Source organism: Streptomyces sp. NPDC059355, assembly GCF_042752335.1.
In the GTDB taxonomy this organism is placed as follows: Bacteria; Actinomycetota; Actinomycetes; order Streptomycetales; family Streptomycetaceae; genus Streptomyces.
This window is the reverse complement of sequence record NZ_JBHYXN010000029.1, coordinates 1-94,299: the sequence shown is the minus strand read 5'-3', so window position 1 is coordinate 94,299 and position 94,299 is coordinate 1. Positions and strand designations below refer to the sequence as shown.

Annotated in this window: 81 protein-coding genes, 1 tRNA gene and 2 pseudogenes; 28 read left to right on the top strand and 56 right to left on the bottom strand. The window is 72.6% G+C overall.

What is annotated here, in order from left to right; all coding sequences use genetic code 11:
* Both ACFXGI_RS25680 and ACFXGI_RS25675 read right to left on the bottom strand, forming a co-directional pair.
* A pseudogene (locus ACFXGI_RS25680) lies at window positions 1-577 on the bottom strand (hypothetical protein); the annotation flags it as partial.
* Window positions 578-734: 157 nt separating this feature from the next.
* On the bottom strand, window positions 735-1,232 hold the full coding sequence (locus ACFXGI_RS25675) for a hypothetical protein (RefSeq protein WP_384710990.1): 498 nt from the start codon (window positions 1,230-1,232) through the stop codon (window positions 735-737).
* A 355-nt stretch (window positions 1,233-1,587) separates the two neighbouring features.
* Between ACFXGI_RS25675 and ACFXGI_RS25670 the strand changes: the two genes are divergently transcribed.
* Window positions 1,588-4,518: an AAA family ATPase gene (locus ACFXGI_RS25670; protein WP_384710988.1), complete on the top strand. Its 2,931-nt coding sequence runs from the start codon at window positions 1,588-1,590 to the stop codon at window positions 4,516-4,518.
* Window positions 4,519-4,636: 118 nt separating this feature from the next.
* On the top strand, window positions 4,637-5,065 hold the full coding sequence (locus ACFXGI_RS25665; protein ID WP_384710985.1) for a hypothetical protein: 429 nt from the start codon (window positions 4,637-4,639) through the stop codon (window positions 5,063-5,065).
* Between the two features lie 29 nt (window positions 5,066-5,094).
* Here the strand turns inward: ACFXGI_RS25665 and ACFXGI_RS25660 are convergent, their stop codons facing one another.
* From ACFXGI_RS25660 to ACFXGI_RS25640, 5 genes are all read right to left on the bottom strand, one after another.
* Entirely contained in the window at window positions 5,095-5,295 is a 201-nt protein-coding gene (locus ACFXGI_RS25660; RefSeq protein WP_384710982.1) for a DUF397 domain-containing protein, read from the bottom strand.
* Entirely contained in the window at window positions 5,280-6,116 is an 837-nt protein-coding gene (locus ACFXGI_RS25655) for a Scr1 family TA system antitoxin-like transcriptional regulator (RefSeq protein WP_384710979.1), read from the bottom strand. The genes ACFXGI_RS25660 and ACFXGI_RS25655 overlap by 16 nt, the downstream gene beginning before the upstream one ends.
* Before the next feature lie 212 nt (window positions 6,117-6,328).
* A complete protein-coding gene (locus ACFXGI_RS25650) occupies window positions 6,329-7,789 on the bottom strand; it encodes a glutamate synthase subunit beta (RefSeq protein WP_384710976.1) in 1,461 nt (486 codons plus the stop codon).
* Window positions 7,782-12,338, bottom strand: coding sequence for a glutamate synthase large subunit (gltB, locus tag ACFXGI_RS25645; RefSeq protein WP_384711011.1), 4,557 nt, complete (start codon window positions 12,336-12,338; stop codon window positions 7,782-7,784). Before gltB ends, ACFXGI_RS25650 begins: the two co-directional genes overlap by 8 nt.
* A gap of 344 nt (window positions 12,339-12,682) precedes the next feature.
* Window positions 12,683-13,414: a VIT1/CCC1 transporter family protein gene (locus tag ACFXGI_RS25640; protein ID WP_384710973.1), complete on the bottom strand. Its 732-nt coding sequence runs from the start codon at window positions 13,412-13,414 to the stop codon at window positions 12,683-12,685.
* A 280-nt stretch (window positions 13,415-13,694) separates the two neighbouring features.
* Between ACFXGI_RS25640 and ACFXGI_RS25635 the strand changes: the two genes are divergently transcribed.
* The 7 genes from ACFXGI_RS25635 to ACFXGI_RS25605 are packed head-to-tail and all read left to right on the top strand — an operon-like array spanning window position 13,695 to window position 21,442.
* Window positions 13,695-14,681: an ADP-ribosylglycohydrolase family protein gene (locus tag ACFXGI_RS25635; protein ID WP_308284643.1), complete on the top strand. Its 987-nt coding sequence runs from the start codon at window positions 13,695-13,697 to the stop codon at window positions 14,679-14,681.
* Window positions 14,678-15,940 carry an ADP-ribosylglycohydrolase family protein gene (locus ACFXGI_RS25630; protein ID WP_384710970.1) on the top strand — a complete coding sequence of 421 codons (1,263 nt, stop codon included), beginning with the start codon at window positions 14,678-14,680 and terminating at the stop codon, window positions 15,938-15,940. The genes ACFXGI_RS25635 and ACFXGI_RS25630 overlap by 4 nt, the downstream gene beginning before the upstream one ends.
* Before the next feature lie 7 nt (window positions 15,941-15,947).
* Complete coding sequence (locus ACFXGI_RS25625; RefSeq protein WP_384710967.1) at window positions 15,948-17,093, top strand: ADP-ribosylglycohydrolase family protein; 1,146 nt, start codon at window positions 15,948-15,950, stop codon at window positions 17,091-17,093.
* Window positions 17,090-18,517, top strand: coding sequence for an ADP-ribosylglycohydrolase family protein (locus ACFXGI_RS25620; RefSeq protein WP_384710964.1), 1,428 nt, complete (start codon window positions 17,090-17,092; stop codon window positions 18,515-18,517). Before ACFXGI_RS25625 ends, ACFXGI_RS25620 begins: the two co-directional genes overlap by 4 nt.
* On the top strand, window positions 18,514-19,431 hold the full coding sequence (gene rbsK, locus ACFXGI_RS25615; protein WP_384710961.1) for a ribokinase: 918 nt from the start codon (window positions 18,514-18,516) through the stop codon (window positions 19,429-19,431). The genes ACFXGI_RS25620 and rbsK overlap by 4 nt, the downstream gene beginning before the upstream one ends.
* Complete coding sequence (locus tag ACFXGI_RS25610) at window positions 19,428-20,624, top strand: CaiB/BaiF CoA transferase family protein (RefSeq protein WP_384710958.1); 1,197 nt, start codon at window positions 19,428-19,430, stop codon at window positions 20,622-20,624. Before rbsK ends, ACFXGI_RS25610 begins: the two co-directional genes overlap by 4 nt.
* Window positions 20,621-21,442 (top strand): HpcH/HpaI aldolase/citrate lyase family protein, encoded by an 822-nt coding sequence (locus ACFXGI_RS25605; protein WP_384710955.1) that lies wholly within the window; start codon window positions 20,621-20,623, stop codon window positions 21,440-21,442. Before ACFXGI_RS25610 ends, ACFXGI_RS25605 begins: the two co-directional genes overlap by 4 nt.
* 72 nt (window positions 21,443-21,514) lie before the next feature.
* Here the strand turns inward: ACFXGI_RS25605 and lgt are convergent, their stop codons facing one another.
* From lgt to hisI, 11 genes and pseudogenes are all read right to left on the bottom strand, one after another.
* Complete coding sequence (gene lgt, locus ACFXGI_RS25600) at window positions 21,515-22,579, bottom strand: prolipoprotein diacylglyceryl transferase (protein ID WP_384710952.1); 1,065 nt, start codon at window positions 22,577-22,579, stop codon at window positions 21,515-21,517.
* 292 nt (window positions 22,580-22,871) lie between these two features.
* Window positions 22,872-23,663 (bottom strand): annotated as a pseudogene (locus ACFXGI_RS25595) (thioredoxin domain-containing protein); the annotation flags it as partial.
* 126 nt (window positions 23,664-23,789) lie between these two features.
* Complete coding sequence (trpA, locus tag ACFXGI_RS25590) at window positions 23,790-24,605, bottom strand: tryptophan synthase subunit alpha (protein ID WP_384710949.1); 816 nt, start codon at window positions 24,603-24,605, stop codon at window positions 23,790-23,792.
* Window positions 24,602-25,846 carry a tryptophan synthase subunit beta gene (gene trpB / locus ACFXGI_RS25585; protein ID WP_384710946.1) on the bottom strand — a complete coding sequence of 415 codons (1,245 nt, stop codon included), beginning with the start codon at window positions 25,844-25,846 and terminating at the stop codon, window positions 24,602-24,604. Before trpB ends, trpA begins: the two co-directional genes overlap by 4 nt.
* A gap of 225 nt (window positions 25,847-26,071) precedes the next feature.
* Entirely contained in the window at window positions 26,072-26,296 is a 225-nt protein-coding gene (gene trpM, locus ACFXGI_RS25580; protein WP_384710943.1) for a tryptophan biosynthesis modulator TrpM, read from the bottom strand.
* Window positions 26,297-26,303: 7 nt separating this feature from the next.
* A complete protein-coding gene (trpC, locus tag ACFXGI_RS25575; protein ID WP_030871559.1) occupies window positions 26,304-27,113 on the bottom strand; it encodes an indole-3-glycerol phosphate synthase TrpC in 810 nt (269 codons plus the stop codon).
* 172 nt (window positions 27,114-27,285) lie between these two features.
* Window positions 27,286-27,777: a DUF2752 domain-containing protein gene (locus ACFXGI_RS25570; protein ID WP_384710940.1), complete on the bottom strand. Its 492-nt coding sequence runs from the start codon at window positions 27,775-27,777 to the stop codon at window positions 27,286-27,288.
* Window positions 27,778-27,838: 61 nt separating this feature from the next.
* On the bottom strand, window positions 27,839-28,090 hold the full coding sequence (locus ACFXGI_RS25565; RefSeq protein ID WP_384710937.1) for an HGxxPAAW family protein: 252 nt from the start codon (window positions 28,088-28,090) through the stop codon (window positions 27,839-27,841).
* Window positions 28,091-28,205: 115 nt separating this feature from the next.
* On the bottom strand, window positions 28,206-28,853 hold the full coding sequence (locus tag ACFXGI_RS25560; protein ID WP_384710934.1) for a TIGR02234 family membrane protein: 648 nt from the start codon (window positions 28,851-28,853) through the stop codon (window positions 28,206-28,208).
* Window positions 28,854-28,875: 22 nt separating this feature from the next.
* Window positions 28,876-30,366, bottom strand: a complete 1,491-nt coding sequence (locus ACFXGI_RS25555; protein WP_384710931.1) for an anthranilate synthase component I — start codon at window positions 30,364-30,366, stop codon at window positions 28,876-28,878.
* An 18-nt stretch (window positions 30,367-30,384) separates the two neighbouring features.
* Window positions 30,385-30,747 (bottom strand): phosphoribosyl-AMP cyclohydrolase, encoded by a 363-nt coding sequence (hisI, locus tag ACFXGI_RS25550; protein ID WP_384710928.1) that lies wholly within the window; start codon window positions 30,745-30,747, stop codon window positions 30,385-30,387.
* Window positions 30,748-30,831: 84 nt separating this feature from the next.
* Between hisI and ACFXGI_RS25545 the strand changes: the two genes are divergently transcribed.
* Entirely contained in the window at window positions 30,832-31,464 is a 633-nt protein-coding gene (locus ACFXGI_RS25545; RefSeq protein ID WP_384710924.1) for a TIGR03085 family metal-binding protein, read from the top strand.
* A gap of 165 nt (window positions 31,465-31,629) precedes the next feature.
* On the top strand, window positions 31,630-32,094 hold the full coding sequence (locus ACFXGI_RS25540) for a hypothetical protein (protein WP_384710921.1): 465 nt from the start codon (window positions 31,630-31,632) through the stop codon (window positions 32,092-32,094).
* A 189-nt stretch (window positions 32,095-32,283) separates the two neighbouring features.
* On the opposite strand, the gene hisF is transcribed toward ACFXGI_RS25540, so the two are convergent.
* Genes hisF through hisD form a run of 8 tightly spaced genes read right to left on the bottom strand, consistent with a single transcriptional unit; the run spans window position 32,284 to window position 37,994 of the window.
* On the bottom strand, window positions 32,284-33,039 hold the full coding sequence (gene hisF / locus ACFXGI_RS25535) for an imidazole glycerol phosphate synthase subunit HisF (protein ID WP_384710918.1): 756 nt from the start codon (window positions 33,037-33,039) through the stop codon (window positions 32,284-32,286).
* Entirely contained in the window at window positions 33,036-33,431 is a 396-nt protein-coding gene (locus tag ACFXGI_RS25530) for a RidA family protein (protein ID WP_384710915.1), read from the bottom strand. Before ACFXGI_RS25530 ends, hisF begins: the two co-directional genes overlap by 4 nt.
* Window positions 33,428-34,159: a bifunctional 1-(5-phosphoribosyl)-5-((5-phosphoribosylamino)methylideneamino)imidazole-4-carboxamide isomerase/phosphoribosylanthranilate isomerase PriA gene (gene priA, locus ACFXGI_RS25525; RefSeq protein ID WP_384710913.1), complete on the bottom strand. Its 732-nt coding sequence runs from the start codon at window positions 34,157-34,159 to the stop codon at window positions 33,428-33,430. Before priA ends, ACFXGI_RS25530 begins: the two co-directional genes overlap by 4 nt.
* Complete coding sequence (gene hisH, locus ACFXGI_RS25520; RefSeq protein WP_384710910.1) at window positions 34,159-34,809, bottom strand: imidazole glycerol phosphate synthase subunit HisH; 651 nt, start codon at window positions 34,807-34,809, stop codon at window positions 34,159-34,161. The genes priA and hisH overlap by 1 nt, the downstream gene beginning before the upstream one ends.
* Window positions 34,806-34,973 carry a hypothetical protein gene (locus ACFXGI_RS25515; RefSeq protein WP_384710907.1) on the bottom strand — a complete coding sequence of 56 codons (168 nt, stop codon included), beginning with the start codon at window positions 34,971-34,973 and terminating at the stop codon, window positions 34,806-34,808. Before ACFXGI_RS25515 ends, hisH begins: the two co-directional genes overlap by 4 nt.
* A gap of 2 nt (window positions 34,974-34,975) precedes the next feature.
* Entirely contained in the window at window positions 34,976-35,569 is a 594-nt protein-coding gene (hisB, locus tag ACFXGI_RS25510) for an imidazoleglycerol-phosphate dehydratase HisB (protein ID WP_030155936.1), read from the bottom strand.
* The gene (locus ACFXGI_RS25505; protein ID WP_384710904.1) at window positions 35,566-36,675 is read right to left on the bottom strand and encodes a histidinol-phosphate transaminase; all 1,110 of its coding nucleotides are present in this window, start codon (window positions 36,673-36,675) and stop codon (window positions 35,566-35,568) included. The genes hisB and ACFXGI_RS25505 overlap by 4 nt, the downstream gene beginning before the upstream one ends.
* Window positions 36,672-37,994 (bottom strand): histidinol dehydrogenase, encoded by a 1,323-nt coding sequence (gene hisD, locus ACFXGI_RS25500; protein ID WP_384710901.1) that lies wholly within the window; start codon window positions 37,992-37,994, stop codon window positions 36,672-36,674. Before hisD ends, ACFXGI_RS25505 begins: the two co-directional genes overlap by 4 nt.
* 124 nt (window positions 37,995-38,118) lie before the next feature.
* On the opposite strand from hisD, the gene ACFXGI_RS25495 reads away from it, so the two are divergent.
* The 3 genes from ACFXGI_RS25495 (at window position 38,119) to ybaK (ending at window position 41,034) form a co-directional block, all read left to right on the top strand.
* Window positions 38,119-39,720 carry an oxidoreductase gene (locus tag ACFXGI_RS25495; protein WP_384710898.1) on the top strand — a complete coding sequence of 534 codons (1,602 nt, stop codon included), beginning with the start codon at window positions 38,119-38,121 and terminating at the stop codon, window positions 39,718-39,720.
* A gap of 62 nt (window positions 39,721-39,782) precedes the next feature.
* Entirely contained in the window at window positions 39,783-40,523 is a 741-nt protein-coding gene (locus ACFXGI_RS25490) for an LON peptidase substrate-binding domain-containing protein (protein ID WP_384710895.1), read from the top strand.
* Window positions 40,524-40,536: 13 nt separating this feature from the next.
* On the top strand, window positions 40,537-41,034 hold the full coding sequence (ybaK, locus tag ACFXGI_RS25485) for a Cys-tRNA(Pro) deacylase (protein WP_384710892.1): 498 nt from the start codon (window positions 40,537-40,539) through the stop codon (window positions 41,032-41,034).
* 29 nt (window positions 41,035-41,063) lie between these two features.
* Here the strand turns inward: ybaK and ACFXGI_RS25480 are convergent, their stop codons facing one another.
* From ACFXGI_RS25480 to ACFXGI_RS25465, 4 genes are all read right to left on the bottom strand, one after another.
* Window positions 41,064-41,723 carry a DUF2567 domain-containing protein gene (locus ACFXGI_RS25480; protein WP_384710889.1) on the bottom strand — a complete coding sequence of 220 codons (660 nt, stop codon included), beginning with the start codon at window positions 41,721-41,723 and terminating at the stop codon, window positions 41,064-41,066.
* Window positions 41,724-41,790: 67 nt separating this feature from the next.
* On the bottom strand, window positions 41,791-42,561 hold the full coding sequence (locus ACFXGI_RS25475; protein ID WP_384710887.1) for an ABC transporter permease: 771 nt from the start codon (window positions 42,559-42,561) through the stop codon (window positions 41,791-41,793).
* A complete protein-coding gene (locus ACFXGI_RS25470; protein ID WP_384711008.1) occupies window positions 42,558-43,559 on the bottom strand; it encodes an ABC transporter ATP-binding protein in 1,002 nt (333 codons plus the stop codon). Before ACFXGI_RS25470 ends, ACFXGI_RS25475 begins: the two co-directional genes overlap by 4 nt.
* Before the next feature lie 108 nt (window positions 43,560-43,667).
* Window positions 43,668-44,960, bottom strand: coding sequence for an NYN domain-containing protein (locus tag ACFXGI_RS25465; protein ID WP_384710884.1), 1,293 nt, complete (start codon window positions 44,958-44,960; stop codon window positions 43,668-43,670).
* Window positions 44,961-45,192: 232 nt separating this feature from the next.
* Here ACFXGI_RS25465 and ACFXGI_RS25460 point away from each other — a divergent pair, with 232 nt between their 5' ends.
* Window positions 45,193-45,360 (top strand): hypothetical protein, encoded by a 168-nt coding sequence (locus ACFXGI_RS25460; protein WP_229340482.1) that lies wholly within the window; start codon window positions 45,193-45,195, stop codon window positions 45,358-45,360.
* Window positions 45,361-45,466: 106 nt separating this feature from the next.
* Here ACFXGI_RS25460 and dnaE read toward each other — a convergent pair whose 3' ends face one another.
* Window positions 45,467-49,009, bottom strand: a complete 3,543-nt coding sequence (gene dnaE / locus ACFXGI_RS25455; RefSeq protein ID WP_384710881.1) for a DNA polymerase III subunit alpha — start codon at window positions 49,007-49,009, stop codon at window positions 45,467-45,469.
* Between the two features lie 156 nt (window positions 49,010-49,165).
* Here dnaE and ACFXGI_RS25450 point away from each other — a divergent pair, with 156 nt between their 5' ends.
* The 5 genes from ACFXGI_RS25450 to ACFXGI_RS25430 all read left to right on the top strand — a co-directional run bounded on the left by ACFXGI_RS25450 (window position 49,166) and on the right by ACFXGI_RS25430 (window position 55,086).
* Window positions 49,166-50,491: a DUF2252 domain-containing protein gene (locus ACFXGI_RS25450; protein WP_384710878.1), complete on the top strand. Its 1,326-nt coding sequence runs from the start codon at window positions 49,166-49,168 to the stop codon at window positions 50,489-50,491.
* Between the two features lie 83 nt (window positions 50,492-50,574).
* Complete coding sequence (locus ACFXGI_RS25445) at window positions 50,575-51,264, top strand: hypothetical protein (RefSeq protein WP_384710875.1); 690 nt, start codon at window positions 50,575-50,577, stop codon at window positions 51,262-51,264.
* Window positions 51,265-51,320: 56 nt separating this feature from the next.
* A complete protein-coding gene (locus ACFXGI_RS25440; protein ID WP_384710873.1) occupies window positions 51,321-52,115 on the top strand; it encodes a thioredoxin domain-containing protein in 795 nt (264 codons plus the stop codon).
* 125 nt (window positions 52,116-52,240) lie between these two features.
* On the top strand, window positions 52,241-53,905 hold the full coding sequence (locus ACFXGI_RS25435) for an alkaline phosphatase D family protein (protein WP_384710870.1): 1,665 nt from the start codon (window positions 52,241-52,243) through the stop codon (window positions 53,903-53,905).
* 233 nt (window positions 53,906-54,138) lie between these two features.
* Window positions 54,139-55,086, top strand: coding sequence for a zinc metalloprotease (locus ACFXGI_RS25430; RefSeq protein WP_384711005.1), 948 nt, complete (start codon window positions 54,139-54,141; stop codon window positions 55,084-55,086).
* Window positions 55,087-55,190: 104 nt separating this feature from the next.
* Here ACFXGI_RS25430 and ACFXGI_RS25425 read toward each other — a convergent pair whose 3' ends face one another.
* The gene (locus ACFXGI_RS25425; RefSeq protein ID WP_384710867.1) at window positions 55,191-55,769 is read right to left on the bottom strand and encodes a dienelactone hydrolase family protein; all 579 of its coding nucleotides are present in this window, start codon (window positions 55,767-55,769) and stop codon (window positions 55,191-55,193) included.
* 57 nt (window positions 55,770-55,826) lie between these two features.
* Between ACFXGI_RS25425 and ACFXGI_RS25420 the strand changes: the two genes are divergently transcribed.
* Window positions 55,827-56,879, top strand: coding sequence for a mechanosensitive ion channel family protein (locus tag ACFXGI_RS25420; RefSeq protein WP_384710864.1), 1,053 nt, complete (start codon window positions 55,827-55,829; stop codon window positions 56,877-56,879).
* 15 nt (window positions 56,880-56,894) lie between these two features.
* Here the strand turns inward: ACFXGI_RS25420 and ACFXGI_RS25415 are convergent, their stop codons facing one another.
* On the bottom strand, window positions 56,895-58,301 hold the full coding sequence (locus ACFXGI_RS25415) for a sensor histidine kinase (RefSeq protein WP_384710861.1): 1,407 nt from the start codon (window positions 58,299-58,301) through the stop codon (window positions 56,895-56,897).
* Complete coding sequence (locus tag ACFXGI_RS25410; RefSeq protein ID WP_384710858.1) at window positions 58,298-59,011, bottom strand: response regulator transcription factor; 714 nt, start codon at window positions 59,009-59,011, stop codon at window positions 58,298-58,300. The genes ACFXGI_RS25415 and ACFXGI_RS25410 overlap by 4 nt, the downstream gene beginning before the upstream one ends.
* Before the next feature lie 73 nt (window positions 59,012-59,084).
* Here ACFXGI_RS25410 and ACFXGI_RS25405 point away from each other — a divergent pair, with 73 nt between their 5' ends.
* Together ACFXGI_RS25405 and ACFXGI_RS25400 are read left to right on the top strand one after the other, a co-directional pair.
* The gene (locus ACFXGI_RS25405) at window positions 59,085-60,269 is read left to right on the top strand and encodes a glycosyltransferase (protein ID WP_384710854.1); all 1,185 of its coding nucleotides are present in this window, start codon (window positions 59,085-59,087) and stop codon (window positions 60,267-60,269) included.
* The gene (locus ACFXGI_RS25400; RefSeq protein WP_384710851.1) at window positions 60,266-61,282 is read left to right on the top strand and encodes an SDR family NAD(P)-dependent oxidoreductase; all 1,017 of its coding nucleotides are present in this window, start codon (window positions 60,266-60,268) and stop codon (window positions 61,280-61,282) included. Before ACFXGI_RS25405 ends, ACFXGI_RS25400 begins: the two co-directional genes overlap by 4 nt.
* A 54-nt stretch (window positions 61,283-61,336) precedes the next feature.
* Here the strand turns inward: ACFXGI_RS25400 and ACFXGI_RS25395 are convergent, their stop codons facing one another.
* The 5 genes from ACFXGI_RS25395 to ACFXGI_RS25375 all read right to left on the bottom strand — a co-directional run bounded on the left by ACFXGI_RS25395 (window position 61,337) and on the right by ACFXGI_RS25375 (window position 66,171).
* A complete protein-coding gene (locus tag ACFXGI_RS25395; protein WP_384710848.1) occupies window positions 61,337-62,929 on the bottom strand; it encodes a Na+/H+ antiporter in 1,593 nt (530 codons plus the stop codon).
* A gap of 228 nt (window positions 62,930-63,157) precedes the next feature.
* Complete coding sequence (locus tag ACFXGI_RS25390) at window positions 63,158-63,625, bottom strand: GNAT family N-acetyltransferase (protein WP_384710845.1); 468 nt, start codon at window positions 63,623-63,625, stop codon at window positions 63,158-63,160.
* Window positions 63,622-64,563, bottom strand: a complete 942-nt coding sequence (locus ACFXGI_RS25385) for an RluA family pseudouridine synthase (RefSeq protein ID WP_384710843.1) — start codon at window positions 64,561-64,563, stop codon at window positions 63,622-63,624. The genes ACFXGI_RS25390 and ACFXGI_RS25385 overlap by 4 nt, the downstream gene beginning before the upstream one ends.
* Window positions 64,564-64,604: 41 nt before the next feature.
* Complete coding sequence (gene lspA / locus ACFXGI_RS25380; RefSeq protein WP_384710840.1) at window positions 64,605-65,165, bottom strand: signal peptidase II; 561 nt, start codon at window positions 65,163-65,165, stop codon at window positions 64,605-64,607.
* Between the two features lie 130 nt (window positions 65,166-65,295).
* Window positions 65,296-66,171 (bottom strand): TraR/DksA family transcriptional regulator, encoded by an 876-nt coding sequence (locus ACFXGI_RS25375; RefSeq protein WP_384710837.1) that lies wholly within the window; start codon window positions 66,169-66,171, stop codon window positions 65,296-65,298.
* A gap of 606 nt (window positions 66,172-66,777) precedes the next feature.
* On the opposite strand from ACFXGI_RS25375, the gene ileS reads away from it, so the two are divergent.
* Window positions 66,778-69,936: an isoleucine--tRNA ligase gene (gene ileS / locus ACFXGI_RS25370; RefSeq protein WP_384710834.1), complete on the top strand. Its 3,159-nt coding sequence runs from the start codon at window positions 66,778-66,780 to the stop codon at window positions 69,934-69,936.
* A 63-nt stretch (window positions 69,937-69,999) separates the two neighbouring features.
* Here ileS and ACFXGI_RS25365 read toward each other — a convergent pair.
* The 17 genes from ACFXGI_RS25365 to rsmH all read right to left on the bottom strand — a co-directional run bounded on the left by ACFXGI_RS25365 (window position 70,000) and on the right by rsmH (window position 88,350).
* Window positions 70,000-70,073, bottom strand: a tRNA-OTHER gene (locus ACFXGI_RS25365).
* 115 nt (window positions 70,074-70,188) lie between these two features.
* Window positions 70,189-71,481: a DivIVA domain-containing protein gene (locus ACFXGI_RS25360; protein WP_384710831.1), complete on the bottom strand. Its 1,293-nt coding sequence runs from the start codon at window positions 71,479-71,481 to the stop codon at window positions 70,189-70,191.
* A gap of 82 nt (window positions 71,482-71,563) precedes the next feature.
* Entirely contained in the window at window positions 71,564-71,860 is a 297-nt protein-coding gene (locus tag ACFXGI_RS25355; RefSeq protein WP_030155988.1) for a YggT family protein, read from the bottom strand.
* A gap of 60 nt (window positions 71,861-71,920) precedes the next feature.
* The gene (locus ACFXGI_RS25350; RefSeq protein ID WP_384710828.1) at window positions 71,921-72,529 is read right to left on the bottom strand and encodes a cell division protein SepF; all 609 of its coding nucleotides are present in this window, start codon (window positions 72,527-72,529) and stop codon (window positions 71,921-71,923) included.
* A 151-nt stretch (window positions 72,530-72,680) separates the two neighbouring features.
* Entirely contained in the window at window positions 72,681-73,400 is a 720-nt protein-coding gene (locus tag ACFXGI_RS25345) for a YggS family pyridoxal phosphate-dependent enzyme (RefSeq protein WP_384710825.1), read from the bottom strand.
* Between the two features lie 3 nt (window positions 73,401-73,403).
* A complete protein-coding gene (gene pgeF, locus ACFXGI_RS25340) occupies window positions 73,404-74,135 on the bottom strand; it encodes a peptidoglycan editing factor PgeF (protein ID WP_384710823.1) in 732 nt (243 codons plus the stop codon).
* A complete protein-coding gene (ftsZ, locus tag ACFXGI_RS25335) occupies window positions 74,132-75,337 on the bottom strand; it encodes a cell division protein FtsZ (protein ID WP_384710821.1) in 1,206 nt (401 codons plus the stop codon). Before ftsZ ends, pgeF begins: the two co-directional genes overlap by 4 nt.
* A 280-nt stretch (window positions 75,338-75,617) precedes the next feature.
* On the bottom strand, window positions 75,618-76,478 hold the full coding sequence (locus tag ACFXGI_RS25330; RefSeq protein ID WP_384710818.1) for a cell division protein FtsQ/DivIB: 861 nt from the start codon (window positions 76,476-76,478) through the stop codon (window positions 75,618-75,620).
* 16 nt (window positions 76,479-76,494) lie between these two features.
* Entirely contained in the window at window positions 76,495-77,589 is a 1,095-nt protein-coding gene (murG, locus tag ACFXGI_RS25325) for an undecaprenyldiphospho-muramoylpentapeptide beta-N-acetylglucosaminyltransferase (RefSeq protein ID WP_030863673.1), read from the bottom strand.
* 6 nt (window positions 77,590-77,595) lie between these two features.
* Entirely contained in the window at window positions 77,596-79,002 is a 1,407-nt protein-coding gene (gene ftsW / locus ACFXGI_RS25320; RefSeq protein WP_384710814.1) for a putative lipid II flippase FtsW, read from the bottom strand.
* Between the two features lie 79 nt (window positions 79,003-79,081).
* Window positions 79,082-80,509: a UDP-N-acetylmuramoyl-L-alanine--D-glutamate ligase gene (gene murD, locus ACFXGI_RS25315; RefSeq protein WP_384710811.1), complete on the bottom strand. Its 1,428-nt coding sequence runs from the start codon at window positions 80,507-80,509 to the stop codon at window positions 79,082-79,084.
* Window positions 80,491-81,561 carry a phospho-N-acetylmuramoyl-pentapeptide-transferase gene (mraY, locus tag ACFXGI_RS25310; protein WP_384710808.1) on the bottom strand — a complete coding sequence of 357 codons (1,071 nt, stop codon included), beginning with the start codon at window positions 81,559-81,561 and terminating at the stop codon, window positions 80,491-80,493. The genes murD and mraY overlap by 19 nt, the downstream gene beginning before the upstream one ends.
* Window positions 81,558-82,982: a UDP-N-acetylmuramoyl-tripeptide--D-alanyl-D-alanine ligase gene (murF, locus tag ACFXGI_RS25305; RefSeq protein WP_384710806.1), complete on the bottom strand. Its 1,425-nt coding sequence runs from the start codon at window positions 82,980-82,982 to the stop codon at window positions 81,558-81,560. The genes mraY and murF overlap by 4 nt, the downstream gene beginning before the upstream one ends.
* The gene (locus ACFXGI_RS25300; RefSeq protein ID WP_384710803.1) at window positions 82,979-84,694 is read right to left on the bottom strand and encodes a UDP-N-acetylmuramoyl-L-alanyl-D-glutamate--2,6-diaminopimelate ligase; all 1,716 of its coding nucleotides are present in this window, start codon (window positions 84,692-84,694) and stop codon (window positions 82,979-82,981) included. The genes murF and ACFXGI_RS25300 overlap by 4 nt, the downstream gene beginning before the upstream one ends.
* Before the next feature lie 45 nt (window positions 84,695-84,739).
* Entirely contained in the window at window positions 84,740-86,752 is a 2,013-nt protein-coding gene (locus tag ACFXGI_RS25295; RefSeq protein WP_384710801.1) for a peptidoglycan D,D-transpeptidase FtsI family protein, read from the bottom strand.
* A 144-nt stretch (window positions 86,753-86,896) separates the two neighbouring features.
* The gene (locus ACFXGI_RS25290; RefSeq protein WP_384710798.1) at window positions 86,897-87,424 is read right to left on the bottom strand and encodes a hypothetical protein; all 528 of its coding nucleotides are present in this window, start codon (window positions 87,422-87,424) and stop codon (window positions 86,897-86,899) included.
* Window positions 87,421-88,350, bottom strand: coding sequence for a 16S rRNA (cytosine(1402)-N(4))-methyltransferase RsmH (gene rsmH, locus ACFXGI_RS25285; protein WP_384710796.1), 930 nt, complete (start codon window positions 88,348-88,350; stop codon window positions 87,421-87,423). The genes ACFXGI_RS25290 and rsmH overlap by 4 nt, the downstream gene beginning before the upstream one ends.
* Window positions 88,351-88,655: 305 nt before the next feature.
* Here rsmH and ACFXGI_RS25280 point away from each other — a divergent pair, with 305 nt between their 5' ends.
* From ACFXGI_RS25280 to ACFXGI_RS25265, 4 genes are all read left to right on the top strand, one after another.
* Window positions 88,656-89,243: a beta-class carbonic anhydrase gene (locus ACFXGI_RS25280; RefSeq protein ID WP_384710793.1), complete on the top strand. Its 588-nt coding sequence runs from the start codon at window positions 88,656-88,658 to the stop codon at window positions 89,241-89,243.
* A gap of 135 nt (window positions 89,244-89,378) precedes the next feature.
* Window positions 89,379-90,389: an AAA family ATPase gene (locus ACFXGI_RS25275; RefSeq protein WP_384710791.1), complete on the top strand. Its 1,011-nt coding sequence runs from the start codon at window positions 89,379-89,381 to the stop codon at window positions 90,387-90,389.
* Window positions 90,389-91,750 (top strand): DUF58 domain-containing protein, encoded by a 1,362-nt coding sequence (locus ACFXGI_RS25270; RefSeq protein WP_384710788.1) that lies wholly within the window; start codon window positions 90,389-90,391, stop codon window positions 91,748-91,750. Before ACFXGI_RS25275 ends, ACFXGI_RS25270 begins: the two co-directional genes overlap by 1 nt.
* Window positions 91,747-94,197 carry a DUF3488 and DUF4129 domain-containing transglutaminase family protein gene (locus ACFXGI_RS25265; RefSeq protein WP_384710785.1) on the top strand — a complete coding sequence of 817 codons (2,451 nt, stop codon included), beginning with the start codon at window positions 91,747-91,749 and terminating at the stop codon, window positions 94,195-94,197. The genes ACFXGI_RS25270 and ACFXGI_RS25265 overlap by 4 nt, the downstream gene beginning before the upstream one ends.
* Window positions 94,198-94,299: the final 102 nt, after the last annotated feature.

Here is a 94,299-nt window from a genome sequence, read left to right as displayed (position 1 = left end):
GCGGCCGCCGGGGCCCCGCCCCGCCCCGCCCCCGGCGGGGGGGCGCCGGGCGCGGCCCCCCCCCCCCCGCCGGCGGTCCGGCCGGCTCCGGGGTCCCTTCGACGGCGCGCGCCAGCAGGGTGCGTACGGTCTCCGGCCCGGCCCCGTAGGAGAGCGTGGCCATCACCCCCGGCCCGTGGAGGGCGTACCGCACCTCGCCGCTGTCCCCCTCGGCGGCCGGCAGCGCGTCCCCGCCCCCGACGGGCAGGGTCGGGACGTCGGCGCGCGGCAGGGCGCCCGCAAGGGGTTCCAGGTGCAAGGTGTCGGCGCGGTCGGCCACGGCCCGCCGCCCGGAGCACCGGGCCTGGGTGCCGGCGTGCCCGAGGTAGAGGGTGGGCAGGTCCAGGCGCAGGCAGGCCCCGGGATCGCGGTCGAGGTCGACGACCCGCCAGTCCGCGGGAAGGGTCAGGTGCAGCCCCCGGTAGTCGACGGAGCGCCCGCCGTCCGCGGCGAGGGCGGCCGGGAGAGGCGTGAGGGAGGCGAGGGGCAGGAGCAGGAGGGCGCCGAGGAGGCCGCGCAGCGGTGTTCGGGAGGGCATGGGGCCCACTGCTACACCGCGCTCCCCTCGACCGCGCCGCGACGCCCCGCGGATGACCCCGTCCGGCCGACAGGGCCCGTGCCGCGTGGCCGGGCGGAGCGGTGCGCACCCCCACGGTGCACCGTCCCGCCCGGCCGGGCGGGTTCCGTCCGGCAGGTCAGCAGTCCCGTGTGCCGGGCGGGGGCTTGAAGACGGCGTCCAGGACGCCGTCGCGGTCCACGTCGATCAGCACCCAGTCCAGCGTCGAGTCCTTGGCCGGCAGCCGCAGGCTGTGCGGCAGGTCGCTCTCGACGAGATCCCGCCCCACGTAGGCGACGGACAGGACGCCGCCGCAGCCCGAGGGCGCCGGGGGCAGGCTGCCGTCGACCTTGCCGTCCGAGGGGCCCACGGCGAGGGTGAGCGTACGGAGCGGGGTGTAGGTGAACTTGTAGCCGGCCGAGTCGGCGGAGTGGGTCATGTCCACCCGGAAGAAGCCGAGCTTCACCGGGACCGGCTCGCAGGGCGGCTGGGTCTTCACCAGCCGGAAGTACATCCCGTCGTCCACCATGAAGAGGGCCTGGGAGTCGGCGCGGTCGCTGCTCTTGAGTCCCTTGAGGTAATCGGTCAGGGCGCGGGCGTCCAGGCCCGTGGTCGAGGTGCACGGCAGGGTCGGCACGGGGGCGGGTGCGGCCGAGGGGATGACGCCCGAGGAGGCCGGGGCGGAAGCGGAAGCGGAAGGGGAATCGGAAGGGGAAGCGGAGGGGGACGCGGAGGCTTTGGACCGTGCTGCTCCGCCCCTGGTGTCCGCCCCCGGCCCCGCGCCTGAGCAGCCCGCGAGGACGAGAGCGGAAAGGGACAGGAACGCGCTGGCGCGCAGGCGTAATCGACGCATCGGGACTCCCAACGGGCAGGACCGGAACCTCTTCGATGCTGACAGCCGGGCCGCGCGGGCGGCATCCGTAGAACCACCTAGGTAGCCCGCACGTATCCCCGGCGCCGAAGGCGGGTACCGGTTCCTGCGGGGAGGCACCATGGTGGACAGGACTCCGCTGGTCGGCCGGGGGGCCGAACTCGACCGGCTGGACGCGGTGATCGGTGCGGTGGTCGGCGGGGCGGAGGGTGACGCTCCGGGCGTGGTCGACCTCACGGGACCGGCGGGCATGGGCAAGAGCCGGCTGCTCACGGAGGTGTGCCGACGGGCCCGGGCCCGCGGCCTGACGGTGCTGCGCGGCCGGGCCACGGAGTACGAACGGCACATCCCCTTCCGGCTGTTCACGGACGCCTTCGCCGACCTGGACCCGGAGGCGACGCGCGGGCAGGAGGCCGACCCCGCGGTGGCCCCCGTGTTGTACGGGACGACGGGCGCGACGGGTCGGACGGGCGCGGACCCGGACCGGGCCCCTTACGGCGGTTCGGACGCCCTCGGCGGGCCGGATGCGCCGGTGGACCGGTTCGTCGTGCACCGGGCGGCGGCGCGGATGCTCACGGTCCTGGCCCGGAGCACCGGCGGCGGACGGCTGGGGCTGCTCATCGCCCTCGACGACCTGCACTGGGCCGACCCCGCCTCGCTCGAACTCCTCGATCACCTCGTGCGCCACCCCCCGCGCGGGCCCGTGATCCTCGTCGTGGCCCGCCGGGACCGGCAGACCTCGGCCTCCCTCGCCGCCGCGCTCACCCGGGGCGTCGACACCGGCGCCGTCCTGCGGCTGGACCTCGGCCCGCTCCCCGAGCGGACGTGCGTGGAGCAGCTGGCGCCGGGACTGCCGCCCGACCGCGCGGGCCGGCTGTACGCCGCCAGCGGGGGCAACCCGCTCTACTTCCTCACCCTGCTCCAGGGCCAGTTCGCCGTCCCGGCCGTCCCGGCGGGCGGGCTCGGCGCGCTGCTGCTGGACGAGCTGACCCCGCTGACCGCCGGGCAGCGCCGTACCGCCGAGGCGGTGGCGGTGCTCGGCGACCAGGCCACCGCACCCTTGCTCGCGCCGACCGCCGGGGTCGCCGGCCCCGGACTGCTCGACGGGCACCTCGCCGTCCTGTCCGGCCGGGACCTGCTGCGCCCCGGCCCCGGCGGGAGCTGGTCGCTGCGGCATCCGGTGCTGCGGACGGTGGTCTACGAGAACACCGAGCCCCGGGAACGCACGGGCCTGCACCGGCGGGCGGCCGCCGCGCTGGCCGGGGCGGGCGCGGCGGCCGCCGTACGGGCCCACCACGTGGAGCGGGCCCTGACCGGCTGGGACCCGCAGGCGGCGGCCGCCCTGCTGGAGGCGGCCGGGCAGGCGGAGACCACGGCCCCGGCGAGCTGCGCGCACTGGCTCGGGGTGGTGCTGGGGATCCTGCCGGACACACCGGAACACCGCGCCCGGCGCCGCGGACTGCTGCTGCGACGTGCCCGGGCGCTGAGCGCGTGCGGCGAGCTGCGCGCGAGCCGGGACCTCCTCACGTCCCTCGTCGCACAGGTGGACGGCGCCGACCCGGACGACGGGCTGCGCGCGGCCGCCGTCACCCTGAGCGCCTCGGTGGAGCGCCACCTGGGCCGGTACGGGGAGGCGGTCGCGCTGCTGCGCCGGGAGCTGTCGCGCGCCCCCCGCCCGGCCGACGCGCTGGCGCTGGGGCTGGAGCTGGGCTCGTGCGCGCCGCACGTCCTGTCGTACGACGAGGTACGGGAGGACGTGCTGCGGGCCTTCGGGCTGGCCCTGCGGCTGCGGAACGAGCCGGCCGCGGCGGGGGCGCTGACCACGGCCGCGCTCGGGGAGACGTACGGGGGTGACCCGGCGAGGGCCCGGAGGCTGGCCGACCGGGCCGCGGCGCGGGTCGACGCGCTGGCCGACCGGGAACTGGTCGATCTGTGCGAGCCGTTGGCCCGGCTGGCCTGGACGGAGTTCTACCTGGACCGGTACCCGGAGGCGGAGCGGCACGCGGACCGGGGGCTGGCGCTGGCCCGGCGGGTGGGCCCGCCGCACCTGCTGCCGCACCTGCTGGTGTGCAAGGCGGTCGTCCACATGAACACCTGCCGGCTGGAGTCGGCGCTGGAGCTGTCCGAGGAGGCGGAGAACATCGCGCGCGGCACCGGCAGCGACGAGCTCCTCGGCCTGGTGCTGGGCAACAAGGCCCAGGTGCTGATCCCTTACCTGCCGCCGGGCGACCCCGTCCCGCTCTCCGTGGCCCAGGAGGCGGTCGAGCTGGCCGGGGTGCGCAGCAGCTGGTGGGCCTCGCTGGGCTGGTGCGTCCTGAGTTACGCGGCCCTGTACTCCGGGGACCACCAGCGGGCCCGGTCCGCGATGCTGCGGGCGGGCCGCGGGCCGGAGCTCACGGGCCTCCAGCCGTCGATGCGCCCGCTGTTCCTGGAGGCCCTGGTCACCGCAGCCGTGGCGGCCGGGGACCTCCAGGAGGCGGAGTCCTGGGCGGCCCGGGCCGCCGAGGACGCGGCACGCCTGGGCCTCCCCAGCCAGCACGCTTCGGCCCTGCGCAGTGCGGCCGTGCTGCGGGAGGCGCGGGGCGAGCCGTCTGCGGCGGCGGACCTCTACGTCCGGGCGGCAACGGAGGCGGCCCGCTCCGGAGCCACCCTCTGGGAAGCCCAGGCCCTGCTGATGGCCGCTCCTCTCGCGGCCCGGTCGGGCGGCTCCCGCAGGGCGTCGACCCTGTGGCACCGGGGCCGGCGCCTGGCGGAGACGGGCGGCTCCCGCCTCCTCACAGGCCTGGCGGACCTCTTCCCCCCGACCGCGCCGGCCCCCGATCCGGCCCCCGATCCGGCCCCCGCCCAGACTCCCCTCCCCCAGCTCACCCCCCGCGAACGCGAGATCGCGGCCCTGGTGACGGAGGGCCTGACCACCCCGGCCATCGCGGCCCGCCTCTACCTCAGCCCCCGCACGGTGGACACCCACCTGTCCCACATCTTCCGCAAGACGGGCGTCACCACCCGGGCCGCCTTGGCCACCCTCACCGCGCGGTCCGCAGCATCTCCTTGAGTACGACGCCGTGCGCCCGTCCCCGGCCACCGCGCTCCCGATGAACCGGCGTTGTCAGTGCCGGCCCTTAGCGTGGGGGAAGTCGAACACGGCCCGAGACGCACCTCCGGGGGGACCCATGAAGCACACGTTCGAGGGACGACGCACCGCGCTCACGCTCGCGGCGACAGCGGCGGCCCTCGCCCTGGCCACCGGCACCGCCCAGGCGGCGGCACAGGACGAACTCCTGCCCCACCCGGGCCCCGACGGCCTGATCTGGGTACCCGAAGTGACCGGTTCCAGCGGCTTCGTCTCGGGCGGCCTTTCCCCGCGCCTGGACACCTACACCACGTTCGCCTGCGAGGGCGGCGGCAGCATGGTCGTGTCCTTCACCCTCGACGAACACCCGGACCGCAACCCGGCCCCCTTCACGCTGGACTGTCCCGCGGACACCCCGGCCCGCATCACCATCCCCCTGGGCACGGGCCTGCACGGCGGCTTCGGAGCCGTGGTCACCGCCTCGACCCCGACCCTCCGCTGGGCCGCCACGGTCGTCCAGCCCGAGTGACCGACCCCGCCGGCGGCTGCGGTACGGGATCAGCCCCGGCTCTTCACGCCCCGGATGAAGGAAGACCAGGCGGCAACCGGAAACACGAGCACCGGGCCGGCGCCGGCCAGCTTGGTGTCGCGGACGGGGACGATACCGGGGAGGTCGCCGGAGACCTCGACGCAGTCGCCGCCCTCTCCATTGCTGTAGGAGGACTTCCGCCAGGACAGGCCGTTCACGTCTGCGCGCATGTCGCGTACTCCTCCGCCACCGCCTCGATCAAGGTCAGGGACACCTCCGGCGACAGTGCAGCGGCCCTGGCAAGATCGTATGACCTCCAGTACCGCTGAACCAGCGCCGGATAGTCGAGCAACTGCCCCGCGTGGGGCCCCTCCGTGTAGGCCACGTCGGGCGCGTCGACGAACTGCAAGATACGCACGAGCGAGTTCAGCGCCCCATGGGCACCGGCCGAGAACGGCACCACCTGCACGGTGATCCGATGGGCCCGGACGTACGACGAGATGTGCCGCAACTGAGCGGCCATCACAGCAGGACCTCCGACCACCGTCCGCAGCACCGATTCGTGCAGGACTACCCACATCTCGGGGGACTCAGGGTCGACAAGGAGCTGTGCGCGTTCGATGCGAGCTGCCACCAGCGCTTCGACGCGCTCGGCGAGCGCGGTTGGGCTCGCCCCCCGGATCACGGCCCGGGCGTAGTCCTCCGTCTGGAGCAGCCCCGGAACAAGCGTGCAGGCGTAGTCGTACGTGGCGGTCGCTGCACACTCCAACTCGGCCACGGCCGCGAAATACTCGATGTGCTTGGACTTGAAGGCCTTGGCCAGGCGGAAGAAGTAGTCCCCGGTGTTGAGCTCCCTGTCGATCAGCTTGGCGATCTCAGGGCGCAGTCGGCGCTGCCCGCTCTCCATCATCCCGACGTACGACCCTGTGGCGAAGATTCGCTCGCCCAGTCCTTCCTGGGTCAGCCCCGCCGCCTCGCGCTTCCCCCGCAGTTCCTCACGCGCGAACTCGTCCGGCGTCTGCGCGCCACCCTCGCCGTTCGACTTGGCCATGAGCCAACTCCCCGCTTCCACAGTGCCCTCGCTCCGCGAAAGAGCGTAGTCCTCACGGCGAGGCCGGTTCAACGGAACGCAGTGAAACGACTACGCAACGCCACAGCGCCCGCCATCCCTGGTCGGGGACATGGCGGGCGCTGTGTCAGAGTTCCGCACTTCGTTGTACGGACCGTATGAGGGGTCCTCCCCAGAGGGAGGGGGGACGGCCGTTACACCATCAGCGAGCGGTCCGTCGGCTTGACGGGGTACGGGAGGGCGCTCGTGCCCGTCAGGTAGCGGTCGACGCCTCGGGCCGCCGAGCGGCCCTCCGCGATCGCCCAGACGATCAGCGACTGGCCGCGGCCGGCGTCGCCGGCCACGAACACGCCGTCCACGTTGGTCGCGTAGGAGGCGTCGCGGTCGACGTTGCCGCGGGCGTCCAGCTCCAGACCGAACTGCTGGACCAGGCCGTTGGCCTGGTCGGTGCCGGTGAAGCCCATCGCCAGGGTGACCAGCTGGGCCGGGAGGACCCGCTCGGTGCCCGGCCTCTGCTCCAGCTTGCCGTCCTTGAACTCCACCTCGACCAGGTGCAGCGCCTGGACGTTGCCGTCCTCGTCGCCCTCGAAGTGGGTGGTGGAGACGGAGTAGATCCGCTCGCCGCCCTCCTCGTGCGCCGAGGTGACCTTGTAGAGCATCGGGAAGGTCGGCCACGGCTGGCCCGTGGGCCGGTCCTCCGACGGCTGCGGCATGATCTCCAGCTGCGTCACCGAGGCCGCGCCCTGGCGGTGGGCCGTGCCCACGCAGTCCGCGCCCGTGTCGCCGCCGCCGATGACGACCACGTGCTTGCCCTCGGCCGTGATGGGGGGCGCCACGAAGTCGCCCTCCTGGACCTTGTTCGCGAGGGGGAGGTACTCCATCGCGAAGTGGATCCCGCGCAGCTCGCGTCCCGGCACCGGCAGGTCGCGCGAGACCGTGGCGCCCGCCGCGATGACGACCGCGTCGAACCGCTTGCGCAGCTGTACGGCGTCCAGGTCGCGGCCGATCTCCACACCCGTACGGAACTTGGTGCCCTCCGCGCGCATCTGCTCGATGCGCCGGTTGATGTGCACCTTCTCCATCTTGAACTCGGGGATGCCGTACCGCAGCAGGCCGCCGATGCGGTCCGCGCGCTCGTACACCACCACGGTGTGCCCGGCCCGGGTCAGCTGCTGGGCCGCGGCCAGACCGGCCGGACCCGAACCGATGACGGCCGCCGTCTTGCCTGACAGCCGCTCCGGCGGCTGCGGGGTGACGTTGCCGTTGTCCCACGCCTTGTCGATGATCGAGACTTCGACGTTCTTGATGGTGACGGCCGGCTGGTTGATGCCGAGCACGCACGCCGACTCGCACGGGGCCGGGCACAGCCGCCCGGTGAATTCCGGGAAGTTGTTCGTGGCGTGCAGCCGCTCCGACGCCGCCGACCAGTCCTCGCGGTACGCGAAGTCGTTCCACTCCGGGATCAGGTTCCCGAGCGGGCACCCGTTGTGGCAGAACGGGATGCCGCAGTCCATGCAGCGGCCGGCCTGCTTGCTGATGATCGGGAGCAGCGAGCCCGGGACGTAGACCTCGTTCCAGTCCTTCAGCCGGTCGGCGACCGGACGGGAACAGGCGGTCTCGCGCGGGGTGGTGAGGAAGCCCTTCGGGTCAGCCATTGGTCGCCGCCTCCATCATCTTCTCCGTGGTCTCGGACTCCGAGAGTCCGGCCAGTTCAGCGGCGTCCTTGGCGGCGAGCACTGCCTTGTACGCGGTCGGGATGATCTTGCTGAAGCGGGCCGCCGCGGCGTCCCAGTCAGCCAGGAGCTTCGCGGCCACGGTCGAGCCGGTCTCCTCCTCGTGGCGGCGCACCACATCGTGCAGCCACTGCTTGTCGGTGTCGGACAGGGCGGTCTCGACCGCCCCGGTGTTGCCGACGTTGACGTTGTGCGGGTCGAGGTCGATGACGTACGCGACGCCGCCCGACATGCCCGCCGCGAAGTTGCGGCCCGTCTCGCCGAGGACGACGGCCGTACCGCCGGTCATGTACTCGCAGCCGTGGTCGCCCACGCCCTCCGAGACGACCAGGGCGCCGGAGTTGCGGACGCAGAAGCGCTCGCCGGTGCGGCCGCGCAGGAACATCTCGCCGCCGGTGGCGCCGTAGCCGATGGTGTTGCCGGCGATGGTCGAGTACTCGGCGAGGTGGTCGGCGCCGCGGTCCGGGCGGACCACGACCCGGCCGCCCGACAGGCCCTTGCCGACGTAGTCGTTGGCGTCGCCCTCCAGGCGCAGCGTCACACCGCTCGGCAGGAAGGCGCCGAAGGACTGGCCTGCGGAACCGGTGAAGGTCAGGTCGATGGTGTTCTCGGGCAGGCCCGCACCGCCGAACTTCTTGGTGACCTCGTGGCCGAGCATGGTGCCGACGGTCCGGTTGATGTTCCGTATGGCGACCTGCGCGCGGACCGGCTGGGCGGCCTCGGCGGTCTCGGCGTTCAGCGCGTCGGCCGCGAGCTTGATCAGCTCGTTGTCGAGGGCCTTCTCCAGGCCGTGGTCCTGCTCGATGAGGGCGTGGCGGACCGCGCCCTCGGGCAGCGCCGGCACGTGGAAGAGGGGCTCCAGGTCGAGGCCCTGCGCCTTCCAGTGCGTGACGGCCTTGCTGGTGTCGAGGAGCTCGGCGTGGCCGACGGCCTCCTCGATCGTACGGAAGCCCAGCTCGGCCAGGATCTCGCGGACCTCCTCGGCGATGAACTCGAAGAAGTTCACGACGAACTCGGGCTTGCCGGAGAAGCGGTCGCGCAGGACCGGGTTCTGGGTGGCGATGCCGACCGGGCAGGTGTCCAGGTGGCAGACGCGCATCATGACGCAGCCGGAGACGACGAGCGGCGCGGTCGCGAAACCGAACTCCTCGGCGCCGAGCAGCGCGGCGATGACCACGTCGCGGCCGGTCTTGAGCTGGCCGTCGGTCTGGACGACGATGCGGTCGCGCAGCCCGTTGAGCAGCAGGGTCTGCTGGGTCTCGGCGAGGCCGAGCTCCCAGGGGCCGCCCGCGTGCTTCAGCGAGGTGAGCGGCGAGGCGCCCGTACCGCCGTCGTGGCCGGAGATGAGGACGACGTCCGCGTGGGCCTTGGAGACACCCGCGGCGACGGTGCCGACACCGACCTCGGACACGAGCTTCACGTGGATGCGCGCGGCCGGGTTGGCGTTCTTGAGGTCGTGGATCAGCTGAGCCAGGTCCTCGATGGAGTAGATGTCGTGGTGCGGCGGCGGGGAGATCAGGCCGACGCCCGGGGTGGAGTGCCGGGTCTTGGCGACCCACGGGTAGACCTTGTGGCCGGGCAGCTGGCCGCCCTCGCCGGGCTTGGCGCCCTGCGCCATCTTGATCTGGATGTCGTCCGCGTTGACCAGGTACTCGCTCGTGACGCCGAAGCGGCCGGAGGCGACCTGCTTGATCGACGAGCGCCGCGCCGGGTCGTACAGGCGGTCCGGGTCCTCGCCGCCCTCACCGGTGTTGGACTTGCCGCCCAGCTGGTTCATGGCGATGGCGAGGGTCTCGTGCGCCTCGCGGGAGATGGATCCGTACGACATGGCGCCGGTGGAGAAGCGCTTGACGATGTCGGCGGCCGACTCGACCTCGTCGATGGAGATCGAGGGGCGGCCCCCCTCCTCGGCGCCCTTGAAGCCGAAGAGCCCGCGGAGCGTCATCAGGCGCTCGGACTGCTCGTTCACCCGGTCCGTGTACTTCTTGAAGATGTCGTACCGGCGGTTGCGGGTGGCGTGCTGGAGGCGGAAGACCGTCTCCGGGTCGAACAGGTGGGGCTCGCCCTCGCGGCGCCACTGGTACTCGCCGCCGATCTCCAGCGCGCGGTGCGTGGCCGCGATGCCGGAGGCCGGGTACGCCTTGGCGTGGCGCGCGGCCACCTCCTTGGCGATGACGTCCAGGCCGGCGCCGCCGATCTTGGTCGCGGTGCCCTGGAAGTACGCCCCGACGAACTCCTCGTTCAGGCCGACGGCCTCGAAGACCTGGGCGCCGCGGTAGGAGGCGACGGTGGAGATGCCCATCTTGGACATGACCTTCAGAACGCCCTTGCCGAGCGCGTAGATCAGGTTCCTGATGGCCTGCTCCGGCTCCAGGCCGGACAGGAACGTACCGGCGCGCAGCAGGTCCTCGACGGACTCCATGGCGAGGTACGGGTTCACGGCGGCGGCGCCGTAGCCGATGAGCAGCGCGACGTGGTGGACCTCGCGGACGTCGCCGGCCTCGACCAGCAGGCCCACCTGGGTGCGCTGCTTGGTGGCGATGAGGTGGTGGTGCACGGCGGAGGTGAGCAGCAGCGACGGGATCGGCGCGTGCTCGGCGTCCGAGTGGCGGTCCGAGAGGACGATCAGGTGGGAGCCGCCCGCGATGGCCGCGTCGACCTCGCCGCGGATCTCCTCCAGGCGGGCGGCCAGCGCCTCGCCGCCGCCGGAGACCCGGTAGAGGCCCGAGAGGGTGGCGGCCTTCATGCCCGGCATGTCGCCGTCGGCGTTGACGTGGATGAGCTTGGCCAGCTCGTCGTTGTCGATCACCGGGAAGGGCAGGGTGACGCTGCGACAGGACGCCGCGGTCGGGTCCAGCAGGTTGCCCTGCGGGCCCAGCGAGGACAGCAGCGAGGTGACGAGCTCCTCGCGGATGGCGTCCAGCGGCGGGTTGGTGACCTGCGCGAAGAGCTGCGTGAAGTAGTCGAAGAGCAGCCGGGGGCGCTCGGACAGGGCCGCGATCGGGGAATCCGTGCCCATGGAGCCGAGCGGCTCGCCCGCGGTACGGGCCATCGGCGCGAGGATGACGCGCAGCTCTTCCTCGGTGTAGCCGAAGGTCTGCTGGCGGCGGGTGACCGAGGCGTGGGTGTGGACGATGTGCTCGCGCTCGGGCAGGTCCGTCAGCTCGATCTCGCCGGACTCCAGCCAGTCCGCGTAGGGCGCGGCGGCGGCCAGACCGGCCTTGATCTCGTCGTCCTCGATGATCCGCTTCTGGGCGGTGTCGACGAGGAACATCTTGCCGGGCTGGAGGCGGCCCTTGCGGACGACCTTGGCCGGGTCGATGTCGAGGACGCCGACCTCGGAGGAGAGGACGACGAGGCCGTCATCAGTGACCCAGTAGCGGCCGGGGCGCAGACCGTTGCGGTCGAGGACCGCGCCGACCTGGGTGCCGTCGGTGAAGGTGACGCAGGCCGGGCCGTCCCAGGGCTCCATCAGCGTGGAGTGGTACTGGTAGAACGCGCGGCGGGCCGGGTCCATGGAGGTGTGGTTCTCCCACGCCTCCGGGATCATCATCAGCACGGCGTGGGGCAGCGAGCGGCCGCCGAGGTGCAGGAGCTCCAGGACCTCGTCGAAGGAGGCCGAGTCGGAGGCGTCCGGGGTGCAGATCGGGAAGATCCGCTCCAGTGCGCCGTCACCGAAGACGTCGGAGGCCAGCTGGGACTCGCGGGCCTTCATCCAGTTGCGGTTGCCCTTGACCGTGTTGATCTCGCCGTTGTGCGCGACGAAGCGGTACGGGTGGGCCAGCGGCCAGGACGGGAAGGTGTTGGTCGAGAACCGCGAGTGGACCAGGGCCAGCGTCGAGGCGAAGCGGCGGTCGGAGAGGTCCGGGAAGAAGGGCTCCAGCTGGCCGGTGGTCAGCATGCCCTTGTAGACGATGGTGCGCGCGGAGAGCGACGGGAAGTAGACCCCGGCCTCGCGCTCGGCGCGCTTGCGCAGCACGAACGCCTTGCGGTCGAGCACGATGTCCGTGCTCCGGCCGTCGGCGACGAAGATCTGGGAGAAGGCCGGCATGGTGGCGCGGGCGCCGTTGCCGAGCAGGTCCGGGGTGACCGGGACCTCGCGCCAGCCGAGGACCGTCAGGTTCTCCTCGGCGGCGATGGCCTCGATCCGCTCCACGGCGGCGGCCTGTGCGGTGCCGTCGGCGGGGAGGAAGGCGATGCCGACGGCGTAGGCGCCGGCCTCGGGGAGCTCGAATCCGGCCACCTCGCGCAGGAACGCGTCGGGGACCTGGGAGAGGATTCCGGCGCCGTCGCCCGAGTCGGGCTCGGATCCGGTGGCGCCTCGGTGCTCGAGGTTCCGCAATACGGTCAGCGCCTGCTCGACCAGCGTGTGGCTGGCCTCGCCGCTGAGGTTGGCCACAAAGCCGACGCCACAGGCGTCGCGCTCGTTGCGCGGGTCGTACATGCCCTGGGGGGCGGGGCGACCGTCCATGGGCGACCAGGCGGTGGTGCTGAGGCCGGTCGCGGAGTGCGTGGATGCGGAACGCATCGGCTCTCCCGTCGTCGTAGCGGCATATGTGTCATAGCCGAGGGACGACGTTGGCCCTCTGCGAAATTTCGTGCAGGTTACATGATGACTGCAATTCCGAGAAGCGGATATGTCGTTTCACCATGCGGACACTGCGCGAAGCAGAATGTGGAGACTTCCGCAGCGGGGCGGGCATCGTTGCCCGGCGCGCGGCGCCCTCGTCTGATGCCCGGCGGACACGGGATCGAAACCGCCGAGTAACGGACTACTTATGCTACGGGCTGCATAGTGTCTCACTGCTTGCGCGGTCAGCCTACGGCTCCGCCGATCCAGGTTCCCAGGACGTACGTCACACCCGCCGCCGCGCCGCCCAGCAGCAGCTGCCGCAGACCGCTGTACCACCAGCTCCGCGCGGTGACCCGGGAGACGACCGCGCCGCAGGCGAAGAGCCCCGCCAGGGCGAGCAGCACCGCCGGCCACAGGGACGTGGCGCCGAGCAGGTACGGCAGCACGGGCAGCAGCGCGCCCAGCGCGAAGGAGCCGAAGGACGAGACCGCGGCGACCATCGGCGACGGCAGGTCGTCCGGGTCGATCCCGAGCTCCTCGCGGGCGTGGATCTCCAGCGCCTGCTCGGGGTCGCGGGACAGCTGCATGGCGACCTCGCGGGCGAGCGACGGCTCGACCCCGCGCGAGACGTACAGCTCGGCCAGCTCCTCCATCTCGTCGACGGGGTGCTTTCGCAACTGCGCACGTTCTATGTCGAGTTCGGCGAGGACCAGCTCGCGCTGCGAGGCGACGGAGGTGTACTCGCCGGCCGCCATCGAGAAGGCTCCGGCCGCGAGGCCCGCCAGCCCGGTGATCACGATGGTCTGCGTCGCGACGGCGCCGCCGGCCACACCGGTCATCAGCGCGAGGTTGGAGACGAGCCCGTCCATCGCCCCGAACACGGCCGGCCGCAGCCATCCGCCGTTGACGTCACGGTGGGTGTGGTTGTCGCGGTGCGCGGTGTGCAGCGGTGCTTCGATGTCGATGAGGGACATGATGGATTCCTCCCCTTTTGTACGAGCGGGTACGCGGAACCACGCCCTGCGCGACACGCAGGGACCCACTCCCCCGGAACACCTCGAAACTACGCACGATTTCTGCCGCCCGCCAGCAAGGAAGGCCGTACTTACCTGGGGTTTCGCGGGTCGGCGACCGGGTGACGGGGGCGCGGGCGGGGTGTTTCGCGACAAGCGACAAACCACATGCCATGGCACAAATCCCCCAAGGGCTCATGATGAGCCCCATCCACAGTGGGAGAGGCGCGCCATGGAGCCGATGAAGCTGATTGCATGCAATCCGCAGGTCCTCCTCGAACGGGCCAGGGGCGCTCTTCTGGGCCTCGCGACGGGTGACGCGCTCGGCGCCCCCGCCGAGAACATGAAGCCCTCGGAGATCCGGGCGAAATGGGGCCGCATCGAGGGCTTCGTCTCGGACGACCCGGCGGGCACCGACGACACCGAGTACGCGATCTTCTCGGGGCTGCTGCTGGCCCGCCACGGGTCCGCGCTGACCGTCTCCCACGTCGAGCGGGCCTGGCACCACTGGATCGCCGACCTCGACGAGGGACCGTTCCGCGGGGCGGGCTTCAGCGAACGCGGCACGCTGGAGAACCTCCGCCGGGGCCTCGCCGCCCCCATCTCCGCCCAGCACCGGCACGCCTGGTCGGACGGACTGGCGATGCGGGCGGCCCCCTTCGGGGTCTTCGCGGCCGGCCGCCCGGCGGAAGCGGCGCGGCTCGTCGCCATCGACGGCTCGGTCAGCCACGACGGCGAGGGCATCTACGGCGGCCAGGCCGTCGCGGCCGGCGTCGCGGCGGCCATGGCGGGCGGCTCGCCCGCCTCCGTCATCTCGGCGGCCCTGTCCGTCATCCCGTCCGACTCCTGGACGGCCCGCTCCCTGCGCCGGGCGGTGACGGCGGCCCCCCGCGGCGAACGGGCCGTGCGCTCCGCCGTGGTGATCGGCGGCTACCCCTGGACCGACCTGGCCCCGGAGGCCGTCGGCCTGGCCTTCGGCGCCTTCGCCGCCTGCGGCGGGGACTTCACCTCCTCGGTCCTGACGGCGGTGAACATGGGCCGGGACGCGGACACCACGGCGGCGGTGGCCGGCGCCCTCTCCGGCGCGCTGTCGGGCGTCGCCGCGATCCCGGAACAGTGGGCCAAGGCCATCGGCCCGGTCCGCGGCAGCTGCCTCCCCTCCATGCGCGGCTACCACGTCCTGGACATCGCGGACCTCCTCACCCCGGAATCCGAGACCCCCCGATGACGCCCCCCGCCGTCCCCCCGAACCCGCCGGCGGTCGACGCCGCGCCGGGCGCGCAGGTGCGTACCGCCCCCGTGGAGGCCGCACAGGCTCTCGTCCCCCGGATCCTCGTGGCCGCCGCGGAGCCTCCCCGGCCCCCCGCAGGGATCCGGCGGATCGAAGGAGTGCTGCTCGGGCTCGCCGCGGGCGACGCCGCCGGATGGCCCGCGGCCCGGCACCGCGCCAGCCGCATGCCCGAGTGGACCCGCCGCCTCACCCGCGAGCTCGACACCTTCGCCGAGCACAACCAGACCACCACCCTCCCCGTCCCGATCGCCCTCAACCAGCCCCCGGAGCCCCTGCGTCTCGGCCCCTCCGACGACGCCGAATGGGCCGCCTTCGCCGCCGAATCCGTGCTCACCGCGGCCGGCGTGCTGCTCAGCGACCTCAGCCGGTCCCGCCGCATGCGGGCCGCCATCGACCTCGCCTGGAACGCGCTGGCCAGCGAGATCGCCGCGGCGGCGGAGCGCGCCCCCGAGGTGGAGTCCGCGGTCCTGCCCCTGCGCGCCCGGATCTCCGTCCGGGCCGGCCTCGGCAACCTCGCCGCCGGCCTGCGCCCGCCCGCCACCGGCCACGACAACCCGCACTACTTCGACGACGCCGCCTGCGTGCGCGCCTGCGTGCTCGCCGTCGTCCACCCCGGCGACCCGGCCGCAGCCGCGGACCTCGCCGAGTTCGACGCCCGCTACACCCAGGACGGCGACGGGGTCCACGGCGCCCGCGCCATGGCCGCCGCCATCGCGGCCGCCCTCGCCGGCGCCGACACCGACACCGCCGTCGACGCCGCCCTCGGCCAGCTCCCCGAGGCCACCGAGATCGGCCGCAACGCCCGCCACGCCGTCGAACTCGCCCGCGTCCACACCGAGGGCGGGGCCTTCGCCATCGTCCCCACCCTCGAACACGAGATCGTGGACCACGTCTACAGCTACGGCATCGCCGCCGCCGAAACCGTCCCCGTCGCCCTCGCCCTCACCACCGCCGCCCGCGGCCGGGCCGCCGAGGCCGTGCCGGCCGCCGCCTGCCTGTCCCGCGTCGCGGACTCCGCCCCCGCCCTCGCCGGCGCGCTCACCGGCGCCCTCGGCGGCGGCGACTCGATCCCGGCCGCCTGGCGCGAGGCCTGCCGCACCCTCTCCGGCTGCGCCCTCCCCCGCCTCGCCGGCACCGACCTCGTCGAACTCGCCGCGCTGCTCGCCCGTACGGAACTCACCTCACCCAAGGGATGATTCGGACATGACGCTCACTCTCGAAGACCGGGCGGCTGGCTGCCTCGTCGGGGCCGCCGTCGGCGACGCGCTCGGCGGCCCGGTGGAGGGCTGGTCCCCGGACCAGATCGCGGAACGGCACGGCGGCCGCGTGCACGGCATCGTCGGCCCGTGGCACGAGGACTGGCGTACGGCCCGCCCCATCGCGCCGTACCACAAGGGCGACGGCCACGTCACCGACGACACCCTCATGACGCACGCGCTCGTACGGGTCTACGAGGCCGTACGCGACCACCTGGACGCGTACGCGGTCGCCGAGCACCTGGTCCCGGACCTGATGACGAACCCGCGCTGGATCCCCGAACTGGAGGCGCAGGCCCTGCCCTTGCAGCGGATCTTCCTCGCGGAGAAGTGGATCGTGAGCCGCCTGCACTACGGCCACGTCGACCCGCGCGAGGCCGGCAGCGGCAACATCGTCAACTGCGGGGCGGCGATGTACATGGCGCCGGTCGGCATCGTCAACGCGGGGAATCCGGCGGGGGCGTACGCGGAGGCCCTGGACATCGCAGGGGCGCACCAGTCCTCGTACGGGCGGGAGGCGGCGGGCGTCTTCGCGGCGGCGGTGGCGGCGGCCTGCGTGCCGGGGGCGACGGCTTCGTCGGTGGTGGACACGGCCCTCGCGCTGGCCAAGGACGGCACGCGGGACACGATCGCGGCGGTGTGCGAAGCGGCCGCGCACCACCGGGACTTCGAGTCGGCCCTGGCCCCGCTCCGCGCGGCGGTGGCCCCGTACGACTCGGTCGGCCCGGACTACCGCGCCCCTTCCCTCGGCGCCCGCCGCCCCTCCCGCCTCCACGCGATCGAGGAACTGCCGATCGCGCTCGGCATGCTGGTCGTCGCCGGCGGGGTGTACGAGGGCTCGGTGCTCGGGGCCGTCAACTACGGCCGGGACTGCGACTCCATCGCCACGATGGCGGGGGCGATCGCCGGAGCCCTGGCGGGCGTCGGTGCGGTCCCGCCGGCCTGGGCCAAGGAGGTCGCCGAGGCCAGCCGCCTCGACCTGCACGCCCCGGCGACGGCACTGGCGGCGGTGGCCCGCGAGGTCTTCACGCGGGACCGGGCCCGCCGCCGGGCCCACGAATCGGCCTTCGCCGCGATCGCCGCCTCCCGATGAGCCCGGCCCCGCCGACGAGCCGCGCCCCGGTGAGCCCCGCTCCGGTGAGCCCCGCCCCGGCCGTCCGGCTCACCTGGGTCCAGCCGGAGGACCTGGTCGGACACGAGCTGCGGCAGGCCGCCGAGGACGGGCGGGACGCCGAGCCGCTGCTCCGCGCCTGGCTCGCGGCGGGCGGGCCCCCGGCCCCCGGCCGGGCCGGCGCCTCCGCCGTCCCGGCCCCGCCTGAGCTGCGGGCCCTGGCCACCCGCCTCCTGTCCGAACTCGCCGAGCTGCCCTCCCCGCTGGCCGCCGACGAGCCGACCGCCTGGCCGGCCGTCACCGCCACCTGGCCCGTGCCGGGGGCGGCCCGCTCCGGCTCCGCCCCCGGTGCGCCGGAGCTGACGGTCCGGCTGGAGCGGGCCTGGGTGGGGCGGGCCGTGGGGTGCCTGCTCGGCAAGCCCGTCGAGAAGCTGCCGCTGCACGCGATCCGGGCGCTGGGCCGGGCCGCCGGGAACTGGCCCCTGTCGGACTGGTTCACCGAACGCGGCGTACCCGCGGAGCTCCTGGCCGCCCACCCCTGGAACCGGCGTTCCGCCGCCACCTCCCTCGCTGAGAACATCGACGGCATGCCCGAGGACGACGATCTGAACCACCCCCTCCTGGGGCTCCGGCTGCTCCGGCGCCACGGCAAGCGCTTCACCACCGCCGACCTCGGCCGGCTCTGGCTCGACGAGCTGCCCGCAGGCCGCACCTTCACCGCCGAGCGCCTCGCCTACCGCAACCTCCTCCAAGGGCTGGAGCCCCCGGCCACCGCCACCCACCACAACCCCTTCCGCGAGTGGATCGGCGCCCTCATCCGGGCCGACGTCCACGGCTGGACCAACCCCGGCGACCCGGCCGCCGCCGCGGCCCAGGCGTACCGGGACGCCGCCCTGACCCACACCGGAAACGGCCTCTACGCGGCCCTCTTCGCCGCCGCCGCCCTCGCCGAGGCCGCCGGGGGCCGGGCCGACGTCCACACCGCGCTGCGGGCCGGGCTGGCCGTCGTACCGCCCCGCTCGCGCCTCGCCGAGGCCGTCCGCCACGCCGTCGACACGGCCGGGCGGCACACCGACTTCGACCGCGTCGTCGACGACCTCCACGAGCGGTACGGCCACTACCACTGGGTCCACGCCGTCCCCAACACCGCCCTCGTCGCCGCCGCCCTCACCCACGCCGACGGGGACTTCACCCGCTCCGTCTGCCGTGCCGTGTCCGGCGGCTGGGACACCGACTCCAACGGCGCCACCGCCGGCTCCCTCGCCGCGCTCGTCGACCCTGACGGCGTCCCGCAGCGCTGGTCCGCCCCCCTCAAGAACCGCCTCGCCACCACCGTCCCCGGCTTCGACGGCATCGGCTTCGACACCCTCGCCCAGCTCACCGCACAGGAGGCAGCCCGCCCATGACGGCCATCGCCGTGCTCGGCAGTACCAACATGGACCTCGTCGCCTACGTCCCCAAGGCCCCCCGCCTCGGGGAGACCGTCACCGGCCGCGAGTTCCGCACCGTCCCCGGCGGCAAGGGCGCCAACCAGGCCGTCGCCGCCGCCCGCAGCGGCGGGGAGGTGGTGATGATCGGCGCGGTCGGCGCCGACGGGTTCGGCGTACGGCTGCGCTCCGCGCTCACCGCGGCCGGGGTCGAGACGGCGGCCCTGCGCACCGTCGAGGGCGCCAGCGGCACCGCCCACATCACCGTGGACGACGAGGGCGGCAACAGCATCATCGTCATCCCCGGCGCCAACGCCCGCGTCACCGGTCTGGAGACGGGCGACGACTCCCGCATCGGCGCCGCCGACTCGCTGCTGCTCCAGCTCGAACTCCCGCTGTCCGCCGTCCTCGCCGGGGCGCTCGCCGCCCGCGCCCACGGCGTCCGTACGGTCCTCACCCCGGCCCCCGCCCAGCCGCTGCCCGGGGAACTCCTCGCCGTCACCGACCTGCTGGTCCCCAACGAGCACGAGGCCGCCGCCCTGACCGGGCTCACCGACCCGTACCAGGCCGCCGAGGCCCTGCTCCACCAGGTCCCGGAGGTCGTCATCACCCTCGGCCCGGCCGGGTCCCTGTACGCGGCCCGCGGACGGGAGCCGCTGACCGTGCCCGCGCCCCGGGTCCGGGCCGTGGACACCACCGCCGCCGGGGACACCTTCGTCGGGACACTCGCGGTGGCCCTCGGGGAGGGCCGCGCCATGCCGGAGGCGCTGCGCTGGGCCTCGGCCGCAGCCGCGCTCTCCGTCCAGCGCGCGGGGGCCCAGGACTCGATGCCGGCCCGCGCCGAGACGGACGCCTTCGCCGCGGCCGGCGCCCTCCCCGGAGCCCGCGCGTGAACCCCGGCCAGGGGCCGCTGCAGGGCGTGCGCGTGCTGGACCTCGCCACCCTCTTCGCCGGGCCCCTCGCCGCCACCCTGCTCGGCGACTTCGGCGCCGACGTGGTCAAGGTCGAGCACCCGGTGCGCCCGGACCCCTCGCGCGGCCACGGACCCGCCAAGGACGGCATCGGCCTGTGGTGGAAGCTCCTCGGCCGGAACAAGCGGACGATGACCCTCGACCTCTCCACCCCCGGCGGGCGCGACACCCTGCTGAGGCTGGCCGCCACCGCCGACGTGGTCATCGAGAACTTCCGCCCGGGCACCCTGGAGAAGTGGGGCCTGGGCTGGCCCGAGCTGTCCGCCGCCAACCCGCGGCTGGTCCTGGCCCGCGTCACGGCCTTCGGCCAGCAGGGCCCGTACGCCCACCGCCCCGGCTTCGGCACCCTGGCGGAGGCGATGAGCGGCTTCGCCTCGATCACCGGGGAGCCCGACGGGCCGCCCACCCTGCCGCCCTTCGGCCTCGCCGACTCCATCGCCGCGCTGACCACCGCGTACGCCGTGATGACCGCGCTCGCCGGGCTGACGCGCACCGGCCACGGGCAGGTGGTGGACCTGGCCATCATCGAGCCGATCCTCACCGTGCTGGGCCCGCACCCGCTCTGGTACGACCAGCTCGGCTACGTCCAGCCGCGCACCGGCAACCGCTCCGCCAACAACGCCCCGCGCAACACCTACCGCAGCGCCGACGGCCGCTGGCTGGCCGTCTCCACCTCCGCCCAGTCCATCGCGGAACGCGTCATGCGGCTCGTCGGCCGGCCCGAGCTGATCACCGAGCCCTGGTTCGCGACCGGCTCCGGCCGGGCCGCCCACGCACCCCTGCTCGACGAGGCGGTCGGCGGCTGGATCGGCCGGCACAAGGCCGACGACGTGGTCGCCGCGTTCGAGGAGGCCGAGGCCGCCGTGGCCCTCGTCTACGACGTACGGGACGTCATGGCCGATCCGCAGTTCGCGGCCCTGGACACCGTCACCGAGGTGGAGGACCCCGAACTCGGCCCGCTCCGGATGCAGAACGTCCTGTTCCGGCTGTCCGAGACCCCCGGTGGGATCCGCTGGGCGGGCCGCCCGCACGGCGCGGACACCGACGCCGTGCTCACCGAACTCGGCCTGTCCGACGCCGAGATCAGCGCACTGCGGATGGAGGGGGCCCTGTGATCCTGACCTGGCTCTACGTACCCGGCGACCGCCCCGAGGTGGTCGCCAAGGCGCTGCGCTCCGGGGCCGACGCCGTCATCCTCGACCTGGAGGACGCGGTGTCGGCCTCCCGCAAGGAGTACGCCCGCGCCGCCACCGCGGAACGGCTGGCCGAGCGGCCTCCAGTCCCGGTGTTCGTACGGGTCAACGCCCTGGACTCCCCCTGGGCCGGCGCCGACCTCACCGCCCTGACCGGGCTGCGCGGCCTGTCGGGGCTGCGGCTGCCGAAGATCACGGCCCCGGAGCAGATCGCCGCCGTCGCCGACCGCACCGGCGGGGTGGCCCTCCACGCCATGCTGGAGTCGGCGCTGGCCGTGGAGCGCGCGTACGAGATCGCCCGCGCGCACCCCGCCCTGCGCGGGCTCTCGCTCGGCGAGGCCGACCTCGGGGCCGATCTGGGCATCAGCGCGGAGGCGGGGCTGGACTGGCCCCGCTCGCGGGTGGTGGTCGCGGCCCGGGCGGCGGGGCTGGCCCCGCCCGCGCAGTCGGTGTTCCCCGACATCCGGGACCTGGAGGCGCTGGCCGTCTCCTGCGAGCGCGGCCGGGCCCTGGGGTTCCTGGGCCGGGCGGCGATCCACCCGCGCCAGCTGCCGGTGATCGAGCGGGCCTACCTGCCCGGGCCCGCCGAGGTCACCGCCGCCGAGGAGATCGTCGCGGCCGCCCGCCGCACCCCGGGGGCGGTGGCCCTGCCTGACGGCCGCTTCGTCGACCCGGCGGTGCTGGCGGGCGCGGAACGGGTCGTCGCCCTCGCCCGGCGGGAGTCCCCCGTCCTGTCCTGACCCCGGACGCGGAACGGGAGGGGCGCCGCGCGGTGTGCGCGGCGCCCCTCCCGTGTGGCCCGGAGGATCAGGTCAGAGCTTCTTCGCGGTCTTCGGAGCCTCGGCGTCCGCCGTCACGGTGTCCTCGGTCCCGCCGTCGGAAGCGGCATCGCCCGTGGCCGCGACATCGGCATCGGCCGTGGCCTCGGCATCGGCCGTGGCCTCGGCCGTGGCGTCCGTCTTCGGCCCGGATTCCCCGTCCTCGGAGTCCTTCGCCCCGGCGGCGGCGTCCTTCGCCCCGTCGTCCGCCGCGTCCTTGGTCGCGGGGTCCGATGCCGCGGGCCCGCGGTCCGGCTCGACGACCTCCTCGCGGCCCGGGCGCAGCTTCGCCGACAGCACGAGGTAGACCACGGCCAGGATGAAGACCACGATCGAGGTCCACACGTTCAGCCGGACGCCGAGGATGTGGTGCGCCTCGTCGACGCGCATGTACTCGATCCAGCCGCGGCCCACGCAGTACGCGGCGACGTACAGGGCGAACGCCCGGCCGTGGCCGAGCTTGAAGCGGCGGTCGGCCCAGATCACGAGCGCGGCGACGCCGAGGCACCACAGCGACTCGTACAGGAAGGTCGGGTGGTAGGTGCCGGCGATCCGGTTCGGGCCGTCGCTGATCTCGACGGCCCAGGGCAGGTCGGTGGCCCGCCCGTACAGCTCCTGGTTGAACCAGTTGCCCCAGCGGCCGCAGGCCTGGGCCAGCGCGATGCCGGGGGCCAGGGCGTCGGCCCAGGCCGGCAGCGGGATGCCGCGCAGGCGGCAGCCGATCCAGGCGCCCACCGCGCCCAGCGCGATCGCGCCCCAGATGCCGAGGCCGCCCTCCCAGATCTTGAAGGCGTCGACCCAGTTGCGGCCCTCGCCGAAGTACAGCTGGTAGTCGGTGATCACGTGGTAGAGGCGACCGCCGACCAGGCCGAACGGCACCGCCCACACGGCGATGTCCGCGACGGTTCCCGGCTTTCCGCCGCGCGCGATCCACCGCTTGTTGCCGAGCCAGACGGCGACGAAGACGCCGATGATGATGCAGAACGCGTAGCCGCGCAGCGGGATCGGTCCGAGATGGATCACGCCGGTCGACGGGCTGGGGATATAGGCAAGGTTCATGGCAGAGCCGACGCTACCCTGCCGGGCGGTACGCACCGCAACCCGCCCGGCAACCTGGCGCCAAATCGAGACGGGCAGATCAGTCCTCGCCGGCCCCCTTCGCGGCGCCGGCCGAGCCGGCCCGCGAGCCCGTCCCGCCGGAGGAGGACTTCGCCACGGCGGAGGACGAGGCGGACGGCGACGCGGAGCCCCCGCTCTTCGCCCCCCTCGCGGAGGCGCTCGGCGAGGCGGAGTGCGAAGCCGAGGGCGATGCGGACGAGGACGGCGAAGCCGAGGCGTTCCCGCCCCCGCTGCCCTTCGCGGCGGCCTCCACCTGCTCCTTGAGCTTCTGCGGGGTCACCGGGTTGGCCTGGTCGGCGAAGATGTCCTTGCCGTTCAGCAGCACGCTCGGGGTGCCCCGGAACTTCCCGGCGCGGAAGGCCTCGTAGGACTTGTTGACCCAGCTGTTGTGCGTCCCGTCCTCGACGCACTTGCGGAATTCGGGGGTGACCAGCCCGTCCACCTTGCCCGCCAGCTCCAGCAGCTTCGCGTTGTTCCCGTACGCGTCGTCCGTCTCCTGAGGCTGGTTCTCGAACAGGACGTCGTGGTACGCGGGGAACTTCCCGGCGTCCTGCGCGCAGGCGGCCGCGTTGGCGCCCTTCAGCGAGCCGCTGCCGCCCATGTTCCCGTCGATCAGGGTGACCAGGTGGTAGTCGACCTTGAGCAGGCCCTTGGCCTCCAGCTCGTGGATCGTGTCCCGGTAGTTGGTCTCGAAGGACTTGCACGCCGGGCAGCGGAAGTCCTCCCACACCGTCAGCGTGGACTTGGCCTCGGGCTTGCCGGCCTGGATGGCGAGCGCGTCCTTGCCGGTGGCCCCGGAGGGGGCGGTCACCGGGCCCGCGGCCTCCGACTTGTCGCCCTTGTTGGTGTTGGCCGCGATCAGGCCGACGACGGCCGCCAGGCCGAGGACGCCGACCACGGCCGACGCCACGACGAGGGTCCGCCGCCGCTTCTCCCTCTTCTTCTCGCGCTCGCGCTCCACCTGGAGCCGCTCGCGGGCCGATCGTTTCGCTTCGCGGTTCGCACCGTCGTTCTTCTCGCTCACGTTCGGCCAAACGAAGCGGGGAGACACTCGCGTGCCTCCCCGCTCCCACTTCCACCCGATCGGGCTACAGAACCCGCTCACGGGTTCGCGGCGCCGATCGAACGCCCGCTTCCGCCGGCGAGCTCGTCAGCCCCTGCGGACGCCTTCCGCGAGCTCGCCCGCCAGGGCCCGTACGGCCGTGAGCCCGGCCGGCAGGTCCGGCGCGTCCAGCAGCAGCTTCACGAAGGCCGAGCCGACGATCACCCCGTCGGCGAACCCCGCGACCTCCTTGGCCTGCACCGCGTTCGAGACGCCGAGGCCCACGCAGACCGGAAGCTCGGTGGTGTTACGCGTACGGCGGACCAGCTCCTGGGCCTCGTTGCCGACCGACTCGCGGGTGCCGGTGACACCCATCAGCGAGGCGGCGTAGACGAATCCGGAACCGGCGGCGGTGATGGTCGCCAGGCGCTCGTCCTTGCTGCTCGGAGCGACGACGAAGACGGTCGCCAGACCGTGCTTGTCGGCGTGCTCACGCCACAGCGCGGACTCCTGGACCGGCAGGTCGGGCAGGATGCAGCCCGCGCCGCCCGCCGCGGCCAGCTCGGCGGCGAACCGCTCGACGCCATAGCGGTCGATCGGGTTCCAGTACGTCATCACCAGCACCGGCGCCCCGGTCGCCGCGTGCGCCTCGCGCACGGTGCGCAGCACGTCGGCGATCTTGACTCCGCCGCGCAGGGCGATGTCGTCGGCGGTCTGGATGATCGCGCCGTCCAGGACCGGGTCGCTGTGCGGGAGGCCGACCTCGACCACGTCCGCTCCGCCCGCGATGACGGCCTTGACGGCCTCGATCCCGCCGTCGACGGTCGGGAACCCGGCCGGGAGGTAGGCGACGAGGGCCGCACGGTCCTCGGACCTGGCCTTCGCGAGGGTGTCGCTCAGCAGCTGGATGTTCCCGGTGCTCACTTGGTCTCCCCCTCGCCGTCGTACAGCCCGAAGTAGCGGGCCGCCGTGTCCATGTCCTTGTCGCCGCGGCCGGACAGGTTGACCACGATCAGCCCGTCCTTGCCGAGCTCCTTGCCCAGGTCGAGGGCGCCCGCGAGCGCGTGCGCCGACTCGATCGCCGGGATGATGCCCTCCGTGCGGGAGAGCAGGCGCAGGGCCTGCATGGCGGCGTCGTCGGTGACCGCGCGGTACTCGCCGCGGCCGCTGTCCTTGAGGTAGGAGTGCTCGGGGCCGATGCCCGGGTAGTCCAGGCCGGCCGAGATCGAGTACGGCTCGGTGATCTGGCCCTCTTCGTCCTGGAGGACGTAACTGCGGGAGCCGTGCAGGATCCCCGGTTCGCCCGCGGTCAGCGTGGCCGCGTGCTCGCCCGTCTCGACGCCGTGCCCGGCGGGCTCGAAGCCGACCAGGCGGACCCCGGTGTCCGGGATGAAGGCGTGGAAGAGGCCGATGGCGTTGGAACCGCCGCCGACGCAGGCGGCGACGGCGTCGGGCAGCCGGCCGGCGCGCTCCAGGATCTGGCGGCGGGCCTCGACGCCGATGACCCGGTGGAAGTCGCGGACCATGGCCGGGAAGGGGTGCGGGCCGGCGACCGTACCGAAGAGGTAGTGGGTGCGGTCCACATTGGCGACCCAGTCGCGGAACGCCTCGTTGATGGCGTCCTTGAGGGTCCGGGAGCCGGACTTCACGGCGATGACCTCGGCGCCCAGCATCCGCATGCGGGCCACGTTCAGGGCCTGGCGCTGGGTGTCGATCTCGCCCATGTAGACGGTGCACTCGAGGCCGAAGAGGGCGCAGGCGGTGGCGGTGGCCACGCCGTGCTGGCCGGCTCCGGTCTCGGCGATGACGCGGGTCTTGCCCATGCGCTTGGTGAGCAGCGCCTGGCCCAGCACGTTGTTGATCTTGTGCGAGCCGGTGTGGTTGAGGTCCTCGCGCTTGAGGAAGATCCGGGCGCCGCCGGCGTGCTCGGCGAACCGGGACACCTCGGTGAGGGCGCTGGGCCGACCGGTGTAGTTGACCATGAGGTCGTTGAGCTCGGCCGCGAAGGCCGGGTCGCCCTTGGCCTTCTCGTACTCGACGGCGACCTCGTCCACGGCGGCGACGAGCGCCTCCGGGATGAACTTGCCGCCGAAGTCGCCGAAGTAGCCCTCGGCGTTGGGGACGTGACCCTCCGGGTCCGGAATGAAGAACGAGCTGCTGGACATGGCCAGTACTCCTACGGGTGCGATGGGATGGGTGCACCGTATTGCGCCGCGGGCCCGCCGCACGCGCACCCCGCTGCGGGGGTGGGATGCGTACGGGCGCAGCGGCCCGTGCCCGGGGCCGGCGGCCCGGGGCGACGGACCGTAAGCGAGCACCGCGCAGGGCGGTACGCCGGCACCGTGAGATGGAACGGTGGCGTCAGGCGTACCGGACCAGGGCGGTCCTCGTTACAGCGCGCCTGCGGTGCGCCATCGCATGCCGTTGACCTGACCGGGCTCGGAGCCGATCACGTACCGGACCCGCCGCCCGTGCACGCGCCGGGCCGGGGCGCGGCAGCCGCGGGGGCGGCAGCCGCGCGCCAGGGGCGCGTACGCCGTCGGCACGCCGGCCGGGCCGCGGCGAGCTGCCTGCGGCACGTGCGGCGTGCGGACGGAGGGGCGGTCGGGAGCCATGGGACGGTCAGCTCCGTCCGTGGCGCAGGGCGGGGTGGGCGCCGGCGGCGACGAGGTCGGCCACGGCCGCCTTCGGGTCGCGTCCGGTGACCAGGGACTCCCCGACGAGGACGGCGTCGGCGCCCTCGTTGGCGTAGGCGATCAGGTCGTGCGGCCCGCGGATGCCGGACTCGGCAACCTTGACGATGTGGGCCGGGATCTCGCCGACGACGCGCTCGAAGGTGGAGCGGTCGACCTTGAGGTCCTTGAGGTTGCGGGCGTTGACGCCGATGATCTTGGCGCCGGCCGCAACCGCGCGCTCGACCTCGTCCTCGTCGTGGACCTCGACGAGCGGGGTGAGTCCGATGGACTCGGCCCGCTCGATCAGGGAGACGAGGGCCTCCTGCTCCAGGGCCGCGACGATCAGCAGCACGAGGTCGGCGCCGTAGGCGCGGGCCTCCCACAGCTGGTACGCCGTGACGATGAAGTCCTTGCGCAGGATCGGGATGTCCACGCGTGCGCGGACGGCCTCCAGGTCGGCCAGCGAGCCACCGAAACGGCGCTGCTCGGTGAGGACGGAGATGACCGCCGCACCGCCCGCCTCGTAGTCGGCGGCCAGCCCGGCCGGATCGGCGATGGCGGCCAGCGCGCCCTTGGAGGGACTGGAGCGCTTGACCTCGCAGATCACCTTGACGCTGTCGCCGCGCAGGGCAGCGACGCCGTCCTTGGCCTGGGGCGCCTTGGCGGCACGCTCCTTGAGCTCGTCGAGGCTCACGCGGGCCTGCCGTTCGGCAAGGTCTTCGCGGACCCCTTCGATGATCTCGTCGAGCACACTCACGCGAGCGGCCCCCTTCCGGGTCGATGACGGTCGGCCGCCTTGCAGACACGTACAACTGCAAGGTCAGCAATCAAATGATATCCGCAGGAGGCCTTGCCCTCCGCACGCGGTTGACGGCGTCCCATGGAATGGACATTCGGAATCGGGGATTCATAAGGAAATCTCCCGGTCCTCACGGGGCCAGTGCGGCCCCGAAGGGCAGGTTTCGGACCACCACGAAGACCAGTGCCAGCACCCCGATGGCCCACCAGTGCGGCCGCCGCAGGGCAAAACGCGGGGTCGGACCGCCGCGACCGGCGCGAACCAGCCACAGGATCATGAACCCTGCGAAGACGAAGTAGCCGACGACGGCCAGGGCATTTGCCCCCAAAGCGGCGATCAGGTCGCCGTGGGCGAACGCGTGCGCACTGCGCAGACCGCCGCATCCGGGGCAGAGGATTCCGGTCAGCCGGAATAGCGGGCAGACCGGATAGTGGCCGGGTTCATTGGGATCCACGGTGCCCACGTACGCAAACGCCAGACCCGCCGCGGCCAGCGTCAGCCCCGGCGAGGCCAGTCGCCGCAGGCGGCTCTGCGGCGGCGCGGGCGGCGCAGGCGGCACGGGGGCGGGCGGCGCGGCGTAGGGGCTGTGAGGGGCGTCCACGCGCTGATTCTCTCCGCTCATGACAAAAGGCGCAGCCCAACGGGGCCGCGCCTTTCGAAACCGTTCACCGGCACTCGGCCGGTCAGACCTTGACGGTGGCCTTGTTCGCGGCGATGACCACGGCCAGGTCCTCGTGGGCGGGCTTCGGCATGCCCATGCCCGCGGCCTTCATCGCCAGACCGACCACACCGCCGAGCGCGACCACGACGAGACCGGCCCAGAACCCGAGCGGGTTGGCGAGCACCATGAAGGCGCCGGAGATGCAGAAACCGATGAAGGCGATGATGACACCGGTCCAGGCGGCCGGGGTGTGTCCGTGGCTAGTGCCCGCCATGAGTTGCTCCTCGTTTGCTCTGTCGCAGGGTGTTCAGAAGACGCAGGGTGTTCGGAAAACACGGCTTGTGTCGAATGCTCGGTGCTCATTGTCCCGCACCGGACGGGATGCGTGGTCAGCGGGTGGGGTCCTCGCCGCGGTCCAGGGCCTTCCACAGGTCCTCGGGCCGGTCGGGGTCCACCACCGCCGCCTTGCGGGGCCGGGGGCTGCCGTCCCGCTCGTAGCGGCCGCCCATCGCCGGCCAGCCGCTGCCGAACCGCAGGGCCAGCAGTCCGGCGACCAGGATCAGGGCCGCGCCGGCGGCCGTGATGTACGGCCAGGCCGTGTGGGTCAGCGCCCCCACCTGCGCCGCCGTGTCCGCCGTCGTACGGGCGGCCTGCGCGTCCAGGGCCTGTCGGTCGTCGGCGGCCAGTACGGCGGCCAGGGCCGCGCCCAGGCCGCTCAGCGCGAGCAGCCCGGAGACCAGCAGCCGGCTCCTGCCGCGTACGGCGAACACGGCCACCAGGGCCGCGAGGCCCACGATGGCCAGGGCCGCCGGCAGCCCGGTGACGGCCCGCCCGTCCGCGGTGAGCGGCAGCGAGCCGCCCCCGACGGCGGCGGTGCCCCGGGCCCAGACGCGGCCGGAGGCGAGCAGGACGACGGAGGCGCCGAGCGCGCCGAGCAGCAGGGCGACGGCCACGCTGCGGCGGCCGCCGCGGCCCTCCGGGGCCTGCGGGGCGTCGGGGGCGTCGGCGTCGGTTCGGGGTGGGGGTACGGCACTCACGTACCCACTATCCCCTACCGGGTCACGAGCCGTTCAGCCGGTTCGCCGCTCCCACCGCGCGCAGCACGGCGGCGGCCTTGTTGCGGCACTCCAGGTCCTCCAGCTCGGGCACCGAATCCGCGACGACTCCCGCGCCCGCCTGGACGTACGCCGTGCCGTCGCGCAGCAGCGCGGTGCGGATGGCGATGGCCGTGTCGGAGTCACCGGCGAAGTCGAGGTAGCCGACGCAGCCGCCGTAGAGTCCGCGCCGGGTGGGCTCCAGCTCCTCGATGATCTGCATGGCGCGCGGCTTGGGCGCACCCGAGAGGGTGCCCGCCGGGAAGCAGGCGGTCAGCACGTCGAAGGCGGTCCGGCCCTCGGCGACCCGGCCGGTGACGGTCGAGACGATGTGCATGACGTGCGAGTACCGCTCGATCGACATGAAGTCGACCACCTCGACCGATCCCGGCTCGCAGACCCGGCCCAGGTCGTTGCGGCCCAGGTCGACGAGCATCAGGTGCTCGGCGCGCTCCTTGGGGTCGGCCAGCAGCTCCTCGGCGAGCTCGTGGTCCTCCTGCGGGGTGGCCCCGCGGTGGCGGGTTCCGGCGATCGGGTGGACCATGGCCCGCCCGTCCTCGACCTTGACCAGGGCCTCGGGGCTGGACCCGACGACGTCGAAGCCGTTCTCGAAGCGGAACAGGTACATGTACGGGGACGGGTTGGTGGCCCGCAGCACCCGGTAGACGTCCAGCGCGGAGGCCGCGCAGGGGGTCTCGAACCGCTGCGAAGGCACCACCTGGAAGGCCTCGCCGGCCCGGATCCGCTCCTTGATGTCCTCGACGGCCTCCTGGTACTTCTCGCCGCCCCACAGCGCCGAGAACTCCGGCAGCTCGGAGGCGGGCAGCGGGGTGGGCGTGTACGGGGCGGGCCGGGCGAGATCGGCCTCCATCGCGTCGAGCCGGGCCACCGCGTCCGCGTACGCCTCGTCCACGCCGCTGTCGAGGTCGTTGTGGTTGATGGCGTTGGCGATGAGCTGGACCGTGCCGTCCCAGTGGTCCATGACGGCCAGGTCGGAGGTGAGCAGCATGGTCAGCTCGGGCAGCTCCAGGTCGTCGGCGGTCTGCTCGCCGATGCGCTCCAGGCGGCGCACGATGTCGTAGCCGAGGTAGCCGACCATTCCGCCGGTGAAGGGCGGCATCCCGGCGGCGAGGTCGCGGGGCGTGTGCAGGGTCTGGACGGTGGCGCGCAGCGCGTCGAGCGGGTCCCCGTCGGTGGGGACGCCGACGGGCGGGGTCCCGATCCAGTGCGCGCGGCCACCCCGGACGGTCAGCGTGGAGGCGCTGCGGACGCCGACGAAGGAGTAGCGGGACCAGGAGCGGCCGTTCTCGGCGGACTCCAGGAGGAAGGTGCCCGGGCGTTCGGCGGCCAGCTTGCGGTAGAGCCCGACGGGGGTGTCACCGTCGGCCAGCAGCTTGCGGCTCACGGGGATGACGCGGCGGTCCGCCGCGAGCTTGCGGAACGTCTCAAGATCCATGGGGTGGGACCTACCTACCTATTCGGCCAGCGGAAGGACATCGGCGTCGAAGCACGTACGGGCGCCCGTGTGGCAGGCGGCGCCGACCTGGTCGACCTTGACGAGGAGGGTGTCGGCGTCGCAGTCGAGGGCGACGGACTTCACGTGCTGGAAGTGGCCGGACGTATCCCCCTTCACCCAGTACTCCTGGCGGCTGCGGGACCAGTAGGTGCAGCGGCCGGTGATCAGGGTGCGGTGCAGGGCCTCGTCGTCCATCCAGCCGAGCATGAGCACCTCACCGGTGTCGTACTGCTGGGCGATGGCCGGGACCAGGCCGTCCGCGGAGCGCTTGAGGCGGGCGGCGATGGCGGGATCGAGGGAGGACGTACTCATGGGGGCCATTGTGCCGCGCCCGGACGGCCGTGAAGGATCACCGTCCGCCTGATGGGCGGGCAAAGCACGGCCCGCGGTCGTAGGGTGGCCCCCATGTCTACCCATGCGAAGCGCGAACGCCTGCTGCTGGCGGACCTGTTGGAGGCGGTGGGGCCGGAGGCGCCGACGCTGTGCGACGGCTGGCGGGCCCGGGAACTGGCCGCGCACGTGGTGGTCCGGGAGCGCCGCCCGGACGCGGCGGGCGGCCTGCTGCTGAACGTCCTGAAGGCCCGGCTGGACAAGGCGATGGCCGAGTACACGGCCAAGCCGTACGAGGAACTGATCCAGCTGATCCGGACCGGCCCGCCGAAGATGTCCCTCTACTCGGTGAAGCAGATCGACGAGGCGGCCAACGCGGTGGAGTTCTACGTCCACGCCGAGGACGTACGGCGGGCCCAGCCGGACTGGTCGCCTCGCGCGCTGGACCCGGTGTTCTCGGACGCCCTGTGGTCCCGTCTGGAGAAGCTGGCGCGGCTGACGGGCCGCCGCTCGCCGGTGGGCCTGGTGCTGCGCCGCCCGAACGGCCAGACGGCGGTGGCGCACAAGGGCACCCCGGTGGTGACGGTGACCGGCGAGGCGGGCGAACTGACCCTCTTCTGCTTCGGCCGCCAGGACGCGGCCGCGGTGGAGCTGGACGGCCCGAAGGAGGCCGTCGCCAAGCTGACGGCGGCCAAGCTCGGCATCTGAGGCACGGGGCTCCGGGGCGGGCGCCGCAGGGCTCCGGTTCCGCCGGGCCGGTGAAAACGGCACGGCGCCTCGGGGGGAAAGGTTTCCGCACCCCCTCCCCTCCCTACGCTCCGTCACGGATGCCGACCGATTCGGTGTCGTCACCGTGGAAGGAATGGAACCCCCATGCGTCTTCGCACCACTGCCGCCGCGCTCGCCGGAGCCCTCGCGCTGGTCCTCCCCGCCGGAGCCCAGGCGTTCGCCGACGACGGCAAGGTCCTCGACTACGTGTACGTGGACCAGCAGAACGCCGAGAAGAACGCCCAGATCAAGGATGCCGGCGCGGACCAGTGCCACGCGCTGCCGTCCGCCTCGTCGAAGGTCCTCGAAGTCGTGAACAGGACCGACTCGGAGGCCCTGCTGTTCGAGGACGCGGAGTGTGGGGGCGAGCCGGTCGCCACCCTCCAGCCGGGCGACAAGGCCGGCGACTTCCACGCCGCCGCGGTGGTCTTCCGCAAGGTGCGCGAGCAGGAGCAGACGGACAAGCAGGAGGCGAACAAGCAGAACCCGGACAAGCAGCAGGCCGACAAGCAGGAGAAGCCGCAGATGCCGGAGCAGGACGACTCCGACTCGTTCGACGACTTCCGCTAGGCCGTCTCCCGGGGAGTGTCTTGTCGATCGGGCCGGATCAGGGAGCGGGGTCTGGTGCCGTGGCTCGCAAGGCGGACACCGGACCCCGCGAGCCCGGCCTGATCGGCAAGACACGACCTGACGGCCGCCGCCCGGCCGGGGACCGGGGCGATCCCCCGCGTCATCCCGGCCGGTGCGGCCCGGCTCCGGTCAGCGGACCGGGTGGCCCGCCTCGCGCAGCGTTTCCTTGACCTGGCCGATCCGCAGGTCGCCGAAGTGGAACACCGAGGCCGCGAGCACCGCGTCGGCTCCGGCCGCGATCGCCGGGGCGAAGTGCTCCAGCCGCCCGGCGCCGCCCGAGGCGATCACCGGGACGCTGACGTGCTTCCGCACGGCCGCGATCATCTCGGTGTCGTACCCGTCCTTCGTGCCGTCCGCGTCCATCGAGTTCAGCAGGATCTCCCCGGCGCCGAGCTCGGCCGCCCGGTGCGCCCACTCGATGGCGTCCATGCCGGTGCCCTGGCGGCCGCCGTGCGTGGTGACCTCGAAGGAACCGGTCGCGGTGCGCCGGGCGTCCACGGACAGCACCAGCACCTGCCGGCCGAACCGCTCCGCGATCTCCCGGATCAGCTCGGGCCGCGCGATGGCGGCGGTGTTCACGCCGACCTTGTCGGCGCCGGCCCGCAGCAGCTTGTCCACGTCCTCCGCGGTGCGGACGCCGCCGCCCACGGTCAGCGGGATGAACACCTGCTCGGCGGTCCGCCGCACCACGTCGTAGGTGGTCTCGCGGTTCCCCGACGACGCGGTGATGTCGAGGAAGGTCAGCTCGTCGGCGCCCTCGGCGTCGTACAGCTTGGCCATCTCCACCGGATCGCCGGCGTCGCGCAGGTTCTGGAAGTTGACGCCCTTGACGACGCGGCCGTTGTCCACGTCCAGGCAGGGGATCACTCGTACGGCGAGGGTCATGCGGACGCCTCCCCCACCGGGCCGTACGCCTCGACCTCGACCTCGACGACCATCGACGGGTCGACGAAGCCGGAGACGATCAGCATCGTCGCGGCGGGCCGGACGCCGTCGAAGAGGGTCTTGTGGGCGCGGCCCACCTCGTCCACGTCGCGGGCGTGGGTGAGGTACATGCGGGTGCGCACCACGTCCTCGGGGCCGAGTCCCGCCTGGGCGAGGGCCTTGAACGCGACGCCGAACGCGGCGACGGTCTGGTCGTACGGACCGCCCGCGTCGCCGGCGGTGCAGCCGGAGACGAGCACGAGCCCGTTCGGGAGCTGCACGGCGCGGGAGTACGCGATGACGTCCTCGTAGGGGCCGCCGGAGGAGATGCGGCGTACTTCGTCGGAGCTCATGCGGAGACCACCTTCAGGGCTTCTTCCAGGGTGAAGGCCTTCGCGTACAGGGCCTTGCCGACGATCGCGCCCTCGACGCCCGCCGGCACCAGCCCGGCCAGCGCCCGCAGGTCGTCCAGCGAGGAGATGCCGCCGGAGGCCACGACCGGCCGGTCGGTGGCGGCGCAGACGTTCTTCAGCAGCTCCAGGTTGGGGCCGGTCAGCGTGCCGTCCTTGCCGATGTCGGTGACGACGTACCGGGCGCAGCCCTCGGAGTCCAGGCGCGCGAGGGTCTCGTAGAGGTCCCCGCCCTCGCTGGTCCAGCCGCGGCCCTTGAGGGTCGTACCGCGTACGTCGAGACCGACCGCGATCTTGTCGCCGTGCTCGGCGATGGCCTTCGCGGCCCACTCGGGGGTCTCCAGGGCGGCGGTTCCGAGGTTGACGCGGGTGCAGCCGGTGGCGAGGGCCGCGGCGAGCGAGGCGTCGTCGCGGATGCCGCCGGACAGCTCGACCTTGATGTCCATGGCGCCGGTGATCTCGGCGACGAGCGCCCGGTTGTCACCGGTGCCGAAGGCGGCGTCGAGGTCGACGAGGTGGAGCCACTCGGCGCCGGAGGCCTGCCAGGCGAGGGCCGCCTGGAGCGGGGACCCGTAGGAGGTCTCGCTGCCGGACACGCCGTGCACGAGGCGGACGGCCTGGCCGTCGCGGACGTCGACGGCAGGCAGCAGTTCGAGCTTGCTGACGGTCATCAGAGGGTCTCGATCCAGTTGGTGAGGAGCTGGGCGCCGGCGTCGCCGGACTTCTCGGGGTGGAACTGGGTGGCCCACAGGGCCCGGTTCTCCACCGCCGCGACGAAGGGCTCGCCATGCGTGGCCCAGGTGACCCGGGGGGCGCGGATCGCGGGGTTGGTGACCTCCAGGCTCCAGTCGCGGACCGCGTACGAGTGCACGAAGTAGAACCGGGAGCCGGCGTCCAGGCCCTTGAAGGCCTGGCTGTCGGCCGGCGCGTCCACGGTGTTCCAGCCCATGTGGGGCACGATCGGGGCGCGCAGCGGCTCGACGGTGCCGGGCCACTCGTCGAGGCCCTCCGTCTCCACGCCGTGCTCGATGCCGCGCTCGAAGAGGATCTGCATGCCGACGCAGATGCCCATGACGGGCCGCCCGCCGGAGAGCCGGCGGCCGATGATCCAGTCGCCGCGGGCGTCCTTGAGTCCCCGCATGCAGGCCGAGAAGGCACCGACACCGGGCACGAGCAGCCCGTCGGCGTCCATGGCCTTGTCGTAGTCGCGGGTGATCTCGACGTCCGCCCCGACCCGCGCCAGCGCGCGCTCGGCGGAACGTACGTTTCCGAAGCCGTAGTCGAAGACCACGACCGTCTTGGTCGGTCGGGCTGCGCTCATTCCCAAATCCCCTGGATCCGCAGGACTCCGGCGGCGAGGCACATCGCGGAGCCGATGGCGAGCAGGATGATGACCGACTTGGGCATCTTCTGCTTCTGGAAGGAGTAGACGCCGCCGGCCAGGAAGAGGCCGAGGACGATCAGGACGGTGTTCAGGCCGTTCACGGCTAGAGGGCGCCCTTCGTGGAGGGCAGGATTCCGGCGGCGCGCGGGTCGAACTCCGCCGCGTAGCGCAGGGCGCGGGCCAGGGCCTTGAACTGGCACTCCACGATGTGGTGGGCGTTGCGGCCGTACGGGACGTGGATGTGCAGGGCGATCTGGGCCTGCGCGACGAAGGACTCGAAGATGTGCCGGGTCATCGTCGTGTCGTACTCGCCGATCATCGGCGCCATGTTCTCGGGCTCGGTGTGCACGAGGTACGGGCGGCCGGACAGGTCGACGGTCACCTGGGCGAGGGACTCGTCGAGCGGCACGGTGCAGTTGCCGAAGCGGTAGATGCCGACCTTGTCGCCGAGGGCCTGCTTGAAGGCGGCGCCGAGCGCGAGCGCGGTGTCCTCGATGGTGTGGTGGCTGTCGATGTGCAGGTCGCCGTCCGTCTTGACCGTGAGGTCGAAGAGGCCGTGGCGGCCGAGCTGGTCGAGCATGTGGTCGTAGAAGCCCACGCCCGTGGAGACGTCGACCTTGCCGGTGCCGTCGAGGTTTATCTCGACGAGGACCGAGGTCTCCTTCGTGGTCCGTTCGACCCGTCCGATGCGGCTCATGCGTGCTGCTCCTTCTTCAGTGCGCGAACCGCTTCCAGGAACGCGTCGTTCTCGGCCGGGGTGCCGGCGGTGACCCTCAGCCAGCCCGGTACGCCGTTGTCCCTGACCAGGACACCCTGGTCGAGGATCTTCTGCCAGGCGGTGTGCGAGTCCTCGAACTTCCCGAACTGGATGAAGTTCGCGTCGGACTCGGTGACCTCGTAGCCCGTGGCCCGCAGCTCGGCGACGAGGCGGTCCCGCTCGGCCTTGAGCTGTTCGACGTAGCCGAGCAGGGTGTCGGTGTGCTCCAGGGCGGCCAGCGCGGTCGCCTGGGTGACGGCCGACAGGTGGTACGGCAGGCGTACGAGCTGGACGGCGTCGACCACGGCCGGGTGGGCGGCCAGGTAGCCCAGGCGCAGCCCGGCGGCGCCGAAGGCCTTGGACATGGTCCGGGAGACCACCAGGTTCGGGCGGCCCTCGATCAGCGGCAGGAGCGAGTCCCGGTGGCTGAACTCCACGTACGCCTCGTCCACGATCACCAGGGAGGGCTTGGCCGCCTGTGCGGCCTCGTAGAGGGCGAGGACGGTCTCCGCCTCGACCGCGGTGCCCGTGGGGTTGTTGGGCGAGGTGATGAAGACGACGTCGGGCGCGTTCTCGGCGATGGCCTGCTCGGCCGCCTCCACGTCGACGCGGAAGTCCTCGCGGCGCGGCCCGGAGATCCAGCCCGTGCCGGTGCCGCGCGCGATCAGCGCGTGCATGGAGTACGAGGGCTCGAAGCCGATCGCGGTCCGCCCGGGCCCGCCGAAGGTCTGCAGCAGCTGCTGGATGACCTCGTTGGAGCCGTTGGCGGCCCATACGTTCTCGCGGGTGACCGGGTGCTTGCCCGTACGGGTGAGGTACGCGGCCAGCTCGGTCCGCAGCTCGACCGCGTCCCGGTCGGGGTAGCGGTTGAGGGTGCGGGCGGCGTCGGCGACGCGCTCGGCGATCCGCGCGACGAGCTCGGCGGGGAGCTCGTACGGGTTCTCGTTGGTGTTCAGCTGGACGGGCACGTCGAGCTGCGGGGCGCCGTACGGGGTCTTGCCGCGCAGCTCGTCCCGGATGGGGAGGTCGTCGATCCCGAAGCTCACTGGGTGGGCACCTTCCAGCCGAAGCGCGCCTTGAGGGCCGCGCCGTGCGCCGGCAGGTCCTCGGCCTCGGCCAGCGTCACCACGTGGTGGGTGACCTCGGCGAGGGCGTCGCGCGTGTAGTCGACGATGTGGATGCCGCGCAGGAAGGACTGCACGGACAGGCCGGAGGAGTGGCAGGCGCAGCCGCCGGTGGGCAGCACGTGGTTCGACCCGGCGCAGTAGTCGCCGAGCGAGACGGGGGCCCACGGGCCGACGAAGATCGCGCCGGCGTTGCGTACGCGGGCGGCCCAGGCCGCGGCGTCGGCGGTCTGGATCTCCAGGTGCTCGGCGCCGTACGCGTCGACGACCTTGAGGCCGTCCTCCAGGCTGTCGACCAGCACGATCGCGGACTGCCTGCCCGCGAGCGCCGGCTTGATCCGGTCCTCGACGTGCTTGGTGGCCGCGACCTGCGGCTCCAGCTCGCGCTCGACGGCGGCCGCGAGCTCCTCGGAGTCCGTGACGAGCACGGCGGCGGCCAGCGGGTCGTGCTCGGCCTGGCTGATCAGGTCGGCGGCGACGTGCACCGGGTCGGCCGTGGAGTCCGCGAGGACCGCGATCTCGGTGGGGCCGGCCTCGGTGTCGATGCCGATGCGGCCGGTGAAGTAGCGCTTGGCGGCCGCGACCCAGATGTTGCCGGGGCCGGTCACCATGTTGACGGGGAGGCAGTCCTCGGTGCCGTACGCGAACATCGCGACGGCCACGGCGCCGCCGGCCGCGTACACCTCGTCCACGCCGAGCAGGGCGCAGGCGGCGAGGATCGTGGGGTGCGGCAGTCCGCCGAACTCCTTCTGCGGCGGGGACGCGAGCGCGATCGACTCGACGCCCGCCTCCTGGGCCGGGACGACGTTCATCACGACGGAGGACGGGTACACGGAGCGGCCGCCCGGGGCGTACAGGCCCACGCGCTCGACCGGAACCCACTTCTCGGTCACGGTTCCGCCGGGGACCACCTGGGTGGTGTGTTCGCTGCGGCGCTGCTCGCGGTGGACGATCCGGGCGCGCCGGATCGACTCCTCAAGCGCGGCGCGGACGGCCGGGTCGAGCTCGGCGAGGGCGGTCTTGAGGGCCTCGGCGGGGACCCTGACCTGCTCCAGCGTGACGCCGTCGAACTTCTGCGCGTACTCGATCAACGCCGCCGTGCCGCGATGATGGACGTCCTCGCAGATGGGCCGCACCTTCTCCAGGGCGGCTTCCACGTCGAACTCGGCACGGGGCAGCAGATCGCGCAGGGTGCCGCCCTCGGGGAGGGCGTCACCGCGCAGGTCGATACGAGAGATCACCTCCCAATTCTCTCAGACCGCCTCCCGCCACCGTTCGCCCGTATCACTGGCTGATACACGCCCCGGGTGTCACCGGTGCCCATTAGCGTTCCCCTACACGTATGCACAGCGGAGGGGGGCCGCCATGGCGGAGTCACGGCCGGGCGAGCAGCCCGCGGATCTCACCGATCCCGAACGCCTCATGTGGCAGGCGTACCGGACGGGCAGCGTCTGCGATCTCAGCGCCCGCGCCGCCAACGAGGACAATCCGCACGACAGCGGGCGGACCTGGGGCGCCGGGCGCAGCGTCCGCGCCCAGGTGGTGGCGCTGCTGCTGCTCCACGGACCGCCGCCGGTGCCGGGCCGGGTGTCCGCGCTGAAGCTGCGCGGCGTACGGATCACGGGGCGGCTCGACCTGTCCGGGGGGACGGTGGACCCGTACGTCGAACTCCAGTCCTGTCGCTTCGACAGTGAGATCCAGCTGTCCGAGACCCGCTTCATCACCCTGCGCCTGATCAACTGCGCGATACCGAGGCTGGACGCCTCCCGGCTGCACACCGAGGGCGACCTGCACCTGCCGCGCTGCCGCGTGGCCCGCGGGATCCGGCTGACCGACGCCCAGATCGGCACCGACCTCCTGATCAGCCAGGCCGTGGTACGGCGGGACAACAAGGGCCGGGCCATAGCCGCCGACGGGATGTCGGTCGCGCAGGACTTCCAGGGCGAGCTGCTGGAGACGGACGGCGAGGTGAGCCTGCGCGGAGCGAAGGTCGGCGTGTCGATGAACCTGCGCGGGGCCCGGCTGCGCAATCCGCACGGGCGGCGCGCGCTGAACGCCCCGCAGCTGACCGTCGAGCGGACCTTGTACCTGACCTCGATCGCCCTCGACTACGTCCCCGGCGACTCCGGCTCCTCCACTCCCCCGTACGGGCTGGGCCAGACGCCCACGCGCGGACAGCGGGCCCAGCGCTTCGAGTGCCGGGGCGGGCTGCGCCTGGACGACGGCCGCTTCGGCGACGCCGTCGACTTCTACGGGGCCCGGTTCGTCCTGGCGGACGGGCAGGAGGTCTCGCTGCGCCGGATCCAGACCCCGGAGCTGCGGTTCGTCGGGGAGCGGCCGGAGCGGGGGCGGGTGGTGCTGTCGGGGGCGAAGGTGGTCAAGCTGGTCGACACCTCCACCAGCTGGCCCGGCCCGGGCGGGGTCTCGATGGAGGGGTTCGCCTACGAGAACCTCGCACCCCGCGGCCACTTCCCGCTCGCGCGCCGGCTGGACTGGGTGGCGGCGGCCACCCCCGAGTACTCGCCGGAGCCGTACGAGCGGCTGGCCGCCGTACTGCGCGCGAGCGGCGAGGACGCGGACGCCCGCGAGGTGCTGCTGGCCAAGCAGCGCCGGCGCCGGGCCACCCTGCCGCCGGCGCTCAAGGCCTGGGGGTACCTCCAGGACTGGACCGTGGCGTACGGGTACCGGCCGGGCCGGGCCGCGCTGTGGATGGCGGTGCTGTGGGCGGCGGGCGCCCTGCTCTTCTCCCGGCACGAGCCGCCGCCGATCAAGGCGGACGAGCACCCGCACTGGGACCCGGCGCTCTACGCCCTGGACCTGCTGCTCCCGGTGATCGATCTCGGCCAGGACGGCCAGTGGAACGTGGAGGGCGGCTGGCAGTGGGGCTCCGCGGCGCTGGTCCTGCTGGGCTGGACCCTGGCGACGACGGTGGCGGCGGGAGCCTCGCGGCTGCTGCGGCGGGGGTGAGCGCGGGGAGCGCGGACAATGGAAGTGACAGGCCCTGGCCCCCGGCCACTACCCTGTGCGTCGTGACCTCCGTTCGCCTGCCCCTCTTCCCGCTGAACTCGGTGCTGTTCCCGGGACTCGTCCTCCCGCTGAACATCTTCGAGGAGCGTTATCGCGCCATGATGCGCGATCTGCTGAAGACGGGCGAGGACGAACCGCGCCGCTTCGCGGTCGTCGCGATCCGCGACGGCCGGGAGGTCGCGCCGACCGCGCCGGGCCTGCCCGACCAGACGGCGCTGCCCGAACGGGGCCCGACGGCGGGTTTCGGAGCCGACCCCGTCCAGGCCTTCCACCGGGTGGGCTGCATCGCGGACGCGGCGACGATCCGGGAGCGGGAGGACGGCAGCTTCGAGGTCCTGGCCACCGGTACGGCGCGGGTGCGGCTGCTGTCGGTGGACACCTCGGGCCCGTACCTGGTCGCGGAGCTGGAGGAGCTCCCGGAGGAGGCGGGCGAGGGTGCGGGCGCGCTGGCGGAGGGGGTCCTGCGGGCCTTCCGGAACTACCAGAAGCGGCTGGCCGGAGCCCGGGAGCGGTCCCTGACCTCGGGCGCCGACCTGCCGGACGAGCCGTCGGTGGTCTCGTACCTGGTGGCGGCGGCGGCCGTACTGGACATCCCGGCGAAGCAGCGGCTGCTCCAGGCGCCGGACATCGCGACGCGGCTCGCGGAGGAACTGAAACTGCTGCGCGCGGAGACGGCGGTCATCCGCCACCTCCCGTCGCTGCCGGCGGTGGACCTGACGCGCGCGCCGACGAGCCCGAACTGATGGCGAAGGACTGATGGCGAAGAAGAAGGCCCCCGCTTCGGCGGGCACTCCGGCGATCGTGGCCCTGACCTCCGCCCAGGCGGATTTCACGGTGCACGCCTACGAGCACGATCCGGCGCACCCCTCGTACGGCGAGGAGGCGGCGCAGGCCATGGGGGTCTCCCCGGACCGGGTCTTCAAGACGCTGGTCGCGGAGGTGGACGGCGTACTGGTGGTGGCGGTGGTCCCGGTGTCGGGGAGCCTGGACCTGAAGGCGCTGGCGGCCGCGGTCTCCGGGAAGCGGGCGGCGATGGCCGACCCGGCACTGGCGGAGCGCACGACGGGGTACGTGCGGGGCGGCATCTCCCCGCTGGGCCAGCGCAAGCGGCTGCGCACGGTGGTGGACCGGTCGGCGACGGGGCACGCCACGATCTGCGTCTCGGCGGGCCGCCGGGGCCTGGAGGTCGAACTCCCGCCCGCCACCCTGACCACGCTGACGGAGGCCACCCTGGCCCCCATCGCCCGCGCGTAGCGGGACCCGCACTCCGCCGCGGCCTGCGGTCAGGCCCGCGGGCGCTCCGGTGCGGAGGGGTCCGACGGGGCCGAGTGCACGTGGGGCGGGGGGTAGACCCCCCAGTCCGCGTCCTCGGACGGGTCCGGGTCGTGCGGGGTCCACAGGGCCGTCAGGCCGAGGTGGAGGGCCACGGCGACCATCGGCCAGACCAGCAGCACCCCCCGCGCCAGCAACTGCAGCGGCGCGTCGAAGGCCACCCCCTTGCCCGCCTTCACCGCCGCGGCGGCCACGTCCGCGGACGGTCCCAGCCACAGCCCCATCCGCCACCCGACCAGCGAGGCGAAGCAGGATCCGACCACCAGCCCGACGACCAGCGGCACACCGCCGCGGCGCCGCCACAGGAACACGAGCACCGCGCTCAGCACGCCGAACGCCAGTGACAGCAGGAAGAACGTCCCGTCGGCCCCGATCCGGGCCTCGCTCTCGGAGTTCTTCAGGAAGACGGCCTCGCCGTTCGAGACGTACTGGGCCTTCGGCGCCAGCCACGCCCACAGCACGCCGAGCAGCACACCGGCCACCCCGATCAGCAGGGCCGCGGCGGCCCCGTCGCGGATGTCCGCCGGGGTGATGCCGCCGGCGGAGCCGCCCGGCTTCTCGGGCGGCAGCGGTGGTTCGTGCGGGGAGGGTGTGGTCACGGCTTCGGTCACCCCCACATCGTGCCAGGTGCCGACGGCGTCGACATCAGCAGGACCGCCGCCGGAGCGGACGGCCGCTTCAGCGGACGGCCGCCCGCCGGTACGCCCACGTCGCGACGGCCAGCGAGAGCACCCCCACCATCGCGCACACCCCGAGGTCCAGCCCGACCGCCGCCCAGTCCGGATGCGGGGCGAAGGTCCGCGCGAACGCCTCCACCCCGTACGTCGACGGCAGCAGATCCCGCGCCCACACGATCACGTCCGGCATCCGCTCCGGCGGCAGCACCCCCAGCAGCAGCGCCGCCGACATGCCGAGCTGCCCGGCCAGCGTGGCCAGCTCCTGCCTCGGTGCCAGCAGCCCGAGCGCCGCGCCCAGCCCGGCCAGCGCGGCTCCGGCCAGCGGCACCACCGCGGCCAGGATCCACAGCCCGCCCATCGGCAGCCCGAACAGCAGGCATCCGAACACCGCCGTCACCAGCGTGCCCGGCAGCGTGAAGGAGGCGTACGCGGCCGCCGCGCCCAGCACGACCGAGGCCGGCGGCACCGGCAGCGTGGCGTAGTGGTCGAGCCCGCCGCTGGCCCGCAGCTGCCCGAAGTACTGCGCGAGCAGGTTCAGCGCGACGAAGGCGACGACCAGTACGGAGGAGCCGGCGACGACGGCCCGTGCCTCCGAGCCCCCGTCCACCACGCCCCGCATCAGGATCATGATCCCGACGGACTGGAAGGTGGCCACGAACAGCAGCGGGATCCGCGACACCCGGGCCCGGGACAGCTGCGCCCGGTACACGGCGGCCAGCGCGGGCAGCAGCCGCGCCTGCGGTGCCAGCACCCCTTCGGCGGTCGTACTCACGACTTCACCAGACCCTTCGCGGTACGCCCGCCCAGCGCGAGGTAGACGTCCTCCAGGCTCGGGGTCGCCAGCGTGAAGTCGTCGAGGGCGGCGAAGGCGGGACCCCCGGTGACGGCGGCCACCGCGGCCCGCGCCTCGTCCGGTGCCAGCCGCAGCACCCACCGGCGTCCCGACTCGACGGCGTCCGCGCGCAGCCGCGCGACCTCGGGCACGTCCAGCGGAGCGTGTTCGCGCCACACCAGCTCCAGCCGGACCTCGCCGGAGACCCGGGCCTTCAGGCCGGCCGGGGAGTCGCAGGCGATGACCCGGCCCTGGTCGATGACGGCGACCCGGTCCAGGACGGTCTCGGCCTCGATGACGTTGTGCGTGACGAGCAGGACGGTGGCCCCGTGCTGCGCGCGCCGCCGGTCCACGGCCGCCCACACGGCCCGCCGGGCGACCGGGTCCATGCCGGTGGTGGGCTCGTCGAGGACGAGCACGGGCCGCTCCCCGACCAGTGCGGCGGCGAAGCAGGCCAGGCGCCGCTGTCCGCCGGAGAGCTTCTTCAGGGGCCGCCCGGCGATCGCGGTCAGCCCGAGTTCCTCCAGTACGGCGTCCCGCTCGGCGCGCGCCGGGCGTACGCCGAGCCCGCGCAGCCGTCCCGTGGTCTCGGCGGCCAGCGCCACCGTGAGCTCGTCGAGGGCGGTGGACTCCTGCCCCAGGTAGGCGAGCAGCCGGGCCGCCCGCTCCGGGTGGCGTACGAGGTCGTGGCCGAGCAGGGTCACCGAGCCGGAGTCGGGCCGCATCAGGCCGGTGAGCTGGCGCACCAGGGTGGACTTGCCGGCGCCGTTGGGGCCGAGCAGGCCGAAGATCTCGCCGCGCCGTACGTCCAGGCAGATCCCGTCGGTGGCCCGGGTCTCGGGCAGGGCGGGAGCCCCGCGCCCGCCGCGTACCGCGGGATACGTCTTGACCAGGTCACGCACCGCGCAGACCACGTCCGAAGCCGCGTCCGCGGCCACTGCCGTGTTCGGTTGTGCTGCTGCTGTGCCCGTACTCACGAGGGAGCAGCCTACGCGGCTTTCGTCGGGCCACCGCCGGGAGGTGCCCCGACGCGCTGCCCGGCGCCGCTACTCGGCCCCCGGCGGCGTCGGTCCCGCGGGTACGGCGGCGGAGGTGCCGGCGACGTGCTCGGCGGCCGCGCGGACGTCGATCTCCCGCCAGAACCCGGCCCGGATGGCGTAGCGGTCGTGCTCGTCGATCTGGTCGTCCTTGTGCGCGAGCAGCCCGAACCGGGCCGCGTAGCGCAGCAGCTCGCCGTCGATGCGGTGCGGGATCCGCGGGTACATCGTGGCGAGCTTCTGCAGGTGGACGGTTTCCGGGAGGCGTTCCATCCAGCGCCGGGCGAACACCTGGCCGACCTCGAAGGGGTCGCCGCCGACGGTGGTGATGTCCTCCTCGCGGTCCGCCCAGCGCTGCTCGGCGCTGGTGAGCTGGGCGAGGGTGGGCAGGGAGGCGGTCTCGGCGGGCTCTCCCAGCGGGCCGGCCCGGTCGATCCAGCCCTTGTCGGAGGACCAGCGCAGGGCGCTGCCGGCCGGGGTCTGGAGGCTGCCGTGGCCTGCGGGGCCGGGCTGCTGGCCGGGGGCGCGCAGCGAGCCGGCGAGGTCCTTGGGAGTGGGTACGGTCTTGCCCCCGGCGGCGGGGGCGGGCACGGGGGCGCCGCTCGCCTCGGGCTCGGCGGGGGCGGGGGCCGCGTTTCCGTTGGCGCCGGCGCTGCGTGCGGCCTCGGCGAGGGCCGCCTCGGGCAGCGGGGCGGAGAGGATGGCGGCGATCTCGGGGCGCGGCGCGGGCGGCGGGGCGCACAGTCCGGCGAGGTCCTTGGCGCGGACGGCCCGGGTGATCCAGGCCCGGTCCAGGACGCGGCGCTCGTCGGCCTCGGCGACGAGGTCCTCGGACTGGTTGTAGTCGCCGTCGGCGGCCTGGACGGCCCACAGGTGGACCGCGACCCCGTGTTCCTTGGCGGACATCAGGCCGGGCAGCAGGTCCCCGTCGCCCGTGACGAGTACGACGTCGGAGCAGGCCCGGTTGCGGGCGAGCTCGGTGAGCTCGGCGTGCATGGCGGCGTCCACGCCCTTCTGCGCCCAGCGGCCGTCGCTGCGGGTCAGGGCGCCGAGGCGGACGGTGACGCGGGGCATGACGCGCAGCCGCCGGTGCTCGGGCTGGGGCACCCGGTCGGGTGCGCCGTCGAACCAGTAGATGCGCAGCAGGGGCTGTTCGGTGTCGGCCTGGGCGCGCTCGCGCAGGCCCTGGATGAGGGCGGCATGGTCGACGGTGATGCGGGAGCGGGAAGGCTCCCCCGCGAGAAGACTGGCGGCGGCGCCCAGCAGATAGCCGGCGTCCACCAGGACGACGCAGCGGTCCACGCGTACCACCCTCTTCCCTGGGGATCCCCTGTGTTTGTCGCGGGTTCCCCGAGTCTGCCCGACCACAAGGGTGTTGACGGCCGGAACTCGATCATCGGCGTGGCGGATGTTTCCGGGGCACCGGGAGGAGGGGCGGCCGACTACACGCAGTAAAGATCCAAAATGCGCGGTTTGTGGAGCCGTGTGAGGGTGAAGGCGGTCCTGGCCCCTAGACCCTCACGGAGGCTCCACCATGGCCAAGAACAAGAACCGCCAGCACGAACAGAAGCAGCAGCCCCGCTCGTCGTCGCAGGATCCGGCGAAGACCTCGACGGAATCGGTGTCCGAGCCCTCCGGCGGCTCCCCGAGTCCGATGGACATGGCTCGCAAGGGCAAGCAGAAGAAGTTCGGCCACAACTGACGCCTCCGCGAGCAGCACGCACGAGGGCGCGCCCAGAGCTCTGGGCGCGCCCCTCTTCACGTTGGGCTACGGGTGCGGGCCCGTACGCGGGCCCCCGCGACCGGCGTTATCCGGCCAGACAGGACGGTCCGAGGAGCACCTTGAGGTCGCCGAAGAGCGCCGGGTCGGGCTGCACCCGGTGCTTGTCGAGGCGCAGCACGGTGGTGGACCGCGGCCCCTGGAGCTTGATGCGGACCTCGGTGTTGCCCCTGTGGTGCCGCAGGATCTCGCCCAACCGGGTGACCATCGGAGGCGTGACCTTGACCGTGGGGATGGTGAGGACGACGGGTGCGTTCGTCCCGGCGGAGGAGAGGTCGGGGACCATCATCTCCATGGCGACGAGCCGGGGGACGTCCTCGCGCTTGTCGAGGCGGCCCTTGACGAAGACGACGGTGTCCTCGACCAGCTGCGTGGAGACGAGCTGGTACGTCGCGGGGAAGAACATGCACTCGATGGATCCGGCGAGGTCCTCGACGGTGGCGATGGCCCAGGCGTTGCCCTGCTTGGTCATCTTGCGCTGGAGGCCCGAGATGATGCCGCCGATGGTGACGACGGCGCCGTCGGAGTGCTCGCCGCCGGTCAGCTGGGAGATGCCGGCGTCCGTCTTGTCGGACAGGACGTGCTCCAGGCCGAAGAGCGGGTGGTCGGAGACGTACAGGCCGAGCATCTCGCGCTCCTGGGCGAGCAGGTAGGACTTCTCCCACTCCACGTCGGAGAACTCGACGTCGAGCCCGAAGCCGGGCTCGTCGCTCGCGCCCTCGTCACCCATTCCGCCGAAGAGGTCGAACTGCCCCTCGGCCTCCTTGCGCTTGACCGCGACCACGTTGTCGATCATCGGTTCGTGGTGGGCGACCAGGCCCTTGCGGGTGTGGCCCATCTCGTCGAAGGCGCCGGCCTTGATCAGTGATTCGACGGTGCGCTTGTTGCAGACGACGGCCTCGACCTTGTCCAGGAAGTCGGGGAACGTGGAGTACTTCCCCTTGGCCTTCCTGGTCTTGATGATCGACTCGACGACGTTCTGGCCGACGTTGCGCACCGCGGTGAGGCCGAAGAGGATCACGTCGTCGCCCTGGGCCGCGAAGTTCGGCTCGGACTCGTTGACGTTCGGCGGGAGCACCTTGATGCCCATGCGCCGGCACTCGTTCAGGTAGATCGCGGACTTGTCCTTGTCGTCCTTGACCGAGGTGAGGAGGCCGGCCATGTACTCGGCCGGGAAGTTCGCCTTGAGGTAGGCGGTCCAGTAGGAGACCAGGCCGTAGGCGGCCGAGTGGGCCTTGTTGAAGGCGTAGCCGGCGAAGGGGACCAGGACGTCCCAGAGGGCCTTGATCGCCGCGTCGCTGAAGCCCTTGCCCCTGGCGCCCGCCTCGAAGATGACGAAGTTCTTCGCCAGTTCCTCGGGCTTCTTCTTGCCCATCACGCGGCGCAGGATGTCGGCCTCGCCGAGTGAGTACCCGGCGATGATCTGGGCGGCCTTCTGGACCTGCTCCTGGTAGACGATCAGGCCGTAGGTGACCGCGAGCACCTCTTCGAGCGGCCCCTCCAGCTCCGGGTGGATCGGGGTGATCTCCTGCTGCTTGTTCTTGCGCAGGGCGTAGTTCGTGTGCGAGTTCATGCCCATCGGGCCCGGCCGGTACAGGGCCGAGACGGCGGAGATGTCCTCGAAGTTGTCGGGCTTCATCAGGCGCAGCAGGGAGCGCATGGGCCCGCCGTCGAACTGGAAGACACCGAGGGTGTCACCGCGGCCGAGCAGTTCGAAGGTCTTGGGGTCGTCGAGCGGGAGGCCCAGGAGATCGATGTCGATCCCCTTGTTGGCCTTCACCATCTTGACGGCGTCGTCCATGATCGTGAGGTTGCGCAGGCCGAGGAAGTCCATCTTCAGCAGGCCGAGCGACTCGCAGCTCGGGTAGTCCCACTGGGTGATGGTGACGCCGTCGGTGTGCCGCACCCAGACGGGCACGTGGTCGGTGATCGTCTCGCTGGACATGATGACGCCGGCGGCGTGCACGCCCATCTGGCGGACCAGGCCCTCCACACCGCGGGCGGTGTCGATGACCTTCTTCACGTCGGGTTCGTTCTCGTACATCCCGCGGATCTCGCCGGCCTCGCCGTAGCGGGGGTGCTGCGGGTCGAGGATGCCTGAGAGCGGGATGCCCTTGCCGAGGACGTCGGCGGGCATGGCCTTGGTGAGCCGGTCGCCCATGGCGTACGGGTAGCCCAGGACGCGCGCGGAGTCCTTGATTGCGTTCTTGGCCTTGATCGTGCCGTACGTGCCGATCATGGCGACCTTGTCGGCGCCGTACTTCTCGGTCACGTACCTGATCACCTCGACGCGCCGGCGCTCGTCGAAGTCGATGTCGACATCGGGCATGGAGACGCGCTCGGGGTTCAGGAACCGCTCGAAGATCAGGCCGTGGGTGAGGGGGTCGAGGTCGGTGATGCCCATGGCGTACGCGACGATCGAGCCGGCCGCGGAGCCTCGGCCCGGACCCACCGCGATGCCCTGGTTCTTGGCCCACATGATGAAGTCGGCGACCACGAGGAAGTAGCCCGGGAAGCCCATCGAGATGATGGTGTCCATCTCGTACTCGGCCTGCTGCATCCGGTCGTCCGGGATGCCCCCGGGGTAGCGGCGGTGCATGCCGCGCATGGTCTCCTCGCGGAACCAGCTGACCTCGGTGTGGCCCTCCGGGATGTCGAACTTCGGCATCAGGTTCCGGAACTTGAACATGCCCTCGGTGTCGACCTGGTCCGCGACCAGCCGCGTGTTGGCGCAGCCCTCCTGCCAGGCGTCCGAGGAGTCGATCGCGTACATCTCGTCGGTCGACTTGAGGTAGTAGCCGGTGCCGTCGAAGCGGAAGCGGTCCGGGTCCGAGAGGTTCTTGCCGGTCTGGATGCAGAGCAGGGCGTCGTGCGCGGTGGCCTCGCTCGCATGCGTGTAGTGCGAGTCGTTCGTGACCAGCGGCGGGATGCCGAGCTTCTTGCCGATCTCCAGCAGCCCGTCGCGGACCCGGCGCTCGATCTCGATGCCGTGGTCCATCAGCTCCAGGAAGTAGCGGCCCTCGCCGAAGATGTCCTTGTAGTCGGAGGCGGCCTGCACGGCTTCGTCGAACTGGCCGAGGCGCAGCCTGGTCTGCACCTCGCCGGACGGGCAGCCGGTGGAGGCGATCAGGCCCTCGGACCACTTGGAGATGGTCTCCTTGTCCATCCGCGGCCACTTCGTGAGCCAGCCCTCGGCGTACGCGTCGGAGGACAGCCGGAAGATGTTGTGCAGGCCGGTGGCGTTCGAGGCCCAGATGGTCTTGTGGGTGTAACCACCGGAACCGGAGACGTCGTCGCGCTTCTGGTGCGGCTGGCCCCACTGGATGCGCCGCTTGTTGCGCCGGGACTCGGGTGCCACGTACGCCTCGATGCCGATGATCGGCGTGATGCCGGCCTTCTGGGCGGTGTGGAAGAAGTCGTACGCACCGTGCAGGTTGCCGTGGTCGGACATCGCGATGTGCGTCATGCCCATCTCGTTGCAGGCGGCGAACATGTCCTTGAGCCGCGCGGCACCGTCCAGCAGCGAGTACTGGGTGTGTACGTGCAGGTGCGTGAACGGCGGCTTGGTCACGGTGGCAGACCTCCGGGGGGAACGAGGGGGGCAGCCTCGAAGTCTACGTCGGTGGAATGACACAACCCGGGCACCGACCGGTACCTTCATCCGTTGCAGACCCAAGGACACCTGTCCGAAAAACGAACCACCCCGCGCCACCAGGAGGCACCCGCCATGGCGGTCCCCGAGACGACGAACGAGCAGCGCGCCGAGCAGATACTCGATGTGTTCGACACCGCATTCGGTGAGCTGCTCACCGCCGACCCCGCGGCCTTCCAGGTCAAATTCCGCAAGATGGCGGCTTCGGCCTTCGCCTTCTACCGCGGCACGGCCTGCCTCTTCTACGCCGACCTGGAGCGCGACCGGCACGGCGGCCCGTACCTGGACGAGCGGACCGGCCGGGTCTGGATCCACGGCGATCTGCACGCCGAGAACTTCGGCACGTACATGGACGCCAACGGCCGCCTGATCTTCAACGTCAACGACTTCGACGAGGCGTACGTCGGCCCCTTCACCTGGGACCTCAAGCGGTTCGCGGCCTCCGTCGCCCTGATCGGCTACACCAAGGCGCTCAGCGACGAGCAGATCAGCGAGCTGGTGCGGACCTACGCGGGCGCCTACCGCGAGCGGATCCACCGCCTGGCCACCGGCGCCAAGAACGAGGAGGTGCCCTCCTTCACCCTGGACACCGCCGACGGCCCCCTGCTGGGCGCCCTGCGCTCGGCCCGCTCCCGCACCCGCTTCTCCCTGCTCGACTCGATGACCGAGATCCGCGACTACGAGCGCCGCTTCACCTCCGGCGGGGGCTCGATCGAGCTGGACGCGGCCACCCGGTACAAGGTGCTCGCCGCCTTCGACGGGTACCTGGAGACCCTGCCCGACGAGTCCCTGGTCCGGCCCGACTCCTACCGGGTCAAGGACGTGGTGGGCCGCCGCGGCGTCGGGATCGGCTCGGCCGGCCTGCCCTCCTACAACATCCTGCTGGAGGGGCACAGCGACGCCCTGGAGAACGACGTCGTGATCTACCTCAAGCAGGCGCAGACCCCCGCCGTGTCCCGCCACATCACCGACCGGGCCGTCCGGGACTACTTCCAGCACGAGGGGCACCGCACGGTGATCTCCCAGCGCGCCCTGCAGGCGCACGCCGACCCGTGGCTGGGCTGGACCGAGCTGGACGGCTCGGGCCAGCTGGTGGCCGAGGTCTCCCCGTACGCGGTGGACCTGGACTGGTCGGACCTGGACGAGCCGGAGGAGATCGCGGCCGTCGTCGCGGACCTGGGCCGGGCGACGGCGACCATGCACGCGTCGGCCGACGAGGCCGAGAGCGGGCACTCCCTGGTGCCGTTCTCCACCGAGCGGGCCATCGACGCGGCGATCGCCGCCGACGAGGAGGGTTTCGCGGAGCTCCTGGTCGACTTCGCGCACGCGTACGGGGCCCGGGCGCGCGCCGACCACCAGATCTTCGTGGACCTGTTCCGCAACGGCCGCATCATGCACTGAGCCGTACGGGGCGGGGTCGTGGGAACCGGCCGTTCCGGGACCTGGGACCCCTCTTCACAGGGACTCGTGGCAGACTCGCGGCGATGGACGTATCCAGGGCAGGGCTGAGAGGGCTGCGGGCCGCGCTGTTCAGCGCACTCGTCGTGCTGCTCTCGGCCGGCTCGCACGTCCTGATGTCCCGCGTCCCGCTGCCCCCCGCCCTCGTGGCCGGGGCCTTCGCCGGCGTGTTCCTGCTCACGTACGCGCTGGCCGGCCGTGAGCGGGGCTTCGGCCCCATCGCCGCACTTCTGGTTCCGCTGGAGCTGGCCGCCGACACGGTCTTCACCGCCGGACAGCACGTCTGCTACGGCCCGGCCGGCGGCCCCGTCGCCGGGCCGCTGCGGGCGCTCGGCCTCGACGAGCTGTGCGGCGGACCGCCGCTGGGCGGACCGCTGGCCGAGGTGCCCGGAGCCGTGCCCGACGCGGTGGCCCTGCTGGCCTCGCCCGGCCCCTGGACCCCGTGGCTGCTGCTCGGCGCCCACGTCTCGGTCGGGCTGCTCGCCGCGTCCTGGCTGCGGTACGGCGAACGGGCGCTGGGCCAGCTGCTGCGCGCGGTGGCCGCCTTCGCGTTCCGGCCGCTGCTGCTGGCCGGCGCCCGCGCGGCGGCCGCTTTCGGCCCGGTGCGGCGCATCCCGCGCCCGGCCGTCGTGGGCTCGGGGGCCCGTACCCGCTTCCCCGCCCATTCCGTGGGACGCCGGGGACCTCCCGTACGCGGCGCACTCGTCTGCGCCTGACCCACCCCGCGTACGGCAGTCCCCCTTTTCCCGAGTCACACCCCACGGAGATCACCATGAGTTCACGCAACAGCCAGGCGAACAAGGCGGCGGCCCGCGATCGGCTGCGCGCCGAGCGCGAGAAGCAGGCGAAGAAGGACAAGGCGCGCCGCCAGGTGCTGGTGGCCGGCGCCGTCGTCGCCGTCCTGGCGCTGGCCGGCGGCGTCGGTTACGCGGTCGTGCAGGCCAACCAGCCGGGCGAGTGGGACAAGGCCGCCGACGCGACGCTGGTCGCCCCGAAGAACACCGCGGGCGACAACGGCACCACGGTCGTCATAGGCAAGGCCGACGCCAAGAAGACCCTCGAGCTCTACGAGGACGCGCGCTGCCCGATCTGCTCCCAGTTCGAGCAGACCGTGGGCCCGCAGATCAAGAAGGACGTCGACGCCGGCAAGTACAAGATCCAGTACGTCGGCGCCACCTTCCTCGACAAGGGCTTCGGCGGCAGCGGTTCGAAGAACGCGCTGAGCGCGCTGGGCGCGGCGCTGAACGTCAGCCCCGAGGCGTTCCTGGAGTACAAGAGCGCCCTGTACTCCAAGGAGAACCACCCCGAGGAGCGCGACGACAAGTTCGGCAAGGACGACTACCTGCTGAAGATCGCGGACCAGGTGCCGGCGCTCAAGGGCAACGCCGAGTTCAAGAAGGCCGTCGAGGGCGGCACGTACAACCGCTGGGCGATCGAGATGTCGAAGGTCTTCGACAAGAGCGGTCTGCAGGGCACGCCGTCGCTGAAGATGGACGGCAAGAAGATCGAGATCAAGATGACTCCGGAGGAGTTCACGGCCGAGGTCGACAAGGCCATCGCCGGCTGATCGACCGGACCGGGACGTACCGGACGGGGCAACGGGCAACGGGCAGGCGAACTTCGAGAGTTCGCCTGCCCGTTGCCTTCCGAGGGGTGTACCACCGGCCATACCCGTCAGTAATATGCCGGTCCGTGACCAGTCATCTCCCCTCCCCCACTGCGGCAACTCCGCGCCGCCGCACGGTCGTCAAGGCCGCCGCGGCCACCGCCGCCCTCGCACCCTTCGCGACGGCCGCTCTGGGCATCTCCCCCGCGTCGGCGGCCTCGAACGGGCCCGCCTTCCTGCACGGTGTCGCCTCCGGCGACCCGCTGCCCGACGGGATCCTGCTGTGGACCCGCGTCACCCCGACCCCCGAGGCCGCGCCCGGCTCGGGCGTCGGCCCGGCCACCCAGGTGACCTGGGAGGTCGCCGAGGACAAGGCCTTCTCCCGGATCACGGCGAGCGGCTCCGTCACCGCGACCGCCGCCACCGACCACACGGTCAAGGCGGACGTCCGCGGACTGCGGCCGCAGACCCCGTACTTCTACCGGTTCACCGCCGACGCCGCCGTCTCCCCGGTCGGGCGCACCCTGACCGCCCCGGGCCACGACGCGAGCACCCCCGGGGTCCGCTTCGGCGTCGTGTCCTGCGCCAACTGGGAGTCCGGCTGGTTCTCGGCCTACCGCCACCTGGCCGCCCGCACCGACCTGCACGCGATCCTGCACCTCGGCGACTACATCTACGAGTACGCGAACGGGGCCTACCCCGAGGCGAAGTACGTCGTACGCGCGCACGAGCCGAAGCACGAGATCCTCACCCTCGCCGACTACCGGACCCGGCACGGCAAGTACAAGACCGACGCCGACCTCCAGGCGCTGCACGCCGCGCACGCGATCGTCGCGATATGGGACGACCACGAGTTCGCCAACGACGCCTGGTCGGGCGGAGCGGAGAACCACACCCCGGGCGCCGAGGGCGACTGGGCGGCCCGCGCGGCCGCCGCCAAGCAGGCGTACTTCGAGTGGATGCCGGTCCGCACCTCCACGGCCGGCACCGTCTACCGGCGGCTGCGCTTCGGCAGCCTCGCCGACCTGCACCTGCTGGACCTGCGCACCTTCCGCTCACAGCAGGCCAAGGTGGGCAGCGGCGCGGTCGACGACCCGGAGCGCACCATCACCGGGCGCGCCCAGCTGGACTGGCTCAAGTCGGGCCTCGCGAGCTCCAACGCGACCTGGAAGCTGGTCGGGACCTCGGTGATGATCTCGCCGGTCGCCTTCGGCTCGCTGCCCGCGCACCTGCTGGCGCCGCTGGCGAAGCTGCTGGGCCTGCCCGAGGGCGGCCTCGCGATCAACGTGGACCAGTGGGACGGCTACACGGACGACCGCAAGGAGCTGCTGAACCACCTCAAGGACCAGAAGATCAAGAACACGGTCTTCCTCACGGGTGACATCCACATGGCGTGGGCGAACGAGGTCCCGATGAACATGGCGACGTACCCGGGCTCGGGCACGGCGGCCACCGAGTTCGTGGTGACGTCGGTGACCTCCGACAACATCGACGACCTCCTGCACGTGCCGGCGGACACCGCTTCGCTCGTAGCGGAGGCCGCGGTCAAGGCCGCCAACTGGCATGTGAAGTGGCTGGACATGGACGCACACGGCTACGGGGTGCTGGACGTGACGGCCGAGCGCTCGCAGATGGACTACTACGTGGTGTCCGACAAGCGGAATCCGGCCGCCACCACCGCGTGGTCCCGTTCGTACCGCACGGCGAACGGCACGCAGAAGGTGGAGCGGTCGTACCAGCCGGTGGGCTGACGGTTTGTTGACGGTCCGTCAATTCTGTTGTGCGGAGGGGCGTCTGGAGCAGACCGGGCGCCCCTCCGGCATCAGAAGCAACAAATCGTTTACTTAAAGGTCTTGCTCAGCGCATGACATGGACACATAAGCTTCGCGCCAGCGTGAGGAAATCCCTCACCCCCCACCACGCTTCGCGAGGAGTCAACGTGCGCGCCTCCGCCCGCATATCCCCCATGCTCCGCCGCCGCCTCATGGGTACGGCCGTTCTGGCCGGAACCCTGGCGTTCGCCCCGCTCACGGTCCCCACGACCGTGGCCGCGGCCGCAAAGACCGGCGCCGAGGCCTGTGCCGACGCCGGCACCGCCTCCGTCTCCGCCAACGCCCGTGTCGCCCGCCCGAAGGACCAGCACGCGGCCGACCCCAACGAGGTGACGGACGCCCAGGTCAAGGCCATGGACGCCGACCTGGCCAAGAAGAACCTCGAGCTCGGCCCGCAGCGCCTGATGCGCGCCGGCGAGTCCGCCGCCGCGACCAGCATCCCGGTGTACGTCCACGTCATCACGTCCGGCTCCGCCGGCAAGCTGACCGCCGCGGACATCAACAACCAGATCGCGGTGCTCAACGCCGCGTACAGCGGCAAGGGCACCGGCAACGTCGACTCGGGCTTCCAGTTCACCCTGGCCGGCACCGACTACACGGACAACGCCTCCTGGTACAACGTGTCCGACGGCACCACGGCCGAGAAGAACATGAAGAACGCCCTGCGCAAGGGCGGCAAGAACGCGCTGAACATCTACACCGCCAACCTCGGCGGCGGCCTGCTCGGCTGGGCGACCTTCCCGAGCTCGTACGCCTCGCAGCCGAAGATGGACGGCGTGGTCCTGCTCAACACCTCGCTGCCGGGCGGCTCCGCCGCCAACTACAACGAGGGCGACACCGGCACCCACGAGGTCGGCCACTGGATGGGCCTCTACCACACCTTCCAGGGCGGCTGCTCGGGCAGCGGAGACTCCGTCTCCGACACCCCCGCCGAGAAGAGCGCGGCCTTCGAGTGCCCGACCGGCCGTGACACCTGCACCGCCGCGGGCACCGACCCGATCCACAACTTCATGGACTACACGTACGACTCGTGCATGTACCAGTTCACCGCGGGCCAGGTGTCCCGGATGAAGAGCATGTGGAGCGCGTACCGCGCCTAGTCACCACGTGACGTGAAACGGTGAGGGGCAGGGCACGCGGTTCGTGCCCTGCCCCTCACCCTTGTCCGCGGCGCCCGCGCCGCTGCTCCTCTGCTCCTCTGCTCCTAGAGGGAGTCGAGGAAGCCGACGGCGGCCTTCCACGTCTGCTCCGCGGCCTCCGCGTCGTAGTCGTCGAGGTCCGGGTCCGTGAACAGGTGCCCGGCACCCGGGTAGCGGTGGACCTCCACGTCGGCGCCCGCGCGCTGCATCCGCAGGTACCAGGCCGTCAGCCAGTCGTGCGTCTCGAACGGGTCGGGATCCGCGATGTGCAGCTGCACCGGCAGTTCGTCGACCGCGGTGTCCTCGTCCAGGTCCGCCGTCCCGTGCAGGAGCAGCAGCCCGCGCGCCTTCTCGTCGGCCAGGGCGAGGTGCTGGGCGACGGAGCCGCCGAAGGAGAAGCCGGCGTAGACCAGGCCCTGATCGGAGTAGGGGGCGGAGGCCAGCACCGCGCGCTTGAGCAGCTCGTCGCGGCCGATGCCGTCCCGGTGGGCCATGCCCTCCTCGACGGTCTCGAAGGTGCGCCCCTCGAAGAGATCCGGCACCTGGACCTGGTGACCGGCCGCGCGCAGCCGGTCGGCCGCCGCGTGCACCGCGGGCCGCAGCCCGTACGTCGAATGGAAGAGCACGATGTTCATGTACCCCATCGTGCCATTCGCCGGATGGGAAGGGCCTGAGCGCTGCTTCCGGTTACGTTGAGGCGCATGGACACGGACACCGTTCTGCGCCCGATCGCCGTCGTCGGCGGCGCCCTGGTCGTCACCCTGCTGGCCGGATGGCTGCTGGACCTGCTGCTGCGCCGCGCCGACGCCCGGCACAGCGAGACCCCGCTGTGGGGGCTGCTGCGCCGCTGCCGGCTGCCGTTCCAGCTCGTGCTGGGCGCGACACTGCTGTACGGATCCCACCGGCGGACGGGGATCGGCCCGGAGTACGTCTTCGCCGTGGGCCGCGCCCTGACCCTCGTGCTGATCGGCTCGGCGGCGTGGCTGCTGGTGCGGATCGCGACGGCGGTCGTGGACGCCTCGTACGCCCGCTACGCCGCTCAGCACCCGGACGACGCACGGGTGCGGCGGGTCCGCACCCAGGTGACGCTGATCCACCGGGTGGTCACGGCGGTGGTCGTGGTGGTCGCGGTGGCTGCGATGCTGCTCACGTTCCCGCCGATGCGGGCGGTCGGCGCCTCGATGCTGGCGTCGGCGGGCGTGGTCGGCATCGTGGCGGGCATCGCGGCCCAGTCCTCGCTGGGCAACCTGTTCGCCGGACTGCAGATCGCCTTCGGCGACACGGTGCGGATCGGGGACACGGTGGTCGTGGACAAGGAGTGGGGGACGGTCGAGGAGATCACCCTGACCTTCCTGGTGGTCCGCACCTGGGACGAGCGCCGCATCACGATGCCTGTGTCGTATTTCACAGGCAAGCCGTACGAGAACTGGTCGCGCGGCGGCGCGCAGATGACCGGGACCGTCTTCTGGCACCTGGACCACAGCGCACCGCTGGACCTGATGCGGGAGCAGCTCCTGGGAGTCCTGAAGGAGATCCCGGAATGGGACGGCCGCACCGGCACCCTGGCGGTCACCGACACGACCCCGCACACCATCCAGGTCCGGGCGGTGGTCACGGCGAAGGACGCGACGGACATCTGGACCGTCCGCTGCCAGGTCCGCGAGCGCCTGATCAGCTGGCTCCTGGCCCACCACCCGTACGCCCTGCCCCGCATCGCCACGGCACCCGCGGACCCGCGTCCCGGCCCGTCCTGACGCCGCGGGCCCGGGTCAGAACGTCAGGCGGAACAGGGCTCCGCCGCCCGGTGCCGGCTCCGCCACGAGCTCCGCGGAGTGCGCCCGGGCGATCTGGCGGGCCATCGCCAGGCCCAGCCCCGAGCCCGGCAGGGCGCGGGCCGCCCCGGCCCGGTAGAAGCGGTCGAAGACGTACGGGAGATCCTCCGCCGCGATGCCCGGACCGTGGTCCCGTACGGTCAGCTCGGCGCGGCCGGCGCCGCCCCGCGACACCAGCTCCACCTCCACCGGCGCCCCTGCGGGGCTGAACTTCGCCGCGTTGTCCAGCAGGTTCGACACGAGCCTGGTCAGCCGCGCCGGTACGCCCGGCACCACCACCGCCTCCTCCCCGCGGATGCGCACCTGCACCGGGACCGAAGGCCGGTGCGCCCGCGCCGCCTCCGCGCAGTGCTCCACCAGCGGAGCCAGCCGTACCTGCTCCACCAGCGGCTGCGGCTCCTCGTCCCGGGCCAGCTCGATCAGGTCGTTCACCAGCCCCGTCACCTCCCGCAGCTGCCGGCCCAGCGCGAGCGAGGCCCGCTCGCGCTGCTCCGGCGTCAGCCGCTCCCCCCGCGCCAGCAGCTCCGCGTTGGTCCGCAGCGCCGTCAGCGGGGTCCGCAGCTCGTGCGAGGCGTCCGCGACCAGTCGCCGCTGCGCCGTGACCGACTGCTCCAGCTCGCCCAGCATGGTGTTGAAGCTCCCGGCCAGCCGCGTGATCTCGTCCTCCCGCCCCGGCGGCCCCGGCGGCGGCAGTTCGATCCGGTGCCTGGGATCGCGTGTCGCCGCGATCCGCTCGGCGGTGGCCGTGAGCCGGGTCACCGGGGCCAGGCCGGTCCGCGACACCCAGTACCCGAGCCCGGCGGCCACCAGCACCCCGGCCGCGCCGATCAGGGCCAGCCACCCGGCCGCCTCCCCGATCCCCTTCTCGACGGTGTCGGCCCGCAGCGCGACCTGGAGCGCCCGCCCCTTCGCGTAGTCGGTGGTGAGCATCCGCGTCGGGTGCCCGGCGTGCACGATGTCCGTGTAGAACGGCGCGTGCCGGCCCGCCGCCACCGCCCGCGTCGCGGAGTCCACCGGCAGCAGGTAGGGCTTGGCCGGGTCGTTCGCCGGGTCGGCCGGCACCACCTCCGCGCAGGCGGGCGCCGCCAGGAAGCGGCACTCCCCGGCCAGGGTGTCCGGTCCGGAGTCGGGATTGTGCTGCGCCGCGAGCCGCGCGGACTGGGTCAGGCTCAGGTTCAGCTGCTCGTACAGGGCGCCGCGTACGACGAAGAAGGCCGCCGTGCACACCCCGACCGCGACCAGCGCCACCGCCGAGGTGACCGCCAGCGCCAGGCGGGTCCGCAGCGGCCGGCGTCTGCGCCAGGCAGCACCGAGCCGGCGGCGCCCCCTCGCGGCGGCGCTCACGCCGGGCCCAGCCGGTATCCGACCCCGTGGACGGTGTGCACCAGCCGCGGCTCGCCGCCCGCCTCCAGCTTCCGCCGCAGGTAGCCGACGTACACGGCGAGGGAATTGGAGTCCGGTCCGAAGTCCCGCCCCCACACCAGCTCCAGGATCAGCTCCCGCGGCAGCACCTGTCCGGGGTGGCGCAGCAGCAGCTCCAGCAGCGCCGCCTCGGTCCGGCTGAACTCCAGCGGCCGCCCGCCGCGCCTTCCGGTGCGCGTCCCGGGGTCCAGCACGAGGTCCGCGAACCCGAGCACGGCCGCGTCGGCCGGATCGGGCGCGGCCCGCCGCAGCAGGGCCCGGACCCGGGCCACCAGCTCGTCCAGCGCGAACGGCTTGACGAGGTAGTCGTCGGCGCCCGCCTCCAGACCGTCGACCCGCTCGCTCACCGAGTCCAGCGCGGTCAGGACGAGTACGGGCGTACGGTCGCCCATCGCGCGCAGCTGCCGGCAGACCCCGAGCCCGTCCAGTACGGGCATCATCACGTCGAGCACCACCGCGTCCGGTTGCCAGCCGGCCACCTCGGACAGCGCGGCCAGCCCGTCGCCGGCTCCCCGTACCTCGTACCCCTCGACGGCCAGCCCGTCCTGGACGGCGGCCCGTACCTCGGGCTCGTCGTCCACGACCAGGATCCGCTGCGGGCCCGTACCGCCCGTACCGCTCGTGCTGCTCATGGGGCAAAGCCTGCCAAACAGTTCTGAGAGAACCTCTTAGAACGTTCTTAGGGCGCACCGGAAGTCTGCGTCCATGACCACACGACGCACTTCCCTCCGGCCCCTGTCCGTGGTGATCGGCGCGGGCGGCACCGGAGGCCACATCTACCCCGGGCTCGCCCTGGCCGAGGCGCTGCGCGCGGCCGTCCCGGATGCCGTGGTCTCGTTCATCGGGACCGAGCGGGGCCTGGAGACCGAGCTGATTCCGGGCGCCGGGTACCGCCTGCACACCGTCGACATGATCCCCTTCGACCCCTCGCTCGGCGCGAAGCGCTATCTGCTCCCGGCCGCGCTCCTGCGCTCGGCGGGGCAGGCCCGCTCGGTGATCCGGGCCCAGGGCGCGCACGCCGTCGTGGGCATGGGCGGCTACCCGAGCGCGCCGGCCGTGCTGGGGGCGCGGATGGCGGGACTGCCGGCCGTCATCCACGAGTCCAACGCGGTGCCGGGCCGCGCCAACCAGTTCGCGGCCCGGCTCACCCCGCACATCGCGGTGGCCTTCGACCGCAGCCGGGCCCATCTGGCGGGCGGGGCGCACGCGCTGACCACCGGAATGCCGATCTCGGCCGCCCTCGCCCGGCTGGCCCGTCTGACGCGGGCGGAGCGGGCGATCCTGCGCACCGAGGCCCGGCGGGCCCTGCACGTCCCCGACGGACGCCGCCTGGTCGTCTTCAACGGCGGCAGCCTGGGCGCCGCCCGGCTCACCGCGGCCGCCGTCGGGCTGGCCGGGCTCTGGCAGGGCCGGGACGACGTACAGATGCTGATCAAGACGGGTCCGAAGGCGCTGCCCGACACCGCCGCCGATCTCGCCGCCTGCGGCGGGCAGCGCATCGCCCGGGCCGTGCCGTACCTGGACCGGATGGACCTCGTGTACGCGGCCGCCGACCTGGTGGTGTGCCGGGCCGGCTCCGCGACGGTGGCGGAGCTGGCGTCGACCGGGGTCCCGGCCCTGCTCGTCCCGTACCCGTACGCCCCCGGCGACCACCAGACCCACAACGCCCGGGTCCTCGTCGACGCGGGCGCGGGCCTGCTGCTGCCGGACGCCGCGACCACCGCCGACCGGCTGTCGGTGCTGCTCGGCCCGCTGCTGGCCGATCCGGCCCGGCTGGCCGCGATGGCCGGCGCCGCCGACCCCGGCCCGCACGCCCGGGCCGCCGAACTGCTGGCGGCGGAGGTCCTCCGCGTGGCCGGCGCCCCCCTTCCCACCCTGGAGCGGATATGAACACCCACACGAACACCGTGAACCCCTGGACCGGCCGTACGGTGCTGGTCACCGGAGCCGAGGGGTTCATCGGCTCCACCCTGGTCGACCTGCTGGTGGCGCGGGGCGCCCGGGTCCGCGCCTTCGTCCACTACAAGCCGTACGCGGAGAAGGGCCACCTGGCGCACCACCTCGCCGACCCCGGCGGCCCGGTCGAGATGTGGGCGGGCGACATCCGCGACGCGGGCCGGGTCAGCGACGCGGTGGAGGGCTGCGACACCGTGTTCCACCTGGCGGCGCTCATCGGGATCCCGTACAGCTACGCCTCGCCGGGCGCGTACGTGCAGACCAATGTGACGGGTACGGAGAACATGGCGGAGGCCTGTCGGCGGCACGGGGTGCGGCGGCTGGTGCACACGTCGACGAGCGAGGTCTACGGCACCGCGCTGACGGCCCCGATAGCGGAATCGCACCCGCTCCAGCCGCAGTCCCCGTACTCGGCGTCGAAGATCGGCGCGGACATGATGGCGCTGTCGTTCCACCACGCGTTCGAGCTGCCGGTGACGGTGGTCCGGCCGTTCAACACGTACGGACCCCGCCAGTCGGCGCGGGCCGTGATCCCGACGATCCTGGCGCAGCTGCACGCGGGGGCACGGGAGATCCGGCTGGGCTCCCTGTCCCCGACGCGGGACTTCACGTACGTGACGGACACGGCGGAGGGCTTCCTCGCGGTGGCGGAGTGCGACCGGGCGCTGGGCGAGGTGGTCAACCTCGGTACGGGCGAGGAGATCTCGATCGGAGACCTGGCGGGGGCGCTGATCGCGGCGTCGGGCCGTGACGCGCAGGTCGTGGTGGACGAATCCCGGCTCCGCCCGACGGGCAGCGAGGTCCACCGCCTGCTGTCGGACAACTCCCGCGCCCGGGACTGGGCGGGCTGGAAGCCGCGGGTCTCCCTGACGGAGGGCCTCTCCCGCACCTCGGACTGGATCGCCGCGAACCCGGACCTCTTCGCCCCGTCCCGCTACCAGGTCTGACCGGCACCGGCTCCGCCCGCCCCCGGGCGGAGCCGCACGCCCCGGGGGTGTGCGCTAGCTGCTGCGGAGGCTGCGGACGTCCAGGTGGCGCAGGACCCGGTCCACGATCTCCGGGTCCGCGCCCGGCTCGCTGCGCGCTGCCAGCACCTCGTGCCGCGCCGCCGACATCATCTCCCGCTGGATCCGCTGGACGTCCCGGATCCGCTCCACCCGCTTCGCGTACGCTTCCCGCCGCTCCTCGTCCACCATCTCGGGGCTGATCCTCGCCCCCACGTCGTACGCCCGCCGGTACAACACCTCCACCAGGTCCTCCGGCAGGTCCTCCGCCTCCTCGATCTCCTTGAGCCGCCGCTTGGCCGCCTTCGCCGCGCGGACCGCCAGCTTCCGCTCGGTCTCCCGCTCGGCGTCCTCGTCGGCCTCCACGCCCAGCAGCCGCACCAGCCAGGGCAGCGTCAGCCCCTGGCACACCAGCGTCACCATGATCACGGCGAACGCGATGAAGATGATCTGGTCCCGCCCGGGAAACGGCGCCCCGCCGTCCACCTTCAGCGGAATGGCCAGCGCCAGTGCCACCGAGGCCACCCCGCGCATCCCGGCCCACCACATCACCACGCTCTCCCGCCAGCTCAGCGGGATCTCCTCGTCGTAGTCGCGCCGCGTGTGCAACCGTTTGGCCAGCCAGCCGGCCGGCAGCAGCCACAGCAGCCGTACGACGACGACGACCGCGATCACGGTGGCCGCCCACCCCGCCATCTCCCACTCGCGGCCGGCCGCGACGCCGAACACGTTGTGCAGCTCCAGCCCGATCAGCCCGAACGCCACGCCCGTGACCAGCATGTCCACGACCTCCCAGAACGTGTGCCCGGCGAGCCGCCCGAGCACGTCGTCCGCGTCGGAGGCGTACTCCGCGAGGAACAGGGCCGTCATCAGCACAGCCAGCACCCCCGACCCGTGGAGCTCCTCGGCCACCACGTACGACACGAACGGCACGAGCAGCGTCAGCCCGATCTGGAGCGTGGCATCGCCGAGCCGCCCCATGAGCGCGTTGGCGGCCCAGCCCAGTCCGAGCCCGACGGCGACGGCGACCACGGCGGAGAGCACGAACTCCCCCAGCGCGTCCGGCCAGGAGAAGCTGCCGCTGACCGCGGCGGAGATGGCCACGTGGTAGAGCACGATCGCGGTGACGTCGTTGAACAGGCCCTCGCCCTCCAGGATCGACACCATGCGGCGCGGCAGCCCGAGCGCGCCGGCGACGGCGGTCGCGGCGACGGGATCCGGCGGGGCCACGAGCGCGCCGAGCGCGACCGCGGCGGCGAGCGGCAGTCCGGGGACGACGGCGTTCGCGGCGGCGGCGACCGCGGCGGTCGTGACGAACACGAGGGCCACGGCGAGCAGGAGGATGGGCCGGACGTTGGCGGCGAACTGCCGCCAGGAGGTGCGCTGCGCCGAGGCGTAGAGCAGCGGGGGCAGGACGAGCGGAAGGATGTACTCGGGCGGGATGTCGACATTCGGCACCGCCGGGACCAGCGCGAGCGCGACCCCGCCGATGGTCATCAGGACGGGCGCGGGCAGCCCGAGCCGATCCCCGAGCGGGACGCTGACCACGGCCCCGAGCAGCAGCACGAACAGGAGAGCAAGCTGATCCACTCCCCCACCCTGCCAGGCCGCTGCCGCTGGGCCGTGCGGTCGGAAGGCCGCTTCCGCGTGTCGGCGCTCCACCCGGGCGAGCCCGTACCGGGGCACTGCCCCGCACGCCGATCGCAGGCGGGACACGATGCGGCCGAAGCCGTCCGCCGGGCAGGGGTCGGGTGCGCCGAGGGGCGCGGAGGCGGGGCCACAGCTGCGCGGCACGGCACCGGTCCCCGCCCGGCCGGGCTACGGCAGTGCGCGCCGCATCGCCCGGTGCGGGATGCCCGCGTCCTCGAACTCCGGTCCGTAGGCCTTGTATCCGAGGCTCTCGTAGAAGCCCAGCGCGTGCGTCTGCGCGCCCAGGTCCACGGCGGTCAGGCCCATTCGGGCCGCCTCCGCCTCGATCGCCCGTACCAGCGCCACCCCGACGCCCAGCCCGCGCGCGGCCTTGCGTACGGCGAGCCGGCCCAGCGAGCCGACCGCCGGGTCGCCGCCCGTCTTGGTCTGCGCCGCCGGTCCGTGCAGCAGCCGGCCGGTGCCCAGCGGCTCCCCGTCCGGCCCCACGGCCAGCACGTGCACCGCGCCCGCGTCGTACGCGTCGTACTCGATCGACTCCGGCACGGACTGCTCGACCACGAACACCTCGGTCCGCACCGCGAAGCACGCCGCCAGGTCGGCCTCCGTCCCGGCCACCCGGACCGTGAAAGCGGTCACTCGCTCTCGGCCCGGATCACGTCCAGCGCGTGCTGCAGGTCCGCCGGGTAGGTGCTCTCGAACTCCACCCACCGGCCGTCCGCCGGGTGCTCGAACCCGAGCCGCACCGCGTGCAGCCACTGCCGGGTCAGGCCCAGCCGCTTGGCCACCGTCGGGTCGGCGCCGTACGTGAGGTCGCCGACGCAGGGGTGGCGGTGCGCGGACATGTGCACGCGGATCTGGTGCGTGCGCCCCGTCTCCAGCTTGATGTCGAGCAGCGAGGCCGCGCGGAAGGCCTCGATCAGGTCGTAGTGGGTGACGGAGGGCTTGCCCTCCTGGGTCACGGCCCACTTGTAGTCCGCGCTGGGGTGGCGCCCGATCGGCGCGTCGATCGTGCCGCTCATCGGGTCCGGGTGGCCCTGGACGAGCGCGTGGTAGCGCTTGTCCACGACCCGCTCGCGGAACTGGTTCTTCAGCGAGGTGTACGCGCGCTCCGACTTGGCGACGGCCATCAGGCCGGAGGTGCCGACGTCGAGGCGGTGTACGACGCCCTGGCGCTCGGACGCGCCGGAGGTGGAGATGCGGTACCCGGCGGCGGCGAGGCCGCCGATGACGGTGGTGCCGGTCCAGCCGGGGCTCGGGTGGGCGGCGACGCCCACCGGCTTCATGATGACGACGATGTCGTCGTCGTCGTGGATGATCTCCATGCCCGGGACCGGCTCGGCGACGAGCTCGACCGGCCGCGGCGGCGCGGGCATCTCGACTTCGAGCCAGGCGCCGCCGTGCACGCGCTCGGACTTCCCGACGACGCTGCCGTCGACCGACACCTTCCCCGCGGCGGCGAGCTCGGCCGCCTTCGTCCGGGAAAAACCGAACATGCGGGCGATGGCGGCGTCCACGCGCTCGCCTTCGAGGCCATCGGGAACGGGCAGGGTGCGGATCTCGGGAATCGTACTCACCTGTCGAGTATGCAGGACTCGACGGTGCACCCGTCCCGCGATCAGTCCTTGTGGACGGTGCCGTCCGGGTCCAGACCCCTGAAGGACAGCAGCACGATCAGGATGCCGCCGCACACGATCGCCGAGTCCGCGAGGTTGAAGACGGCGAAGTGGGCGGGCGCGATGAAGTCGACCACGGCCCCCCGGAACACCCCGGGCGAACGGAAGATCCGGTCGGTGAGGTTGCCCAGCGCACCGCCCAGCAGCAGACCCAGGGCGATCGCCCACGGCAGGCTGTAGAGCTTGCGGGCCAGCCGCACGATCACGACGATCACGGTGGCCGCGATGCACGTGAAGATGATGGTGAAGGCCTCACCGAAGCCGAACGCGGCGCCCGGATTGCGGATCGCCTCGAACTTCAGCAGATCGCCGATGATCCGGATCGGCGGCTCGTGCTCCAGCTTCGCGACGACCAGCATCTTGCTGCCGAAGTCGAGCAGGTAGGCGAGCAGCGCGACGACGAGCAGCGCGACGATCCGCCGGCGCCCCTTGGGCTCGGCGGACTCCGGCTGGGCGTCGTCCCCGACCTCCGGCGTACCGATGATGCTCTCCGCCTCTGCCACGTGAGTCCCTCGACTAGCTCGAACCAGGTTGCCGACGGCGCGGCCCTGCGGCCCCGCCGGGCCCCTGGACCCCGACGAGACACGAGAGTACGTCAGGGTCGGCCCGCGGCGGCAGCCCGGCCGTGGCCCCTCAGTGCCTGCGCTCCTGCTTCTGCTTGCAGTCCACGCACAGCGTCGCCCGCGGGAAGGCCTGCATCCTGGCCTTCCCGATGGGCTGGCCGCAGTTCTCGCAGAGCCCGTACGTGCCCGCGTCCAGCCGCTCCAGGGCCCGCTCGGTCTGTTCGAGCATCTCGCGGGCGTTCGCGGCCAGGGCCAGCTCGGACTCCCGGGTGATGTTCTTGGTGCCCGTGTCGGCCTGGTCGTCGCCCGCGCCGTCGCCGGAATCCCGCATCAGGCCCGAGATGGCCGCGTCCGAGGCCTGGAGCTCGTCGCGCAGGCGCAGCACCTCGCTCTGGAGCTCGGCACGGGCCTCGGCCACCTCCGCCGGGGTCCAGGGGTCCTCGCCGGGCCGTACGGCCAGCTCGCCCGGCGCCAGGGCCGCTGCAGCCGTGACCCTGGCCTTCGGCAGCCCGCTCGTGGCGGCCGCAGCCGTCTTCCTGGCCGTGCCGGTGCTCTTCTTGGCAACCACTTTCCGGGCTCCCGTCCGTTGCGCGGCCTGCGCCGCCCCCTCGGCCCCGGCCGCCTTGGCCGTGGCCTTCCTCGCGGTCGTCTTCCCGACGCCGGTCGCCTTCTTGGCGGGCACCTTCTTGGCATCCGCCTTCTTGGCAGGCGCCTTCTCGGCCGCCGGCTTCTTGGCCGCCGGCTTCTCCGCCGCCTTCGCCGCCTTCGCCGCCGTCTTGGCCGCCGTCTTGGCCGGCGCCCGGGTCGTGGAGTTCGCGACCGTCGTCTTCCCGGCAGCGGTCGTCTTCTTCCGGGCCGGAGCCGCGCCCTCGGCCGCCGCAGCCTTCCCGGCGGCCTTTCCGACAGCCTTCTCGGCAGTTCTCCCGGCGGTCTTCTTCGCCACCATGGCCGCGGCCCCTTCACACACTGTGATCTTGCTCGCGAATCGTGCCGGAACGATAAATCGACTCCGGCCTCGCGGCAACGGGGCACGCGTCCATCGATGCCAACCTGCATCCGTTGTGCCCAGCAGGGAGCCCGGTAATCCGCCACTCCCGTCCCACCCGAGCCCGGACCGGCGCATCGGCCCATTCGGGTCACGCCGCCACCCGCCCGGCCCCGGCCGCCGGCCCGGCCCCGAGCCCCGCCGCGACCCCCGCCGCGACCCCCCGTAAACCGGTCTGCCGAGCGCGCCCCCGCCCCGTACACTGGGCCCAGCGAAAGGCATGGACGGGGACGAGTAGCGTCGGACGCAGCCAGGAGCGACCCGGGGACGGTGAGAGCCCGGGGGCGAGCGCGATGCGAAGGATCACCCCTGAGCCGCCGGAAGAAAGCCCGTACGGGATCCCCGTACGGCGAGTAGAACCGGCTTCGCACCCCAATGAGGGGGCCACCGGATCCGTCCGGCGGCCAAGGAGGGTGGTACCGCGGGAGCAGCAGGTCCTTGGGAACGAGGGCGGCTCTCGTCCCTCCGGACGGAAGTGACACCCCGCCGGAGGAAGAGTTCAGCCTCATGACCACACCGCCGCAGTACCGCCCGGTACCCGCCCAGGTCGACCTGCCCGCCCTCGAGCACGCCGTTCTCGACTTCTGGCGCGAGAGCAAGACCTTCGCCAAGACCCTGGAGCAGTCCGAGGGCCGCCCCGAGTGGGTGTTCTACGAAGGCCCGCCCACCGCCAACGGCATGCCCGGCGCGCACCACATCGAGGCCCGCGTCTTCAAGGACGTCTTCCCGCGCTTCCGCACCATGCGCGGCTACCACGTCGCCCGCAAGGCCGGCTGGGACTGCCACGGCCTGCCCGTCGAGCTCGCCGTCGAGAAGGAGCTCGGCTTCAACGGCAAGCAGGACATCGAGGCGTACGGCATCGCCGAGTTCAACTCCAAGTGCCGCGAGTCCGTGACCCGCCACACCGACGCGTTCGCCGAGCTCACGACCCGGATGGGCTACTGGGTCGACCTGGACGACGCGTACCGGACCATGGACCCCGAGTACGTGGAGTCCGTGTGGTGGTCGCTGAAGGAGATCTTCAACAAGGGCCTGCTCACCCAGGACCACCGCGTAGCCCCCTGGTGCCCGCGCTGCGGCACCGGCCTCTCGGACCACGAGCTGGCGCAGGGCTACGAGACGGTCGTCGACCCCTCCGTCTACGTCCGCTTCCCGCTGACCTCCGGCCCGCTGGCCGGCGAGGCCGCGCTCCTGGTCTGGACGACGACCCCGTGGACCCTGGTGTCCAACACGGCGGTCGCGGCCCACCCCGAGGTCACCTACGTGGTGGCCACGCGCACCGGCGCCGAGGGCTCGGAGAAGCTGGTCGTCGCCCAGCCGCTGCTGGAGAAGTCCCTGGGCGAGGGCTGGGAGGCCACCGGCCAGACCTTCACGGGCAAGGAGATGGAGCGCTGGACCTACCAGCGCCCCTTCGACCTCGTGGAGTTCCCGGAGCCCGCCCACTACGTCGTGAACGCCGAGTACGTCACGACCGAGGACGGCACCGGTCTGGTCCACCAGTCCCCCGCCTTCGGCGCCGACGACCTCGCGGTCTGCCGCGCGTACGGCCTGCCCGTCGTGAACCCGGTCCGCCCCGACGGCACCTTCGAGGAGGAGGTCCCGCTGGTCGGCGGCGTCTTCTTCAAGAAGGCCGACGAGAAGCTGACCGCCGACCTCGACGCGCGCGGCCTGCTCTTCAAGCACATCGCCTACGAGCACAGCTACCCGCACTGCTGGCGCTGCCACACGGCCCTGCTCTACTACGCGCAGCCGTCGTGGTACATCCGCACCACCGCCGTCAAGGACGCGATGCTGCGGGAGAACGAGAAGACGAACTGGTTCCCGGACTCGGTCAAGCAGGGCCGCTTCGGCGACTGGCTGAACAACAACATCGACTGGGCGCTCTCCCGCAACCGCTACTGGGGTACCCCGCTGCCGATCTGGCGCTGCGAGGAGAACCACCTCACCTGCATCGGCTCCCGCGCGGAGCTGAGCGAGCTGACGGGCACGGACCTCTCGGGCCTGGACCCGCACCGCCCGTACATCGACGACGTCACGTTCGCGTGCACGCACGAGGGCTGCTCCCTGACCGCCGTCCGCGTACCGGAGGTCATCGACGCCTGGTACGACTCGGGCTCGATGCCGTTCGCGCAGTGGGGCTACCCCTACAAGAACAAGGAGATCTTCGAGAAGCGCTACCCGGCGCAGTTCATCTCGGAGGCCATCGACCAGACGCGCGGCTGGTTCTACACGATGATGGCGGTCGGCACGCTCGTCTTCGACAAGTCCTCGTACGAGAACGTGGTCTGCCTGGGCCACATCCTCGCCGAGGACGGCCGCAAGATGTCCAAGCACCTGGGCAACATCCTCCAGCCCATCCCGCTCATGGACCAGCACGGCGCGGACGCGGTGCGCTGGTTCATGGCGGCCGGCGGCTCCCCGTGGGCGGCGCGGCGCGTGGGCCACGGCACGATCCAGGAAGTGGTCCGCAAGACCCTCCTCACGTACTGGAACACGGTCGCCTTCCAGGCGCTGTACGCCCGTACGTCGAACTGGGCCCCGTCGGCGGCCGACCCGGCCCCGGCGGACCGCACGGTCCTGGACCGCTGGCTGCTGTCGGAGCTCCACACCCTCACCACCGAGGTCACGGAGGCGATGGAGTCGTACGACACCCAGCGCGCCGGCAAGCTCCTGTCCTCCTTCGTGGACGACCTGTCCAACTGGTACGTGCGCCGCTCGCGCCGCCGCTTCTGGCAGGGCGACGCGGCTGCGCTGCGCACGCTGCACGAGGTGGTCGAGACGGTGACCCGCCTCTTGGCCCCCCTCACCCCCTTCATCACGGAGCGGGTCTGGCAGGACATGATCGTCCCCGTCACTCCGGACGCCCCGGAGTCGGTCCACCTGTCGACGTGGCCGAAGGCCGACGCGTCGCAGGTGGACGGCCGGCTCTCGCAGCAGATGCTGCTGGTCCGGCGTCTGGTGGAGCTGGGCCGGGCGACGCGTGCCGAGTCGGGCGTGAAGACCCGCCAGCCGCTCTCCCGGGCCTTGGTCGGCGCGGCGGGCTTCGACGCGCTGTCCCCCGAGCTCCGGGCCCAGATCACGGAGGAGCTGAACGTCTCCTCCCTGGCCTCGCTGTCGGAGGTCGGCGGCTCGCTGGTCGACACGACGGCGAAGGCGAACTTCCGGGCGCTGGGCAAGCGCTTCGGCAAGGGCGTCCAGGACGTGGCGAAGGCGGTGGCCGCGGCCGACGCGGCGGCGCTCTCCCTGGCCCTGCGCTCCGGCTCTGCGGTGATCTCGCTGAACGGCGAGGAGATCTCCCTCTCCCCGGAGGAGGTCATCATCACGGAGACCCCGCGCGAGGGCTGGTCGGTGGCGTCCGACTCCGGCGCGACGGTGGCCCTCGACCTGGAGATCACCCCGGAGCTGCGGCTGGCGGGCCTGGCGCGTGACGCGATCCGCCTGATCCAGGAGGCCCGGAAGAACTCCGGCCTGGACGTGGCGGACCGGATCGCCCTGCGCTGGTCCTCGTCGGACCCGGAGGTCGTGACGGCCCTGACGGACCACGCGGCGCTCATCGCGGACGAGGTCCTGTCGACGGACTACGCGTCCGGCGAGGCGGACGCCGCGTACGGCGAGCCGTTCACGGACGAGCCCCTGGGCCTGACCTTCCGCCTCCGCAAGGCGTAAGCGGGAACGACCGAACGGCGCCCTCCGTCCCGGAGGGCGCCGTTCGTCGTTCCGCGTGCGCAGCGGGCCGGGCCGGATTCGAACCGGCGTCCTCCCTCCTGCGGAGAATGGCGCGACGACCTCTGCGCTACCGACCCGCTGCGCGGAACACTGTAACCACGGGCCGGCACGCAAACGGGCCGGGCCCGGTACCCCCGTGGGGGAACCGGGCCCGGCCCGTGACTGCCGACGGCGCCGCAGAGGGCGTACCGCCTAGTTGTCGTCCTCGTCGATCAGGAAGCCGCGCATCGGCGACGGCGCCTGCATCGGCTGCGGCGCGGCCGGCCGCACCGGAGCCATCGGCTGCGTCATCGCGGGAGACATCTGCTGCTGACCACCGTACGAGGGGCCGCCCATCGGGGACGGGCCGCCCATCGGCGAGGGACCGCCCATGGGGGACGGGGAGCCCATCGACGGGTTGCTCATCGAGTGGCCCATGGCACCGGCCGGAGCCATGGACGGGGTCGGCGACGGCGGCAGCGCCGGGCCGGCCGGGTTGCGCGGCGGGGCCAGGGAGTCGTCCGCCTGGGTCTCCAGCTGGCGCAGCTGCGACTCCAGGTAGGACTTCAGGCGCGTACGGTACTCACGCTCGAAGCCCCGCAGGTCCTCGACCTTGCGCTCCAGCGTGGCGCGGGCGGACTCCAGGGAGCCCATTGCGACGCGGTGCTTCTCCTGGGCGTCCCGCTCCAGCGCGTCGGCCTTGGCACGGGCGTCCCGCTCCAGGCCCTCGGCACGGCTGCGCGCCTCGCCGACGATCTTGTTGGCCTCGGAGCGGGCCTCCGCGATCGCCTGGTCGGCGGTCTGCTGCGCGAGCGACAGGACGCGGGCGGCGCTGTCGCCACCGGGGCCCTGCTGCGGGAGCTGCGGCTGCTGCATCTGCTGCATCTGCTGCTGCATCGGCTGACCCATGGGCTGCATCTGCTGGCCCATCGGCTGCATCTGCTGGCCCATGGGCTGCATCTGCTGGCCGAGCGGGTTCTGGCCGCCCATGGACTGCTGGCCCATGCCCTGCTGACCCATGGACTGCTGGCCCATGCCCTGCTGGCCCATGCCCTGCTGACCCATGGACTGCTGGCCCATGCCCTGCTGGCCCATCTGCTGCTGGCCGCCCATGGTGTGCATGGGGCCGCCCATCGGACCCGGGCCGCCCGGACCCTGCTGTCCGGGTCCACTCGGGCCGGCCGGAAGCTGCGGCGGGCCCATCTGCGGCGGGCCCTGCTGCGCCGGCGGGCCGGATATGGCGGCGGGCACGGGGGCGCCGGGGCCTCCGGGGCCGCGCTGGTCCTGGGGTTCCGGCTTGCGCATGCCCTGCTGCTGCTGGTTCTGCGCGGCGGCACGCGTGGCGGCGGCCAGCTTGGCGCGCAGGTCCTCGTTCTCGCGCAGCAGGCGCGTCAGTTCGGACTCGACCTCGTCGAGGAAGGCATCGACCTCGTCCTCGTCATAGCCTTCTCGGAGGCGGACGGTCGTGAACTGCTTGTTCCGCACGTCCTCGGGAGTCAGCGGCATGTCTTCTTCACCTCTACGTAGTCGTCGGCAGTCGGCAAGACCGTATCGGGACTGTCCCCGCGCTCGCGGGGAAGCTCATCGTTCACACGCTTCTCGCAGCGGTGCTCACGAAACTGATGAGGATGTAAACGATGATCATCAGAACGAAGAAGGACAGGTCGAGTGCCACGCCCCCGAGACGCAACGGCGGAATGAAACGCCGAAGAAGCTTGAGCGGTGGATCGGTGACAGTGTAGGTGGCCTCAAGGACGACCACCATCGCCTTGCCGGGTGTCCATGAACGTGCGAACTGGAAGACGTAGTCCATCACCAGTCGGAAGATCAGCACGATAAGGAAGCACATCAGCGCGATGTAGACCACCTGTAGTGCGACGCCCATCCCGCGCTTCCCTCTCCCCTGCTCCCGCTCTGTTCCCGGCCCCGTGTCTGACGGATCGGTCTAGCTTTGGTTGAAGAACCCGCCCTCCGCGATGCGGGCCTTGTCCTCCGCCGTGACATCGACGTTAGCAGGCGACAGCAGGAACACCTTCTGTGTCACGCGTTCAATGCTGCCGTGCAGGCCGAAGACGAGACCGGCGGCAAAGTCGACAAGTCGCTTCGCATCCGTGTCGTCCATCTCCGTGAGGTTCATGATCACCGGAGTGCCCTCACGGAAGTGTTCCCCGATGGTACGGGCCTCGTTGTAGGTCCGGGGGTGCAGCGTCGTGATGCGGTACGGCTCCCGCTCGGAGACGACCTTGGGCATGATCACGGGGGCGTTCTTCTCCAGGTTCGAGCGTTCAGGTGTGATGGATGCCACGGGGGCGATTCGCGCAGGACGTCCGTTTTCCACCGGCAATGGGATGGGGTCCCGTTGCGCCGGAGGCTGGGCAATTCGTACCGGTTCGTCCGTTACGGGCGGTTGGTGCACGGCCTGCTGGCGCCGGCGGTCCCTCTCCGGTTCCGGCTCGGGCTCGAACTCGTCGTCGGGGTCGTACCCCGGGTTGTCGTACCGGTCGTCCTCCACGAGGCCGAGGTAGACCGCCATCTTGCGCATCGCGCCGGCCATTCTCTGAATCCTCCGCTCTGTGGTGGATCGCCCTGTCGCAGGTGTGTCGCTGTGTCACCAAAGTCACCAACTGCCCGCGATCCACGTGGTCTGTCCGCCCGTCAGCGGGAATGACCATATTTTCTGCTGTGGTCCGACTTTCTTCGCGACGTTACCCGAGCCGGGGTCTCGCGCCGAGTACCGCAGTGCCGACGCGTACATGTGTCGCACCGGCCGCAACGGCCTGTTCCAGGTCTGCACTCATCCCGGCCGACACCATCGTGGCAGTCGGATGGTCCGCGCGCAGGCGGGATGCCAATTCCACCAGCCGCTCGAAAGCGGCCTGTTCGCGTCCCGCGTAGGCCCCGGCCAGCGGAGCGACGGCCATCAGACCGTCGAGCCGCAGTCCCGGAGCCCCGGCCACGAGGTCCGCGAGTCCGGCGAGCTGCTCCGGAGCGGCGCCGCCGCGGGCGCCGCGCTCCCCGGACTCGGCGTCGAGGGCGATCTGCACGAGGCAGCCGAGTTCGCGCCCGGCCCCCTCCGCGGCCGCCGAGAGCGCCGTGACGAGCTTCGGCCGGTCGACGGACTGCACGACATGCGCATATCCCGCCACGGAACGGACTTTGTTCGTCTGCAACTGGCCCACGAAGTGCCAGGTGAGAGGCAGATCCGCGCAGGCCGCGGCCTTGGGGGCGGCGTCCTGGTCGCGATTCTCCGCCACATGACGGACCCCCAGGTCCGCCAGCAGTCGTACGTCGCTCGCGGGGTAGGTCTTGGTGACGACGATGAGCGTCACCTCGTCCCGTCCCCGCCCCGCGGCTGCGCAGGCGGACGAGATACGTCCCTCCACCCGCGCGAGGTTCTCCGCGAGCTCCGTCTTACGGTCCGTCATTACCTAGCCCAACCAGACATATCCGGCAAGCCGCCCGGTCACCCGGTCGCGGCGGTACGAGAAGTGCTCCCGCGACTCCAGTGTGCAGACCGCCGAGCGGTGCAGGTTCACCACCCCCGCCTCCGCGAGCTGGGCGTGCACCCCGGCGACCACGTCGACGGACGGCGTCCCCCAACTCGTCTCGCCGTGGGCGGCCGGTACCGCCTCGGCGACCGCGGCCCGCATCTCGGCCGGCACCTCGTAGCAGCGCCCGCAGATCGCGGGGCCGGTACGGGCGATGATCCGTCCGGGGTCGGCCCCGAGGGCGACCATCGCCTCCAGCGCGGCGGGCACCACTCCGGCGACCAGCCCGGGCCGGCCCGCGTGGGCCGCGCCCGCGACCCCGGCGACGGGGTCGGCCAGCAGGACCGGGGTGCAGTCCGCGGTGAGCACCGCGAGGGCGAGCCCCCGGCGGGCGGTCACCACCGCGTCCACCGCCGGGACGTCGGCGGCGGCGCCCCAGGGTCCGGGGACCACCGCCACGTCCCTGCCGTGCACCTGGTTCATCCAGACCACCTGGTCCGGCTCGATGCCGAGGGCACCGGCGGCGGCGGCCCGGTTCGCGAGAACGGCGGTGGGGTCGTCTCCGACCGCGCCGCCGAGATTGAGCTCCTCGTACGGAACGGCGCTCACCCCGCCCCACCGGTCGGTGAAGGCGAAGTGGGCGCCGTTCTCGTCGTACTGGTCCAGCGTCACTTCAAGAAGTCCGGGACGTCCAGCTCCTCGGCCGGGCTGTCCTGGTACGGCCGGGCCGTCGGGACCTGCGGCGCGGGGGCCGCGGTCTCGATCGGAGCCGCCTCGACCGGGACCGGGGGCTCTTCGCGCGGGGTGACCGTGCCCAGTCCGCCGAAGGGCGGGCGGACCGGCTCGGCCGCGCGGACCGGCGCCGGGGCCGGCTCCTCGCGCTTGGTGGACGCGGCACCGATGACGTTGTCCCGGCGGGCCGGGGGCTGTCCGCCGTCGAAGCCGGCGGCGATGACGGTGACCCGTACCTCGTCGCCCAGCGCGTCGTCGATGACGGCGCCGAAGATGATGTTCGCCTCGGGGTGGGCGGCCTCGCTGACCAGCTGCGCCGCCTCGTTGATCTCGAAGAGACCGAGGTCGGAGCCACCGGAGATGGAGAGCAGCACACCGCGGGCGCCGTCGATGGACGCCTCCAGCAGCGGCGAGGAGATCGCCATCTCGGCGGCGGCCACCGCGCGGTCGTCGCCGCGGGCGGAGCCGATGCCCATGAGGGCCGAGCCGGCCTCGGACATGACGGACTTGACGTCCGCGAAGTCGAGGTTGATCAGACCCGGGGTGGTGATGAGGTCGGTGATGCCCTGGACGCCCGAGAGCAGGACCTGGTCGGCCGACTTGAAGGCGTCCAGGACCGAGACCTGGCGGTCCGAGATGGACAGCAGCCGGTCGTTCGGGATGACGATGAGGGTGTCGACCTCTTCGCGGAGCTCGGCGATGCCGTCCTCCGCCTGGTTCGCGCGGCGCCGGCCCTCGAAGGTGAACGGCCGGGTGACCACACCGATCGTCAGGGCGCCGAGCGAGCGCGCGATGTTGGCGACGACGGGTGCGCCGCCGGTGCCGGTGCCGCCGCCCTCGCCGGCGGTGACGAAGACCATGTCGGCCCCCTTGAGGACCTCCTCGATCTCCTCGCGGTGGTCCTCTGCCGCCTTGCGACCGACTGCCGGGTTGGCGCCGGCGCCGAGGCCCCGGGTGAGTTCACGGCCGACGTCGAGCTTGACGTCGGCGTCGCTCATCAACAGCGCCTGGGCGTCCGTGTTGATGGCGATGAACTCGACGCCCTTGAGACCGACCTCGATCATTCGGTTGATGGCATTGACACCACCGCCGCCGACACCGATGACCTTGATGACTGCGAGGTAGTTCTGCGGTGCTGCCACGTCGAAGGCCTCTCGCCTCGAGTTACGTGTCGCCGCCTCGCGGGCCTGCGTTGCGACGACTGATGCCGAAAAGTGGGACGGTCCGAACGCGCCGACCCGAACCCTAACCCTGAAGTTTAGGGTTAAGTATGTGCCTGTTCCTTGGACTCTTCCGAACAGGACACTAAGTCGACAAGTAGCGCGTGTTCAACGAACACGCCGAACCTCCCGTTTTTCTTTTCACCCTATGTGATCACCCGTATCGGTGGCCAACCAGGGTGCGTCGCTGTTCGACCCGACGTCAACTCCCGGACACCGCAGGGGCGGTGGGGACGCTCACGTCAAAGCGGTCAGCCTTGGGCGCGGCTTTCAGCAGGGCCGCCAGCGCACGCCCCTTCGCCTCGCCCTGCTCGCCGCTGCCCCAGACCACGGTCCGGCCGCGGGTCAACTCCAGTACGACCGAGTCGTACGAGCCCACCCTGACCTGCACCGTCTCCTTGGCGACCGCTTCGGGGAGGTCTCCGGCGACGCCGACGGCCTCGCGCAGCAGCCGCTCCTCGTCGAAGCGGCGGCCGCTCGGAGACTGCGCCGCGGACAATTCGAGGACCGGAACGCCCGCGGGAGCTTTCGCTGCCGTGTCGAATCGCACACCCGAAGCGTCCACTTCCACGAACTTGGCGTCCTTTTTGATGAGCAGGACGGGTTTGCGCTCCGTCACTTTCAGCCCGATCCCGTGCGGCCAGGCCCGCACCACGTCGACCGAATCGACGCGGGGCAGCCGGCTGCGGACCCGGCCCGCGATCTCGTCGGTGTCCACGGTCACCAGGGGCGCCCCGACCGGTACGGCCGCGGCGGCCAGCACCTGCTCGGGGGTCAGCACCTGTGTGCCGCTCGCGGTCACCTTCTCGACGCGGAGCCAGGAGGAGCCGTAGAGGACCCAGCCGCCGCCCCCCGTGAGGAGGGCGGCGGCAAGGAGGCAGAGCAGGACGGGGCCCCGGTGCCGCAGGCGCCGGACGAGGCGCTGAACACCGGGGCCCCGCGGGCCGGACCCGCCCGAGGGCCCCGACGACCCGGGCTGCTTGGGCGGCTTGGGAGAGCCGGAGCCCTTGCCCTTCCGGGCGGACCCGGGATTGCCGCGCTGTGCGGTCGTCGCTCCGGCCACTCCTGTGCCTCCTGCGCTAGCGGTTCCTGTGTGCGGCGATCGCCTCGTACACCATCGCCACGAGCAGGTCGTCGGCGTCGCGGCGACCGAACTCGGCGGCGGCGCGGGACATCTCGTACAGGCGGTGCGGGTCGGCGAGCACCGGGAGGACCTGGCTGAGCACCCACTCGGGGGTCAGCTCCGCGTCGTCGACGAGCAGGCCGCCGCCGGCCTTGACCACCGGCTGGGCGTTGAGCCGCTGTTCGCCGTTGCCGATCGGCAGCGGGACGTACGCGGCCGGCAGCCCGACGGCGGAGAGTTCGGCGACGGTCATCGCGCCCGCGCGGCACAGCATCATGTCGGCGGCGGCGTACGCGAGATCCATCCGGTCCACGTACGGTACCGGCACATAAGGCGGCATCCCGGGCATGTTGTCGACACGCGGCAGTTCGTTCTTCGGGCCGACCGCGTGCAGGATCTGGATCCCGGAGCGCTGGAGGGTCGGAGCGACCTGCTGGATGGTCTCGTTGAGGCGGCGGGCGCCCTGCGAGCCGCCGGAGACCAGCAGGGTCGGCAGGTTGGGGTCCAGACCGAAGGCTGCGCGCGCCTCCGGGCGGACCGCGGCCCGGTCCAGGGTGGAGATGCTGCGGCGCAGCGGGATGCCCACGTAGCGGGCGCCGCGCAGCTTGCTGTCGGGGGTGGAGACCGCGACGGCGTGCGCGTAGCGGGAGCCGATCTTGTTGGCCAGTCCCGGCCGGGCGTTGGCCTCGTGGACGATGATCGGCACCCCGAGCCGCTTGGCGGCGAGGTAGCCGGGCAGGGCCACGTAGCCGCCGAAGCCGACGACGCAGTCGGCCTTGGTGCGCTCCAGGATCTCCTCTGCGGCCTTGATCGTCCCGCGCAGCCGTCCGGGGACGGTGATGAGCTCGGGGGTGGGCTTGCGGGGCAGCGGGACGGCCGGGATCAGTCCCAGCTCATAGCCGCGCTCGGGCACGAGGCGGGTTTCGAGCCCGCGCTCCGTGCCGAGGGCGGTGATGCCCACGGAAGGGTCCTGCCTGCGCAGGGCGTCCGCGAGGGCGAGCGCCGGCTCGATGTGGCCGGCGGTCCCCCCACCGGCGAGTACGACATGCACCGAAATTCACCGCTCTCCGGACGGACGCCTCTTGACGCTCCGTCTCATCGATTTCCATCTCTGCCCGCTCCGCTTCCAGCCCGTCCTGGGCTGGCGCATCGCGAGCGCCGCGCGCGCCGCCGGCTCCTCCCGCGCGAAGGCGATGAGCAGTCCGACCGCGAACATGGTCGGCAGCAGCGCGGACCCTCCGTACGAGAACAGCGGGAGCGGGACTCCGGCGATCGGCAGCAGACCGAGCACCGCACCGATGTTGATCACGGCCTGCGCCGTGATCCAGGTGGTCACGCCTCCCGCGGCATACCGTACGAAGGAGTCCTCCGTGCGTCCGGCCACGCGGATACCCGCATAGCCTAGAGCCGCGAACAGGGCGAGTACCGACAGCGTCCCCGCCAGACCCAGTTCCTCCCCGGTGATGGCGAAGATGAAGTCGGTGTGGGCTTCGGGCAGTTGTCCCCATTTTTCCACACTGGCACCCAACCCGGAACCGAACCATCCGCCCGATGCGAGGGCATAGATCCCGTGCACGGCCTGCCAGCACAGGTCGCCCCTGCCCGGATCCGTCGCGCCGAGGCAGGCGAGCCGGTCCATCCGGTGCGGACTGGTCTTGATCAGCAGTGCGACGATCACACCCGCGAAGGCGAGCACCGCCACGAACATCCGCGTCGGGGCTCCCGCCAGCCACAGCAGGCCGAACAGGATGGCCCCGAGGATCATCGCGGTGCCCATGTCCCCGCCCAGCATGATCAGCCCGAGCAGCAGGAAGGCCACCGGGACCAGCGGCACCAGCAGGTGCTTCCACTGGCTCAGCAGCTCCTTCTCGCCCTTGCGGGCCAGCAGGTCGGCGCCCCAGAGGATCAGTGCCAGCTTGCCGAACTCACTGGGCTGGAGCATGAACGGACCGCCAAGGGAGATCCAATTCTGGTTGCCGTTGATCGACACCCCTATCCCGGGGACCTGGACCAGGACCATCAGGAACAGGGTTCCCGCGAGCACGGGGTACGACAGGGCCCGGTGCAGTTTGACGGGCATCCGGGAGGCGACCAGCAGCAGCCCGGCGCCGATCAGGGCGGCCAGGAACTGCTTCTTGAAGAAGTACGCGTCGCCCAGCCCCAGCTGGAGGGCTTTGATCATCGAGGCCGAGTAGACCATCACCAGGCCGAGCACGGTGATGAGCAGCGAGCTGCCGAAAATCAGGTAATAAGCGGTGAGGGGCCGGTCCCAGGCCTTGCGCAACTGCCGCTGCGTACGCCGCAGCCGCTCCAGCGGCCCGCGCCCGCCGGGCGCCCGCACGCTCCCCGCCGGACGCCTGCGGCCCTGCGCCTTGACCGTCCTGGCGGACTTGGCGCCGCTCACGGGCTTGGCGGCCTTCGCTGCGGACGGCCGCCGCCCCGGCAGCACTTGCTTGGCCGGCATGTGTGACCTTCCCCTCCACTCGTACGAGGCGAGCAGCCGGTCGGGGAGGGCTCGCCGACCTGGAACGGGCCGGCCGGACCTACGCGCCCCCGGCCGCCAGCTCGCGCACCGCGTCCGCGAATGCGTCCCCGCGCTTGTTGTAGTTCGCGAACATGTCCATCGAGGCACAGGCCGGGGCCAGCAGAACCGTGTCGCCGGGCTCTGCGAGCCGGGCCGCTTCCCGGACCGCTGCGAGCATCGCCCCAGTGTCGGTCCGGTCGAGGTCGACGACCGGGACCTCGGGGGCGTGTCGCGCCAGCGCCTCGGCGATGAGCGCCCGGTCGGCGCCGATCAGCACCACGGCGCGCAGCTGCCCCCGCGAGTTCTGGACGAGTTCGTCGAAGGTCGCGCCCTTGGCGAGGCCGCCGGCGATCCACACGACGGGCTCGAAGGCCGCCAGGGAGGCCTCGGCGGCGTGCGTGTTGGTGGCCTTGGAGTCGTCGATGTACGTGACCCCCGCGACCTCGTCCACGTACGCGACGCGGTGCGCGTCGGGGCGGAAGTCGCGCAGCCCGTCGCGGACCGCGCGCGGCGCGACGCCGAAGGCGCGGGCCAGGGCCGCCGCGGCGAGCGCGTTGGCGATGTTGTGCGGGGCCGGCGGGTTGACGTCCTTGACCTCGGCGAGCTCCTGGGCGTTCTTCTGCCGGTTCTCGACGAAGGCACGGTCGACGAGGATGCCGTCGACGACGCCGAGCATGGAGGGGCCGGGGGCGCCGAGGGTGAAGCCGATCGCCCGGCAGCCCTCCTCGACGTCGGCGAGGGCGACCAGGGCCTCGGTGGCCGGGTCGGCGACGTTGTAGACGCAGGCGACCGTGTTGCCCTCGTAGATGCGGCCCTTGTCGGCGGCGTACGCCTCCATCGAGCCGTGCCAGTCGAGGTGGTCCGGGGCCAGGTTGAGCACCGCCGCCGAGTGGGCGCGCAGCGAGGGCGCCCAGTGCAGCTGGTAGCTGGAGAGCTCGACGGCGAGTACGTCGTACTTCTCCTCGCCGAGCACCACGTCGACGATCGGGGTGCCGATGTTGCCGACGGCCGCGGTCTTCAGACCCGCGGCCTTCAGGATCGACGCGAGCATCTGGGTGGTGGTGGTCTTGCCGTTGGTGCCGGTGATCGCCAGCCAGGGCGCGGCGTCGGGGCCGCGCAGCTGCCAGGCGATCTCGACGTCGCCCACGACCTCGACGCCGGCCGCCGCGGCGGCCGCGAAGAGCGGGCTGTCCGGCTTCCAGCCGGGCGAGGTGACCACCAGGTCGGTGCCCTCGGGCAGCGTGTCGGCGTCCGCGAGCCGTACGGGGATGCCCAGCTCGCCGAGTTCGGCGGCCCGGGTCCGGTGGCCCTCGGTGTCGCCGCCGTCGACGACGGTCACCGATGCGCCGAGGCCGGCCAGGGCGCGGGCGGCACTGATGCCGCTCACGCCGAGACCGGCGACGGTGATGTTCTTGCCCTGCCAGGACGTCACTTGTCCGCTGCCCATCCCGCGTAGAAGAGTCCGAGACCCACGATCACGCACATGCCCTGGATGATCCAGAACCGGACCACCACCAGGACCTCGGACCACCCCTTCAGTTCGAAGTGGTGCTGCAGCGGGGCCATCCGGAAGACGCGCTTCCCGGTCAGCTTGAAGGAGCCGACCTGGATGACGACCGACATGGTGATGAGGACGAAGAGGCCGCCGAGGAGGGCGATCAGGAACTCCGTGCGGGAGCAGATCGCGAGACCGGCGAGGGCGCCGCCGAGGGCCAGCGAGCCGGTGTCACCCATGAAGATCTTGGCGGGAGAGGTGTTCCACCACAGGAAGCCGAAGCAGGCGCCCATCAGCGCGGAGGCGACGATCGCGAGGTCCAGCGGATCTCGCACCTCGAAGCAGGCGTTGGGGTTCGTCAGGGTCTGCGCGTTGGCGCACGACTCCTGGAACTGCCAGACGCCGATGAACGTGTACGCGCCGAAGACCATCACCGCGGCGCCGGTGGCCAGGCCGTCCAGACCGTCCGTCAGGTTCACGCCGTTGGACATCGCCAGGATCATGAACAGCGCCCAGACGACGAACAGCACCGGGCCGATCGACCAGCCGAAGTCCGTGACGAAGGACAGCTTGGTGGAGGCCGGGGCGTTGCCGCGGCCGTCCTTGAACTGCAGCGCGAGCACGGCGAAGGCGATGCCGACGATCAGCTGGCCGGCCATCTTGGCCTTGGCCCGCAGGCCGAGCGAGCGACGCTTGACGATCTTGATGTAGTCGTCGAGGTAGCCCACGATGCCCATGCCGGACATCAGGAAGAGCACCAGCACGCCGGAGAACGTGGCCGGGCTGCCCGTGATCACCTTCGTCAGGGCGTACGCGATGATCGTCGCCAGGATGAAGGAGATGCCGCCCATGGTGGGCGTGCCCTTCTTCCCGGCGTGGCCGCGCGGGCCGTCGTCGCGGATGAACTGGCCGTAGCCCTTGCGGGCCAGCAGCTTGATCAGCAGCGGGGTGCCGACCACGGTCAGGAACATGCCGATGACACCGGCGAAGAGGATCTGCCTCATCGGTCGGCGACCTCGCCCTCGGCGGACAGCAGAGCCAGAGCGACCCGCTCCAGGCCGATCGACCTGGAAGCCTTCACCAGCACGACGTCACCCGGGCGCAGTTCACTGCGCAACAGGTCGATCGCCGCCTGCGCGTCGGACACGACCACCGACTCCTCACCCCACGAACCCTCGTTATATGCGCCCAGCTGCAGCCAGGACGCTTCCCTGCCCCCGACTGCGACGAGCTTGCTCACGTTGAGCCGGACGGCAAGCCGTCCCACCGCGTCGTGCTCGGCCAACGATGCGTCCCCGAGCTCGGCCATCGGACCGAGCACCGCCCACGTACGTCCCCCGCCGGCCTTGGCCGTGCCGCCCATCGCGGCTAGCGCGCGCAGAGCGGCCCGCATGGACTCGGGATTCGCGTTGTAGGCGTCGTTGACGATCGTCACGCCGTCCGCCCGCTCGGTGACCTCCATCCGCCACCGGGACAAGGTGCCCGCCCCGGAGAGCGCGGTGGCGATCTCCTCGGTGGACATGCCCAGTACATGGGCGACGGCGGCCGCGGCGAGCGCGTTCGACACGTGGTGCTCACCGTACAGGCGCAAGGTCACTTCGCCGCACCCGGTGGGTGTGTGGAGTGTGAAGGAGGGCTGTCCCGCCGGTGTCATGCGGACTTCCGTGGCCCGTACGTCGGCGTCGTCGGCCTCGCCGAACAGCACCGTACGGGCCTTCGTCCGGGCGGACATCGCGCGCACCAGCGGATCGTCGGCGTTGAGGACGGCGACTCCGCCGTCGGCTTCGGCAGGCAGGGCTTCGACGAGTTCGCCCTTGGCCTGGGCGATCTGCTCGCGGCCGCCGAACTCGCCGATGTGGGCGGTCCCGACGTTGAGGACGAGTCCGATGCGCGGCGGGGTCAGGCCGGTGAGGTACTCGATGTGCCCGATGCCGCGGGCGCCCATCTCCAGCACCAGGTGCCGGGTTTCCTCCGTCGCGCGCAGCGCGGTGAGCGGCAGGCCGATCTCGTTGTTGAGGGAGCCCGGGGTCCACACGGTCGGCGCGTGGGCCTGGAGCACCTGGGCGATGAGGTCCTTGGTGGAGGTCTTGCCGGCGGAGCCGGTCAGGGCCACCACGTCGGTGCCGAGGCGCTCGACGACGGCCCGGGCGAGGGCGCCCAGGGCCTTCTCGACGTCGGCGACGACGATCGCGGGTACGCCGACGGGCCGGGCGGCGAGGACGGCCGCGGCTCCGGAGGCGACCGCGCGCTCGGCGTAGTCGTGGCCGTCGACGTGCTCGCCGTCGAACGCGGCGAACAGGCTGCCGGCCTCCACCTGGCGGGAGTCGATGACCACGGGCCCGGTGATCCGCACGGACGGATCCGGTATGTCGTGGGGCCGCCCGCCGGTGATGTCGGCGATCTCGGCGAGGGAAAGGGCGATCACTGGTTCACCTCGGCCTGTCGGACGTTGCTGCCTTGCTGGCGTTCGATCGCGGCGCGGAGCACCGCGCGGTCGTCGAAGGGCCGTACGACGCCCGCCGTTTCCTGGCCCTGCTCGTGGCCCTTGCCGGCCACCAGCACGGTGTCGCCGGGCTCGGCGCGGGCGACGGCCGCGGCGATCGCCGCGGCCCGGTCGGCGTCGACGAGGACCGTGCCGCGCTCTTCGGCGGGTACGGAGACGGCGCCCCCGAACATCGCGGCGAGGATCGCGAGGGGGTCCTCGGAGCGCGGGTTGTCGGAGGTCAGCACGGCGGTGTCGGCGAACCGGGCGGCAGCGGAGCCCATCGGGGCACGCTTGGTGGTGTCGCGGTCGCCGCCGCAGCCGAGCACGATGTGCAGCTTGCCGGTGGTGACCTCGCGCAGCGCGCGGAGCACCGATTCGACGGCGTCCGTCTTGTGCGCGTAGTCGACGACGGCGAGGTACGGCTGGCCCGCGTCCACCCGCTCCAGCCGGCCGGGGACCCCGGGGACCGCGGCGACGCCGTCGGCGGCGGTCTGCGGGTCGAGGCCGGCGGCGGCGAGCGTGGCGATCGCGGCGACGGTGTTGGCGACGTTGAACGGGCCGGGCAGCGGGGCCGTGGCCCGTACGCGCTGCCCCTCCGGGCCGACCACGGTCAGCGTGGAGTCCATGTGCCCGAACACGACGTCCTCGGCGCGCCAGTCGGCGGCCGCGTCGCCCTCGGCGGAGAAGGTGACCACCGGGATCGAGGCCTCCTTGGCGAGGCGGCGGCCGTACTCGTCGTCGATGTTGACCACCCCGAGGCGGGCGCGGCGCTCGGTGAAGAGCTGCGCCTTGGCCTGGAAGTAGTCCTCCATGTCCGAGTGGAACTCCATGTGCTCCGGGCTCAGGTTGTTGAAGACGGCGACGTCGAAGACGCATCCGTCGACCCGGCCGAGCACCAGGGCGTGGCTGGAGACCTCCATGGCGACGGCCTCGACCCCGCGTTCGCGCATGACCGCGAACAGGGCCTGGAGATCGGTGGCCTCGGGGGTGGTGCGCTCCGACTTGATGCGCTCGTCGCCGATGCGCATCTCGACGGTGCCGACCAGCCCGGTGGAGCGCCCGGCTCCGCGCAGACCGCCCTCGACGAGGTACGCCGTGGTGGTCTTGCCGGAGGTGCCGGTGATGCCGATCTGGAGCAGGCCCTCGCCGGGACGGCCGTAGATCGTGGCGGCGAGCTCGCCCATCCGGCCACGCGGGTCGGCGACGGCCAGGACCGGCAGGCCGGTCGCGGCGGCGCGTTCGGCGCCCGCCGGGTCCGTCAGCACGGCCGCGGCGCCGAGGGCGGCCGCCTGCGCGGCGAAGTCGGCGCCGTGCAGCTTGGCGCCGGGCAGGGCCGCGTACAGGTCGCCGGGGCGCACGGCACGGGAGTCGTGCGTGATCCCGGTGATCTGCGGGGGCCGCGCACCGGCGGCTACGGAGGAGGCTTCGATGCCCAGCAGGTCGGCCAGCTCGCCCAGGGGTGTCGGGCGGGCGGCCTGTGGCCGGGGCGCTCCCGGCGGCGTTGCCGGGGCGTCTTTCTGGGCGGTTCTGGGCTGATCAGCGTGGGGCACGGCGGTGAGCGTACCGGGCGTGGCGGGCCGCTCGCGAAGTGAGGGCCCGGCCGCGTGGTCGGCGGCCGACGGGTTCCCGGGTTTCGGGGTGATCGTTGTCACTGATGGTGCCTCACGGATTTCTGGCGGGCCGGCCGGCCCGCCGGGTCACTGGCCGGGCTGCCGGCTGGGCTGTGCGGAGGGCGCTGCGGAGGGCTGGGGGGCGGACGGGGGGCCGGCGTCGAAGGTGACCGGGAGCCCGGCGGGGGCGGTCCCGGTCGGGGCGACCTGGAGGGTCTTGAGGGCGAACTCCATGACCTTCTTGTAGATCGGGCCGCAGATCTGGCCGCCGAAGTAGCTGCCCTTGGTGGGGTTCTGGATGGCGCAGTAGACGGTGATCCGCGGGTTGTCGGCGGGTGCGAAGCCGGCGAAGGAGGCCGTGTAGCCCTTGTAGCGGCCGGTGGCCGGATCCACCCGGTTGGACGTGCCGGTCTTGCCGCCGACCCGGTAGCCGGGGATGCGGGCCTTGGTGCCGGTGCCCTCCTGGTCGTCGACGACCGACTCCAGCATCTCGGACAGGGTCTTGGCGGTCTCCGGGCTGATCACGCGGGTCTGCTCGGGCGCCGGGGCGGGGGTGAAGCGGCCGTCGGGGCCCTTGGTGCCGCGGACGAGCGTGGGTGCGACCCGTACGCCGCCGTTGGCGATGGTCGAGTACACGGAGGCCGCCTGCATGGCGTTGAGGGACAGGCCCTGGCCGAAAGGGATCGTGAACTGCTGGGAGGTGGACCAGGCCTCGGGCCGGGCGAGGATGCCGCGGGACTCGCCCGGGTAGTTCAGGCCGGTGGGCTGCCCGATGCCGAACTTGTTCAGGTAGGAGTACAGGACCCGGTTGGCCTCGGGCTGGGTGGCGCCGAGCTGGCCGGTGGCCAGGATGGTGCCGATGTTCGAGGACTTGGCGAGGACCCCGTTGAGGGTCAGGTACCAGGTCGGGTGGTCGATGTCGTCCTTGAACAGCCGGTCGCCGCGGTGCAGCCGGTTGGGGACCTCGACGTGGGTCCCGGGGGTGGCCTTCTTCTCCTCCAGCACGGCGGCCATCGACATCACCTTGGCGGTGGAGCCGGGTTCGTACACGTCCTGGAGCGCCGCGTTGCCCATGGCGGCGGAGCTGGCCTTCGACAGGTCGTTGGGGTCGAAGCCGGGGGCGTTGGCCATGGCCAGCACCTCGCCGGTGCGGGTGTCCTGGACGACGACGTAGCCGCGGTCGGCCTCGGACTTGGCGACCTGCTCGCTGATGGCGCTCTGCGCCGCCCACTGGATGTCGCGGTCGATGGTCAGCTCGATGTCCTCGCCGGGGACGGCGGGCTTCTCGCTGGACCCGGCGGTGGGCACGCGGCGGCCGCCGGACTGGGCGTACGTGATCGCGCCGTCCTTGCCGGCCAGCTTCTTGTCGAGGGAGGACTCGAGGCCGCCGGCGCCCTTGCCCTCGGCGTTGACGTAGCCCAGTATCCCGGCGGCCAGGTCCCCGTTGGGGTACACGCGCTTGCTGCTGTCCTCGTTGAACACGCCGGCGAGGACGTTGGCGCCGGGGCCGCTGTTCTTCTTGTCCGCGGCCGCCTTGTCGGCGAAGACCCGCTTGAGGTCCTTGATCTGGTTCCAGACCTGGGGGGTCTGGCGGCGGGCCAGGACGACGTAGCGGGTGTTCTTGGTCCTGAGGCGGGCGGTGAGCTCCTTGGCGTCCTTGCCGAGGATCGGCGCGAGCAGGGCGGCGGCCTGCTCGGGGGCGTCCGGGGCCTTGCTGTCCTGCGGGGTGAACATCTTCGGGTCGGCGGTGATGTCGTACGCGTCGACGCTGGTCGCGAGCGCGACGCCCTTGCGGTCGGTGATCTCGCCGCGCTCGGCGGCGAGGGTGTAGCTGGCGAAGCGGTTCTCGGAGGCCTTGGCGGAGTAGGCCGAGGCGTCGACGGCCTGCACCTGGAGCAGCCGCACGACGAAGGCCAGCATGACGAGGGTCAGCCCGACGCTGACGAGCCGCAGCCGCGGCTTGGGACTCCCGAGCCGGATGGTGTGCGGCTGCCTCGCGGGGCCGGGCCGCCGGGCCGCGGGCCGTGAGCCGGACCGCGGCCGTCCCGGCCCGGACCTGGAGCCGGGCCCGGGCACCCGCCGCCCGCCGGGGGCGCTCACGCGGCCACCGCCGCGGCCGAGCGGGGCGGTGAGGTGGCGGCCGCGCGCAGCGGCGGCCCCGCGGGGGCGGAAGGACCGGTGCAGGGGGAGGGTCCCCCGGGGGGTGCCCCCGGCGGGAGCTGGGGGAGGGTCCGCGTCACGACGTCACCTTCCGGAGGTCGGGTTGGACTGGGGGGCACCGCCCGGCGCGGGCTGCCCGGCCTGCGGGGCGGCCGCCGGAGCCCAGCCCGGGGCCCCGGGCTGGGCGGAGGCCGGGGTGCCTGCCGGGGCCGGGGCGCCGGCCGCCGCGGCCGGGGTCGGCGGTGGGGGCTCCGCGGGGGAAGCCGTGCCCGTCACCTTGCCGTCCGGGCCGATGAAGACCGGGCTCCCGCCCGGGACCAGGCCGAGCTCGTGCGCCCGTCGCTGCAGGGCGTCGGGCGCCGAGTACCCGTCCACGTCCCGCTGCAGCGCCTGCTCCTCGTCCGTGAGCGCGGTGGTCTCCTTCTTCAGCTTGCTCAGCTGGAAGGACCCCTGGTTGAGCGCCGAGTTCAGGAGCAGCAGGCTGATCAGCCCACCGGCCAGCAGCGCGACCACCAGCAGGACGAACGGCATCCGCGCCGCCTGTCCCGGGGAGCCGCCCGATCCGCCGCCCGAAGGGCCGCGCAGCCGCCCCAGTCCCCCGGCTCTGCTCACAGCCGCGCCTCCCGGATGCGCTCGATCCCGCGGAAGCGGGCCGGTGCGGCCCGCCGGTTCTCGGCGATCTCCTCCTCCGTGGGCAGCTCCGCGCCCCGGGTGAGCAGCTTCAGCTTGGGCTGGTACTTCTCCGGCACCACCGGCAGCCCCGGCGGCGCCGTCGACGCCGCGCCGGCCGCGAAGACCTGCTTGACCAGCCGGTCCTCCAGCGAGTGGTACGAGAGCACCGCGATCCGGCCGCCCACCGCGATCCGCTCCACGGCCGCGGGGATCGCCCGCTCCAGGACCGACAGCTCGCCGTTGACCTCGATGCGCAGCGCCTGGAAGGTCCGCTTCGCCGGGTTGCCGCCCGTCCGCTTCGCGGCCTGCGGCAGCGCGTCGCGGATCAGTTCGACCAGCCGCGCGCTGTTCGTGAACGGCTCCTTCTCCCGCTCGCGGACGACCGCCGAGACGATCCGCTTGGCCTGCTTCTCCTCGCCGTACTGGCGCAGGATCCGCACGAGTTCGCCAGGCGGGTAGGTGTTGAGCACCTCGGCGGCGCTCATCCCGGTCGACTGGTCCATCCTCATGTCCAGTGGCGCGTCCTGCGCGTACGCGAACCCGCGGTCGGCCTCGTCGAGCTGCATGGACGAGACGCCCAGGTCGAAGAGGACGCCCTGGACGGCGGGGATGCCGAGCCGGTCCAGTACGTCGGGCAGCTCGTCGTACACGGCGTGGACGAGGGTGGCACGGTCACCGTAGGGCGCGAGCCGCTCGCCGGAGAGCCGCAGGGCCTCCTTGTCGCGGTCGAGGCCGATCAGGTGTGCCTCGGGGAACCGGGTCAGCAGGGCCTCGCTGTGGCCGCCGAGGCCGAGGGTGCAGTCGACGACGACGGCCCCGGGCCTCTCCAGCGCCGGGGCCAACAGGTCCAGGCACCGCTGGAGCATCACCGGGACATGTCGGGACTCGCTAGTCAAAGCGCCCTCTCAGATAACGGCGCGGCAGGCATACGCCGCGCCGCGCACGCGGAGTGTTACCAGGAGGCCGGGCGGCCGGTCAGGGCCGGGCTCCGGCCGGTTCGCGTCACTTTAGTGCAACGGTCGCCGCGGTCAACGAACCGCCCCGCGCGCCGTGCGCGCCTCTCGTACGGAACCCCCGAAAGCCGCGAATCACCCATATGGTCGCCGCCTCCTCACCCCTGTGGGTTAGCTCACAACAAGGCGGGTTGACGTTCTTTGTCCACCCTCACTCGATGCCTTTACCAGCGGTGACCACTACCGTCGTATGCATGACGACTTCCGCATCCCTGCCCGCAGAGACCACCCCCCAGGCATCCGGCGGCAGCTCGGTCACGGACCGGCTCGTCGCGGCGAACCGGGAGTACGCCGCGGAATTCGCGGACCCGGGCATGGACGCCCGCCCCGTCCTCCATGTGGCCGTCGTGGCTTGTATGGACGCCCGCCTCGACCTGCACAAGGCCCTCGGCCTGGAGCTCGGCGACTGCCACACCATCCGCAACGCGGGCGGCGTGGTCACCGACGACACCATCCGCTCCCTCACCATCAGCCAGCGCGCCCTCGGCACCCGCACGGTGATACTGATCCACCACACCGGCTGCGGCCTCGAACGCCTGACCGAGGACTTCCGGCACGAGCTCGAGGACGAGGTCGGCCAGCGCCCCGCCTGGGCCGTCGAGGCCTTCCGGGACGTGGACCAGGACGTCCGGCAGTCCATGCAGCGGGTCCGGACGAACCCCTTCCTGCCCCACCGCGACGATGTGCGAGGCTTCGTCTTCGACGTGCACACCGGACTCCTGCGGGAGATCGATCCCGCCTCGTGAGTGACACAAGGCCACAACGCCGTCAAGAATGCGAGAAGACGCCGCCCGGAAAACCGTCCGGGCCGGCGTCCATGTCGGGGTGGGCCGGAGTGCGCCGAGAGCGTCGGCCCTGCGGAAAGGGCCGAGGAGAACCAGGTGACGACGTATGACGACCGAGCGAGCCTCGCGGATCTGACGAGCACGGCGGAGCGGGTGCGCCACTCCGTCGAGAGCGTGATCGAGGGCAAGCCCGAGGTCGTACGCATCGCGCTGACCGTGCTGCTCGCCGAGGGACACCTGCTGATCGAGGACGTCCCCGGCGTCGGCAAGACGATGCTGGCCAAGACGCTGGCGAAGTCCATCGACTGCTCGGTCCAGCGCATCCAGTTCACGCCGGACCTGCTGCCGTCCGACATCACCGGTGTCAGCATCTACGACCAGCAGCGCCGCGAGTTCGAGTTCAAGCCGGGCGCGATCTTCGCGCAGATCGTCATCGGCGACGAGATCAACCGCGCCTCGCCGAAGACCCAGTCCGCGCTGCTGGAGTCGATGGAGGAGCGCCAGGTCACCATCGACGGCACGACGTACACGCTGCCGAGCCCGTTCATGGTGGTCGCCACCCAGAACCCGGTGGAGATGGAGGGCACCTACCCCCTCCCCGAGGCCCAGCGCGACCGCTTCATGGCCCGCGTCTCCGTCGGCTACCCGAGCCCCGACGCCGAGCTCCAGATGCTCGACGTACACGGCGGGACCTCCCCGCTCGACGACCTCCAGGCCGTCGCGCACGCGCACGACATCGTCAAGCTGATAGAGGCCGTCCGCGAGGTGTACGTCGCCGAGCCCGTCCGGCGCTACGTCGTCGACCTGGTCTCCGCGACCCGCAGCCATCCGGACCTGCGCCTGGGCGCCTCGCCGCGCGCCACGCTCCACCTGCTGCGCGCCGTGAAGGCCTCCGCCGCGCTGTCCGGCCGGGACTACGTACTGCCCGACGACGTGCAGGAGCTGGCCGCGCCCGTCCTCGCGCACCGGCTGCTGCCCACCGCGCAGGCCCAGCTGAACCGGCGCACCGCCGAACAGGTCGTCCACGAGATCCTCCAGCGCACCCCCGTCCCCGCCGCGCACGCCCGCGGCGAGATGCCGCCCGGCGCGGGCATCCGGGGCTTCTGATGAGCGCCGGTGCCCCGCGCGGCGCCGGCGAGGGCCGCGGCGGCGGCGGGCTGCGCGCCTCGCTGGCGGGACTGACCACCCGCGGCCGGTCCTTCCTGGCCGCCGGGGTGGCCGCCGCCCTGTGCGCGTACGTGCTCGGCCAGGGCGAACTGCTCCGGGTCGGGCTGCTGCTCGCCGTCCTGCCGCTGATCTGCGTCCTCGCCCTGCACCGCACCCGCCACCGGGTCTCCGGCAGCCGCCGGCTGACCCCGATGCGGGTGCCCGCGGGCTCCGAGGCTCGGGTCCGGCTGCGCATGGAGAACGTCTCCCGGCTCCCCACCGGACTGCTGATGCTCCAGGACCGGGTTCCGTACGTGCTCGGCCCCCGGCCCCGCTTCGTCCTGGACCGCGTCGAGCCCGGCGGGCGCCGCGAGGTCTCCTACCGGGTCCGCTCCGACCTGCGCGGCCGCTATCCGCTGGGCCCGCTCCAGCTGCGGCTGACCGACCCCTTCGGGCTGGTCGAGCTGACCCGCTCGTTCAGCGCGTACGACACCCTCACCGTCATCCCGCGCACCGAGGCCCTGCCCCCGGTCCGGCTGACCGGCCAGACCTCCGGCTACGGCGACGGCAGCCGCCGCTCGCTGGCCCTGGCCGGCGACGACGACGTGATCCCGCGCGGCTACCGGCGCGGCGACGACCTGCGCCGGGTGCACTGGCGCTCCACCGCCCGCTACGGCGAGCTGATGGTGCGCCGCGAGGAACAGCCCCAGCGCAGCAAGGCCACGGTCCTGCTGGACACCCGCGGGGTCGCCTTCGAGGGCGCCGGACCGGACTGCGCGTTCGAGTGGGCGGTGTCCGGAGCCGCGTCCACCCTGGTGCACCTGCTCGAACAGGGCTTCTCGACGCGGCTGCTGACGGACTCGGGCACCTCGGTGCCCGGCGACGGCGGCGGCTTCTCCTCCGGCGGCCAGGAGTCCGCGGAGGCCGCCGGGCTGATGATGGACACCCTCGCGGTCGTCGGGCACTCCGACGGCGCCGGACTGACGCGCGCGTACGAAGCGGTGCGCAGCGGCGGCGGCCACGGCGGGGGCTTCGCCGGAGCCGGCGGTGACGGGCTCCTGATCGCCTTCTTCGGGGACCTGGACGACGTACAGACGGAAGTGGCGGCCAATATGCGCGGGCGCTGCGGGGCCGCGGTGGCCTTCGTCCTGGACTCCGCGCTGTGGGACGGGCGGCCCTCGCGGGTCGAGGCACGGGTGGGCAGGCTGCGCGACGCGGGCTGGACGGCGCTGGCCGTGCCGCCCGGGCTGGCGTACGGGGAGCTGTGGCGCCGGGCCGGGAACGCTCCGCTCGGCACGGGTACGTCCGGAGGTCGGGGATGAGCGGGCGGGCGCGCGTGACGCTCTTCGCGATGCTGGCGACGCTGCTCACGTCGTGGTCGCTGGCCGCGCTGGTGGACTCGTCGGGCTGGGTGCTCGAGGCGGGGGCCCTGCTGGCCGTGCAGAGCGCGGTGGGGGCCGGGGTCCGGCGGGTGCCGCTGGGGCGCACGCTCACCGTGGCGTCCCAGGTGCTGGTGTCGCTGCTGGTGCTGATGTTCCTGTTCGCGGGCAAGGGCGAATCCACCGGGACCGGGCCGACGGCCTATCTGGTGACGGACTTCGGCGCCCTGTTCCAGCAGGGCGTCCAGGACGTCGGCGAGTTCGCGATCCCGGCTCCGCTGACGGACGGCATCCGGCTGCTGCTGCTGTCCGGGGCGCTGCTGATCGGGCTGCTGGTGGACCTGCTGGCCGTGACGCTGCGGACCGCGGCCGCGGCCGGGCTTCCGCTGCTCGCGCTGTACTCGGTCGCCGCGGGGCTCTCCGGCGGTTCCGGGGCCTCCTGGATCTCCTTCCTGCTGGCCGGCTGCGGCTACCTGTTGCTGCTGCTGGCCGAGGGCCGCGACCGGCTCGCGCAGTGGGGCCGGGTCTTCGGCGCGGCCCCGAGCGAGCGGGCCGCGTCGGGCTCGGGGTACGGCGGCGTCGGCGCGGGCTCCGGCCAGGCGCTGGCGCCCGTACGGACCGGGCGGCGGATCGGCGCGGTGGCGCTGGGCATCGCGCTGGCGGTGCCGGCGGCGCTGCCCGCGCTCGGCGGCGGGCTGCTGGGCGCGCGGGGCGGCGAGTCGGGCGACGGCGGCGTCGGGGTCGGCGGGACGATCTCGGCGGTCAACCCGCTGGTCTCCCTGCAGGGCAGCCTGAACGCCCAGGACAACCGGGTGGTGCTGAAGTACCGGACGGACAGCCCGCAGCTCGGCGAGCAGTACCTGCGGATCCTGGCCCTGGACGAGTTCAACGGCGTCAAGTGGGAGGCCTCGGGCCGGGCCCTGACCGACGTGCCGGAGCGGCTGCCGGCCCCGCCGGGGCTGAGCGGTGAGGTCCGGCAGACGGGGGTCGAGGTACGGACGAGCGTCTCCGCGGCGGACACGTACGCGCAGCGCTACCTGCCGATGCCCTACCCGGCGACGTCCGTGGACATCCCGGGCAAGTGGCGGTTCGAGCCGGCCGGCCGGACCCTGGTCGGCGACCAGCTGGGCCGGGACAGGTTCCAGAACGTCCAGGGCGCGATGTACACGGTGCGCAGCCTGCTGCTGCGGCCGACGGCGGAGCAGCTGCAGGCGGCGCCGGCGCCGGACCCGCTCATCAGGGCCGAGTACACGAAGATTCCCGACAATCTGCCGGCGGTGGTCGCCGATACGGCCCGCCAGGTGACGAAGGGCGCGAAGGACGACTACACGCGCGCGGTGAAGCTCCAGGACTACTTCGCCGTGAACGGCGGCTTCCGCTACGACACGAAGGTGGCCTCGGGTACGGGGTCGCAGGCCATCGCCCGGTTCCTCGCCGACAAGGAGGGGTTCTGCATCCACTTCGCGTTCTCGATGGCGGCGATGTCGCGCTCGCTCGGGATCCCGGCGCGGGTGGCGGTGGGGTTCACGCCCGGCGAGAAGCAGTCGGACGGCAGCGTGAACGTGTCGATGCGTGATGCGCACGCGTGGCCGGAGCTGTACTTCGAGGGCGTGGGCTGGACCCGGTTCGAGCCGACGCCGCGCCAGGGCATCACGATCCCGGACTACTCCCGGGCCGAGGTCCCGGCGGCCCAGCCGTCCGCGCCGACGGCGCTGCCCTCGCAGGGCGCGGCGCAGCCCTCGGCCGCGCCGTCGAAGGCCGACGACTGCCCGCCGGAGGCGAAGAAGCTGGGCGAGTGCGGGGTGGCAGCGCCGCAGACGAAGGCCGGTTCCGGTGGCGGCGGGCCGTCGCTGCAGACGGTGCTGACCTGGACGCTGTCGATCGTGGCCCTGCTGGCCCTCCCGCTGCTCCCGCTGCTGTGGCGTACGCGGCTGCGGAAGCGGCGGCTGGTCGCGGGGCAGGTCCTGCAGGCCTGGCAGGAGCTGGCGGACGCGGCCTGGGACGTGGGCATCGCCCCGGACGAGGCCCTGTCCCCGCGCCGGGCGGCGGCGAGGATCACGGAGCTGGGCCGGCTGACGCCGGAGGCGGCGGAGGCGGTGCACCGGGTCGCGGAGGCGGTGGAGCGCTCGCTGTACGCGCCACCGGGCACGGAGGCGACGTACGCCGGGCTGGGGACGGACGTCCTGCTGGCCCGCACCGCGCTGCTGGCTCCGCTGACGCGCGGCGGCCGCGTGCGCGCGGTGCTCCTCCCCCGCTCTGCGGCCCGGCTCCGCTGGCCCGCGGCCGCGCGGTGGTCCGCCCTGGCGACAGCCGTCGCGGCCCGGCTGGCTCCCGTCTCGACGCTGCTGTCCCGCACCCGGGCCCGCCTCCCCCTGCGGGGCCGCGGCTGAGGCCGTAGCCCCGCGGCGCCTCCGGCACGCACCACCCGCGGACGCGAAACGGCGGGGCTCGGTGGCCCCCCCCCCCCCCCCCGAGGGGGCCCCCCACCGCAA

Bases quoted from the DNA above. Each gene is read 5' to 3' on its own strand.
- ACFXGI_RS25670 (WP_384710988.1), top strand. From the start codon at position 1,588: ATGGTGGACAGGACTCCGCTGGTCGGCCGGGGGGCCGAACTCGACCGG.
- ACFXGI_RS25665 (WP_384710985.1), top strand. From the start codon at position 4,637: ATGAAGCACACGTTCGAGGGACGACGCACCGCGCTCACGCTCGCGGCG.
- ACFXGI_RS25660 (WP_384710982.1), bottom strand. From the start codon at position 5,295: ATGCGCGCAGACGTGAACGGCCTGTCCTGGCGGAAGTCCTCCTACAGC.
- ACFXGI_RS25655 (WP_384710979.1), bottom strand. From the start codon at position 6,116: ATGGCCAAGTCGAACGGCGAGGGTGGCGCGCAGACGCCGGACGAGTTC.
- ACFXGI_RS25650 (WP_384710976.1), bottom strand. From the start codon at position 7,789: ATGGCTGACCCGAAGGGCTTCCTCACCACCCCGCGCGAGACCGCCTGT.
- gltB (WP_384711011.1), bottom strand. From the start codon at position 12,338: ATGGACGGTCGCCCCGCCCCCCAGGGCATGTACGACCCGCGCAACGAG.
- ACFXGI_RS25640 (WP_384710973.1), bottom strand. From the start codon at position 13,414: ATGTCCCTCATCGACATCGAAGCACCGCTGCACACCGCGCACCGCGAC.
- ACFXGI_RS25635 (WP_308284643.1), top strand. From the start codon at position 13,695: ATGAAGCTGATTGCATGCAATCCGCAGGTCCTCCTCGAACGGGCCAGG.
- ACFXGI_RS25630 (WP_384710970.1), top strand. From the start codon at position 14,678: ATGACGCCCCCCGCCGTCCCCCCGAACCCGCCGGCGGTCGACGCCGCG.
- ACFXGI_RS25625 (WP_384710967.1), top strand. From the start codon at position 15,948: ATGACGCTCACTCTCGAAGACCGGGCGGCTGGCTGCCTCGTCGGGGCC.
- ACFXGI_RS25620 (WP_384710964.1), top strand. From the start codon at position 17,090: ATGAGCCCGGCCCCGCCGACGAGCCGCGCCCCGGTGAGCCCCGCTCCG.
- rbsK (WP_384710961.1), top strand. From the start codon at position 18,514: ATGACGGCCATCGCCGTGCTCGGCAGTACCAACATGGACCTCGTCGCC.
- lgt (WP_384710952.1), bottom strand. From the start codon at position 22,579: ATGAACCTTGCCTATATCCCCAGCCCGTCGACCGGCGTGATCCATCTC.
- trpB (WP_384710946.1), bottom strand. From the start codon at position 25,846: ATGTCCAGCAGCTCGTTCTTCATTCCGGACCCGGAGGGTCACGTCCCC.
- trpM (WP_384710943.1), bottom strand. From the start codon at position 26,296: ATGGCTCCCGACCGCCCCTCCGTCCGCACGCCGCACGTGCCGCAGGCA.
- ACFXGI_RS25570 (WP_384710940.1), bottom strand. From the start codon at position 27,777: ATGAGCGGAGAGAATCAGCGCGTGGACGCCCCTCACAGCCCCTACGCC.
- ACFXGI_RS25565 (WP_384710937.1), bottom strand. From the start codon at position 28,090: ATGGCGGGCACTAGCCACGGACACACCCCGGCCGCCTGGACCGGTGTC.
- ACFXGI_RS25555 (WP_384710931.1), bottom strand. From the start codon at position 30,366: ATGGATCTTGAGACGTTCCGCAAGCTCGCGGCGGACCGCCGCGTCATC.
- hisI (WP_384710928.1), bottom strand. From the start codon at position 30,747: ATGGCCCCCATGAGTACGTCCTCCCTCGATCCCGCCATCGCCGCCCGC.
- ACFXGI_RS25545 (WP_384710924.1), top strand. From the start codon at position 30,832: ATGTCTACCCATGCGAAGCGCGAACGCCTGCTGCTGGCGGACCTGTTG.
- ACFXGI_RS25540 (WP_384710921.1), top strand. From the start codon at position 31,630: ATGCGTCTTCGCACCACTGCCGCCGCGCTCGCCGGAGCCCTCGCGCTG.
- hisF (WP_384710918.1), bottom strand. From the start codon at position 33,039: ATGACCCTCGCCGTACGAGTGATCCCCTGCCTGGACGTGGACAACGGC.
- ACFXGI_RS25530 (WP_384710915.1), bottom strand. From the start codon at position 33,431: ATGAGCTCCGACGAAGTACGCCGCATCTCCTCCGGCGGCCCCTACGAG.
- priA (WP_384710913.1), bottom strand. From the start codon at position 34,159: ATGACCGTCAGCAAGCTCGAACTGCTGCCTGCCGTCGACGTCCGCGAC.
- hisH (WP_384710910.1), bottom strand. From the start codon at position 34,809: ATGAGCGCAGCCCGACCGACCAAGACGGTCGTGGTCTTCGACTACGGC.
- hisB (WP_030155936.1), bottom strand. From the start codon at position 35,569: ATGAGCCGCATCGGACGGGTCGAACGGACCACGAAGGAGACCTCGGTC.
- ACFXGI_RS25495 (WP_384710898.1), top strand. From the start codon at position 38,119: ATGGCGGAGTCACGGCCGGGCGAGCAGCCCGCGGATCTCACCGATCCC.
- ybaK (WP_384710892.1), top strand. From the start codon at position 40,537: ATGGCGAAGAAGAAGGCCCCCGCTTCGGCGGGCACTCCGGCGATCGTG.
- ACFXGI_RS25460 (WP_229340482.1), top strand. From the start codon at position 45,193: ATGGCCAAGAACAAGAACCGCCAGCACGAACAGAAGCAGCAGCCCCGC.
- ACFXGI_RS25450 (WP_384710878.1), top strand. From the start codon at position 49,166: ATGGCGGTCCCCGAGACGACGAACGAGCAGCGCGCCGAGCAGATACTC.
- ACFXGI_RS25445 (WP_384710875.1), top strand. From the start codon at position 50,575: ATGGACGTATCCAGGGCAGGGCTGAGAGGGCTGCGGGCCGCGCTGTTC.
- ACFXGI_RS25440 (WP_384710873.1), top strand. From the start codon at position 51,321: ATGAGTTCACGCAACAGCCAGGCGAACAAGGCGGCGGCCCGCGATCGG.
- ACFXGI_RS25430 (WP_384711005.1), top strand. From the start codon at position 54,139: ATGGGTACGGCCGTTCTGGCCGGAACCCTGGCGTTCGCCCCGCTCACG.
- ACFXGI_RS25425 (WP_384710867.1), bottom strand. From the start codon at position 55,769: ATGGGGTACATGAACATCGTGCTCTTCCATTCGACGTACGGGCTGCGG.
- ACFXGI_RS25420 (WP_384710864.1), top strand. From the start codon at position 55,827: ATGGACACGGACACCGTTCTGCGCCCGATCGCCGTCGTCGGCGGCGCC.
- ACFXGI_RS25410 (WP_384710858.1), bottom strand. From the start codon at position 59,011: ATGAGCAGCACGAGCGGTACGGGCGGTACGGGCCCGCAGCGGATCCTG.
- ACFXGI_RS25405 (WP_384710854.1), top strand. From the start codon at position 59,085: ATGACCACACGACGCACTTCCCTCCGGCCCCTGTCCGTGGTGATCGGC.
- ACFXGI_RS25400 (WP_384710851.1), top strand. From the start codon at position 60,266: ATGAACACCCACACGAACACCGTGAACCCCTGGACCGGCCGTACGGTG.
- ACFXGI_RS25375 (WP_384710837.1), bottom strand. From the start codon at position 66,171: ATGGTGGCGAAGAAGACCGCCGGGAGAACTGCCGAGAAGGCTGTCGGA.
- ileS (WP_384710834.1), top strand. From the start codon at position 66,778: ATGACCACACCGCCGCAGTACCGCCCGGTACCCGCCCAGGTCGACCTG.
- ACFXGI_RS25360 (WP_384710831.1), bottom strand. From the start codon at position 71,481: ATGCCGCTGACTCCCGAGGACGTGCGGAACAAGCAGTTCACGACCGTC.
- ACFXGI_RS25355 (WP_030155988.1), bottom strand. From the start codon at position 71,860: ATGGGCGTCGCACTACAGGTGGTCTACATCGCGCTGATGTGCTTCCTT.
- ACFXGI_RS25350 (WP_384710828.1), bottom strand. From the start codon at position 72,529: ATGGCCGGCGCGATGCGCAAGATGGCGGTCTACCTCGGCCTCGTGGAG.
- ACFXGI_RS25345 (WP_384710825.1), bottom strand. From the start codon at position 73,400: ATGACGGACCGTAAGACGGAGCTCGCGGAGAACCTCGCGCGGGTGGAG.
- ftsW (WP_384710814.1), bottom strand. From the start codon at position 79,002: ATGCCGGCCAAGCAAGTGCTGCCGGGGCGGCGGCCGTCCGCAGCGAAG.
- murD (WP_384710811.1), bottom strand. From the start codon at position 80,509: ATGGGCAGCGGACAAGTGACGTCCTGGCAGGGCAAGAACATCACCGTC.
- mraY (WP_384710808.1), bottom strand. From the start codon at position 81,561: ATGAGGCAGATCCTCTTCGCCGGTGTCATCGGCATGTTCCTGACCGTG.
- rsmH (WP_384710796.1), bottom strand. From the start codon at position 88,350: ATGCTCCAGCGGTGCCTGGACCTGTTGGCCCCGGCGCTGGAGAGGCCC.
- ACFXGI_RS25280 (WP_384710793.1), top strand. From the start codon at position 88,656: ATGCCTTTACCAGCGGTGACCACTACCGTCGTATGCATGACGACTTCC.
- ACFXGI_RS25270 (WP_384710788.1), top strand. From the start codon at position 90,389: ATGAGCGCCGGTGCCCCGCGCGGCGCCGGCGAGGGCCGCGGCGGCGGC.
- ACFXGI_RS25265 (WP_384710785.1), top strand. From the start codon at position 91,747: ATGAGCGGGCGGGCGCGCGTGACGCTCTTCGCGATGCTGGCGACGCTG.